101 protein-coding genes and 1 riboswitch (1 of these 102 running past the window's edge) are annotated in these 113,936 nt (G+C 70.8%); of the genes, 43 read left to right on the forward strand and 58 right to left on the reverse strand.

What is annotated here, in order from left to right:
• Positions 1–335 (reverse strand): acyl-CoA dehydrogenase family protein (locus MFF40_RS12885; protein ID WP_238260863.1); only part of this gene is annotated, 335 nt, incomplete at its 3' end.
• A 399-nt stretch (positions 336–734) separates the two neighbouring features.
• On the opposite strand from MFF40_RS12885, the gene MFF40_RS12890 reads away from it, so the two are divergent.
• Positions 735–2,786, forward strand: coding sequence for an ATP-binding protein (locus tag MFF40_RS12890; protein WP_238260865.1), 2,052 nt, complete (start codon positions 735–737; stop codon positions 2,784–2,786).
• A 196-nt stretch (positions 2,787–2,982) separates the two neighbouring features.
• Here the strand turns inward: MFF40_RS12890 and MFF40_RS12895 are convergent, their stop codons facing one another.
• On the reverse strand, positions 2,983–4,035 hold the full coding sequence (locus MFF40_RS12895; RefSeq protein WP_238260787.1) for a DUF2891 domain-containing protein: 1,053 nt from the start codon (positions 4,033–4,035) through the stop codon (positions 2,983–2,985).
• Positions 4,036–4,146: 111 nt separating this feature from the next.
• On the opposite strand from MFF40_RS12895, the gene MFF40_RS12900 reads away from it, so the two are divergent.
• Positions 4,147–4,902 carry a CDP-diacylglycerol diphosphatase gene (locus MFF40_RS12900; RefSeq protein ID WP_238260790.1) on the forward strand — a complete coding sequence of 252 codons (756 nt, stop codon included), beginning with the start codon at positions 4,147–4,149 and terminating at the stop codon, positions 4,900–4,902.
• A 9-nt stretch (positions 4,903–4,911) separates the two neighbouring features.
• Here the strand turns inward: MFF40_RS12900 and MFF40_RS12905 are convergent, their stop codons facing one another.
• Complete coding sequence (locus MFF40_RS12905) at positions 4,912–5,814, reverse strand: LysR family transcriptional regulator (protein WP_238260792.1); 903 nt, start codon at positions 5,812–5,814, stop codon at positions 4,912–4,914.
• Between the two features lie 176 nt (positions 5,815–5,990).
• On the opposite strand from MFF40_RS12905, the gene MFF40_RS12910 reads away from it, so the two are divergent.
• From MFF40_RS12910 to MFF40_RS12930, 5 genes are all read left to right on the forward strand, one after another.
• Complete coding sequence (locus tag MFF40_RS12910; protein ID WP_147897996.1) at positions 5,991–7,523, forward strand: ABC transporter substrate-binding protein; 1,533 nt, start codon at positions 5,991–5,993, stop codon at positions 7,521–7,523.
• Positions 7,524–7,764: 241 nt separating this feature from the next.
• Positions 7,765–8,682 (forward strand): ABC transporter permease, encoded by a 918-nt coding sequence (locus MFF40_RS12915; protein ID WP_147855202.1) that lies wholly within the window; start codon positions 7,765–7,767, stop codon positions 8,680–8,682.
• 13 nt (positions 8,683–8,695) lie between these two features.
• A complete protein-coding gene (locus MFF40_RS12920) occupies positions 8,696–9,637 on the forward strand; it encodes an ABC transporter permease (RefSeq protein ID WP_238260793.1) in 942 nt (313 codons plus the stop codon).
• 95 nt (positions 9,638–9,732) lie between these two features.
• The gene (locus tag MFF40_RS12925) at positions 9,733–11,154 is read left to right on the forward strand and encodes a M20 family metallopeptidase (protein WP_147856568.1); all 1,422 of its coding nucleotides are present in this window, start codon (positions 9,733–9,735) and stop codon (positions 11,152–11,154) included.
• Between the two features lie 3 nt (positions 11,155–11,157).
• Complete coding sequence (locus MFF40_RS12930) at positions 11,158–12,762, forward strand: ABC transporter ATP-binding protein (protein WP_238260795.1); 1,605 nt, start codon at positions 11,158–11,160, stop codon at positions 12,760–12,762.
• A gap of 601 nt (positions 12,763–13,363) precedes the next feature.
• Here MFF40_RS12930 and MFF40_RS12935 read toward each other — a convergent pair.
• Positions 13,364–13,813, reverse strand: coding sequence for a Ros/MucR family transcriptional regulator (locus MFF40_RS12935; protein ID WP_238260797.1), 450 nt, complete (start codon positions 13,811–13,813; stop codon positions 13,364–13,366).
• A gap of 252 nt (positions 13,814–14,065) precedes the next feature.
• Positions 14,066–15,160: a YeiH family protein gene (locus tag MFF40_RS12940; protein ID WP_378997168.1), complete on the reverse strand. Its 1,095-nt coding sequence runs from the start codon at positions 15,158–15,160 to the stop codon at positions 14,066–14,068.
• A gap of 179 nt (positions 15,161–15,339) precedes the next feature.
• Here MFF40_RS12940 and MFF40_RS12945 point away from each other — a divergent pair, with 179 nt between their 5' ends.
• Positions 15,340–15,549 (forward strand): hypothetical protein, encoded by a 210-nt coding sequence (locus MFF40_RS12945; RefSeq protein ID WP_238260799.1) that lies wholly within the window; start codon positions 15,340–15,342, stop codon positions 15,547–15,549.
• 14 nt (positions 15,550–15,563) lie between these two features.
• On the opposite strand, the gene sorB is transcribed toward MFF40_RS12945, so the two are convergent.
• The 12 genes from sorB to MFF40_RS13005 all read right to left on the reverse strand — a co-directional run bounded on the left by sorB (position 15,564) and on the right by MFF40_RS13005 (position 29,593).
• Positions 15,564–15,887 (reverse strand): SorB family sulfite dehydrogenase c-type cytochrome subunit, encoded by a 324-nt coding sequence (gene sorB / locus MFF40_RS12950; protein WP_147898918.1) that lies wholly within the window; start codon positions 15,885–15,887, stop codon positions 15,564–15,566.
• An 11-nt stretch (positions 15,888–15,898) separates the two neighbouring features.
• Positions 15,899–17,101: a SorA family sulfite dehydrogenase catalytic subunit gene (gene sorA / locus MFF40_RS12955; RefSeq protein ID WP_147898925.1), complete on the reverse strand. Its 1,203-nt coding sequence runs from the start codon at positions 17,099–17,101 to the stop codon at positions 15,899–15,901.
• Between the two features lie 166 nt (positions 17,102–17,267).
• Positions 17,268–18,260 carry an Ldh family oxidoreductase gene (locus tag MFF40_RS12960; RefSeq protein ID WP_147898919.1) on the reverse strand — a complete coding sequence of 331 codons (993 nt, stop codon included), beginning with the start codon at positions 18,258–18,260 and terminating at the stop codon, positions 17,268–17,270.
• Between the two features lie 82 nt (positions 18,261–18,342).
• A complete protein-coding gene (locus MFF40_RS12965) occupies positions 18,343–19,263 on the reverse strand; it encodes an ABC transporter permease (protein WP_147898920.1) in 921 nt (306 codons plus the stop codon).
• Positions 19,256–20,026 (reverse strand): ABC transporter ATP-binding protein, encoded by a 771-nt coding sequence (locus MFF40_RS12970; RefSeq protein ID WP_147856321.1) that lies wholly within the window; start codon positions 20,024–20,026, stop codon positions 19,256–19,258. The genes MFF40_RS12965 and MFF40_RS12970 overlap by 8 nt, the downstream gene beginning before the upstream one ends.
• A gap of 608 nt (positions 20,027–20,634) precedes the next feature.
• Complete coding sequence (locus MFF40_RS12975; RefSeq protein WP_147898921.1) at positions 20,635–21,774, reverse strand: amidohydrolase/deacetylase family metallohydrolase; 1,140 nt, start codon at positions 21,772–21,774, stop codon at positions 20,635–20,637.
• Positions 21,775–21,793: 19 nt separating this feature from the next.
• Positions 21,794–22,801: an ABC transporter ATP-binding protein gene (locus tag MFF40_RS12980; protein ID WP_147856323.1), complete on the reverse strand. Its 1,008-nt coding sequence runs from the start codon at positions 22,799–22,801 to the stop codon at positions 21,794–21,796.
• A gap of 259 nt (positions 22,802–23,060) precedes the next feature.
• The gene (locus tag MFF40_RS12985; RefSeq protein WP_147898922.1) at positions 23,061–24,074 is read right to left on the reverse strand and encodes an ABC transporter ATP-binding protein; all 1,014 of its coding nucleotides are present in this window, start codon (positions 24,072–24,074) and stop codon (positions 23,061–23,063) included.
• Positions 24,071–25,045: an ABC transporter permease gene (locus tag MFF40_RS12990; RefSeq protein ID WP_187278209.1), complete on the reverse strand. Its 975-nt coding sequence runs from the start codon at positions 25,043–25,045 to the stop codon at positions 24,071–24,073. Before MFF40_RS12990 ends, MFF40_RS12985 begins: the two co-directional genes overlap by 4 nt.
• Positions 25,042–25,983 (reverse strand): ABC transporter permease, encoded by a 942-nt coding sequence (locus MFF40_RS12995; RefSeq protein WP_147898923.1) that lies wholly within the window; start codon positions 25,981–25,983, stop codon positions 25,042–25,044. Before MFF40_RS12995 ends, MFF40_RS12990 begins: the two co-directional genes overlap by 4 nt.
• 282 nt (positions 25,984–26,265) lie before the next feature.
• Complete coding sequence (locus MFF40_RS13000) at positions 26,266–27,852, reverse strand: ABC transporter substrate-binding protein (RefSeq protein ID WP_147854735.1); 1,587 nt, start codon at positions 27,850–27,852, stop codon at positions 26,266–26,268.
• 463 nt (positions 27,853–28,315) lie between these two features.
• Positions 28,316–29,593 (reverse strand): polyhydroxyalkanoate depolymerase, encoded by a 1,278-nt coding sequence (locus MFF40_RS13005; protein WP_147898757.1) that lies wholly within the window; start codon positions 29,591–29,593, stop codon positions 28,316–28,318.
• Between the two features lie 215 nt (positions 29,594–29,808).
• On the opposite strand from MFF40_RS13005, the gene MFF40_RS13010 reads away from it, so the two are divergent.
• The 5 genes from MFF40_RS13010 to purQ all read left to right on the forward strand — a co-directional run bounded on the left by MFF40_RS13010 (position 29,809) and on the right by purQ (position 33,257).
• A complete protein-coding gene (locus MFF40_RS13010) occupies positions 29,809–31,194 on the forward strand; it encodes an ActS/PrrB/RegB family redox-sensitive histidine kinase (RefSeq protein WP_147898756.1) in 1,386 nt (461 codons plus the stop codon).
• Positions 31,195–31,252: 58 nt separating this feature from the next.
• Positions 31,253–31,852, forward strand: coding sequence for an ActR/PrrA/RegA family redox response regulator transcription factor (locus MFF40_RS13015; protein WP_147854732.1), 600 nt, complete (start codon positions 31,253–31,255; stop codon positions 31,850–31,852).
• 120 nt (positions 31,853–31,972) lie between these two features.
• Positions 31,973–32,206, forward strand: a complete 234-nt coding sequence (locus tag MFF40_RS13020; RefSeq protein WP_147854731.1) for a hypothetical protein — start codon at positions 31,973–31,975, stop codon at positions 32,204–32,206.
• Between the two features lie 131 nt (positions 32,207–32,337).
• Positions 32,338–32,577: a phosphoribosylformylglycinamidine synthase subunit PurS gene (purS, locus tag MFF40_RS13025; RefSeq protein ID WP_147854730.1), complete on the forward strand. Its 240-nt coding sequence runs from the start codon at positions 32,338–32,340 to the stop codon at positions 32,575–32,577.
• Positions 32,577–33,257, forward strand: a complete 681-nt coding sequence (purQ, locus tag MFF40_RS13030) for a phosphoribosylformylglycinamidine synthase subunit PurQ (RefSeq protein ID WP_147854729.1) — start codon at positions 32,577–32,579, stop codon at positions 33,255–33,257. The genes purS and purQ overlap by 1 nt, the downstream gene beginning before the upstream one ends.
• A 334-nt stretch (positions 33,258–33,591) precedes the next feature.
• On the opposite strand, the gene MFF40_RS13035 is transcribed toward purQ, so the two are convergent.
• From MFF40_RS13035 to MFF40_RS13065, 7 genes are all read right to left on the reverse strand, one after another.
• On the reverse strand, positions 33,592–36,009 hold the full coding sequence (locus MFF40_RS13035; RefSeq protein ID WP_238260802.1) for a penicillin-binding protein 1A: 2,418 nt from the start codon (positions 36,007–36,009) through the stop codon (positions 33,592–33,594).
• A 169-nt stretch (positions 36,010–36,178) separates the two neighbouring features.
• Positions 36,179–37,459 carry an N-acetylmuramoyl-L-alanine amidase gene (locus MFF40_RS13040; RefSeq protein WP_147898753.1) on the reverse strand — a complete coding sequence of 427 codons (1,281 nt, stop codon included), beginning with the start codon at positions 37,457–37,459 and terminating at the stop codon, positions 36,179–36,181.
• Positions 37,460–37,608: 149 nt separating this feature from the next.
• Complete coding sequence (locus tag MFF40_RS13045) at positions 37,609–38,127, reverse strand: PIN domain-containing protein (protein ID WP_283206104.1); 519 nt, start codon at positions 38,125–38,127, stop codon at positions 37,609–37,611.
• Positions 38,120–38,359, reverse strand: coding sequence for a type II toxin-antitoxin system Phd/YefM family antitoxin (locus MFF40_RS13050; RefSeq protein WP_147898751.1), 240 nt, complete (start codon positions 38,357–38,359; stop codon positions 38,120–38,122). The genes MFF40_RS13045 and MFF40_RS13050 overlap by 8 nt, the downstream gene beginning before the upstream one ends.
• A gap of 176 nt (positions 38,360–38,535) precedes the next feature.
• Entirely contained in the window at positions 38,536–39,024 is a 489-nt protein-coding gene (locus MFF40_RS13055; protein ID WP_147898750.1) for a hypothetical protein, read from the reverse strand.
• A gap of 163 nt (positions 39,025–39,187) precedes the next feature.
• Positions 39,188–39,544, reverse strand: a complete 357-nt coding sequence (locus MFF40_RS13060) for a phasin (protein WP_147856020.1) — start codon at positions 39,542–39,544, stop codon at positions 39,188–39,190.
• Between the two features lie 347 nt (positions 39,545–39,891).
• Complete coding sequence (locus tag MFF40_RS13065; protein WP_147898749.1) at positions 39,892–41,145, reverse strand: glycosyltransferase; 1,254 nt, start codon at positions 41,143–41,145, stop codon at positions 39,892–39,894.
• Positions 41,146–41,257: 112 nt separating this feature from the next.
• On the opposite strand from MFF40_RS13065, the gene MFF40_RS13070 reads away from it, so the two are divergent.
• Both MFF40_RS13070 and MFF40_RS13075 read left to right on the forward strand, forming a co-directional pair.
• The gene (locus tag MFF40_RS13070; protein ID WP_147898748.1) at positions 41,258–42,526 is read left to right on the forward strand and encodes a glycosyltransferase family 4 protein; all 1,269 of its coding nucleotides are present in this window, start codon (positions 41,258–41,260) and stop codon (positions 42,524–42,526) included.
• Between the two features lie 119 nt (positions 42,527–42,645).
• Positions 42,646–42,825, forward strand: coding sequence for a hypothetical protein (locus tag MFF40_RS13075; RefSeq protein WP_147856147.1), 180 nt, complete (start codon positions 42,646–42,648; stop codon positions 42,823–42,825).
• Positions 42,826–42,940: 115 nt separating this feature from the next.
• Here the strand turns inward: MFF40_RS13075 and MFF40_RS13080 are convergent, their stop codons facing one another.
• From MFF40_RS13080 to MFF40_RS13090, 3 genes are all read right to left on the reverse strand, one after another.
• The gene (locus MFF40_RS13080; RefSeq protein WP_147856148.1) at positions 42,941–44,623 is read right to left on the reverse strand and encodes an acyl-CoA dehydrogenase family protein; all 1,683 of its coding nucleotides are present in this window, start codon (positions 44,621–44,623) and stop codon (positions 42,941–42,943) included.
• A gap of 169 nt (positions 44,624–44,792) precedes the next feature.
• Complete coding sequence (locus MFF40_RS13085; protein ID WP_007565256.1) at positions 44,793–44,999, reverse strand: hypothetical protein; 207 nt, start codon at positions 44,997–44,999, stop codon at positions 44,793–44,795.
• A 114-nt stretch (positions 45,000–45,113) separates the two neighbouring features.
• The gene (locus MFF40_RS13090; protein WP_238260803.1) at positions 45,114–46,004 is read right to left on the reverse strand and encodes a DMT family transporter; all 891 of its coding nucleotides are present in this window, start codon (positions 46,002–46,004) and stop codon (positions 45,114–45,116) included.
• A gap of 196 nt (positions 46,005–46,200) precedes the next feature.
• Here MFF40_RS13090 and MFF40_RS13095 point away from each other — a divergent pair, with 196 nt between their 5' ends.
• On the forward strand, positions 46,201–47,103 hold the full coding sequence (locus tag MFF40_RS13095) for a YihY/virulence factor BrkB family protein (protein WP_147853815.1): 903 nt from the start codon (positions 46,201–46,203) through the stop codon (positions 47,101–47,103).
• Positions 47,082–47,954, forward strand: a complete 873-nt coding sequence (locus tag MFF40_RS13100; RefSeq protein WP_187277654.1) for an alpha/beta fold hydrolase — start codon at positions 47,082–47,084, stop codon at positions 47,952–47,954. The genes MFF40_RS13095 and MFF40_RS13100 overlap by 22 nt, the downstream gene beginning before the upstream one ends.
• 8 nt (positions 47,955–47,962) lie before the next feature.
• Here MFF40_RS13100 and MFF40_RS13105 read toward each other — a convergent pair whose 3' ends face one another.
• From MFF40_RS13105 to rho, 6 genes are all read right to left on the reverse strand, one after another.
• Positions 47,963–48,181 (reverse strand): hypothetical protein, encoded by a 219-nt coding sequence (locus MFF40_RS13105; RefSeq protein WP_147853816.1) that lies wholly within the window; start codon positions 48,179–48,181, stop codon positions 47,963–47,965.
• Positions 48,182–48,238: 57 nt separating this feature from the next.
• The gene (coaE, locus tag MFF40_RS13110; RefSeq protein WP_147853817.1) at positions 48,239–48,868 is read right to left on the reverse strand and encodes a dephospho-CoA kinase; all 630 of its coding nucleotides are present in this window, start codon (positions 48,866–48,868) and stop codon (positions 48,239–48,241) included.
• Positions 48,865–49,716 (reverse strand): shikimate dehydrogenase, encoded by an 852-nt coding sequence (locus MFF40_RS13115; protein ID WP_147898695.1) that lies wholly within the window; start codon positions 49,714–49,716, stop codon positions 48,865–48,867. The genes coaE and MFF40_RS13115 overlap by 4 nt, the downstream gene beginning before the upstream one ends.
• Positions 49,713–50,684, reverse strand: coding sequence for a cation diffusion facilitator family transporter (locus MFF40_RS13120; protein ID WP_147898694.1), 972 nt, complete (start codon positions 50,682–50,684; stop codon positions 49,713–49,715). The genes MFF40_RS13115 and MFF40_RS13120 overlap by 4 nt, the downstream gene beginning before the upstream one ends.
• 76 nt (positions 50,685–50,760) lie before the next feature.
• Positions 50,761–51,372 carry a Maf family protein gene (locus tag MFF40_RS13125; RefSeq protein WP_147855825.1) on the reverse strand — a complete coding sequence of 204 codons (612 nt, stop codon included), beginning with the start codon at positions 51,370–51,372 and terminating at the stop codon, positions 50,761–50,763.
• 226 nt (positions 51,373–51,598) lie between these two features.
• Positions 51,599–52,981 (reverse strand): transcription termination factor Rho, encoded by a 1,383-nt coding sequence (gene rho / locus MFF40_RS13130; protein WP_238260805.1) that lies wholly within the window; start codon positions 52,979–52,981, stop codon positions 51,599–51,601.
• 551 nt (positions 52,982–53,532) lie between these two features.
• Here rho and MFF40_RS13135 point away from each other — a divergent pair.
• The 5 genes from MFF40_RS13135 to hisG all read left to right on the forward strand — a co-directional run bounded on the left by MFF40_RS13135 (position 53,533) and on the right by hisG (position 58,618).
• Positions 53,533–54,036 (forward strand): DUF3429 domain-containing protein, encoded by a 504-nt coding sequence (locus tag MFF40_RS13135; protein WP_147855826.1) that lies wholly within the window; start codon positions 53,533–53,535, stop codon positions 54,034–54,036.
• Between the two features lie 334 nt (positions 54,037–54,370).
• Entirely contained in the window at positions 54,371–55,921 is a 1,551-nt protein-coding gene (gene hisS, locus MFF40_RS13140; protein WP_147855827.1) for a histidine--tRNA ligase, read from the forward strand.
• Between the two features lie 204 nt (positions 55,922–56,125).
• Positions 56,126–56,368 (forward strand): hypothetical protein, encoded by a 243-nt coding sequence (locus tag MFF40_RS13145; RefSeq protein WP_147898693.1) that lies wholly within the window; start codon positions 56,126–56,128, stop codon positions 56,366–56,368.
• 118 nt (positions 56,369–56,486) lie between these two features.
• Complete coding sequence (locus MFF40_RS13150; protein ID WP_147898692.1) at positions 56,487–57,629, forward strand: ATP phosphoribosyltransferase regulatory subunit; 1,143 nt, start codon at positions 56,487–56,489, stop codon at positions 57,627–57,629.
• Complete coding sequence (gene hisG, locus MFF40_RS13155; protein ID WP_147898691.1) at positions 57,626–58,618, forward strand: ATP phosphoribosyltransferase; 993 nt, start codon at positions 57,626–57,628, stop codon at positions 58,616–58,618. Before MFF40_RS13150 ends, hisG begins: the two co-directional genes overlap by 4 nt.
• Positions 58,619–58,846: 228 nt before the next feature.
• On the opposite strand, the gene MFF40_RS13160 is transcribed toward hisG, so the two are convergent.
• Positions 58,847–59,254, reverse strand: a complete 408-nt coding sequence (locus tag MFF40_RS13160) for a hypothetical protein (RefSeq protein ID WP_238260807.1) — start codon at positions 59,252–59,254, stop codon at positions 58,847–58,849.
• 23 nt (positions 59,255–59,277) lie between these two features.
• Here MFF40_RS13160 and MFF40_RS13165 point away from each other — a divergent pair, with 23 nt between their 5' ends.
• On the forward strand, positions 59,278–59,928 hold the full coding sequence (locus MFF40_RS13165) for a hypothetical protein (protein ID WP_238260809.1): 651 nt from the start codon (positions 59,278–59,280) through the stop codon (positions 59,926–59,928).
• 8 nt (positions 59,929–59,936) lie between these two features.
• Here the strand turns inward: MFF40_RS13165 and MFF40_RS13170 are convergent, their stop codons facing one another.
• The 3 genes from MFF40_RS13170 to MFF40_RS13180 all read right to left on the reverse strand — a co-directional run bounded on the left by MFF40_RS13170 (position 59,937) and on the right by MFF40_RS13180 (position 61,932).
• The gene (locus MFF40_RS13170; protein ID WP_147898689.1) at positions 59,937–60,281 is read right to left on the reverse strand and encodes a lysozyme inhibitor LprI family protein; all 345 of its coding nucleotides are present in this window, start codon (positions 60,279–60,281) and stop codon (positions 59,937–59,939) included.
• Positions 60,282–60,349: 68 nt separating this feature from the next.
• The gene (gene hemJ, locus MFF40_RS13175; protein ID WP_147898688.1) at positions 60,350–60,781 is read right to left on the reverse strand and encodes a protoporphyrinogen oxidase HemJ; all 432 of its coding nucleotides are present in this window, start codon (positions 60,779–60,781) and stop codon (positions 60,350–60,352) included.
• Positions 60,782–60,786: 5 nt separating this feature from the next.
• Positions 60,787–61,932 carry a uroporphyrinogen decarboxylase gene (locus MFF40_RS13180; RefSeq protein WP_238260811.1) on the reverse strand — a complete coding sequence of 382 codons (1,146 nt, stop codon included), beginning with the start codon at positions 61,930–61,932 and terminating at the stop codon, positions 60,787–60,789.
• Between the two features lie 466 nt (positions 61,933–62,398).
• On the opposite strand from MFF40_RS13180, the gene MFF40_RS13185 reads away from it, so the two are divergent.
• Positions 62,399–63,229, forward strand: a complete 831-nt coding sequence (locus MFF40_RS13185) for a pyruvate, water dikinase regulatory protein (protein WP_058190745.1) — start codon at positions 62,399–62,401, stop codon at positions 63,227–63,229.
• 121 nt (positions 63,230–63,350) lie between these two features.
• Here the strand turns inward: MFF40_RS13185 and crcB are convergent, their stop codons facing one another.
• From crcB to MFF40_RS13230, 9 genes are all read right to left on the reverse strand, one after another.
• Entirely contained in the window at positions 63,351–63,740 is a 390-nt protein-coding gene (crcB, locus tag MFF40_RS13190; RefSeq protein WP_147856154.1) for a fluoride efflux transporter CrcB, read from the reverse strand.
• Between the two features lie 89 nt (positions 63,741–63,829).
• Positions 63,830–63,903, reverse strand: a riboswitch (Fluoride riboswitch).
• A 62-nt stretch (positions 63,904–63,965) separates the two neighbouring features.
• Positions 63,966–64,475 carry a hypothetical protein gene (locus MFF40_RS13195; protein ID WP_147857879.1) on the reverse strand — a complete coding sequence of 170 codons (510 nt, stop codon included), beginning with the start codon at positions 64,473–64,475 and terminating at the stop codon, positions 63,966–63,968.
• Between the two features lie 172 nt (positions 64,476–64,647).
• Positions 64,648–65,883: a hypothetical protein gene (locus MFF40_RS13200; RefSeq protein WP_238260872.1), complete on the reverse strand. Its 1,236-nt coding sequence runs from the start codon at positions 65,881–65,883 to the stop codon at positions 64,648–64,650.
• 248 nt (positions 65,884–66,131) lie between these two features.
• Positions 66,132–67,052, reverse strand: coding sequence for a tetratricopeptide repeat protein (locus MFF40_RS13205; protein WP_147897553.1), 921 nt, complete (start codon positions 67,050–67,052; stop codon positions 66,132–66,134).
• Positions 67,052–67,981: a VWA domain-containing protein gene (locus tag MFF40_RS13210; protein ID WP_147897554.1), complete on the reverse strand. Its 930-nt coding sequence runs from the start codon at positions 67,979–67,981 to the stop codon at positions 67,052–67,054. The genes MFF40_RS13205 and MFF40_RS13210 overlap by 1 nt, the downstream gene beginning before the upstream one ends.
• Positions 67,982–68,228: 247 nt before the next feature.
• Positions 68,229–69,269 carry a VWA domain-containing protein gene (locus tag MFF40_RS13215; protein WP_147897555.1) on the reverse strand — a complete coding sequence of 347 codons (1,041 nt, stop codon included), beginning with the start codon at positions 69,267–69,269 and terminating at the stop codon, positions 68,229–68,231.
• Entirely contained in the window at positions 69,266–69,730 is a 465-nt protein-coding gene (locus tag MFF40_RS13220) for a DUF4381 family protein (protein ID WP_238260813.1), read from the reverse strand. Before MFF40_RS13220 ends, MFF40_RS13215 begins: the two co-directional genes overlap by 4 nt.
• 105 nt (positions 69,731–69,835) lie before the next feature.
• Entirely contained in the window at positions 69,836–70,693 is an 858-nt protein-coding gene (locus MFF40_RS13225; RefSeq protein WP_308447705.1) for a DUF58 domain-containing protein, read from the reverse strand.
• A gap of 284 nt (positions 70,694–70,977) precedes the next feature.
• On the reverse strand, positions 70,978–71,979 hold the full coding sequence (locus tag MFF40_RS13230) for an AAA family ATPase (protein ID WP_147897552.1): 1,002 nt from the start codon (positions 71,977–71,979) through the stop codon (positions 70,978–70,980).
• A gap of 327 nt (positions 71,980–72,306) precedes the next feature.
• Between MFF40_RS13230 and MFF40_RS13235 the strand changes: the two genes are divergently transcribed.
• Positions 72,307–73,017, forward strand: coding sequence for an MgtC/SapB family protein (locus MFF40_RS13235; RefSeq protein ID WP_147857001.1), 711 nt, complete (start codon positions 72,307–72,309; stop codon positions 73,015–73,017).
• A 58-nt stretch (positions 73,018–73,075) separates the two neighbouring features.
• Here the strand turns inward: MFF40_RS13235 and MFF40_RS13240 are convergent, their stop codons facing one another.
• Positions 73,076–73,408: a hypothetical protein gene (locus MFF40_RS13240; protein WP_238260815.1), complete on the reverse strand. Its 333-nt coding sequence runs from the start codon at positions 73,406–73,408 to the stop codon at positions 73,076–73,078.
• A 366-nt stretch (positions 73,409–73,774) separates the two neighbouring features.
• Between MFF40_RS13240 and MFF40_RS13245 the strand changes: the two genes are divergently transcribed.
• The 4 genes from MFF40_RS13245 (at position 73,775) to rnhA (ending at position 77,440) form a co-directional block, all read left to right on the forward strand.
• Positions 73,775–74,620, forward strand: coding sequence for a C40 family peptidase (locus MFF40_RS13245; protein WP_147897551.1), 846 nt, complete (start codon positions 73,775–73,777; stop codon positions 74,618–74,620).
• Positions 74,621–74,753: 133 nt separating this feature from the next.
• Positions 74,754–75,755: a 4-hydroxy-3-methylbut-2-enyl diphosphate reductase gene (gene ispH, locus MFF40_RS13250; RefSeq protein ID WP_147855115.1), complete on the forward strand. Its 1,002-nt coding sequence runs from the start codon at positions 74,754–74,756 to the stop codon at positions 75,753–75,755.
• Between the two features lie 238 nt (positions 75,756–75,993).
• Positions 75,994–76,959, forward strand: coding sequence for a homoserine kinase (thrB, locus tag MFF40_RS13255; protein WP_147897550.1), 966 nt, complete (start codon positions 75,994–75,996; stop codon positions 76,957–76,959).
• A 7-nt stretch (positions 76,960–76,966) separates the two neighbouring features.
• Entirely contained in the window at positions 76,967–77,440 is a 474-nt protein-coding gene (gene rnhA, locus MFF40_RS13260; RefSeq protein WP_147855113.1) for a ribonuclease HI, read from the forward strand.
• A 546-nt stretch (positions 77,441–77,986) separates the two neighbouring features.
• On the opposite strand, the gene zwf is transcribed toward rnhA, so the two are convergent.
• The gene (gene zwf, locus MFF40_RS13265; protein ID WP_147855112.1) at positions 77,987–79,513 is read right to left on the reverse strand and encodes a glucose-6-phosphate dehydrogenase; all 1,527 of its coding nucleotides are present in this window, start codon (positions 79,511–79,513) and stop codon (positions 77,987–77,989) included.
• Positions 79,514–79,631: 118 nt separating this feature from the next.
• On the opposite strand from zwf, the gene dmeF reads away from it, so the two are divergent.
• Positions 79,632–80,609, forward strand: a complete 978-nt coding sequence (dmeF, locus tag MFF40_RS13270) for a CDF family Co(II)/Ni(II) efflux transporter DmeF (RefSeq protein ID WP_147855111.1) — start codon at positions 79,632–79,634, stop codon at positions 80,607–80,609.
• Between the two features lie 97 nt (positions 80,610–80,706).
• On the opposite strand, the gene MFF40_RS13275 is transcribed toward dmeF, so the two are convergent.
• The 5 genes from MFF40_RS13275 to MFF40_RS13295 form a co-directional block, all read right to left on the reverse strand.
• On the reverse strand, positions 80,707–82,197 hold the full coding sequence (locus MFF40_RS13275; protein WP_147855117.1) for an efflux transporter outer membrane subunit: 1,491 nt from the start codon (positions 82,195–82,197) through the stop codon (positions 80,707–80,709).
• 281 nt (positions 82,198–82,478) lie between these two features.
• Positions 82,479–85,913 carry an efflux RND transporter permease subunit gene (locus MFF40_RS13280; RefSeq protein WP_147897548.1) on the reverse strand — a complete coding sequence of 1,145 codons (3,435 nt, stop codon included), beginning with the start codon at positions 85,911–85,913 and terminating at the stop codon, positions 82,479–82,481.
• Positions 85,910–89,035 (reverse strand): MdtB/MuxB family multidrug efflux RND transporter permease subunit, encoded by a 3,126-nt coding sequence (locus MFF40_RS13285; RefSeq protein WP_147856034.1) that lies wholly within the window; start codon positions 89,033–89,035, stop codon positions 85,910–85,912. The genes MFF40_RS13280 and MFF40_RS13285 overlap by 4 nt, the downstream gene beginning before the upstream one ends.
• 22 nt (positions 89,036–89,057) lie before the next feature.
• Entirely contained in the window at positions 89,058–90,452 is a 1,395-nt protein-coding gene (locus MFF40_RS13290; RefSeq protein ID WP_238260817.1) for an MdtA/MuxA family multidrug efflux RND transporter periplasmic adaptor subunit, read from the reverse strand.
• Positions 90,453–90,663: 211 nt separating this feature from the next.
• Positions 90,664–90,843, reverse strand: a complete 180-nt coding sequence (locus tag MFF40_RS13295) for a hypothetical protein (RefSeq protein WP_147856270.1) — start codon at positions 90,841–90,843, stop codon at positions 90,664–90,666.
• A gap of 332 nt (positions 90,844–91,175) precedes the next feature.
• On the opposite strand from MFF40_RS13295, the gene MFF40_RS13300 reads away from it, so the two are divergent.
• The 6 genes from MFF40_RS13300 to MFF40_RS13325 all read left to right on the forward strand — a co-directional run bounded on the left by MFF40_RS13300 (position 91,176) and on the right by MFF40_RS13325 (position 100,984).
• Positions 91,176–92,330, forward strand: a complete 1,155-nt coding sequence (locus MFF40_RS13300) for an aminotransferase (RefSeq protein ID WP_238260819.1) — start codon at positions 91,176–91,178, stop codon at positions 92,328–92,330.
• An 81-nt stretch (positions 92,331–92,411) separates the two neighbouring features.
• Positions 92,412–92,936 (forward strand): DUF4112 domain-containing protein, encoded by a 525-nt coding sequence (locus MFF40_RS13305; RefSeq protein WP_147856272.1) that lies wholly within the window; start codon positions 92,412–92,414, stop codon positions 92,934–92,936.
• Between the two features lie 214 nt (positions 92,937–93,150).
• Positions 93,151–94,365, forward strand: coding sequence for an ABC transporter permease (locus tag MFF40_RS13310; RefSeq protein WP_147856273.1), 1,215 nt, complete (start codon positions 93,151–93,153; stop codon positions 94,363–94,365).
• A gap of 400 nt (positions 94,366–94,765) precedes the next feature.
• The gene (locus MFF40_RS13315) at positions 94,766–95,323 is read left to right on the forward strand and encodes a Ros/MucR family transcriptional regulator (RefSeq protein ID WP_147897543.1); all 558 of its coding nucleotides are present in this window, start codon (positions 94,766–94,768) and stop codon (positions 95,321–95,323) included.
• 397 nt (positions 95,324–95,720) lie between these two features.
• Positions 95,721–97,955, forward strand: a complete 2,235-nt coding sequence (locus MFF40_RS13320) for a putative bifunctional diguanylate cyclase/phosphodiesterase (RefSeq protein WP_147897542.1) — start codon at positions 95,721–95,723, stop codon at positions 97,953–97,955.
• 233 nt (positions 97,956–98,188) lie between these two features.
• Entirely contained in the window at positions 98,189–100,984 is a 2,796-nt protein-coding gene (locus tag MFF40_RS13325) for a bifunctional diguanylate cyclase/phosphodiesterase (protein ID WP_147897541.1), read from the forward strand.
• Positions 100,985–101,062: 78 nt separating this feature from the next.
• On the opposite strand, the gene MFF40_RS13330 is transcribed toward MFF40_RS13325, so the two are convergent.
• Positions 101,063–102,508, reverse strand: a complete 1,446-nt coding sequence (locus MFF40_RS13330; RefSeq protein ID WP_147856698.1) for an FAD-linked oxidase C-terminal domain-containing protein — start codon at positions 102,506–102,508, stop codon at positions 101,063–101,065.
• A 198-nt stretch (positions 102,509–102,706) separates the two neighbouring features.
• On the opposite strand from MFF40_RS13330, the gene MFF40_RS13335 reads away from it, so the two are divergent.
• The gene (locus MFF40_RS13335; RefSeq protein ID WP_147856699.1) at positions 102,707–103,732 is read left to right on the forward strand and encodes a KpsF/GutQ family sugar-phosphate isomerase; all 1,026 of its coding nucleotides are present in this window, start codon (positions 102,707–102,709) and stop codon (positions 103,730–103,732) included.
• An 84-nt stretch (positions 103,733–103,816) separates the two neighbouring features.
• Positions 103,817–104,578: an alpha/beta hydrolase family protein gene (locus tag MFF40_RS13340; protein ID WP_147897540.1), complete on the forward strand. Its 762-nt coding sequence runs from the start codon at positions 103,817–103,819 to the stop codon at positions 104,576–104,578.
• A 12-nt stretch (positions 104,579–104,590) separates the two neighbouring features.
• Here MFF40_RS13340 and MFF40_RS13345 read toward each other — a convergent pair whose 3' ends face one another.
• The 3 genes from MFF40_RS13345 to MFF40_RS13355 form a co-directional block, all read right to left on the reverse strand.
• Entirely contained in the window at positions 104,591–105,376 is a 786-nt protein-coding gene (locus tag MFF40_RS13345) for an SHOCT domain-containing protein (protein WP_238260821.1), read from the reverse strand.
• Between the two features lie 103 nt (positions 105,377–105,479).
• The gene (locus MFF40_RS13350) at positions 105,480–106,079 is read right to left on the reverse strand and encodes a nitroreductase family protein (RefSeq protein ID WP_147856181.1); all 600 of its coding nucleotides are present in this window, start codon (positions 106,077–106,079) and stop codon (positions 105,480–105,482) included.
• A gap of 82 nt (positions 106,080–106,161) precedes the next feature.
• Complete coding sequence (locus MFF40_RS13355; protein WP_147856180.1) at positions 106,162–107,229, reverse strand: GSCFA domain-containing protein; 1,068 nt, start codon at positions 107,227–107,229, stop codon at positions 106,162–106,164.
• 73 nt (positions 107,230–107,302) lie between these two features.
• Between MFF40_RS13355 and MFF40_RS13360 the strand changes: the two genes are divergently transcribed.
• Positions 107,303–108,337, forward strand: coding sequence for a WcbI family polysaccharide biosynthesis putative acetyltransferase (locus MFF40_RS13360; protein WP_238260823.1), 1,035 nt, complete (start codon positions 107,303–107,305; stop codon positions 108,335–108,337).
• A gap of 11 nt (positions 108,338–108,348) precedes the next feature.
• Here MFF40_RS13360 and MFF40_RS13365 read toward each other — a convergent pair whose 3' ends face one another.
• Entirely contained in the window at positions 108,349–108,741 is a 393-nt protein-coding gene (locus tag MFF40_RS13365) for a response regulator (protein WP_147856179.1), read from the reverse strand.
• A gap of 425 nt (positions 108,742–109,166) precedes the next feature.
• Here MFF40_RS13365 and pal point away from each other — a divergent pair, with 425 nt between their 5' ends.
• The 4 genes from pal to ftsH form a co-directional block, all read left to right on the forward strand.
• The gene (pal, locus tag MFF40_RS13370; RefSeq protein ID WP_147856178.1) at positions 109,167–109,661 is read left to right on the forward strand and encodes a peptidoglycan-associated lipoprotein Pal; all 495 of its coding nucleotides are present in this window, start codon (positions 109,167–109,169) and stop codon (positions 109,659–109,661) included.
• Positions 109,662–109,813: 152 nt separating this feature from the next.
• A complete protein-coding gene (gene ybgF, locus MFF40_RS13375; protein ID WP_238260825.1) occupies positions 109,814–110,818 on the forward strand; it encodes a tol-pal system protein YbgF in 1,005 nt (334 codons plus the stop codon).
• Between the two features lie 106 nt (positions 110,819–110,924).
• Entirely contained in the window at positions 110,925–111,935 is a 1,011-nt protein-coding gene (tilS, locus tag MFF40_RS13380; protein ID WP_147899547.1) for a tRNA lysidine(34) synthetase TilS, read from the forward strand.
• A 147-nt stretch (positions 111,936–112,082) separates the two neighbouring features.
• Positions 112,083–113,936: the 5' portion of an ATP-dependent zinc metalloprotease FtsH gene (gene ftsH, locus MFF40_RS13385; RefSeq protein WP_147899548.1), read on the forward strand. 69 nt of this gene lie beyond the right edge of the window; the window shows 1,854 of its 1,923 coding nt (coding positions 1–1,854); it begins with the start codon at positions 112,083–112,085; its stop codon lies beyond the right edge, outside the window.

Consider the following 113,936-nt stretch of genomic DNA (forward strand, 5'->3'; position numbering starts at 1 on the left):
TGAATCACGCAAAAGGCAACACCGAAATCCATTCCTTTCAAGCGATCGCCCTGGGCGACGAGCTGAACCGCGTTGACATGGCCCTCGTACACGCGCCCCAGCGCGAGGCTGCCGGCCCCGACATGGGTGAGCACGGCCTGAAGAATTGCACCGTCCGGCTCCTCGCCGAGGCCCGCGCCGCCCTCGCGGCGGGGGACCGGCGCGGCCAGCAGGCCCATTCGGGCGAGTTCGGCGACATCCTCGGCCGGAAAGCCGCCGTCGTGGTCGTGACACCCCGCCCGACGCGCGGCGCCGGCCGCGACCGCGCGGGCCGCCGCAACCGGATCGCTCCGCATGCCCCCGGCGATATCGTCGAGTCTGAGGTCCACGCCTGCTCCGGTCATGACGAGCCCAGCCCATCGTCCAGATCCGATCTCCGGGACGAAGCGCTGGATCCCTTAAGCTTCGCGACATCGTGTTCCGAAGGGCGGGAACCATCTTTCGATGCGATGTTCTGACGGGGCAACTCGCCGCCTCCCCCTTCGATACGCCATGCGACGATAGTGCACATCGTAAAACCGTGGGGTCACGGCGCCGGCGGCGCGGCGATCTGCACCGGCCGGACCCGCCTCAAACCCGAAGCCCCGCGTTGTAGGAAGAACCGGCTCAACAAGCCGTCAGGCTGCGGTCGATCGACTCGATTTGGGAGGGTCGATCCCGTGGGATATGACGCAGCCGTGTCGCGGAACGAGACCATGTCCTGCCCGTCGGGCTTCGAACGCCATCATCCGCAGCGCCTCGCGGCTCTGCACGGCTATGCCATCCTCGACACCGCGCCCGAGCCCGCCTTCGACGAGATCGCGCAGATCGCGGCCGCGTCCTGCGGCACCGCGATGGCGCGGATCACCTTCGCGGATGCCGACCGGCACTGGACCAAGGCCGCGTTCGGCCACGCCGCGCCGGACCTCCCCCTCGAAGCCGGCCTCGGCCTCGAGACCCTGAGCCGGGAGGGTGCGCTGGTGGTCCCGGATTGCGGGGCGGTCGCGGGCGACCCGGGCCTGCGCTTCTACGCCGGCGTCCGGCTCGTGACCCCGGACGGCTGGCCGATCGGCACGCTCAGCGTCCTCGACCGCGAACCGCGCAGCCTGACCGGGCCGCAGGTCTTCGTCCTGGAAGCCCTCGCCCGGACCCTGATGAACCTGCTGGAGGCCCGGGCCGCCGCGACGGCCCGGCACCGGGACGAGGCTTTGCTGCAGTCCCGCGCCGAGCGCCTGGAGGCGCAGGTCGCCGCCCAGACCCGGGACCGCGACCGGGTCTGGACCCTGTCGCCGGTGCTGAAGATCGTCTCGGACAAGGACGGGCAGGTCCAGTCGGTCAATCCGTCCTGGAGCCGGGCGCTGGGCTGGTCCGAGGACGAGACGCTGGGCCGGACCGCCCTGGATTTCATCGCTCCCACGGACCGCGAGGCGGCGCGCCAGGCCCTCGAGCCGCTCTGCGAGGACCGCCGGGTCGAGGATGTCGAGCTGGCCTGCACGACCCGCGACGGCGACCGGCGGCGGGTGCTCTGGACCGTCGTCCCGGAGGACGGGCTGTTCTACGGCTTCGGCCGCGACATCACCGAGCAGCGCCAGGCCGAGGAAGCCCTGCGGCAATCGCAGAAGCTGGAGGCGATCGGCCAGCTCACCGGCGGCGTCGCCCACGACTTCAACAACCTGCTGACCATCATCCGCTCGTCGGTCGAGTTCCTGCGCCGGCCGGAGCTGGCCGAGGAGCGCAGGCGCCGCTACCTCGACGCGGTCTCCGACACGGTCGACCGGGCGGCCAAGCTCACCGGTCAGCTCCTGGCCTTCGCCCGGCGCCAGGCGCTCAAGCCCCAGGTGTTCGACATCTCCGCCCGGCTGCGCAGCATCTCCGACATGCTCGATTCGGTCACGGGCGCGCGCATCCGCGTGGAGACCGAGCTGCCGGGCACGCCCTGCTTCGTGCGGGCCGACGAAAGCCAGTTCGAGACGGCGCTGATCAACATGGCGGTGAACGCCCGCGACGCGATGGACGGGGAAGGCAGCCTGACCCTGCACCTGGAGAGCGGCCGCCCGATGCCGCCGATCCGCGGCCATGCCGGCGCCCGGGGGCCGTTCGTGGCCGTGATGGTGGTCGATACCGGCACCGGCATTCCGGCCCCGGATCTCGGCCGGATCTTCGAGCCGTTCTTCACCACCAAGGAGATCGGCAAGGGGACCGGGCTTGGGCTCAGCCAGGTCATCGGCTTCGCCAAGCAGTCGGGCGGCGACATCGACGTGGCGAGCCTGCCCGGGAGCGGCACGCGCTTCACCCTGTACCTGCCGCAGGTCGACGCCCCCGCGGAGGTGGCCGATCCCGGCCACGACGACCGCCGCGAGCCGGAGCCGCAGCGGAGCCTGTGCATCCTGGTCGTGGAGGACAATCTCGGGGTCGGGCGCTTCTGCACCCAGATCCTGGAGGATCTCGGCCATGCGCCGATCTGGGCGAAATCCGCCGAGGAGGCCCTCGCCGAGCTGGAGCGGACGCCGGGTCGGTTCGATGCGGTGTTCTCGGACGTGGTCATGCCCGGGATGGGCGGCGTCGCCCTCGCTCGGGCCCTGCAGGTCACCCGCCCGGAGCTGCCGGTGGTCCTGACCTCGGGCTACAGCCACGTCCTGGCCACCGACGACGCGCATGGATTCACGCTGGTGCGGAAGCCCTATTCCGCCGAGCAGCTCGCCCAGGTGCTCCACGAGGCGACCCAGCGCCGGGACGGGCAGGGAACAAGGTCCCCGCTCTCCGGTTGACGCAATGCAGCATGGCGATGGCGTCGCCGCGCTGCTGCCCCTCGTGGGCGTTTCCTCCCAAGACTTCGGGCCGCTCCTTCGGGGGCGGTCCTTTTTTGTGCGGCGCGCATGCGGCCGACAAGGAACAACGCCACCTGCGGCAAAAAGTTCTCAACAATCTCTCATCTTTAGAGCCGTTTCTGACGGACGCGCTCGCTTACGCCGAACCGGTATCGACGTCGGCGGTGCGCGGGCCGAATCCCGTCTCTGTGTCCAGCGCCAGCAGCGCGAAGGACGCGAGCCAGTGCTCGCCCATGTAGTCGCCCGTCACGTGCGGGAGGCCGGCCTCCAGATGCGCGTCCGCGGCGGCCTGGAGCGGCCGGCGGCGGGGATCGTCCGGGCCCAGGGTGGCGGCGAGCGACCGGAAGCACCAGGCGCGGCTGAGGTTCAGGCCGTCGAGATGGGCGATCTTGCCGTCGCTGCGGTCGGTCACGCGGGCGGGCCGGAACAGGGTCGCGGGCCGCCCCGCGGCGAGGTCCGGCAGGAACCGGTCGAACCAGGGCCGGAATTCTTGCGGCGGCAGGAGGCGGCGCAGGCATTCGGCCTCGATCAGGGCCGAGGACAGGAAGTCGTCGCCCCCCGGCTCGCCCCAGGCGGGGCAATTCACGTCGGCCCCGTACCACCGCTCGGCGGTGGCCCGCAGCAGGTCGGTCAGGGCCGCATCCCGCGCGCCCTCGGCGTAGTCGGCTGCCAGCCGCAGCGCGAAGGCGGTGTTGAAATGCGTGCCGACCCGCACCGGATAGGGGGCGATCGGCAGGAAGTCCCGGACGCGCTGCGCGATCAGGCCGGTGAGCGGCGCCAAAGCCTCGGCCCAGCGGCGCTCGGGCAGGCGGGACAGCGCGTCGGCGAGCTTCAGGAGCCAGGCCCAGCCGTAGGGCCGCTCGAAGCCCAGGGCGGTCGGGGTGGCGAAATAGGCGCATTCCCCGGCGACCTTCTCGGGCACCAGCTGGGCATCGAGATGCGCGCGGATCGCCCCGGCCTGCGTGCCGTCCGGGAACAGCCGCAGCACCCGCGCCAGCAGCCAGGTGCCGTGGACGCAGGAATGCCAATCGTAGCTGCCGTGGAAGACCGGATGCAGCGCGGCGGGCGTGCGCGCGTCCTCCGGGCCCGCCAGGACGTGCCCGGGCTTGTTGGGGTATTCGCGGGTGAGATGGCCGAGGGCGACGGCGGCGAAGCGGGCGCCGATCTCCGGAGTGAGCGCATTCGGCATCGCGGGCTCCCAGTGTGGCGCCGGACGCTTTGCCGGCGCAGTCCCGGATCGGTTATCGCAAGCGCGGCGAACCGGGCAGCCCCCGCCGGTGCGCCGTCACTGGGATGTTCCATGCGCCGTGCGCCGATCACCGCCCTCTTCGTCGTGCTCGCGATGCCGGCCGCGGCGGCGCCCGATCCCAGCCGGGACGTGCTGTGGGCCGCACTGAAGACCTGCGTGCTCGCCAAGCGGCTCGCCGACCGGACCTTCCCGTGCCTCTCGGTGGATCTCGGCGACAAGGACCGCCCCGGCACGGCGGTCCTGCGCGCGCCCGGCGAGCCGACCCACATCGTGGTGATGCCCACCGACACCACCGCCGGCCTGGAGGCCCCGGTCCTGCGCGGGAAGCGGGGCACCGCCTATTGGCGGGCGGCGCTGGCGGCGCGCCCGTTCGTGTCGGACGCCTTGAAGGGCAAGCTGCCGCCCGAGGCGGTGGGGCTGGCGGTCAACTCCGCCCGGGGCCGGAGCCAGGACCAGCTCCACATCCACCTCGATTGCCTGAAGCCCAGCGTGCTGGCCGCCGTGAAGGCGCATGGCCGCCAGATCCGCGGGACCTGGACCCGCTTCCCGGTGCCGCTCGCCGGGGATCGCTATCATGCGATGCGGGTGCCGGAAGCCGAGGCCGAGCGCTTCAACCCGTTCGCGGCCCTGCGCACCCTGCCGGGTCCCCGGCCGGACCTGCACCGGACGAGCTTTGCCGTGCTCGCCACGCCGCCGGGCGATCCCGAGCCGGGTTTTCTGCTCCTGGCCTACCGGGCGCCGAGCGCCAGCGCGGAGGACGTGATGGACCATAGCTGCGCCATCGCGTCGGGCCGCGGGGGCGCCTGACGGGGCGGCCTAAGCGGCACCGGCCGGCGGCAGCGCGTCCATGAGCTGACGCAAAAATCCCCGCACCGCCCGGGGCAGGCGCCGGTCGCGCATGGCCTGGATTTGGATGTTCCGGGAGAGGCTCGCCCGGGCGCGGATCGGCAGGCTGACCAGGGCGTTCAGGTCCAGGGGCGTGCGCATCGAGAGCGCCGACATCAGCGCGAGACCGCGGGATCTGCGCACGAACGGCAACTGGGTGGCCAGGTTGTTGGCGGTCAGGACCGGCTCGACCACGATGCCCTCCTGCAGGCAGGCGGCGTCGAACACTTGGCGCAGGGTCGTGTCCCGGGTCGGCAGGGCGACGGGATAGATCGGCAACTCGGACAGCTGCACGACCTTCGCCCGCGCCAGGGGATGGTCGGGGGCGGCGAGCACCAGCATGTCGACCTGTCCGTCATACAGCACCTCGACCTGGGTGGACGGCGCGAGTGCGAAGGTGATGCCGAGATCGGCCTCGCCGGCCGCCACCATGTGGGTCACCTGGGCGGGGGGCAGCACGGTCACCTCGAAGCGCAGGCCCGGATGCGCCGCGTGGAAGGACGCCACGGTGCTCGGCACGATGTCGAGCGAAAACCCTTCGGAACTCGCCACCCGGATCAGGCCGCGGGCAAGGCCTTCCAGCTCCCGGATCTCGGTGACCACCTGCTCGGATCGGATCAGCATCTGGTGCGCGTGCTGGGTCAGGAGCTCGCCCGCCGGGCTCGGCACCATGCCGCGCGGGCGCCGCTCGAACAGGACGCAGTCGAGCTCGGCCTCCAGGTTGGCGATCTGCCGGCTGATCGCCGAGGCGGCGACGTTGAGCTGCGCCGAGGCCGCCGCAATCGAGCCGGTGCGGGCCACGGCCAGGAAGTAGCGCAACCCGGACGTCTGCATTATCGCGCCCCAATATCACTTATAGCGCCTTTTCGTTGCCGGAATGGCAACGCACCGCTCGCCAAATTCTACTTGTTGCGATCCCAGATGCACAACATCATGGCAGGGTGAAAAACGCGGCAGTCGCGGAGATCCTCCCCGACATCCTGCCCGTCGTCGTCGGAGACGGAATCGACATGCCGGTACGGACGATCACCCTCACCGCATCGTTGGCGGCCTCCCTGATCGCACTGGTCGCGGCGAGCCCGGCGCTCGCCGGCAAGGCCGACGACACCCTGATCTACGCCTCCGACAGCGAGCCCGAGAACGTCAGCCCGTATCACAACAGCGCCCGCGAGGGCGTCATCCTGGCCCGCAACTGCTGGGACACGCTGCTGTGGCGCGACCCCGCGGACGGCACCTACAAGCCGATGCTCGCCACCGCCTGGACCTGGGCCGACGACACAACCCTGGACCTGACGATCCGCGAGGGCGTGACCTTCCACAACGGCGACCCGCTCGGGCCCGAGGACGTCGCCTTCACGTTCAACTTCATGCTGACGCCCGAGGCCCGCACGGTCACCCGCCAGAACGTCGACTGGATGAAGTCGGTGGAGGTCACCGGCCCGCACAGCGCGCGGATCCACCTCAAGGCGCCGTTCCCGGCGGCGCTGGAATACCTCGCCGGGCCCATGCCGATCTTCCCGGCCTCCTACTTCAAGAAGGTCGGCCTCGACGGCTTCGCCAAGGCGCCGGTGGGCAGCGGCCCGTACAGGATCACCAAGGTCGATAGCGGGCGCGGCGTCTCCATGGAGCGCTTCGCCAACTATTGGTCGGGCAGCCCGCTCGGGAAGCCGAAGATCGGCAAGCTGCAGTTCCGGGTCATCCCGGACGGCGAGAGCCGGATGGCCGAGCTGATGACCGGGGGCGTCGACTGGATCTGGCGGGTGCCGAGCGACCAGGCCGAGCAGCTGCGCGCCGCGCCCAACGTCACCGTGCTCAACTCCGAGACCATGCGGGTCGGCTTCCTGCAGTTCGACACGCTCGGCCGCGCCAAGGAGAACTCGCCGCTCAAGGACGTGCGGGTCCGGCAGGCGATCTCCTACGCCATCGACCGCAAGGCGATGGTCGACAACCTCGTGCGCGGCGCCTCGCGGGTGATGAACGCGCTGTGCTTCGTCGATCAGTTCGGCTGCAACGACCAGGGGGTGATGCGCTACCCCTACGATCCGGCCAAGGCCAAGGCCCTGCTCAAGGAAGCCGGCTACGCGAACGGGTTCGAGATCGACCTCGGCGCCTATCGCGAGCGTGACTACGCCGAGGCGGTGATCGGCTATCTCGGGGCGGTCGGCATCAAGGTCCGGCTCAACTACCTGCGCTACGCCGCGTTCCGGGATGCCCTGCGGAGCGGCAAGGTCTCGATCGGCTTCCAGACCTGGGGCTCGTTCTCGGTCTACGACGTCTCGGCCTTCGACGGGGTCTTCTTCCGCGGCGGCGAGGAGGACCTGACCAAGGATCCGCAGGTGATCGCCGACCTGCAGGAGGGTGACGGCTCCACCGACCCGGACAAGCGCAAGGTCGCCTACGCCAAGGCGCTCCAGCGGATCGCCGCCCAGGCCTACGCCCTGCCGATGTTCTCGTACGCCACCAACTACGCCTTCACGTCGGACCTGAACTTCACCGCCCAGCCGGACGAGGTGCCGCGCTTCTACGCGGCGTCCTGGAAGTGATGGTGAGGGCTGTGACGCAAAGGTCCCCCTCCCCCCTCTGCGGGGGAGGGTGGCCCCCGAAGGGGGTCGGGAGAGGGGAACCCGGCTTCAGGATCCGGTGCAGCCTTCATGAAGGCCGGCGTCTTCTTCTGGACCGTCGCTCCCCTCTCCCGACCCGGCCTGACGGCCGGCCCACCCTCCCCCGCAGAGGGGGGAGGGAGAATCCGCGCGTCCCACGTCGGTCGGAAGGAGCCTGAGCCCTATGCTGGCCTTCACGCTCCGGCGCATCCTGGTCGCCCTGGCGGTGGCCTTCACGGTCTCCGTGGCGAGCTTCATGCTCCTCCACCTCTCCGGCGACCTCGCCACGGCGATCGGCGGGCCGGAGGCGACCGGCCCCCAGATCGTGCAGATCCGCAAGGATTACGGCCTGGACCAGCCGCTGCTGACCCAGTTCCTCGCCTGGGCCTGGCGGGCGCTGCACCTCGATTTCGGCAATTCCTTCTACTTCCGCGAGCGGGTGATCGACCTGCTCGCCGCCCGCCTGCCGATCACCCTCTATCTCGGGATCATCGCGCTCGCCGTCGCGCTGTTCGTGGCGGTGCCGCTCGGGGTGATCGCCGCCGTCAAACGCGATACCTGGGTCGACCGGCTCGCCCTGTCGATCTCGGTGCTCGGCCAGGCGATGCCGAGCTTCTGGTTCGGGCTGACCCTGATCCTGATTTTTTCCGTGAATCTCCGCTGGTTGCCGGTCTCGGGCAACGCCACGTGGAAGAACTTCGTCCTGCCGGCGGTGGCGCTCGGCTACTACGCGATGCCGGCGGTGATGCGGCTCACCCGCAACGGCATGCTGGAGGTGCTGGCCTCCGACTACGTCCGGACCGCCCGGGCCAAGGGTCTGCCGCCGCGCAAGATCCTGATCCGGCATGCCCTGCGCAACGCCGTAATCCCGGTGATCGCCCTGGCGGCGGTGCAGTTCGGCTTCATGCTCGGCGGCTCGATCGTGATCGAGGCGGTGTTCTCGCTCCAGGGGCTCGGCCAGCTCGCCTGGGAATCGATCGCCCGCAACGACTTCCCGGTGGTCCAGGCGATCGTGCTGGTTCTGGCGATGATCTACATCGCCCTGACGCTCGCGGCCGACCTGCTGAACGCCTTCCTCGATCCGCGCCTGCGGCAATCGTGAGGACGCTCGCCCCATGAGCCTGCCCCCCGACACGGCGGCGCTCGCCGCCCCCGCCCTCCCCCCGAACATAGAGGTCCCGGCCGCCCTGGCGCCGGTACGCTCGCCGACCGGCATCGTGCTCCGGCGCGGCCTGCATCACGCCGGCTTCCTGATCGGGGCCGGCATCCTCGGGCTGATCGTGCTGGCCGCGCTGGCCGCCCCGCTGATCGCCCCGCACGACCCCTATGCGCAGGACGTCTCGCGCCGCCTGATCCCGCCGATCTGGCAGGCCAAGGGCAACTGGGACCACGTGCTCGGCACCGACAAGCTCGGGCGCGACTATCTCAGCCGCCTGCTCTACGGCGGCCAGATCTCCCTGCTGATCGGGATCTCGGCGGCGCTGATCTCCGGGCTGATCGGCACGGTGCTCGGCCTCTGCGCCGGCTATTTCGGCGGCTGGGTCGATTCGGTGGTGAGCTACATCGTGACCACCCGGCTGGCGATGCCCGTGGTGCTGGTGGCCCTGGCCATGGCGTCGCTGGTCGGCGGCTCGCTCAAGGTCGTGGTGCTGGTGCTGGGCTTCCTGCTCTGGGACCGCTTCGCCGTGGTGACCCGGGCCGCCACGCAGCAGATCCGGAACCAGGATTTCGTCTCGGCCGCCCGCGCCTCGGGCCTCACCGACCTGCGCATCATCGGCCAAGAAATCCTGCCCAACATCCTCAACGCGCTGATCGTCGTGGCGACCCTGGAGATGGCGCACGCGATCCTGCTCGAAGCCGCCCTGTCGTTCCTGGGCCTCGGGGTGCAGCCGCCGCTGCCGTCCTGGGGCCTGATGATCGCCGAGGGCAAGCAGTACATGTTCTTCCAGCCCTGGGTGATCACCATTCCGGGTGTGGCGCTCCTCTTCCTCGTGCTGGCGATCAACCTCCTGGGCGACGGCCTGCGCGACATCACGGCCCCCGAGGGCCGGCATTGATCAGACGTCCGGGGGCGCCCCGGACCGGCCGACCAGCCCCGGCGGCGCGGGATCCGTTCCGAAGCCGAACCGCAATGTTTCACGGGAAACACACCATGACGCGAGACGCCGCCATCGGGCGCGCAACCGACACCTTCGACGCCGGCGCGTTCCTCGCGCTCATGCGGGAGGCGGTCGCCTACCCGACCGAGAGCCAGGCGCCCGGCCAGGAGGCGGCCCTGCACGCCTATCTCGACACCTTCATCACCCCTCTCGTCACCCGCCTCGGCTTCGAGACACCCAAAAAACACGACAATCCGGACGGGGTGCACGGCCCGTTCCTGATCGCCGAGCGGCACGAGGGACCGGACCTCCCCACCGTGCTGATCTATGGCCACGGCGACACGGTGCGGGGCTATCCGGAGCAATGGCGCGCGGGGCTGGCCCCCTGGGAGATCGTGGTCGAGGGCGACCGCTGGTACGGGCGCGGCACCGCCGACAACAAGGGCCAGCACATCATCAACCTCGCGGCCTTGGAGCAGGTGATCGCGGCGCGCGACGGCCGCCTCGGCTTCAACGTGAAGCTGCTGATCGAGATGGGCGAGGAATCCGGCTCACCGGGCCTGCGCCCGTTCTGCCGTGCGCAAGCGGAGGCCCTGCGCGCCGACGTGCTGATCGCCTCGGACGGGCCGCGGCTCAGCGCCGAGCGCCCGACGCTCTTCCTGGGCTCCCGCGGCGCGTACAATTTCGAGCTGAGCCTGAACCTGCGCGAGGGCCCGCACCATTCCGGCAATTGGGGCGGCCTGCTGCGCAACCCCGGTACGGTTCTGGCCTCGGCGATCGCCTCGATGGTCGATGCCCGCGGCAGCATCCTGGTCGCGGCCCTGCGGCCGCCGCCCATCCCCGAGGGCGTGCGCGCGGCGCTCCGCGACATCCGGGTCGGCGAGGATCCGACCGCCCCGACGATCGATTCCGATTGGGGCGAGCCCGGGCTCTCCCCGGCCGAGCGGGTCTTCGCCTGGAACACCCTGGAAGTCCTGGCCTTCAAGACCGGCGATCCGGACGGGCCGCTCAACGCGGTGCCGCCCCACGCCAAGGCGACCCTGCAGCTGCGCTTCGTGGTCGGCACCGACTGGCAGAACCTGATCCAGAACGTGCGCGCCCATCTCGACGCCAACGGTTTCCCCATGATCGAGGTCCGGCCGGCCCGGGCTTCGGAGGTTTTCCAAGCGACGCGGCTGCCGGTGGAAGACCCTTGGGTGGACTGGGCGCTTCTCTCGATCGAGGCGAGCGCCGGAAAAAAACCGGCCCTGCTGCCCAATCTCGGCGGTTCGCTGCCGAACGACGCCTTCTCGGAGATCCTCGGCCTGCCGACCCTCTGGGTGCCGCATTCCTACCCGGCCTGCCGCCAGCACGGGCCGGACGAGCACATGCTCGCCTCCAGCACCCGCGAGGGCCTGGCGATCATGGCCGGGCTGTTCTGGGATCTCGGCGAGGCCGGGCCGGACATCCTGCGCCGCCGCGCCGCGAGGAGCTGAACCATGAGCGAGCCGGTCGTCCGCATCCGTGACCTGACGATCGCGCTCCCCAAGGGCGCCGACCGTCCCTACGCCGTCGAGGGCCTGAACCTCGACCTGGAGCCCGGCAGGATCCTCTGCGTGGTGGGGGAATCCGGCTCCGGCAAGTCGATGAGCGCCTACGCGCTCACCGGCCTGTTGCCCCGGTCGCTCAAGCCCGAGGGCGGTTCGATCCTGTTCGAGGGACGGGACCTGCTGAGCCTGGACGAGCCGGCCTGGCGCGCCCTGCGCGGGCGGCGGATCGCCATGGTGTTCCAGGAGCCGATGACCGCGCTCAACCCGGTGATGCGCATCGGCGACCAGATCGCCGAGATGTTCGAGGCGCATAACCTGCTCACCCGGGCCGAGCGGCGGGCCCGGGCGGTGGCTCTGGCGACCGAGGTCGGGCTGCCCAACCCCGAGGAGGCGGTGCGGGCCTATCCGCACCAGCTCTCCGGCGGCCAGCGGCAGCGGGCGATGATAGCCATGGCGTTGGCCCTGGAGCCGTCGGTCCTGGTCGCCGACGAGCCGACCACGGCGCTGGACGTGACCACCCAGGCCCAGATCCTGAAGCTGATCCGCGAGTTGCAGCGCAAGCGCGGGATGAGCGTCCTGTTCATCACCCATGATTTCGGCGTGGTCGCGGAGATCGCCGACCACGTGGCGGTGCTCCAGCGCGGCCGGCTGGTCGAATCGGGCAGCGCCGAGGCGGTGCTGCGCGATCCCCAGGCCCCCTACACGAAGGCGCTGCTCGCCGCGGTGCCGAGCCTGACCCCGCCGGTGCGGGCCAGCGTGCAGGCGTCTCCGGTGGCCCTGTCGGTGGTCGGGCTATCCAAGACCTACACCACCAAGGCGGGCCTGTTCGGCAAGCCCCGGGTGGTCGCGGCGGTCAAGGAGGTCGCCTTCGACGTGCGGCGCGGCGAGACCCTGGGGCTGGTCGGCGAATCCGGCTCCGGCAAGTCGACTACGGCACGGCTCGCGATCCGGCTGATCGAGCCCGACGGCGGCACCGTCCGGCTCGGCAGCCTCGACTACACCGCCCTCCGGAGCGCGGACCTGCGGGCGCAGCGCAGCCGCATCCAGATGATCTTCCAGGACCCGTTCGCCTCGCTGAATCCGCGCCGCACCGTGGAGCAGATCATCATGGCGGGCCCGATCGCCCACGGCGTGCCGGCCGCGGAGGCGCGGGAGCGCACCCGGAACCTCCTCGACCTCGTCGGCCTCGACCCGAAGGCGGCCGCCCGCTACCCGAACGCCTTCTCGGGCGGCCAGCGCCAGCGCATCGGCATCGCCCGGGCGCTCGCCATGGAACCGGACGTGCTGGTGGCCGACGAGGCGGTCTCCGCGCTCGACGTCTCGGTCCAGCGTCAGGTGCTGGATCTCCTCGAGGACCTGAAGCAGCGGCTGTCGCTGGCGATGCTGTTCATCACCCACGACCTGCGGGTGGCGGCCACGATCTGCGACCGGATCGCCGTGATGCATCGCGGTGCCATCGTGGAGATGCGCACCACCGCCGACCTGTTCGCGGCCCCCGAGCACGCCTACACCCGCAGCCTCCTCGCCGCGGTGCCGGGCGCCCGGGCTTCGTAGGGGCCGCCGCGCGGCTGGAAGGATGCGGGTCGCCCACGGCGCTCCAACTGTGCGCGACCCATCGCGTCGCCGCGTCGGGCCCGCATCGCGCGGCGGCGCCCGAGGCCTGTCCCGTCGCCTCCCGACGGATGCCACGGGATGCCGTGGGACACAGAGACAAGTTTTTTGGACGAAGTCGGTCTGTCGTGCTTCGGGCCATCCGGTAGAATGGCCACGTTGTCGAGGGTCGAGCGCCCCGGCGGACCTACGGCCGACCGAACCGTCCGTCTCCGCTCGCGCCTCGAACGCGGACGGGGACTATTTGACGTGTCGTTCTCAGCCAAGCCCGATAAGCCTCAGTCCCCGCGCAGGCGGTCCCTGCCGGACGGGCAACCGTCCCGGCGCCAGGGATCGGCGCAACGGGCCGCGCGCGGGCCGGGAACCGGCGAACACCGCGTCGTCCCCACGCCGGAGGCGGCCGCAGTGGCCGTCGGCGCCCGCATCATCTACCTGAGCTGGGCCCAGACCTTCGGCCGCCCGCCCAGCGCCCGTCTGCCCGGAATGACCGCACGCGTGCTGCCGTTCCGCAGGCGCTGACGCGCACCCTGGACAACGCCGGCGATCAGCCGTTCGTGCCGGTCCGGCGCTGCTCGGCGCGGGCGCCCGGAACACCGAGGCCGATCGCCTTGGCGAGGGCGGAGCGCTGCGCGGCGTAGCCCGGCGCCGTCATGGGGTAATCCGTCGGCAGGCCATAGCGCTCGCGGTACCGCTCCGGCGTCAGGCCGTGGGCGGTGAGATGCCGCTTGCGCGTCTTGTACGACCGCCCGTCGATGAAGCTGACGATGCCGTCCTGCTGGACCGACTTGCGGATCTGCGCCGCGGTCGGCGGCTCGATCACGGGTGCGACCTCGACGGGAACCTTGCGGTCGAGGTTGATCAGCGCGCCGTGCACGCTGGCGATCAACGCCGGCAGGGACGTGGGTGGGACGGGGTTGTTCGAGACGTAAGCCGCGACGACGTCGCCGACCAGCACGGCGAGTTCGGTGCTGCTCTCAGGATGCGTTTCGGGCACGGCGCAAGTTCCGATCTAAGCTTTCGTTGATGACCCAATGGTTCCAAAGCAAAAACCGTCGCAGTGTCAAGATGGTCTGTTCAGCCGATCGCCCGAAACGGCAGCATTTTAATGCCGACACTCTAGAAACCGCTGCTCGGACAGAGTGTTTCCACTCATCCGCTCGGCGGCTTTGTTGAGGGACCCAAGCTTAGATCTGGCAAGAATTCGAAATACAAGACTCAGAACACAATTTTAAGCCTGTCCACGCCCTCAACCGATCCCCAGGCCGCGGATCAGGGCGAGGCTGACCGCCACGAGGACGGCCAGCGACGCGGTCACCGCCAGGGTGACCCGGCCGCCGACCCGGGCGAGCACCCGCACGTCGACGCCGAGGCCGAGGGCCGCCATGGACAGCACCGTGAGCACGCCCGCGAGCTGCGTCAGCGGCTTGACCGCCGCATCCGGGATCAGCCCGAGGGAGCGGGACGTGGCCAGGACCAGGAAGCCGAGGATGAACCACGGCACCAGCTTGGTCAGGCCGGGCCGGCCCTTCGCGCCGGTCGCCTCCGCCTCGGCGCCCTCCCCGGCCTCCCGCGGCAGGCGCGGGGCGATCAGCGAGAACGCCACCACCACCGGCCCGAGCATCAGCACGCGCACGAGCTTGACCAGGGTGCCGACCTGGGTGGAGAGCAGGCTCACCGGTACGGTCGCGGCCAGCACCTGCGGGACCGCGTAGACGGTGAGCCCGGCCAGCACGCCGTACTGGTTGTCGCTCAGGCCCGCGAGCGGCACGAACAGCGGCAACCCGAGCACCATCAGCACGCCGAGCACCGCGGTGAACGCGATGGCGGCCGCGATGTCCTTGGGCTGCGCCCCGATCACCGGCGCCACCGCGGCGATGGCCGAGTTGCCGCAGATCGCGTTGCCGCACGCGACCAAGATCGCCATCCGGGGCGGCAGGCCGAGCGCCCGGCAGATCCCCACGCTGGCGCCGATCCCGATCACCACGGTGCCGACGATGCCGGCCAGCAGCGCCGGACCGGAGGCCAGGATCGCCCCGAGGCTGAGCGAGGCGCCGAGCAGCACGACGGCGACCTCCAGGAGTTGCTTCGCCGAGAACGCGATGCCGGTTCGGAACCGGGCATCCGGCGTCCAGGCGGTGCGGATCGCGATCCCGATCAGGATCGCCAGCACCAGGGCCTCGACATAGGGATGGCCGGCGACCCGCTCCTCGAGCGCCTGCGCGGCCATGGCCAGGGCGGTGATCGCCGCGCACAGGCCGATGCCCGGCAGCACGGAGGTGGCCGCCCCGTCCCGCGCGGTGGTCCCGGTTTCACCCGTCCGGGCCGATGATCTGGGGCTCACGCCGGTCGCTCCACGGTCGACATCCGAGCAAAGGGAAGAAAGCGTTTGTCGCGAGCGCGCAAGAGAGAAGGACACTCTACAGCGCGAGAAAACTTCGGAAGTCCCGTCCATTGCGGCGCGGGGTTCCGAGCGCGACATTCACCGTCATGCGCACCACCCCGGATACTCGGTCGACGACGATGGCGTTCGACCCCTTTGGCGAGCCCGTCGCCGCCGGCGTAGCCGAGGCTTGCCCGACCGCTTCGGGCGACCGGACCGCGCGCCGGGTCGGTGGCGCCGTGTTCTGGGCCCTCGCCCTGACGATCCTGGCCGGCCGCATCTACGCCTACGACATGCCGGCGGTGCAGAGCGTCGCGTCCTACGCCGCGCAGGCCGTGGCGCTGCGCTGAGGCGTGGCCACCGCTCAATACGTGTCCGCCAGGTAGGCCGCGATCGCGCGGCCGTCCGCCTCGTCGATCGGGGCGTGGTAGACCTTGATCATCTTGGTCACCTCCGACTCCCAGAACGCCTTGCCCCGGCCCGGCGGCTGGGTGGCGATGTAGTCGACGGAGTGGCAGGTCTGGCAATTGGCCTGCGCCGCGGCGAAGCCCTGCGCTTGGCCACCCGACTCATCCCTGGGGGCCTGCAACTCGGCCGTGGGATCCGGCACCGCGTAGCTGCGCGGGGCCGCGAGGGCGGTGCCGGCGACCAGGCCGGCGATCGTCGATCCGAGAAGAAGCGCGCGCATCCCGTTCTCCCTCACGCCGCCCGGACCCGGGTGGTCTCGACCCCGTTGCGCATGTACCCGGACGGGTTCCAGCGCGAGTCCATCGGCTGCGTGCTGCCGTCGTTGGCGGTGGCCCGGACCCGGATGCTGTGCGCACCCGCGGCCAGGTCGAGGGTGAGCGACCAGGGCCGGAACGCGTAGGGGCCGAGATCCTGGCCCAGGGCGGCCTGCGTCCAGGTCCGGCCGTCGTCGGTGGACACCGCGACCGTCCGGATCCCGGATCCGCCGTCGAACGCGATACCGCGCAGGCGCACCGGACCGGCCTTGATGTCCGCCCCGTCGGCGAGATTGGTCAGGAACGACCGCACGTTGAGCCGGCCGATCGGTACCGTGGCTGTGGCGGCCTGGCCCGGCTCCGTGCAGGCGCAAGGATTGTCCGGGATGCGGTAGGCGCTCTTCATGAAGAAGCCGTCGAACGGCGTGTCGCGCACCGTGATCGCGTTCAGGTGCTTGACCCAGTAGGTGCCGTAGAAGCCCGGCACCACGAGGCGCAGCGGAAACCCGTTGAGCCAGGGTAGGTCCTCGCCGTTCATATCCCAGGCCAGCATCACCTCGCCGTCACGGGCATGGTCGATGCCGAGCGCCTTCACGAAATCCGGGGTCTCGGGCAGGACCGGCCCGTCCATCCCGTCGAACGTGACCTGCACGGCCCCCGGCTTCACCCCGGCCCGGTCGAGCACGCTCTTCAGCGGCACGCCGGTCCAGCGCGCGCAGCCCATGGCGCCGTTGGCGAGCTGACCGCCGGCCATGCGCGGCTCGAAGAAGCCGCGCGAGTTCCCCGAGCATTGGTTGACCGCCACGATCTCGGTCCGCCCCGGCAGCGCCTTGATCTCCGCGAGCGACAGCGAGACCGGGCGCTCGACATGGCCGGCGATGCCGAGCCGGAACGTGTCCGGGTCGATCTCCAGGGGGATGTCGGCCAGGTGATAGCGGACGAAGAAGGCGTCGTTGGGGGTGATCGCGCCCTCGTCGAACACCGAGAACGGCGTCTCCAGCTGGGGCGGCCGGGCCGTGGTCTGCAGGAGCGGACGCTTGCCCGGATAGGCGACCAGCGGGCGCGTGCCGTTGCCGAAGGGAAGTGCAACCGCCTCGGCCCGGGCGCGCAAGGGCGTCGCCGCAACGGCCAGCGCGCCGAGGCCGCCCTGGAGAACGCGGCGCCTGTCGAGATGAGCCATCGTCGCGTCCTTCATCCGCCGTCCCGGCATACCGAGCGTTCCTGCACGGACGCCCCTCGCTCCGGCTGTCTCGGGCGCCTCTACCCTGGCGGTGTATCAGACTTTCCCTTGCCCGAACCGCTTCGCGCCGCAGCGTGCGTGTTTCACGGGAAACATGGCGCGGCCGTCATCCCAGCGCGGCGATCTCGGCCACGAGGGTGTCCGGAACCGTCAGCCCGTCCCGCGCGGCGCGGGCCCGCAGGTCGAGGCGCCGGCTTCCCGGCAGGCGGGCGCCGTCCTGCGCCTCGATCGAAGCCGCCAGGACGGCGAAGCGCTCCGGGGCGTCGGGGCCGAGGGCCGTGGCGTCGATCGCCAGGATCAGCTGTCCGGTGCCGGGCGGGTCCCCCGCGGCGTCGAGGAACGAGCTGGCCTCGGCGGCGAAGCGGGCACCGGTGAGCCCGGCCGCCAGGAGTTCCACCATCAAGGCGAGCGCCGTGCCCTTGGCGTCGCCGAGCGGCGCCATCGTGCCGTCGAGGGCCGCGGCGGGATCGGTGGTCGGGCGTCCCGCGGCATCGAGCGCCCAGCCCTCCGGGATCGCTTCGCCGCGCTGCTTCGCGCCGACGATGCTGGCCCGGGCGACCTTCGACAGGGCGAGGTCGATCACGATGGGCGCCCGACCGGGTAGCGGGCAGCCGAAGGCCAGCGGGTTGGTGCCGAACACTGCCCGGCTGCCACCCCAGGGCGCCATGGCGGCGGGGGTGTTGGCGAACAGGATCGCGACGCATCCGGCCTCGGCCAGCGCCTCGACGGGCAGGCCGGCCGCCCCGCAATGATGCGAGCGGCGGATCCCGGCCGCCGCGATCCCCTGTCGGCGCGCCAGATCCGGCAGTTCCGCCAGGGCCGCGTCGAGGGCCGGGTAGGCGAAGCCGTTGCCGGCATCGACCGCCAGGAGTCCCGGCCGGGGCCGGCTCACCACCACGCGGGCATCGCCCACGACCTTGCCGGTGCGCAGTTGCGCGGCGTAGCCCGGCACCCGCGACAGGCCATGGCCCTTCAGGCCGTCCGCCTCGGCGGCGACCAGCGCGCGGGCGGTGCTGTCGGCGGCGGCAGGGGCGGCGCCACAGCGGCGGAACGCGCCGGCCGCGAGCGCGTGGGCCTCCGCGAGGGACAGGGTCGGCATGGTGGTCGAGGCTCCGGGTCACCGCGAAGGATCCGCGGGGCATACCCGAAGCCGCGCCGCTTGAGGATCGGGCCTGAGAGGATCAGGCCTGCATGCCCCAGCGCTGGATCGTCCGCCGCTCGATCGTCTGGAAGATCAGGTTCTCGACCACGAGGCCGATCAGGATCACGGTGAGCAGCCCGGCGAACACGTTCGGGATATCGAGCATGTTCTTGTTCTCGAAGATGAACCAGCCGAGCCCGCCCGCCCCGGAGCTGACGCCGAATACCAGCTCGGCCGCGATCAGCGTGCGCCACGCGAAGGCCCAGCCGACCTTCAGGCCGGTGAGGATCGACGGGAACGCGGCCGGGATCAGGATCTTGCCGATCAGCCGCGGGCCCGACAGCCCGTAATTGCGCCCGACCATCGTGAGCGTCCGGCTCACCGACAGGAAGCCCGAATGGGTGTTGAGCGCGATCGCCCAGGTCACCGAGTGGACCAGGACGAAGATCAGGCTGCCGTTGCCGAGCCCGAACCAGATCAGCGCCAGCGGCAGCAGCGCGATCGCCGGCAGCGGGTTGAACATCGACGTCAGGGTCTCGAGGAAGTCGGTCCCGATCCGCGACGCGATGGCGATGCCGGTGAGCAGGGTCGCCAGCATGACGCCGGCGGCGTAGCCCATGAGCAGCACCTTCAGCGAGCTCCAGGCCCGCGCCGGCAGCGTCCCGTCGGCGACAGCGCGGAAGAACGCCTCCATGGTGGCCGAGAAGGTCGGGAACAGCAGGTCGTTGTCGAGGTAGCGCCCGTAGGCCTCCCAGATCCCGGCGAGCAGGACCAGGATCAGGATCTTGCGCAGCCAGGCCTGGTTGTAGAGGCGCTCGAACGCCGAGAGCGGCTTCTCCACCACCGGGGCGCCGTGAGCGTGGCCGGTCTCCCGCACGATCTCGGGGCGGGCCGGATCCGTGGCGGCGGGGCGCGGCGGTACGGTCAGGGGAGCGCCGGTCAGGGCGCGCGCGCTAGACATTCTCCGCCTCCTGGATCTCTTCCGAAAAGAGCATCTGCTGGATGCGGTTCTCGAGCCGCAGTGCCGCTTCCGGGGTCGCGGCGCTGTTGAGCTCGGCCTTGACCTCGCCGGGATGGGGCGAGAGCAGCAGGATGCGCGAGCCGACCTTGATCGCCTCGGGGATCGAGTGCGTCACGAACAGCACCGTGAAGCGCGTCTCCTCCCAGAGCATCAGCAGCTCGTCCTGCATGCGCCGCCGGGTGAGCGCGTCGAGCGCCGCGAACGGCTCGTCCATCAGCAGGATGTCGGGCTCCATCGCCATGCCGCGCGCGATGGCGACGCGCTGCTTCATGCCGCCCGACAGAGTGTGCGGGTAGCTGTCGGCGAACTTCGTGAGGTTGACCTTGTCGATGTAGAGGTTCGCCCGCTCCAGCGCCTCCCGCCCCTTCAGCCGGCCCGAGGCTTCGAGGGCGAAGACCACGTTCTGCCGGACCGTCTTCCACGGCAGCAGCTGGTCGAATTCCTGGAACACCATCATCCGGTCGGGGCCGGGCTCGGTCACCGGGCGGCCTTTCAGCCGGATCTCGCCCTCGGTGGGAGCCATGTAGCCGCCCACCGCCTTGAGCAGGGTCGACTTCCCGCACCCGGAGGGTCCGAGCAGGACGAACCGGTCCCCGGGCCAGATCCGGAAGCTCACCCGGTAGGTGGCCGTGACGAGGTGCTCGGGCGTCTTGTAGCGGAGCGTGACGCCGTCGACCTCCAGCAGAGGCTGACCCGTATCCATCCATCCTCCCTGGCGCCGCGGCTTGAGCCGCGTGTCGCTGATCGTCCGGCGATGGTCCGGACCTCACGGGAAAGTGTAGGGTCGATGCGGCGAGGCTGTAAAGCCTGGTATTCTTAATAAACTAGGATTGCTGTCCGGGTTGAGAGGGTTGTTTAATGGTTGACGGTGCGTTGCAGGCTATGGGTTGCAACTATGGTGCAGCGCAAAACCGTCCGGGTAGGAAACGCGCTGGCGCCGGCGCTCAGTTGATCTTCCTCGGGATCAGAGCCTTCACAGAGGTGAGGCAGGCAAAATCGAACCGACACATCGTCGCCTTGTCGATCGCCCCGACGGCGTGGGAATCCGTGGCGGCTGCGTGAAGTGATCGGAGTGCATCGCTGCGGTGTGTCTTCTTCGGGCTACGCATCATCGATCCCCCTCTTATTCCGACTCTCGACGTGATCCTGAGGTGCGAGCGAAGCGAGCCTCGAAGGAGCCCTCCCGAGAGCGCTGAGACTTCTGGAGAGCTCCTTCGAGGCTGCTGCGCAGCACCTCAGGATGAGGGAGAAGAGTGGGATATCGGTTGGTTAGAACCGTCCTTCGACCGAGATCGTGCGATCAAACAGGCCTCAAACCGGATGCCACCACCGGCCCCGCAGCACCACGCCCTCAGAAAAGATCCGCTGGGCGCCGGTCATGTGCTCGCCCCGCGTGTCCACGTAATCGAACGCCCCGTCCTGCACCGACAGCACGGTGGCGTCGCCGAGCGCCCCGACCTTCAGGGTCCCGTATTCCATGCGCTTGAGCGCCACCGCGGCGTTGACCGTGGAGGCGGCGACGACGTCGTGCAGGCTCATGCCGAGGCAGAGCATTTTTGACATGGTGGTGACCTGATCGAAGGCCGGCCCGTCGATGCAGAGCTGGTGCACGTCGGACGAGATTGTGTCCGGTAAAAAACCGCCCGCCAGCATGGCCCGGGCGGTCTTGAACGCGAACGAGCCTTTGCCGTGGCCGATATCGAAGAGCACGCCCCGGGCCCGGGCCTCCCGCAGGGCGGGCTTCACGGCGCCCTGGGCGGTGATCGGGGAATTCGGGAACGGCCGGAAGGCGTGGGTCAGCACGTCGCCCGGGCGCAGCATGGCCAGCACCGCCTCGTAGCTCGGCGGCGGCTCGTCGATATGGGCCATCAGCGGCAGGCCGGTCTCCTCGGCGACCTGCAGGGCGATGTCGAGGGGCGCGGTGCCCTGGTCGCCGGAGGCGTGACGCCCGACCCGGACCTTGATGCCGACGATCACGTCCCGGTTGGCCTCGACCACCTCCACGGCCTCGCGGGGCGCCATCAGCCGCGGATCCTCGCTCTCGCCGACCATGATGGTCTTCGAGAAGCCGAAGATGCCGGCGAAGGAGACGTGCAGGTAGGCGAGGATCCGCGCCTCCGAGCGGTCGATGACGTGCTTGCGAAATCCGGAAAAGTTGCCGGGCCCGGCGCTGCCGGTATCGACCGAGGTCGTCACCCCGGAGGTCCGGCAGAACGCGTCGGCGTCGATGCCCAGCGAGGTACCGCCCCAGTAGACGTGGGTGTGCAGGTCGATCAGCCCGGGCGTGACGATCGCGCCCGCCATCGCGCGCACCTGCGTGCCCGGGCCCGCGACCAGTTCACGGCCGAAGCCCGAGACCCGGCCCTGCGCGAAGGCTACGTCGCCGATCCCGTCGTGGTTCTGGGACGGGTCGATGATCCGCGCACCCTTGAGGATGAGGTCGTGCGGCACGGCTGTCTCCGAGATCGTGTCAGGCCGCGACCGCCGGTGCGGACGCGTCGTCGTTGAGGTGGCAGGCGGCCAGGTGGCCGGCGCCCACCGGATCGAGGCGGGGCTCCTCGACCCGGCAGCGTTCGAAGGCCTGCGGGCAGCGGGTGTGGAAGCGGCAGCCGGCGGGCGGATTGATCGGGCTCGGGACGTCGCCCTTGAGCACGATGCGGGTGCGCCCGGCCCCGGGCTCCGGGATCGGCACCGCCGAGAGCAGGGCCTGGGTGTAGGGGTGCTTCGGGGCCAGGAACAGCTCCCGCCGCGGGCCGATCTCGACGATCTTGCCGAGATACATCACCGCCACCCGGTGGGTCATGTGCTCCACGATGGCGAGGTCGTGCGAGATGAACAGCATCGCGAGGTCGAGCTCGCGCTGCAGGTCGCGCAGCAGGTTGACGATCTGGGCCTTCACCGAGACGTCGAGCGCCGAGACCGCCTCGTCGCAGATGATCAGGTCCGGCTCGGCGGCGAGCGCCCGGGCGATGCCGATGCGCTGGCGCTGGCCGCCCGAGAATTCGTGGGGCCAGCGCCCCAACGCCTCGCGCGGCAGGCCGACCCGCTCCATCAGGGCGGCGAGCTTCGCCTCGAGGTCGGCCGAGCCCTTGGCCAGCCCGAAGTTGCGGATCGGCTCGGCCAGGATCGCCCGCACCCGCATGCGCGGGTTGAGGGACGAGAACGGGTCCTGGAACACCATCTGCATCCGCCGGCGCAGGGGCCGCAGGGTGCCGGCCGAGAGGTCGTCGATGCGTCGGCCGGCCAACACCACCTGCCCGGCGGTGGGGGCGTAGAGGCGCATCAGCGCCTTGGCGACCGTGGACTTGCCGCAGCCGGATTCGCCGACCAGCGACAGGGTCTCGCCCCGGTCCACCGTGAAGGACAGGCCGTCCACCGCCTTGAGCACCCGGGTCGATCGGCCGAACAGGCCGCCGCCGAGGGAAAAGTGCTTCTTGAGGTCGTTGACCTGGAGGAGCGTGCGGGCGGTCGTGGTCACGGGCGGGTCTCCGTGACGGCGTGGGGCGGGACGCCGCCTGGTTCTCCCCTCCCCCCTCGGCGGGGGAGGGTGGCCCTCGCGTCAGCGAGGGTCGGGAGAGGGGAGCAACGGTGCAGGATGTGGCGATCATCGCGCCCTCGCCGGAAGCGGCGCTCCCCTCTCCCCCCCTGCTCCGCAGGGTACCCTCCCCCGCAGAGGGGGGAGGGGAAAGCGCGCGGCTGCCTCGGGAGGCCCGACTCGGCGGTCTCACGAAAAAAAATCATGCCGCGAGGGCGTCCTTGGGCGCGTAGTGGCAGGCGGCGAGGTGCGCGGGGGCCTTCGGCTCCAGGGCTGGGGCGTAGGCGCGGCACAGGTCGGTCACGTCCGGGCAGCGGCCGGCGAAGACGCAGCCCTCGATCCGCTGCTTCAGGCTCGGGACCATGCCGGGAATCTCGGCGAGCCGCTCGGTGGCGCCGTGCTCGACAGCGCCGAGCTTGGGCACCGCCCCCATCAGGCCGCGGGTGTAGGGATGGCGCGGGGCGCGGAACAGGTCGCGGACCGAGGCCTCCTCGACCTTCCGGCCGGCATACATCACCACCACCCGGTCGGCGACCTCGGCGACCACGCCGAGATCGTGGGTGATCAGCATGATCGCGGCGCCGACCCGACGCTTCAGGTCGCGCATCAGGTCGAGGATCTGGGCCTGGATGGTCACGTCGAGGGCCGTGGTCGGCTCGTCGGCGATCAGGAGTTTCGGCGAGCAGGCGAGCGCGATGGCGATCATCACCCGCTGGCGCATGCCGCCCGAGAGTTGGTGCGGGTATTCCCGCACCCGGCGCACCGGCTCGGGGATGCCGACCAGCGTCAGCATCTCCACGGCCCGGGCCTCGGCCTCGCGCCGGCTCAGACCCTGGTGCAGCCGCAGGGTCTCGCCGATCTGGCGGCCCACCGTCAGCACCGGGTTCAAGCTGGTCATCGGCTCCTGGAAGATGACGCTGATGTCGTTGCCGCGGATCTTGCGCATCGCCCGGTCGGGCAGGTCGAGGAGGTTCGTCCCCTCGAACCGGATGGCGCCGGCGATGCTGGCCGGCGGCTCGGGCAGGAGCCGCAGGATCGACATCGCGGTCACCGACTTGCCGCAGCCGGATTCGCCGACGATCGCCAGGGTCTCCCCCGCCTGGATGGCGAAGGACACGCCGTCCACCGCGCGGTTCGCCCCGTCGGGGGTGCGGAAATGGACCTGCAAGCTCTCGATCGACAGGAGGGGTGTGCCGCTCACGCTGCTGGTCCTCATGCGTCTTTGGCCATGCGGGGATCGAGGGCGTCGCGCAGGCCGTCGCCGACGAGGTTCACCGCGAGCACCGTCATGGACAGGAAGATCGCAGGGAACAGGATGATGTAGAACTTCACCTGCCAGAGGGCCCGGCCCTCGGCCATGATGTTGCCCCAGGACGGCGTCGACGGCGGCACGCCCGCGCCGATGAACGACAGGATCGCCTCGGTGATCATCGCGGAGGCGCAGATGTAGGTCGCCTGCACGGTCATGGGCGCCAGGGTGTTGGGCAGGATGTGGCGCCAGATGATCGCCGGCATGCGCGTGCCCGTGGTCACGGCGGCCTCGACATAGGGCTGCTCGCGCAAGGACAGCACGACGCCCCGGACCAGCCGGGCGACCCGGGGGATCTCCGCGATGGTGATCGCCACGATCACGTTCTGGACCGATCCGCGGGTGAGCGCCATCAGGGTGATCGCCAGCAGGATCGGCGGGATCGACATCATGCCGTCCACGATCCGCATCACGATGCCGTCGAGCCAGCGCACCATCCCGGAGACGAGCCCGACCGCGAGCCCCGCCACCGAGGCGAGGAGCGCCACGGAAAAGCCGACCAGCAGTGAGACCCGGGCGCCGTAGACCACCCGCGAATAGATGTCCCGGCCGAGCATGTCGGTGCCGAACCAGTACTGGGCCGACGGCACGCGGGTGCGCTTGGCCGGCGCCAGGGCGGTCGGGTCGACGGTGCCGAGATAGGGCGCGAGCACCGCCATCAGGAACACGATCAGCAGCAGGACCCCGCCGGCCACGATGGTCGGGTTGCGGCGGATGTAGGTCCAGACCCGGCCCCGGCGCCGCCGAGCCGGGATCACGTCCGGCAGCGGCGCCGCGACGGCGAGGCCCGCGGGGGGCGGCTCCTTGTGCGGCTTGCCCTTGAGCGACGGGTCCGCGGCGCGCGGCGGACCGGAGAGAGGCGCGACGGTCGCGGTCAATAGCGGATCCTCGGGTCGAGCAAGGTGTAGAACAGGTCGATGGCGAGGTTCACCAGCACGTAGACGAAGCTGAACAGCAGGACGACGCCCTGGATGACCGGGTAATCGCGCCGCAGGATCGCATCGACCGTGAGGCGCCCGAGGCCGGGGATCGCGAACACCGTCTCGGTGACCACGGCGCCGCCGATCAGCAGCGCGATGCCGATGCCGATCACGGTGACGATCGGCACCGCGGCGTTCTTGAGGGCGTGGATGAACAGCACCGGCCCCTGCGCCAGCCCCTTGGCCCGGGCGGTGCGCACGTAATCCTGGCTCAGCACGTCCAGCATGGTCGCCCGCGTCACCCGGGCGATCAGCGCGATGTAGACGAGGCCCAGCGTCACCGCGGGCAGGATCAGGTTCGCGAACCACGGCCACAGGCCCTGCTCGATCGGCGTGTAGCCCTGCACCGGCAGCCAGCCGAGCTCGAGGGCGAACACGTAGGCGAGCACGTAGCCGACCACGAAGACCGGCACCGAGAAGCCCATCACGGCGAGCCCCATGACCAGGCGGTCGATCAGGCTCCCGGCCTTCCAGGCCGCCACGACGCCGAGCGGCACCGCCACCACGATCGCCAGGATCAGGGTGACGAGCATCAGCGACACGGTCGGCTGCACCCGCTGGCCGATCATCGTGGTGACCGGCAGGTTGGTGAAGATCGAGGTGCCGAGGTCCCCGTGCAGGATCTGCCAGGACCATTCGCCGAACCGGACCAGGAACGGCCGGTCGAGGCCGAGCGAGGCTCGGATGCGCGCCACGTCGTCCGGCGTCGCCTGATCGCCCGCGATGATCGCGGCCGGATCGCCGGGGGCGAAGTAGAGGAGGCTGAAGACGAACAAGCCGACCACCGCCATCACCGGGATGGTGGCCAGGATGCGCCTGCCGATATAGCCGAGCATGGGTCCTCCGCTATCGTGCCGGGCCGAGGGCGCGGCGAGCGCCGCCGCGCGCCCTCCCCCCTCTGCGGGGGAGGGTGGCCCCTGCGTCAGCAGGGGTCGGGCCGGGACGAAGTCCCGCAAGAGGGGAGCGACGCTTCCGAGAGGGGCGCGGCAGGTGTGAAGGCCTCAGCCCGATCCTGCACCGTCGCTCCCCTCTCCCCCCCTGCTTCGCAGGGTACCCTCCCCCGCAGAGGGGGGAGGGGGTGCGCGGCACGCGTGCCGACATGACAACCACCCGCCCCATCACGCCTTCGACACGCCCCAGGTGAACGGGATCGGCCCCTTCACGATGCCCGAGACGGTCTTGCGCCAGGCTTGGTAGCCGAGGAAGAACCCGGTCGGGACGTAGACCACGCCCTCGCAGGCGGCTGCGTTGACCTTGTCGATGGCGGCCTTCTCGGCGGCCGGGTCGGCCGCGTCGAACCACTCGGCGATGGCGGCCTCCACGGGCGGGACGTTGGGCCAGCCGAACCAGGCCTTGTCGCCGCTGGCCCGGACCGCGGGATAGCCCGCCGGATTGATGCAGTCGGCGCCCGCGTGCCAGGTGTGGAACATGTTCCAGCCGCCCTGGGACGGCGGCGCCTTGGAGGCCCGGCGGGTGCCGGTGGTACCCCAGTCGGTGGCGACGAAGTCGACGTTGAAGCCCATCTGCTTCAACAGGTCGGCGGTGATGTCGCCCTGCGCCTTGGTGATCCCCTGGTCCTGCGCCACCACGCAGACCACGGGCTCGCCCTTGTAGCCGGCTTCCTTCAGCAGCTTCTGGCCGAGCTTGATGTCGCCCTTGCCGACGCTGCCCCCGCCCGCCTCGCTGTAGAGCGGCGTACCCGGCGTGAAGAAGCCCGGCAGCGTCTTCCATAAGGTGTCGTCGTCGCCGACGATCGCCCGCATGTAATCCTCCTGGCTCATGGCGGTCATGACGGCCTGGCGGATCTTCGGGTTGTCGAAGGGCGGATGGAGGTGGTTCATCCGGAACGACCCGACATTGCCCAGCGGGTCGGCGATGTCGACGTTGAGGTTGGCGTTCTTGCGCAGGAGCGGCACGAGGTCGGAGATCGGGTTCTCCCACCAGTCGACCTCGCCGTTCTGCAGGGCCGCCGAGGCGGTGGCCGCGTCCGGCATGATCACCCATTCGACCCGGTCGACCAGGATGTGCTTGCCCCCGGCCAGCCACGAATTCGGCTCCTCGCGGGGCTTGTAGCCGGCGAATTTCTGGAACACGGCCCGCGCGCCCGGCACCCATTCGTTGCGCACGAAGGTCATCGGGCCGGAGCCGACATACTCGGTGATCTGCGTGAACGGGTCGGTCTTGGCGATCCGCTCCGGCATGATCAGGGCCATCGGGGCGTTGGTCTTGCCGAGCGCGTAGAGGAGCTTCGGAAACGGCTTCTTCAGGCGCCAGCGGAACGTCCGGTCGTCGACGGCGGCGAGGTCGTCCTGGATGCCCCGGATCATCAGGCCGATCGGATCGCGGGCCATCCAGCGTCCGAGGCTCGCCACCACGTCCTTGGCCAGCACCGGCTCGCCGTCGTGGAAGGTCTGGCCGGGCCGCAGCCGGAAGGTCCAGGTGAGTTGGTCGCCCGAGACCTCCTCGGATTCCACCATCTGGCGCTGCGGCTTCAGCTGCGCATCGACGCCGTACAGCATGTCCCACACGAGGGTGCCGGCGTTGCGCACGACGTATTGCGTGCCCCAGATCGGATCGAAGTTGGCGAGGTTCGCCTGGGGCACGAAGCGCAGCACCTTGGCGCCCTGCGCCACGGCCGGCATCGCGATCTGCGGGGCGGCCAGCCCGAGTGCGGCCGAGCCCTTGAGGAACGTCCTGCGGTCCATCGTGATCTCCCTGGCCGGCGGGATCTCGATCCCGGCCACCGGCCCGCACTCCGGGTGCGTCTGTGAATCGGTCGACGGAAGGCCCCGGCCATGTATCGCGGTCGGGGGAGGCTGGATTTTCACACGATCAGCAGCATGCGCCAGTTCCCTGCTACCGCAAGACGGTTTTGGGGAATCAAATTCCAGTTATCCGCATCCTGTTCGCGCACGGCCTCATCCGGCCGGACGAAGGCCGGCAGGGGACACGGAGGGGCGGCGGGGGATCGGCGGTCATCGTGCTCACGGATACGGCCTCGCAAGGCTCGCGCCACCGTGAGTGGAAGAGAATTCAAAATGCAGCGCGCGCCGGCCAAGCGCGGCGGGATCGCGGGATCAGAAGCGGGCTTTCGACGGAGGCCCCGGGAGACGGGACTCCGCCCTGGACCCGCGAAAGGTCTCGGACCTTTCGAAACCGGAACTTTCCTCAGCCCACCTGGCGCAGATGCGATCCGCGCGTCCCGGCTTCCGCCTGCTGGGCGCGGATAAAGGCGGCGATCCGGGGGGCGATGACCGTGCGGTAGCGGGAGCCGTTGAACACCCCGTAATGCCCGACGCCGGCCTGGAGATGGTACGCCTTGCGGGATTCGGGCAGGTTCGGAGTCAGGTCGAGGGCCGCCTTGGTCTGGCCGACCCCGGAGATGTCGTCGTTCTCGCCCTCCACCGCCAGGATGGCGCAGCGGCGGATCGCCCCGAGATCGACCGGGGTGCCGCGGTGGCGCATCCGGCCCTTCGGCAGGTCATGATCGACGAAGACCGTCTGCACGGTCTGCAGGTAGTATTCCGCGGTCAGGTCCATCACCGCCAGATACTCGTCGTAGAAGTCCCGGTGCTTCTCGGCCGAGTCGCCATCGCCCTTCACCAGGTGGTCGAACATGTCGGAATGGGCGGTGACGTGGCGGTCGAGGTTCATCGCCATGAAGCCCGACAGCTGCAGGAAGCCAGGATAGACCCGGCGCCAGGCCCCCGGGAAGATCGGCGGCACAAGACTGATCGTGTTGCGCTCGAACCAGGTCTGGCCGCGCTCCTGGGCGAGGCAGTTCACCGCCGTGGGCGAGCGGCGGGTGTCGATCGGGCCGCCCATCAGGGTCATGGAAGCCGGCACCACGGGCGCGCCCTTGGCCTCCATGAGCGCCACCGCGGCCAGGACCGGCACCGCCGGCTGGCATACTGCCATGATGTGCAGGTCCGGCCCGAGGACCGCGAACATCTCCTGCAGGTAGTCGATATAGGTGTCCAGGTCGAAGCGCCCCGCCGCCAGGGGCACCATCCGGGCATCGTTCCAGTCGGTGATGTAGACCCGGTGGTTCGGCAGCATCGCCTCCACGGTGCCGCGCAGCAGCGTGGCGTAGTGCCCCGACATCGGCGCGACGATGAGCAGCTTCGGCTCCGGCTCGGCGGGCGGGGTCAGGAAGGCGCGCTCGAACGCGATCAGCCGGCAGAACGGCCGCTCCCAGACGACCCGCTCGCTGACCGGGACCGCTGCGCCGTCGACCAGCGTCTCGGCGAATCCGAAGGCCGGCTTGCCGTAGCGGCGGGTGGCACGCTCGAACATCTCGCAGCCGGCGCTGACCGCCCGGGCGTAGGGTCCGTAGGCCAGGGGATTGCCGGGCATCTGGAGGGCGTGGCGGGTCAGGTCGGCGGCGAGCCGGGCCGGCGCCATCATGGCGCGGGCACTCTCATACATCGCGTAAGCCAGAAGCATCGCCACCTCGCGTCCCGGGACTGCCGGCGGAACGCCGACAGGCGAAAAGCCTGATGCAACCCGTGGTGCCAGCCTAAGGTTCCACCCTGAACGATCGCGGAACATCCGCACCCCGGGGCGACTTGCCCGTCACGACCCCGCCGGCTCGACGGGGCCGCACGTCTGCCCAAGCTCTGCGCCCGTGAGGATTCACGCGGCGCTGCACCGATGCACGCATGCCCGACAGCAATCTCAACGGCCTCGTCCGCAACGCCCGGCACCTCCGGCTCGACACCTTCGTCCGCCTGCGCTGGCTCGCCATCACCGGCCAGAGCGCCGCCGTGGTCGGGGCGCAGTTCGGCCTGGGCCTGGCGCTGCCGTTCGGCTGGTGCTTCCTGGTGATCGCCACCTCGTCCTGGCTGAACCTGGCCCTGCGCATCCGCTTCCCTGCGAGCTACCGCCTGAGCGACGATTCCGCGGCCCTGCTGCTGGCCTTCGACATCGTGCAGCTCGCGGCACTGCTGTTCCTCACTGGCGGCCTGCAGAACCCGTTCTCGCTGCTGTTCCTCGCCCCCGTGCTGATCTCCGCCACCGCGCTGCCGCCGGAGCGGACCCTGGCGCTCGGCCTGCTCGCCGTGGGCCTGGCGACGCTGCTCGCCCTGGTGCACCGGCCCCTGCCCTGGTTCTCGGACGGGCGGATCGAGTTGCCGTTCCTATACGTCTCGGGGGTCTGGACCGCGATCCTGCTCGGGACCGCCTTCACGGGCGTCTACGCGTGGCGGGTCGCCGAGGAGACGCGGCTCCTCGCCCAGGCCCTGGCGGCCACCGAACTGGTGCTGGCCCGGGAGCAGCACCTGTCGCAGCTTGACGGTCTCGCGGCGGCGGCTGCCCACGAATTGGGCACGCCCCTCGGGACGATCATGCTGGTGACCAAGGAGCTGATCCGCCAGCTCGGGCCGACCGCCTCGCCGGCGGTGGCCGACGACCTGACCCTGCTGCGCGAGCAGGTCGACCGCTGCCGGGGCATCCTGGGCAAGCTCACGTCGCTCGACGGCGACGGCGTCGGCTTCCTGGAGACGGTGACGTTCAGCCATCTCGTCGAGGAGTTGGTGGCGCCCCAGCGCGCGCTCGGCGCGGTGCTCGACATCTCCAGCCAGGGTGAGGGCCCGGAGCCCGCCTGCCGCCGCAACCCCGGGGTGATGTTCGGGCTGGCCAACATCCTCGACAACGCGGTCGACTTCGCTGATTCGCGCGTCACCGTGGAAGGCCGCTGGACACCGGAGCGCGTCTGGATCGAGATCCGCGACGACGGTCCGGGCTTCTCCAGCGAGGTCCTGCTGCGGGCGGGAGAGCCCTACGTAACCACCCGCAGCGCCGACCGCGCGCAGACCGGCGGGACCGTCGGGGCCGGCCTCGGCCTCGGTTTGTTCATCGCCAAGACCCTGATCGAGCGCTCCGGCGCCCAGATCGCGCTGATGAACGTCTCGGCGCCGGAGGCCCATGGGGCGATCGTGCGCGTCTCCTGGGCCCGTCACATCTTCGAACGGGGGGCAGCCCCGCGTCATTCGCCGGAACTCAATATCCACGCGCCCCTGCCCCCGGGCGATGTCGTCCCTATATGAGGATCAGACCAAGAACTGACCGAATAATTCCCTTACGAAAACCCGAAAGGAGTACCGGATGCTGACGCAGCCCGGGACCACGACAGCGATCGATCCTGCCGTGATCAATGAAGCCGATCCCCTCGCCGCCTTCACCGATCGCAGCCTGCTGATCGTGGACGACGACAAGCCGTTCTCGACGCGGCTCGCCCGCGCCATGGAAAGCCGCGGCTACCACGTCCAGGTCGCCGACAGCGTGGCCGACGGGGTCTCGGCGGTCGAGGCTCGCCCACCCGCCTTCGCGGTGATCGACATGCGGCTGGGCGACGGCAACGGCCTCGACGTGATCGCCCGCCTGAAGGAGCGCCGCCCCGAGGCGCGGGGCGTGATCCTGACCGGCTACGGCAACATCGCGACCGCCGTCACGGCGGTGAAGCTCGGCGCGTTCGACTACCTCGCCAAGCCCGCCGACGCCGACGAGATCCACGGCACGCTGATGGCGCAGCCCGGCGAGCGGGCCGACCCGCCCGAGAACCCGATGTCGGCGGACCGGGTCCGCTGGGAGCACATCCAGCGGGTCTACGAACTGTGCAGCCGCAACGTCAGCGAGACCGCCCGGCGCCTGAACATGCACCGCCGGACCCTGCAGCGGATCCTGGCCAAGCGCGCGCCGCGCTGACGTCGGGAACCGGACGATCCCGGCTCCCGCGGTTGCATAGCCCCACGCCTCTGGGCTAGCTGCGCGGGTCCCGGGATCGTTTCGTTCCGGGACCTCGCAATCGACCGGGAGACGGGTCTCGTGAACGGGCGCAACGCCATCACCATCGTGAGCATGATGGTCCTCGTCGGCACCGAGGTGTTCGCCGTCGCCATCGCAGCCGGCTGGGCGCTCGCCGGCCTGTTCGACCTGGGCGACCGGGTCGGCCACGTGCTGATGGGTCTCTTCAGCCTGTTCGCCGCCTGGATCATGCTCCAGCTCTGGCGCCGGGCGACCAGCATCGAGCCGATCCGCACCCGGGCGACGCCGCGCTAGCCGCGCCGTCCGTCCGACACGGCGTTCGACAGGCCGGCGGCCTTCCTGCTAGGGAACGCGCGACGGCCGCCCGTGTAACGACGCCGCGGGTCGCGCCCACGTTTTCGGCTGCGCGTGAGACCGGAAGATCCATGAAAGCCCGTATCATCGTCACCTTGAAGACCGGTGTGCTGGACCCGCAGGGCAAGGCGATCGAGGCCGCGCTCCGGTCGCTGGGCGTCGACGGCGTCGACAGCGTCCGGCAGGGCAAGGTGTTCGACCTCGAAGTCTCCGCCGCCGACGGCGCGGCCGCCGAGGCCACCCTGCGGACGGCCTGCGAGAAGCTGCTCGCCAACACCGTCGTCGAGAACTACGCGATCGAGATCCTCTGATGCACGCTGCGGTCGTCGTCTTTCCGGGTTCGAATCGCGAGAGCGACGTCGCCCGGGCCCTGCGCCGGTCTGGCGCGCGGGTCAGCATGGTCTGGCACGCGGATCCGGATCTGCCGGCCGGGACCGACCTCGCCGTCCTGCCGGGCGGCTTCTCGTACGGCGACTACCTGCGCTGCGGCGCGATCGCGGGACGCGCAGCCGCCATGGACGCGGTGCGGGCACACGCGGCGCGCGGCGGCCTCGTGCTCGGCATCTGCAACGGCTTCCAGATCCTGTGCGAATCGGGCCTGCTGCCGGGCGTCCTGATGCGCAACGTCAACCGCCGCTTCATCTGCCACCGCCAGACGCTGCGGGTCGAGCGCACCGACACCCGCTTCACCAGCGCCTACACGCAGGGGCAGGTCATCGACGTCTGCGTCGCGCATGGCGAGGGCAACTACTTCGCCGACCCCGATACGCTGGCGCGGATCGAGGGCGAGGGCCGCGTGGCGTTCCGGTACTGCGACGCCGCCGGGGCCATCACGGTCGAGGCCAACCGCAACGGCTCCCTCAACGCCATCGCGGGGGTCTACTCGGAGGGCGGCAACGTCCTCGGGATGATGCCGCACCCGGAGAACTTCGTCGAAAGCCTGATCGGCGGCACCGACGGGCGCGGTCTCTTCGACAGTCTCGCCGCGTGAGCTTTTGGCTGAAAACTGGTTTTTAACCGGCGATTAAGGTTCACGGGGCATAAAGAGGCATCCAGAATTCTGGATATCGAGTTGGATGGTTCCGTCCGCTCTGTTTGATGCCTCCCTGATGACTCTCCCAAGCCGCCCCCAACCGGGCGGCTTTTTTCTGTCTTTGGGAGTTCAGCGCCGCCACATCGCCCGCCTCGTCATCCCGGGGCCGCGAAGCGGAACCCGGGATCCATAACCGCCGACAGATCAAGACCTCGCACCGTCGGCGGTTATGGGTTCCGGGTTCGCCTGCGGCGCCCCGGAATGACCGGGTGGTTCATCCTGCGGCCGTTCCTCAGTAGAGCCCGCCGGCCTGGGCGGCCCGGTCGGGGTCCGCCGGGACCGCCGCGGGGGCGGCGCTCTGGGCCGGGGCGACGTAGGAATCGGGCGGCGCGGTGCCCGGCTTGAACGCCTCCAGGATCGTGCCGGCGCCCTCCCCCGAGCCGGCGCGGGTGCCGGAGCCGAGGTTCACGCGGATCAGCTTGATCCCCGGGGGCACGCGGAACGGGGTCGGCGGCTTGTCCTTGAGGGCGACCTTCAGGAACTCGAGGGCGATCGGGGCCGCGAGGCCGCCGCCGGTGGCACGGTCGCCGAGCGAGCGCGGCTTGTCGAAGCCGATATAGATGCCGACCGCCAGATCCGGCGAGAAGCCCACGAACCACGCGTCCTTGGCGTCGTTGGTGGTGCCGGTCTTGCCGGCGAGCGGCTTGCCGATCTGCTTCAGCAGGGTCGCGGTGCCGCGCTGGACGACGCCCTCCATGATCGACACCATCTGGTAGGCGGTGAGCGGGTCGAGCACCTGCTCGGAATCGTCCACCAGCTTCGGCTCGTCCTGGCCCGACCATTTCTCGGCGTCGCAGCCGATGCACTTGCGGTTGTCGTGCCGGTAGATGGTCTCGCCGATGCGATCCTGGATGCGATCGATCAGGGTCGGCCGGATGCGGCGCCCGCCATTGGCGAGCATCGAGTAGGCGGTGACCATGCGCATCACCGTGGTCTCGCCGGCGCCGAGCGACATCGGCAGCACCGGCAGCAGGTCGTCGTAGACGCCGAAGCGGCGGGCGTACTCGGCGATCAGCGGCATGCCGACATCCTTGGCGAGCCGGACCGTCATCAGGTTCTTGGAATGCTCGATCCCGTACCGCAGGGTGTGCGGGCCGCCGGACTTGCCGTCGTAGTTCGAGGGCGTCCAGGACTCCTGGCCGGGGCCGGCCTCGATGGTGATCGGCGTGTCCTGCACGATCGAGGCGGGCGTATAGCCGTTGTCGAGCGCCGCCGAGTAGACGATCGGCTTGAACGAGGAGCCGGGCTGGCGCATCGCCTGGGTGGCGCGGTTGAACTCGGATTCGTCGTACGAGAAGCCGCCGACCATCGCGTGGACGCGGCCGGTATTGGGGTCCATCGCCACGATGGCGCCGGACACCTCGGGCTTCTGGCGCAGGCGGTACTGCCCGCGGCCGCCATCCATCGCCTCGACATAGACCATGTCGCCGGGCTGGAGGTTCGGGCGGCCGGCCCAGCGCATGCCGTCCGGGGTGATCACGCCGGTCTCTCGGTCCTTGCCGACCTGGCCCGAGGCCTCGCGCCGGGGCTGGAGGCCGACCTGCACGCCGCCGCCGCCATTGCCGAGCACCACGGCGAGCCGCCAGGGCGCCACGTCGCCGAGCGCCGGGACCTCGGCCGCCGCCATGCCCCAGTCGCGCCCGGTCAGGTCGACCTTGGTGACGGCGCCGCGCCAGCCATGGGCCTGGTCGTAGCGCACCAGGCCGTCGACCAGGGCCTTGCGGGCCCAAGCCTGCATCTTCGGGTCGAGGGTGGCGCGCACCGAGAGGCCGCCCTCGTAGAGCTTCTTCTCGCCGTAGCGCTCGGAGATCTCGCGCCGGACCTCCTCGGTGAAGTAGTTGGCGTTGGCGGCGTTCGGGAAGGCGACCCGCGGGTTGACCCCGAGCGGCATTTTCTTGGCCGCGTCCGCCTCTTCCTTGGTGATGTAGCTGTTCTCCGCCATCAGGCGGATGATCTCGTTGCGGCGGTCCAAAGCCGCCTGGGTCTTGCGGTAGGGGTGGTAGTTGTTCGGCCCCTTCGGGAGCGCGGCGAGGTAGGCGGCCTCGTTGATGGTCAGCTCGTGGACCGACTTGCCGAAGTAGTCGAGCGCGGCGGCCGCGACCCCATGCAGGTTCCGGCCGGGAACGATCGTCCCCAAGAAGATCTCGTTGAGGTACAGCTCCAGGATCTTGTCCTTGGAGTAGGCCGCCTCGATCCGCAGAGCCAGCAGCGCCTCCCGGATCTTGCGGTCATAGGTCTGCTCGGAGGACAGCAAAAAGTTCTTGGCGACCTGCTGGGTGATGGTCGAGGCGCCCTGGCGCTTGCCCGACTTGGCATTGGTCAGGAACGCGCGCACGATCCCCTCGGGATCGATGCCGCCGTGCTTGTAGAAGTTCTTGTCCTCGGCCGACAGGAAGGCCGCGACCACGATCTTCGGCATCGCCTGGATCGGCAGGTACAGCCGGCGCTCGCGGGCGTACTCGGCCAGCAGAGAGCCGTCCGACGCGTGGATGCGGGTCATCACCGGCGGCTCGTAATTGGCGAGCGCGGCGTGGTCGGGCAGGTCCTGGCTGTACTTCCAGTAGAAGTAGCCGCCGGCCGCGGCGCCGACCACGAACAGCACCGCGGCGGCGCTGAACAGGATCCCGAAGAAACGAAGGATCAGACGCATCCGGTGTTCCGCTCGTCGCTGGCCCGGCCGCCTGCCGGGTTCGGCTCATCCGGCACGGGCGTCCATTCTCGACGCGGTCGGCTCCCGGACGCTCCCGTGAAGCCCCCTCGGATTACCGGTTCAACGGCGGTGCGACGGGGCGTTCGGACGTCCCGTATCGACACTTACTCTATGGTAAAACTGGGGCGACGGCGGCCGACCGTCGCGTGATCAGCGCGGGCCTGAGCGTCGCGCGGTTGCCGAAGAACTGGTCGATCGCCTTGGCCATGGAGCCGGTGACGCCCGCCCGCCACTCGGGCGATTGCAGCATCTCCAGGTCGCGCTTGCTCGACAGATAGCCGAGTTCCACCAGCACGCTCGGCACGTCGGGGGAGCGCAGCACCATGAAGCGCGCCTCCCGGTGGGGCTTGGCGCTCATCTCCATGACCGGGGCGAGCTGGCCCATCAGCGTGCGGGCGAAGCCCGACGAGAAGCCCCGGGTCTCGCGCAGGGTCAGCTCCTGCAGGATGTCGGCGATGTCCGGGGGGGCCTCGGCGGCGTCGGCCCCGGCCGCCGCGTCGGCCCGGTTCTCGCGCTCGGCGAGCTTGGCGGATTCGATGTCGGTGGCCTTCTCGGCGTTGGTGTAGATCGTGGCGCCCCGCACCTGCGGGGCCGCCGAGATCGAATCCGCGTGGATCGACACGAACAGGTCGGCCTTGGCCTCGCGGGCGATGCGCACGCGTTCGGCGAGCGGCACGAACACGTCCCGGTCGCGGGTCATCCGGACCCGGTAGCGTCCCCCGGCTTCGAGTTTACCGACCAGCGCCTGCGCGAAGCCGAACACGATGTCCTTCTCGAACACCCCGCCCACCGCGATCGCCCCGGGATCGGTGCCGCCATGCCCGGCATCGACCATGATCAGCGGGCGCTGGTCGGCGGGCTCGGGCGGGGCGCTGCGTGCCTGGGCGGGGGCCGGATCGCTGGCGGCGGCGGCCTTGCGGAAGGCCTCGCGCTCGACCCGCTGGAGCGGGATCGTCAGCAGCACCGCACCGTCCCGGGCCCGGGTCACGGTCTCGATCCGCCCGATCGCGGCCGGGGCGGCCAGATCGATCACGACCCGGGAGCGGCCGGGGGCGAACAACCCGTAGCGGAACGACTGGACCACGCCCTCGCGGCGGCGCCCGGCGCCGGAATCGAGCTGGAAGTTGACCTCGGGCAGATCGATCACCGCCCGGTCGGGCCGCTCCATCACGAAGCCGCGCGCCTCCACGGCCCGCGACAGCGTCAGGGTGAGCCGCGTGGTGCCGGCCTGGCTGGCGAGATCCGCCCCGATGGCGACCGCGGGCGCCGGCCCGGCGGGCGGAGTGGTCGGCTTGTCGCCGTTCTGGGCCACGACCGGCGTCGCCGCCAGCGTCGCGGCGAGGCAGAGGCGGTACAAGGCGGAACGGATCAGGTGCGCACAGCTCGGCATCGGTCCGGATTCATCTCCCGTGCCCTCAGCCCAGGCATAGGATGATCGTGGTTAATCGATGGTTGCGGGTGCGACCTGGCGGGTTCCCGCGATGGACAACCCGAATGTGACGGTCCTGGGTTCAGCGCCGGATCACGGGGTGACATCGATCAATGGCCAGGATGAGGGTCGGTCGGCCCCGGATCGTCGTCCCACCACGTGGCCGGGTCGAACGGATCCACCAGCGGCACGGACGAGGCCTTGAAGTCCGAAAGATTGCGCGTCGCAATCCCGTAGCGATGGACGAGCGCCGAAGCCAGGATCGCCTTGTCCCCATCACGGATGGAGGGAAACCGGACCGAGACGTCGGCCCAACGTTCGGCCACGTCGGCGTCGATCGAAACGATGCGGTCGGCGAAGCGGGATCGCAAATGTCCGTACCAGTCCGCCTTGATGTCGAGGACGGCTTGGTCGCGTCGTCGGGCCCGCGGGTCTTTCAAGCGCTCGATCCGCAAGGTCTCCAACGCGAGCCCACGGCGAATCTCCGCGATGGTCACGGCGCTGATCCGGAGGAGATGGGCGTTGCGCCGGATCCAGCGCGAGGCCGGCGGATCCGGATCGTCCTTCGTCGCGGACGGTCGCGAGATCACGTTCGTGTCTACGATCCAGCCGGCCGGCGGCTCAGTCACCGGACAGGCTCAGGCCGACGTCCTTGTCGAAATCCGCCTCTTCGAGCGGCGACGCGAGCAGGAAGTTTGCGAACGCGGCGTCGGCTTGGGTCTTCAGGCGCTCGTAATGCTCCATCGACAGCACCACCCCCACGGGCTCGGCGTGCCGGAGCAGCATCTGGGGGCCGTCCTTGGCCGCATCGACCAGCCGACCGAAGTTCTGCTTGGCGTCGGCCGCCTGCCAGGATCGCATGACATCATCTCGGGAAGGGACAGATTGGACATTATGTCCACTTCTGTCCTTCGGCAAGGCGGGCGGGGCCGGAGCGGTCGCCGTCGAGGCGATGTCGGTTCGGTGTGAGCGAGCGCCGCGTATCGATGCTTCGACGCTGTCGCCGGCCTGATCGCATCAAGCCGGCACCCGTGCCGTCAGCGGAACGTGACGAGGCGGCTCGCCTGGCGGAACAAGGCGCTCCAGCAGGTCAGGGAGGCGTCGGCGGCGCGCTGGACCTCGCCCATCTGGAGGCGGATCAGCTCGGTCGGTGAGCCGGCTTGCGACAACGCGCGGATATGCGCCAGTGCGGCCTCGCCCTCGCCCTGCATGTACTGGGCGATGGTCGTGCCGATGCCGTCGCTCCCTGGACGATAGGACGTGCCCTTGGCCGGAGGGTCCGCGGCGACCGCGCCGTTCGGAGCGGGCTCGACCGTGACGGGCGGGACGAAGGCGGCCACCGGCAACGCGGCCGGCGCGCTCGGCTCGGCGGCATCCCGGCTCGGAGAGACAACGGTCTCCGTGGCCTTGGACACGGCATCCGCCGGGATGGCCGTATCGGTCGCTGGTGCGGCCGTACCCGGTTCGACGCCGAGTTGCGGATTCCAGGTGAAGCGGGGCCTCTTGGGTCGACGCGGCTTGCCCATGGCGGATCGTCTCCTCGTTCGCGTCGGGCCCCCTGACGGAGCGCCGGCCGGAGGGAAGGACCGCCTGTGTCTGATGGGCTCGGGTCTGAACGATCCGGCGGTGCCCGCCCTCTGGGGCCGGGCACCGCCGCACTCCGTCCGCCGGGGCGGACCGAGCTATGTCTTAGCGGGCGACGTTCTGCTGCGCGAGGGCGCCGAAATCCTTGGCCTGGGCCTGGAGGGCGGCGAACTGGCTGCGGACGAACTCGGACTGCAGCTCGAACGCCTCGCGCAGGTCTTTGGTGCGGGCCAGCTTCTGGGCGAAGTCGAACGTCGCGTTGGCGTTGTTCTGCGCGTGCTCGAAACCCTTCGAGACCGCCGCCGTCATGGTCGACTGGAAGGTCTGGCCCGAGACCTGGGCCTGCTCGGCCGCCTTCATGGCGTTCGACATCAGGGTGCCGACGGCGTTGCGGGCCTGGTCGACGCTCTTCTCGGCGAAGTCGCGCATCTCGGTCGGGATCTCGAAGTTCGGGGTCTGCATCGAAGGCTCCAGCACACGCTGTCTCGGGGTGGGACGCCGATCCGCGTCCGCGGTGACGCGCTTCTATATGTTGCACTGCAACAAGAAGTCAACTGCCTATCTGCGGGACCAGCCGGGACGGAAACGTCGATAAAGTGCAGACTGACGGCCCAATGGCAGTGTTCGGATCGCCGTGCCGGCAACGTCTCGGTCAACGACAAAGCTCGGCAGCTATGCCATGCGTTTTCGCACGTTTTGGCGTGACCGGCCCGCCGCGATGCCTCTCTATATCAAAGCCGTGCGCTGTCTATAGCCGCGGCACCCGAGGCGTAGACTGATCGAGGCGGCCCATCCGGTACCGCCGACGGCTAGGCTGACCGGGCGGCTCCACCGGCATGGTGCAGCGCACCCGCGCCGCTTCCCACGAGGCCGGCGTAGAGCGCGCGCAGCGCGGCGGCGTGGGTTGCGAGGGTCATCGGCTCGGCCCGGAACCGGGCCCGGGCGTTGTCCCCGAGGGTCCGGGCGCGGGTATCGTCCCGCAGGGCCGAGAACGCCGCCGTCAGGGGCTCGATCTCGGGGGCGACCACGAAGCCGGTCCGCCCGTCCCGGACCTTCTCGGCGGCCCCGGACCGGTCGGAGGCGACCACCGGGATGCCGGCCGCGAGGGCCTCGTAGACGGTGAGCGGCCCGGTCTCGTACCAGCGCGACGGGGCGGCGAGCGCCCGGGCGCGTCCGCGCAGCAGGGCCCAGACGGCGTCCGGCGCCTGCCATCCGACCACCTCGACGCCGGGCCGGGCGCGCAGTTCCGCCTCCAGGGGGCCGGCGCCGACGAACAGGGCGGTCAGCCCCGCCGCCCGGGCGGCGTCCGCGACGAGGTCGGCCCCCTTCTCCCGAGTCAGGCGGCCGACATACGCGATGGCGTCGCCCCGGGCGGGGTCGGCCGGCGGCCCGTCCGCGACTCGGACCGGGTTGTCGACGCGGTGATGGGTGAGCGCGTAGCCGCCGAGCAGGTCGCCGAGCCGCCGCCGGCTGGCGTCGCAGACGTGGACGACGTGGAGCGGACGCCCGTGCAGCGCCTGCCGGAGCGCCCCCGCGCGGGCGACGCGCACGAGCTTGTGAACCCGGCTGCGGGGGTCGCAGGGCGCGGCCAGGCACGCGGGCGAGAGCGGCGCCAGCCCGCAGGGCTCGGCCCGGTCGAACCGGTAATAGACCCCGTTCGGGCAAGCCATGGCGTAATCGTGCAGGGTGACGACCACCGGCACGCCGAGCCGGGACAGGACCGGGAAGATCGCCGGGGACAGGGTGCGGGTCCATTGGTGCAGGTGGAGGCAATCCGGCGCCGCCGGCAGCTGTCGGAGCGCCGCCTCGAGGGCGCGGGCCGCGGCTGCATGCCAGATCCCGGTGGTGGCCGCCTTGATGCCGCCCAGGGTCCAGATGTCGGGCAGGCCGAGCTCGATCCGGCGGATGTTGTCGTGATCCAGCAGGGGATCGACCGGGCCCGGGATCGCCTGGAGGTAGGTCACCTTCAGGCCGGCCTCGGCGAGCCCGCGGGCGGATTCGAGGGCGACCTTCTCCGCCCCGCCGCTGGCAGTCGCGAACTCGGCCAGGATCACGACATGCATGAGTTGTCTCGGCAGGACCTGCCGCGATGATAAGTCCAGGGCGGTTTACGGAGGATCAACCGCCGGCCGTTACAGACTTACACCCCGAAAACAGAGCGGCGGAATTCCTGACGTGCACGTCGTCCTCGTCGCCGACCATGCCGCGATCAATGGCGGCCAGGCCAAGGTCGCGATCGAATCCGCCCTGGGGCTCGCCGCCCGGGGGTTCCGCGTCAGCCTGTTCGCGGCCGTGGGTCCGGTCGACCCGCGGCTGGAGCCCGCCGGCATCCGGGTGGTCTGCCTGGATCAGGACGACGTCACCACGGCGCGCAACAAGCTGGCTTTCGCGGCCCAGGCGATCTGGAACGGACCGGCCGCCCGGGCCCTGGCGGCGGAACTCGCCGCCTGCGATCCGCGCGACACCCTGGTCCATGTCCACGCCTTCGCCAAGGCGCTGTCGCCGGCCATCGGCCCGGCCCTGCGGGCCTCCGGCCTGCCGTGCCTCTACACGATGCACGAGTTCTTCCTGGTCTGCCCGACCGGGGGGTTCTACGCCTATCCCGAGCAGAAGATCTGCCACCGCGTGCCGATGTCGGCCTCCTGCATCCTGGCGAAGTGCGACGCGCGCAGCTACCCACGCAAGGTCGCCCGGATGATCCGCCATGCCGGGCTCGCGCATGTCGCCCGGCTGCCGGAGCTGTTCTCCCACGTCGTCACGATCAGCGATTTGCAGGAGAGCGTGGTCCGGCCGCTGCTGCCCGCCGGCACCCGGTTTTACCGGGTCGACAACCCGATCGCGGTGGAACCGGCGCCGGTCCGGGCGGAGCCGCCCGGGGACTTCCTGTTCGTCGGGCGGATCTCCACTGAGAAGGGGGCGCCGATCTTCGCGGAGGCCGCCCGGCGGGCCGGGGTGCGGGCGGTGTTCGTCGGCGACGGCTCCGAGCGGGCTGACCTCGCCGCCCGCTATCCCGAGGCGGTGATGCTGGGCTGGCGCGACCCCGCCGCCGTGCAGGCGCTGATGCGGCAGGCCCGGGCGCTCGTCTTCCCGAGCGTCTGGTACGAGGGCCAGCCGCTCACCGTCTACGAGGCGCTCGCCTGCGGCACGCCGGTGGTCGTCAGCGACGCCTGCGCGGGCCGGGAGGCGGTGGTCGACGGCGAGACCGGGTTCTGGTTCCGCTCGGGCGATCCCGACGCGCTCGCCGCCCACCTGCGCCGCCTGTCCGACGACGATCTCGCCGCCCGGATGGGCCGGGCCGCGCATGGCCGCTACTGGACTGCGCCGCTGACCCCGGACGTCCACCTCGACCGGCTGACCAGCGTCTACGAAACGGTGATGCGGGAGGCCGCCGCGCCGGGCCGGATCGTGCGTCCGCAGCCCGGCCAGGCGGTCGCCACCGCCTGATCCGGGAACGCCCGGGTCGAATGCAGCCGCCGCCATGGGAAAGTTCGGAAACACCCGGGGCCCGTCGCGTTGACGCGCACAGGCAACGAGCGTGCATCCGTCACGGACGAGCGACAGACATGGCCGACGACCACAAGCCTCAGGACGCGACCAAGCCGGGCTTCCAGCAGGACAGCGCCAAGCCGGGCGACAAGGCCAATCCCGCCAACAAGCAGGAGAAGCTAGACGAGCGCCTCGACGACGCCCTCGAGGAGACGTTCCCGTCGAGCGACCCGGTCTCGGTGAAGATCACCAAGTAACGGGTTCCCAAAGGGCTCAGCCCTTTGGCGGGGCCATCGGGGCAGAGCCCCGATGCAGCCGGGCTCTGCCCGGCACCCGCATAAGGTCCCGGACCTTGTGCGGGTGCTGAAACTTTTAGGCGGCTTCGAGCAGCCGGCGGGCGATCACCTGGGCCTGGATCTCGGCCGCGCCCTCGAAGATTGACAGGATGCGGGCGTCGCACAGGATCCGGCTGACCGGGTATTCCAGCGCGAAGCCGTTGCCACCGTGGATCTGAAGCGCGTTGTCGGCGGCCGCCCAGGCGACCCGGGCGCCCAGCAGCTTGGCCATCCCGGCCTCCAGGTCGCAGCGCTTGCCGGCATCCTTCTCGCGCGCCGAGAAGTAGGTGAGCTGGCGGGCGATGTTGATCTCCACCGCCATCATGGCGAGCTTGTCGGCAACCCGCGGGAAGCTGACCAGCGCCTTGCCGAACTGGACCCGCTCCTCGGCGTAGCGCAGGGCCACGTCGAGGGCCGACTGGGCGACGCCGATGGCCCGGGCCGCGGTCTGGATGCGGGCCGACTCGAAGGTCTGCATCAGCTGGGCGAAGCCCTTGCCCTCGACCTCGCCGAGCAGGTTCGCGGCCGGGACCTCCAGTTCCTCGAAGGCCAGCTCGTATTCCTTCATGCCGCGGTAGCCGAGCACCTCGATCTCGCCGCCGGACAGGCCCTTGAGCGGGAACGGCTCCTCGTCCGTGCCGCGGGGCTTCTCGGCGATCAGCATCGAGAGGCCGCGATGGCCCTTCTCCTCGGGCTTGGTCCGCACCAGCACGGTCATGATGTCGGCCCGGACCGGGTGGGTGATCCAGGTCTTGTTGCCGGTGATTTTCCAGGTGTCGCCGTCCTTCACCGCCTTCGTGCGGAGCGAGGCGAGGTCAGACCCCGTGTTCGGCTCGGTGAACACGGCCGTCGGCAGGATGTCGCCCGAGGCGATCTTGGGCAGGAAGCGGTGCTTCTGCTCCTCGGTGCCGCCGCACAGGATCAGCTCGGCGGCGATCTCCGAGCGGGTGCCGAGCGAGCCGACGCCGATATAGGCCCGGGACAGCTCCTCCGAGACCACGCACATCGCGGTCTTGGGCAGACCCATGCCGCCGTATTCCTCCGGGATGGTCAGGCCGAACACGCCCAGCTCGGCCATCTTGGTGACGACCTCCATGGGGATGTATTCGTTCTTCAGGTGCCACTCATGCGCCTGCTCGACCACCTCGGCCTTGCCGAAGCGGCGCATCTCGGAGCGGATCGCCTCCATGTCCTCGTCGAGGCCCGAGGCACCCACCGTGGCGGAGCCGCCGCCCTCGCGCATCAGCGCCACCAGGGCGGCGCGGTGCTCCGGGGTGTTGCCCTCGGCGATCAGGGTCTCGACCGCATCGGTGCGGTACTGCCCGACTTCCTTGGCCGAGAGGCCGAGCGAGCCGATCGGGCGGACCATCTCGCCCTGGCTCATCGGGATGCCGGAGAACAGCTGGTCGAGGTACTCGCCCGCGCCGATCCGCACGAGCAGCGTCTCGGTCTCGCCGAACCGGCCCTCGGCCTGGAGGCGCTCGGCATAGCCGCCGAGTTCGGCCACCGCCTCGGCGTAGGTCGCGAGCCAGGCCAGCCCGTGGGCGGCGTGCTGCTGCGCCTCGAGCTTGCCGGCATCGATCCGCCCGTCCGTCCCGAGGATGCGCGTGCGGACCCGGCGCGTGGCCTCCGCCAGGAGGGCCTTCGCGCTCTCGCCGGCGCCCTTGACGAGGCTGACGACGTCCTGCGGCTCGGTCTGGATAGCGGGGGATGCGGACATGGTTTTTGGCTCGCGTGGCGTTTTATTGGATCGTGACTTCTAACCCGTCCGGCGCCGGGGCCGAAGCAGATTTCATTTGCCGCGTCTTGAACTGAAGTTGAAGGCCGCGGGGTTTTGACCCGCGCCTGCGTGACGAACCAGCATCCACGTCAACGGCAGGCGCACGCGTTCAGCGCTTCTGCTCGCAGCGGGTCTTCACGTAAGCGCCGTTCTCGCCGGTGAAACCGGTATTGGCCGCCAGAACCGGCCCCTGGATCAGGCATTCCTGCAGCGTGTGGGCGGGCCCGGTGATCACGTCGAGGGCGGTCTCGCGGGAGCAGTCCGGGGCCTGGACGTTGGCGGCGCAGATGAGCGCGACGACGAGGATCTGGTTCATGGGGCCTCCCGGGGATCTGGTCGATCCGGCCCGGCTCTTCGGCGGCTGGGCGGCAACGAACGAAAGACCGAGCCTCTGCAAGGGTTCCGGGGCTGCGGCGTCACGGTCCCGGGGTCAGGCCCGGCTCGCCACCGCGACGCCCACCGCCGCCACCGCCATCCCGGCGCCCTGCACCGGGGTGAGCACCTCGCCGAACAGCAGGTAGCCCAGGACGGCCGCCACCGGCGGCACCAGGAAGAACAGGGCGGCGACGCCCGCCACCGCGCCCCGCCGGATCAGCGCCAGGAGCAGCAGGATCCCGGCCACCGAGTTGACCAGGATCGCCCAGGCGAGCCCGAGCCAGAGGGGCGCCACCGGGTCGATCGTGGCATGGCCGAAGGCCAGCGCCAGCGGGATCGCGCAGGCCATCCCGCCCACGAATTGCAGGGTCGCGTTGGCCAGGAGGTCGCCGCCGCCGCCGGTGCGCTTCTGCCAGAGGGTGCCCAGCGTCAGGGCCAGCACCGCCACGAGGCTGACCGCCAGGGCCACCGGCGGGATCCCGGACGGGTCGGCGGCGCCGAGCTTCGGGGCGAGCACCAGGCCGGCGCCGGCAAAGCCCAGCAGGATGCCGAGCGCCCGCCGGCCGCCGACGCGCTCGCCGAGCAGCGGCCCCGCCAGCAGCGCGGTCAGCAGCGGCTGCAGGCTGCCGACCAGGGCGGCGATCCCGGCCGGCAGCCCCCGGCTCACCGCCCAGAACACCCCCGACAGGTAGATCCCCTGCATCAGGAAGCCGGCCACCATCGGATCGCGCCAGCCCGCCCGGGTCCCGGGCCAGCGCACCCGGGACGCCACCGCGATCAGCGCCAGCAGCAGGGCGACCCCGGTGAACCGGACCGCCGTGAAGCCCAGCGGATCGGCGTGCGGGATCACCGCCCGGGCGGAGATGAAGCCGGTCGCCCAGATCGGGACGAACAGGACCGGCAGGGCGCCGGCGGCGAGCGCCGGACGTGGAGCGGACGTAAGCATGGCTGTATCAAGGCGCATCGGGTAAGCCGGGCGCAACAGAAATCAGACCTGTCGGGTGCCGTGAACCGATCGGACCCGCACGGGAGGCACCGAGACCCGCTTTCCCAGGCCGCGAACGGGACCGGTCCGGCGGCGTTGACGGGCCGGCCCGGGCGTCCTTCATCGGCGGCCCGGCCACGAGGATCGTTGGACACCCGTGAACGCACTCCGCAACGGATTTCAGGTCGCGGGCCTCGCGGCGCAGCGCTTCGTCTCCCATGACGGATGGGCGATCGCCAGCCACATCGCGCTCTCGACCCTGACCTCCCTGTTCCCGTTCCTGATCCTGCTGGCGGCGCTGGCCGGCCTGTTCGGCACGCAGTCGCTCGCCGACGAGGCCGGCGTCCTGATCTTCGACGCGTGGCCCCGGGAGATCGCCAAGCCGATCGTCGGCGAGGTCCACCGGGTGCTCACCGAGCAGCGCAGCGGCGTGCTGACGCTGGGCGCCCTGTTCGCCCTGTACTTCTCGTCCTCGGGCGTCGAGAGCCTGCGGGTCGGCCTGAACCGGGCCTACGGGTTGCGGGAGAGCCGGCCCTGGTGGCTGACCCGGCTCGAATCGATCGGCTACGTGATCTGCGGCGCCTTCGCGATGCTGGCCTTCGCGCTGCTCGTGGTGCTGGGCCCGCTGATCTGGCGCAACGTCGTGCTGGTCGCGCCGGGGCTGGAGCCCCTGAGCCTCACGGTGGCGATCGGGCGGATCGGCGTCACCGCCCTGCTGCTGGCGGTGGTGCTGATCATCGCCCACAAGTTCGTCGCCGCCGGCCGGCGCTCGATCCTGTCGGTGCTGCCGGGAATCGGGGTGACGCTGGTCCTGTGGTTCTTCGCCGGCCTCGGCTTCGGCTATTATCTCGACCGCTTCTCGAACGCCTACGCGTCCACCTACGGGGGCCTGGCCACCGCGATGGTGTTCCTGGTGTTCCTGTACTGGCTGGCCGCCATGTTCCTGTTCGGCGGCGAGATCAACGGCACGGTGATCGCCGCCCGGCGCAGCCGGCTGCAGGCGAAGATGCTGGCGCGCCGCGCCGAGATGGAGGGACGATGGACGGCATCGAGCACCTGACCGTTCGCGTGAACGGCGCGGACCTGCACGTCGCGCGCTGCGGCACGGGCACCCCGCTGCTGCTGCTCCACGGCTGGCCGGAATTCTGGATGACCTGGGAGCCCGTGATGGCGCGGCTCAGGGCGCGCCACACCCTGATCGCCCCGGACCTGCGCGGCTTCGGCGACAGCGACAAGCCCGAGGGCGCCTTCGGACCGCCGGAGCAGGCGGCCGACATGGCGGCGCTGCTCGATGCGCTCGGCATCGACCGCGCCGGCATCGTCGGCCACGATGTCGGCGGCGCGGTGATCCAGGCGCTGGCCCGGGCTCATCCGGAGCGGTGCGCCGGCCTGTTCCTGTTCGACTTCGTCTATCCCGGGATCGGCCCCCGCCTCGGCGCCCCGGACCGGCTCAGCGAGATCTGGTACCAGTCCTTCAACCAGATGGACCTGGCGGTGACGCTGGTGGGTGCCAGCCGGGCAAGCTGCGCCGCCTATATCGGCCACTTCCTGCGGCACTGGTCGCACCGCAAGGATGCGTTCGATCCCGTTCTGGACGCCTTCGCGGACGCCTACATGAAGCCCGGCAACCTCGCGGGCGGGTTCGCACATTACCGGGCCGCCCATGCCGGCCGGATCGCGATGCTGAAGGGCGAGGCCCCGACCCTGCCGCCGATCACGGTGCCGACCTGCGTGCGCTGGGCGGAGCACGACCCGATCTTCCCCTTCGCCTGGACCGACCGCCTGGGCGAGACGTTCTCGGACCTCGACCTGGCGCCGTTCCCGGGCGTCGGCCACTTCCCCCATCGGGAGGATCCCGACCGGGCCGCGGCCGAGATCGCCGGGTTTTTCGGGCGGATCGGGTGGGTGTGACGTAACCGTCAGCGGGACTGGTTGCGGTAGACGCACTCGCGCCCGCGATCCTCGTACCCGCCCGGACAGGCGGTGACGCAGGCGCCGGCCGCGAGTTTTTTCGGGGGCGGGCAGGCGCCGGCAACTTGCGCCTGGGCCGGGACGGCGGCGAGCAGCAGTGCGATCAGGGCCTTGGCTATGAGGGTGCGGCCTGCCGTGGCCCGGCTGATCCCTTCGAGACACCGCATCGTCATCCATCCCGCCACCGGACCACCGATCGAGAGCTATGCCGTCGCGCGGCCGCGTCACCCGTGGGCCGGGTGTCCCGACGCACCGCGCTCCGTCAGCACGGCCACGATCCGCGCCACCTCGGCCTCGGCGGCGCAAAAACCCCGGCTCGTGTCGATCACAAAGTCGGCCCGGGCTCGCTTCTCGGCATCCGGCATCTGCTTGGCCAGGATCGCCGTGAAGGCCGCCTCGGTCATGCCGGGACGGGCCAGCACCCGGGCGCGTTGCACCTCGGGGGGCGCGCTGACCACCGCGACCGCGTCGCAGCGGGTCTCGCCGCCGGTCTCGTAGAGGAGCGGGATGTCGAGGACGACCAGCGGCGCGTCCGCGTGCCGGGCCAGGAACGCCGTGCTGGCCGCCCGGACCAACGGGTGGACGATGCGTTCGAGCGCCGCCATCCGGTCGGGATCGCCGAGCACCGCGTCGCGCAGGCGGGCGCGGTCGACGCCGCCCTGCGGGTCGAGCACGCCGGGAAAGGCGGCCCCGATCGCCGCGGCAGCCTCGCCGCCCGGACCGTAGAGGGCGTGGACGGCGGCGTCGGCATCGTGGACCGGCACGCCGAGCGCCGAAAACATCTTGGCGGTGGCCGACTTGCCCATGCCGATCGAGCCGGTCAGGCCGAGGATGACGGGGCGGTCCTTTGTCATCCGGAAAGATCCGCCACGATCCGGTCGCGCAGGCCCCGGGTGACGGCCGGGCGCAGGCCGAACCAGGCCTCGAAGCCCGGCACCGCCTGGTGCAGCAGCATGCCGAGCCCGTCCACCGCCGCGAGACCGCGCCGCCGCGCCGCCGCCAGCAGGTCCGTCTCCAGGGGGGCATAGACGATGTCGGCCACCGCGGCGGTCGCCGGCAGCGGGGTGAGGTCGAGGTCGAGGGGCGGCTGGCCCTTCATGCCGAGCGAGGTGGTGTTGACGACGAGTCCCGCCCCGGCGAGCGCATCGGGCAGGTCGTTCCAATCGAGCGCCGCGCCGATCCCCGGGGCCAGGGCCGCGAGGGTCTCGGCGCGGGTGCGGGTGCGGTTGGCGATCAGGATCCGGCGGACACCGTTCTCGGCCAGCCCGACCACGATCGCCCGGGCCGCGCCGCCGGCACCCAGCACCACGGCCGTGCCGCCGGCCCGCTCCGGCCATCCGGCGCCGAGGCTGTGGTCGAGGTGGGCGCAGAAGCCCGGCGCGTCGGTGTTGTCGCCGCGGATCCGGCCGTCGGGCTCGACCACCAGGGTGTTCACCGCGCCGATCGTTTTCGCCCGCGGCGTCAGGGTGTCGGCCAGCGCGAAGGCCGCCTCCTTGTGGGGGATCGTGACGTTGCCGCCCCGGAAGCCGGATTCCGGCAGCGCCCGGAGGAAGTCGGGAAACGCCGCCGGGGCGACGTCCAAGCGCTCGTAGGAGCCCGGGATGCCGTGCTGGCTCAGCCAATAGCCGTGGATCAGCGGCGAGCGCGAATGCGCGATCGGGTGTCCGACCACGAAGGCCCGGGGAATCGGGGCCGCGCTCACGCGGCGCACGCCTCGGCGAGCCGGCAGGCCGGGCCGCCGGCCGCCTCGATCTGCAGGGTCGCGTGGCCGATGCCGAAGCGGCTGCGCAGGCCCTCAGCGGTCTCGTTGAGGAAGCCGTTGCCCGGGTGGTCCTCGGCGATCACCAGGTGGACCGTGAGGGCGACGCTGGTGGTGCTCATCGGCCAGATGTGCAGGTCGTGGAGGTCGACCACCCCGGGACGCTCGCGCAGGAAGCCGGTCACCGCCTCCGGGGAGATCTCCGGCGGCACCGCATCCAGCGACATCGCCACGCTGTCGCGCAGGAGCCCCCAGGTCGCCCAGACCACGAGGCCCGCGATGGCGAGGCTGACCGCGGGGTCGAGCCAACTGAGCCCGGTGAGCTGGATCACCAGGCCGGCGATCACGACGCCTGCCGAGACCGCCGCGTCGGCCACCATGTGCAGGAACGCGCCGCGGATGTTGATGTCGCCCTTGGCGCCGCTGGCGAACAGCCAGGCGGTGACGCCGTTGATCAGGATCCCGATGGCGGCCACCACCATCACGATGGAGCCCACTACCGGCTCGGGATGGACCAGCCGGACCAGGGCCTCCCAGATCACCGCCCCCATGGCGATCAGCAGGAACACCGCGTTGAACAGGGCCGCCAGGATCGACGAGCCGCGATAGCCATAGGTGAACCGGGCGCTGGCCCGGCGGCGCACCAGGATGGCGGCGATCCAGGCGGCGGCCAGGCCCAGCACGTCCGAGAGGTTGTGGCCGGCATCGGCCACCAGGGACATCGAGTTGCTGAGATAGCCGTAGGCCGCCTCGACCACCACGAAACCGGTGTTGAGCACGATGCCGATCGCGAAGGCCGGCCCGAAATTCTTCGGCGCGTGGGCGTGGCCGCCATGGCCGCCGTGCCCCCCATGGGAATGGGATCCGTGGGAATGATCGTGCCCGGCCAAGACGGTGCTCCGTTGGATCATGGTTTCAAAAGGTCCGGGACCTTTTGCGGGTGCAGGGCGGAGCCCTGCCAATGGGCTGAGCCCTTTGAAACCCTGTCTAGAAGTCCAGGTAGCCTGCGTCACGCAAGCGCGTGAGCAACGGCAGCAGCGGCAGTCCCAGCACCGTGCTGTGATCGCCGGCGACCGATTCGAACAGGTGGATGCCCGGTCCTTCCAGCTGGTAGCCGCCGACGCTGGCGCGGACCCTGTCCTCGCCGGCACAGTCCACATAGGCGGCGATCGCCCGGGCATCGAGGGGGCGGATCGTCAGCCGGGCGGTCTCCACGAAGGCGTCGTCGAGGGCGCCGGCCAGCGCCACCGCGGAATGCAGGGCGTGGGTGTGGCCGGCCAGGCGGGCGAGTTGGGCCCGGGCCTCCGCGGCATCCCGGGGCTTGTGGAAGACCGTGCCGTCGAGTTCGAGCACCTGGTCGGCGCCGAGGACGACCCGGCCGGGATGGCGGGCGGCCACCGCGTCGGCCTTGGCGCGGGCGAGGCGCAGGGCGAGCTCGGGCGGCGACAGGTCCTGGCTCGACGCCTCGACCGCGCGCTCGTCGATGCCGGGGGACGCGGTCTCCACCGGAAGCGCCGCGCTCTCCAGCAGGAGGCGTCGGGTCGGGCTGGTGGAGGCGAGGAGGAGCGGGTCCGGACGGAGCCAGGGCGAGCGGGGCATCGCGCCAGTGTCACGGATCGCGCTTGCGAAGCAAGGCTGCGACGAGCCCCGCCGCCGGGATGAACCGGCCGGCGGGGCTGTCGCGGAGCCGATACGCAACCTGGCTCCCGGGGCCGACAATGGCAGCGGCCGGTTAGGAGAAGGTCAACGCGACCCTGAGTTTCCAAAGGGCCGGGCCCTTCGGCGGGTTTCGGAGGCGGAGCCCTCGAATCCGGCCCCGACCCGGTCAGGTGTTCATCGAGTCGAAGAAGTCGCTGTTGCTCTTGGTCTGGCGCAGCTTGTCCATGAGGAACTCGATCGCGTCGGTGACGCCCATCGGGTTGAGGATGCGGCGCAGCACGTAGGTCTTCTTGAGGGCGTCCGGCGGGACCAGCAGCTCCTCCTTGCGGGTGCCCGAGCGGGTGATGTCGATCGCCGGGAAGATGCGCTTGTCCGAGACCTTGCGGTCCAGGATGATCTCCGAGTTGCCGGTGCCCTTGAACTCCTCGAAGATCACCTCGTCCATGCGCGAGCCGGTGTCGATGAGCGCGGTGGCGATGATCGAGAGCGAGCCGCCCTCCTCGATGTTACGGGCGGCGCCGAAGAAGCGCTTGGGCCGCTGCAGGGCGTTGGCGTCGACGCCGCCGGTCAGCACCTTGCCGGAGGACGGCACCACGGTGTTGTAGGCGCGGCCGAGCCGGGTGATCGAATCGAGCAGGATGACGACGTCGCGGCCGTGCTCCACCAGGCGCTTGGCCTTCTCGATCACCATCTCGGCGACCTGCACGTGGCGGGTGGCCGGCTCGTCGAAGGTCGAGGCGATGACCTCGCCCTTCACCGAGCGGATCATGTCGGTGACCTCCTCGGGGCGCTCGTCGATGAGCAGCACGATGAGGTAGCATTCCGGGTGGTTGATGGTGATCGACTGCGCGATGTTCTGCATCAGCACGGTCTTGCCGGTGCGCGGCGGCGCCACGATCAGGGCGCGCTGGCCCTTGCCGATCGGGGCGACGATGTCGATGATCCGAGGGCTGAAATCCTTCTTGGGCGGGTTGTCCAGTTCGAGCTTGAAGCGCTGGGTCGGGAACAGCGGCGTCAGGTTGTCGAAATGGACCTTGTGCTTGATCTTCTCCGGGTTCTCGAAGTTGATCGTGTTGACCTTCAGGAGCGCGAAGTAGCGCTCGCCGTCCTTGGGGCCGCGGATCGGGCCCTCGACGGTGTCGCCGGTGCGCAGGCCGAAGCGCCGGATCTGGGTCGGCGAGATGTAGATGTCGTCCGGGCCCGGCAGGTAGTTCGAGTCGTTCGAGCGCAGGAAGCCGAAGCCGTCCTGCAGCACCTCGACGGTGCCGGCGCCGATGATCTCGACCTCCTTGGCAGCGAGCTGCTTCAGGATCGCGAACATCAACTCCTGCTTGCGCATGGTCGAGGCGTTCTCGACCTCGACCTCCTCGGCGAAAGCGGTCAGGTCGGTCGGCGTCTTGGCCTTGAGATCGAACAGCTTGACCTCGCGCACACCCTCGAGGGCGGCGACGGTCCCTTGACCGGCTCCTTGGGTGGCGGGCGCGTCGGCCGGGTCCGCGGTCTCGGGATCGACCAGGGGGTCGGCGAAGGCGTCGGGATGTGGCGTCATGGGGTGTCTTGCAACCGACGGAGAAGGTGGGAGGGCCGGTTCTGCGCCAAGCAACCCGGGGGACGGGCGCCGGAGAGCGGGCCGCGCTGGAACAGCGAGGGGCCCGAAGATCGTCTTGGCTGGACCGTGTACGGCAGGACCCTCGCGGCTCACGGGCGCGCTACGGCGCTGACCTTGTGATGAGGGCAGAGCAAAAGTAACGCGTTTTTCCACTGCACTCAAGGGGCTGATGGATCGGGGCTGGTCTGACGCACGCGCGAGCGGTGACGACGGGCCCGCATCGTCGCGGAGTGGGGCGTCATGGCCTCCCGCGCATCCCCGCCCCCGCAGAGGGGCCAGGGAGACGCGCCCTGTTCTCAAACCCACGGCGTCCCTCGGAAACCTACGCCCCCCGCCACGATCCGTTGAACACCTCTGCGCACGCCGGACCTCGCGAATCCGGCGCGGCGGCGCTAATGCGCTCTGCACGGAACCGCGTTCCCGCGGGGCCGTTCCCCGTCCCGGCGCCGCAGCGCAGCAAACCGTCAACCCGAGAGCCCGGCCCCACCGACATGCGCGACGACGCTACCGGACGCACCATCACCGCGCACGAGCCGCGCCGGATCCCGTGGCTCGACATCGTCTTCGGCTTCGGCCCGATGGTGCCGATCGCGGCCGGCGCCGCCGCGACCTGGTGGCTGAACGGCCAACCCCTCGATTACCTGGTGGCCCTGTTCACCCTGCTGTACGCCGCCTCGATCCTGCTGTTCCTGGCCGGCGTCCACCGGGGCGTCAGCTTCCGCACCGAGGGCGGTCCGCATCTCGCGCAGATCGTGACGATGCTGATCCTGTACGGGCTCGGCCTGTTCAGCCTGTTCTCGGCCGTGATGGGCAAGGCGGTGCCGGCGCTGGCCATGCTGATCCTGGGCTACGCGGCCATCGGGATCCTGGATCCGATCGCGGCGCGCGCCGGGCAGGTGCCGCTCGCCCATGCCCGCCTGCGCCCGCTGCAGATGCCGATCGCCGTCATCAGCCTAGCGGTCCTGCTCTGGATCAAGCTGACGGCGCCGTATTAATCGTTCTTCTCAAATCCACCTCCCCCTTATTCCGAGGCGACGCAGCGAAGCGGAGGCCTCGAAGGAGGGCTCCAGGGATCGCGCGGCAACTGGAGGCCTCGTTCGAGGCGGCTTCGCCGTATCTCAGGATTGGGGAGTGAGTCGGTCATCCGTAAGGCTGGCCGCTGCGTCGCGTCATTGCACCTTCAGCGACGGCGCGGCCAAGCCAGACCCCGGAAACCGAATTCCCCTTTCGCCCATCATGCTCTAGAGCCCGGCCCCAGGATCCCCGCCGCGCCGGGGACGACTCACACCGGACCCGGGCTCCGGGTCCGCGGGAAGCGAACGCGTTCACATGTCCAAGCCCGAAACCGCGAAGGCCGAGAGCCGGGCCGAAATCCTGAAACCCCGCCTGCCCCGCGGCTTCGTCGACCGCCGCGCCGACGAGATCGCCGCGCAGGGTCGGATGCTGGAAACGATCCGCAAGAGCTTCGAGCTCTACGGCTTCGAGGCCCTGGAGACCCCGTTCGTCGAGTATACCGAGGCGCTCGGCAAGTTCCTGCCCGACCTCGACCGCCCGAACGCCGGCGTGTTCTCGTTCCAGGACGACGACGAGGCCTGGCTCTCCTTGCGCTACGACCTGACCGCGCCGCTGGCCCGGTTCGTGGCCGAGAACTACGACGCGCTGCCGAAACCCTACCGCAGCTACCGGGCCGGCTTCGTGTTCCGCAACGAGAAGCCGGGGCCCGGCCGCTTCCGCCAGTTCATGCAGTTCGATGCGGACATCGTCGGCGCCGGCAGCGTCGCGGCCGATGCCGAGACCTGCATGCTGATGGCCGACACGCTGGACCGGCTCGGGCTCGGCGGCCAGTACGTGGTCAAGGTCAACAACCGCAAAGTGCTCGACGGCGTCATGGAAGCGATCGGGCTCGCCGGCCCAGACAAGGCCGGCCAGCGCCTGACCGTCCTGCGGGCGATCGACAAGCTCGACCGGCTCGGCGTCGACGGCGTGCGCGACCTCCTGGGCGCCGGCCGCAAGGACGAGAGCGGCGACTTCACCAAGGGCGCGGGCCTCGACGCCGATGCGGTGTCCCGGATCCTGGCCTACGTGTCGTTCCAGGCCGATGCCGGCGACGGCGCCGACAAGATGGCCTTCTGGGAGAAGTTTTTCGCCGGCTGGCACGAGGCGGTGGGTGGGTCCGAGACCGGCCGCGAGGGCATCGCCGAGTTGCACGCGATCATGCGGCTCTGCGCCGCCGCCGGCTACGGCCACGACGTGATCCGCGCCGATCCGAGCGTGGTGCGCGGACTCGAATACTACACCGGCCCGGTCTACGAGGCCGAGCTGACGTTCCCGGTCACAAACGAGGACGGCCAGACCGTGCGCTTCGGCTCGGTGGCCGGGGGCGGCCGCTACGACGGCCTGGTCGGGCGGTTCCGGGCCGAGCCGGTGCCGGCCACCGGTTTCTCCATCGGCGTCTCGCGGCTGTTCTCGGCGCTGCAGCTGGTGAAGAGCCCGCTGCTCGCCGGCACCGAGACCCCCGGCCCGGTGGTGGTGCTGGTCCTCGACCGCGAGAACATGGCCGATTACCAGCGGCTGGTCGCGCTGCTGCGGGCCGACGGCATCCGGGCCGAGCTCTATCTCGGCGCCGCCGGCATGAAGGCGCAGATGAAGTATGCCGACCGGCGCCGCGCCCCGGCGGCGATCATCCAGGGCTCGAACGAGCGCCTGGCCGGCGAGGTCCAGATCAAGGACCTGATCGAGGGCGCGCGGGCGGCCGAGAGCATCGGCAGCAACGCCGAGTGGAAGGCGGCGCGGCCGGCGCAGGTCTCCTGCCCCGAGGCCGACATGGTGGCACAGGTCCGCGCCGTGCTGGCCCGGCACTTCCCGGCGCCCAAGGACTGAGACTGGAGCGCTCTCCGACGAAGTGGTTCCGGTTCGTCGCAAGAGCGCGCGTCAAAACGAGAGCCTAGAGCCGTGCCCGACCCACCGTGGTCGGGTACGGCTCTAGGTCCGCGCACGGCATCGAACGCGGCGGCTCCGGCCGCGTTGGTTCCAGTCGGATCTGCGACGTCGGACCCGCGACGGGGCCGGCTGGGAGACCCCGGGATGCTGGCCAAGACCTTGATCCTGTCGGCCGCGCTGATGCTCGCTGTCCCGGCCTCGGCCTGGGCGGGCCGCTCGGTGCCAGACCGGCTGCCGAGCGCCACCGCAGTCGCCACCCCGGGGACCGGCAGCGCTCCGGTGCTCAGCGCCGGGATCGCGGGCGCCCCCGCCATGGCCGCGCTGACCCGCCGCAAGCCCGGACGACGCCCGCGGGGCGCCCGGCTCGGCAGCACCCGGCCACTCTGAGGAAACGCCCCCCGCTCCGTCCGGGCAGGCCTGCGTACACCGTCGCGCCGGAAGGGTGCGCGTGCGTGTCGCCAAGCGCGATTGCGGTTGCTACAGAGCGCCCGCGAGGATGGACACGATGACACGACCGGAGGCCGGTGAAACGGGGGCGGGCGACGCGGCGCGGACGCGCCTGCTCGCGCATCTGAGTGCGGCCGGCTACCACCCGGTGACGCCGCCGGTTCTGCAGCCGGTGGAGCCGTTCCTGGAACTGTCCGGCGAGGACATCCGCCGGCGCATCTTCGTCACCCAGGACGCGGCCGGGACCGAGCTGTGCCTGCGGCCGGAATTCACGATTCCCGTCTGCCGCCTGCACCGGGCCCAGGCTGACGGCCGGGCGGCCGATTACAGCTATTGCGGCCCGGTCTTCCGGCTCGCCGCCGACGAGCCGGACGAGTTCTTCCAGGCCGGCATCGAATCGATCGGCCGCACCGACACCCCGGCCGCCGATGCCGAGGTGCTGGGGCTGGCGCTCGAGGGCCTCGCGCTGTTCGGCCGGACCGACCCCGCGGTGCGGCTCGGCGACATGGGGCTGACCGTGGCCCTGCTCGACGGGCTGGCGGTGCCGCCGGCGGCCAAGCGCCGGACCCTGCGGGCGCTCGCCGCCGGACGCTCCCTCGACGACGTCACCAACGGCGGCGAGGGCGCCCGGCCCGAGGATCCCCATGCCGGCCTTCTCGCCGCGATCCAGGGCCAGGACCCGCGGGGCGTGCGCGCCTTCGTGGAGGACGTGCTCGCCATCGCGGGCATCTCGGCGGTGGGCGGCCGCAGCGCCGGCGAGATCGCCGAGCGCTTCCTCGGCAAGGCGGCCGCGCAGGCCAATGGCGGGGCCGGCCTCAACCCCGAGAACCGCGCCGTGCTCGACCGCTACCGGGCGATCGCCGGCCATCCGGACGCCGCCGCGCGCGACCTGCGGGCGCTGGTCGCCGACGCGGGCCTGCGCCACGACGCGCTTTCGGCCGCCCTCGACCTGTTCGAGGAGCGCACCGGCTTCATCGCGGCGCGCGGCCTGCCGATCGAGCGGTTCCGCTTCCAGGGCGGCTTCGCCCGCAACCTCGACTACTACACCGGCTTCATCTTCGAGGTGAACGAGGGGGACGGCCCGATGCTGGTCGGCGGCGGCCGCTACGACGGCCTGCTCGGGCATCTCGGCAGCCCGGCGCCCCTGCCCGCGGTGGGCTGCACCTTCTGGGTCGAGCGCGTGGCGGGAGCCGGCCGATGACCCCCTCGGACTCGGGCGCCATGCCGCTGATCCTCGCCGTCCCGTCCAAGGGACGCCTCCAGGAGAACGCCAGCGCGTTCTTCGGCCGGGCCGGCCTGCGGCTCGCCCAGGGTGCCGGCGCCCGCGACTATAGAGGCAAGCTCGTCGGCGTGCCGGGGGTCGAGGTGCGCTACCTCTCGGCCTCGGAGATCGCCGCGCAGCTCGCCTCCGGGGCCGCCCATCTCGGGGTGACCGGCGAGGACCTGATCCGCGAGACCCTGCCGGACGTGCGCGGCCAGGTCGAACTCCTGACCCCGCTCGGCTTCGGCAACGCCACCGTGGTGGTGGCGGTGCCCCAGGCCTGGATCGACGTGCGGGCGATGTCCGACCTCGACGAGGTCGCGGCGCTGATGCGCACCCGGCACGGCCGCCGCCTGCGGGTCGCGACCAAGTACGTGAACTTGACCCGCCGGTTCTTCGCCGAGAAGGGGGTGGCCGATTACCGGATCGTCGAGAGCCTGGGCGCCACCGAGGGCGCGCCGGCCGCCGGCTCCGCCGAGATCGTGGTCGACATCACCACCACGGGGGCGACGCTCAGCGCCAACGCCCTGAAGGTGCTGGACGACGGCATCATCCTGCGCTCCGAGGCCAACCTGGTCGCCTCGCTGAAGGCCCCCTGGGGCGAGGACCAGCGGACGGCTTTGCGCACTGTGCTCGGCCGCATCGCCGCCGAGGAGCGCGCCCGCACCACCCGGGAGGTCCGGGCCGCTCTGCCGGAGAGCGGCGCGATCGACCTCGCCACGATCGCGGGCCTGCACGAGGCCGAATTGCCCTACGGCGCCCCGCGCGGGGGCGACGGCGAGATCGTGATGCGCTGCCCCGAGGGCGCGGTGTTCGCGCTCGCCGGCGCCCTGGTCGAGGCCGGCGCCCGGGCCGTGACGGTTCGGCGGGTCGACTACGCCTTCGCGGCCGAGAACCCGCTGGCGGAGCGGCTGCTGGCGCGGTTGTGATGGAGGGCCCTCAGGCGAATGGCGGGCACGACCCCGTCACGCGCCCGCGTCCCGTGGTCTGACGACTGGAAAATTCACGCGCCGAGGTGTATCTTTTCCTGCGTGGGTGACACGGTGACATTCTGCCTGCCGTAGCACCGTCGTCTTTGCAGATGATGGGAGCGCCATGCGGGGTTCCGGCAGGCCCCGCCCCACAGCTTCAGGAGGCTTCGGCCTCCTTTCGCGTTTTCAGGATCCGGGTTGAAGAACCGGATAGGGCTTTCGCAGCTCTCGCCGGAGGTCCCGTTCGCGCATCATCAGGAACGAGACGAGATAGAGTTCGTGCCCGGCCTGCGTCGCCTTGATGTAAGCACGGAAATGCTCACCGAAGGTGCTCTGGTCCGTGTACAGGACCACTGCCGACCGTGGGCTATCCTGGCGATATGAACCCCGTCTGAGACAGGGCCCCGCGCAGCGATAGGCGCTGATCGGCAAGTCTGCGTGCCGCCGCAACTGTTTTCGGATTGTTTCGGCAGAAAGGAAGACACGGCACGTCCGAGCACCAAGCGCTCGGGCTATGAAAGGATCAATATCGGCGATCGTGAGCGGCTCGCGGCGCAAACCCGTGTGTAGGCCCAGCAGATGCTCGAAATCCATGCCGTAGTCGAGATCCGCCGATCTTGACCTCGCTTGCCATATCCGGAGGTCAGATGTCGAGTGAGGAGGAGGGATCGCAGCAACTGGGCGGACAGGTTATCGTCACCCCCGAGATCATTCAGGATGTCTGCGAATGGCTCGATCTCAAAATGGGCACCGGGCGTTACACGTTCGGCTTGGCGTTCGAACTTGCCTACCACATGGTGGCACGTTTCTATCACGTTCATCTCATCTACGACGAGATCGGTATATTGGAGGGGACTGATCCGCGATCCAGCCGGACGAAGGATGCAGCTCCGTTTGAGAAGCCTCCCTTACTTGGTCTTTGGCATAAACATCATTTTCAACCTTATTTTATCGGAAAAAATCTCAGAAACGAACTCAATTATTCATTCAACAAGTCGATTAAAAAATGCATCGGATCTAAAGGCGAGGATTTCGCCGGCATTTTATCGTACGATCTTTCGATTGGTGCTTATCGTGATCGTAGTGACCGAATGGAGCTTACAGGCGAATGGATCGTCTTTGAAAAAGACATTAAAGACAAAAACTATTACCTATCGTTAGGCGAACATAGAGATAGAAAGGACGACGTTCTTTTGCGGATGAAGGTCACTCGCTATAAAATAATTGATATTCTGATTCCCGTGAATATATATACTGCACGAAAGTAGGAGTATGTCTACTGCGGCCCCTGCTTGGCAAATTCCGACAGCACGCCGCGCAGCACTTTCAGCCGGGTCTCGTAGAGGCCGCGCAGGCAGGCGATTTCGGCGCCGCAGGCGTGGCGCTCCTTGAGCCAGGTCTCCTGGTCGTCGCGCAGCTTGGTCTGGCCGCCCATCGGCAGGACGTCCTTCAGGATGGCGAACCGGGTCGCCATCTCGACATCCATGTCGTTGAGCGGGAGATGGGCGCAGATCGCCCTCTCGTCGGGGGTCTCGGCCTTGTCGCAGGCGAAGCTCGCGGCGCGGGCGGGGGCGGCGGCGAGAAGAGCCAGCGGCAGAAGGAGCGCGAAAACCTTGGTCATGGGCCCCCAACGGCCCGGCCGGCGAAAGGCTCCGGCCCCGTCGGCGTGACGGATCCCGGATCCCGGGATCAGAAGCCCGGCTTGACCACCGCCAGGACGACGATGCCGATCAGCAGGAGCGTCGGCACCTCGTTGAGCACCCGGTAGAACTTGTGCCCGCGGGTGTTCCGGTCGGCGGCGAAATCCTTGACCATCCGGGCGAGCCAGCCGTGGATGCCCGACATCGCCAGCACCAGCAGGAACTTCGCCTGGAGCCAGGGGCTCGCGTAGAAGCCGCTCATCCAGGCCAGCACCAGCCCGAACGACCAGGTGGCGATGAGGGCGGGGTTCATGATCGCCTTGAGCAGGCGCCGCTCCATCACCTTGAAGGTCGCCGATTGCGCCTCCGAGCCCGGCGGCAGGCTGGCGTGGTAGACGAACAGCCGGGGCAGGTAGAGCATGCCCGCCATCCAGGCGATCAGGCTGATGACGTGCCCGGCCTTGATCCAGTCGTACAGCACGGGCCCTACCGGCGCAGCCGCGCGAGCATGCGCTCGACATGGGCCACCGGCGTCTGCGGGGTGATGCCGTGGCCGAGGTTGAAGATGTGCGGCAGGCCGGCGGTGGCCTCCAGCACAGCGTCGACCGCGGCGTCGAGGGCGTCGCCGCCGGCGATCAGCGTGTCGGGATGCAGGTTGCCCTGGGTCACCATCGTGGCCGGCACGTGCCGGCGCAGGGCCTTCAGGTCCACCGCCCAGTCGACGCCCACGGCGTCGGCGCCGGTCTCCGGCACCACCCGGCCATGGCCGTCGAGGCCCGAGCCGCGGGCGAACACGATGATCTTGGCGTGCGGCACCCGTGCACGGACGCCCGCGATCATCCGGGCAATCGGGCGGAGCGACCAGCGGGTCAGGGCGTCGAGGCCCGCGTCGTCCGGCAGGGCGCTCTCGGTCACGTCGCCCACCGGCTCGACGATATCCCCGGAGGCCGGCACGGCGCGCGGGAGGGTGCCGGCATGGGATTCGAAGATCTGAACCGCGTCGGCGCCCGCCTCGAGCTGGCGGACGAGATATTCGGTCTGCACCGTGACGAGGCGGTCGATCAGGGTGTCGACCAAGGCGGTGTCGCCCTCGGCCAGCGCCCGGGCGGGGGCGAGGTCCGGGGTGCCGCGGCCGCCGATCATGTAGCTCGCCACGGTCCAGGGCGCGCCGCAGAAGCCGAGCAGGGTGGTCTCGCCGGGCAGTTCGGCGCGCAGCCGCTTCACCGTCTCGAAGACCGGCGCCAAGTGCGAAAAAATCGCCGGATCGCCGGCCTCGCGCAGCCGCCCGAAGGCGTCGCGGCCGTCCAGGGGATCGAGGCGCGGCCCCTCGCCCTCGACGAAGCGCACGTCCTGGCCCAGCGCATGGGGGACGACCAGGATGTCCGAGAACAGGATCGCCGCGTCGAAGCCGAAGCGGCGGATCGGCTGCAGGGTCACCTCGACGGCGAAGTCCGGGCTGTAGCAGAGGTCGAGGAAGGACCCGGCCTCGGCCCGGCTCGCCCGGTATTCCGGCAGGTAGCGGCCGGCCTGGCGCATCATCCAGGCGGGGGGCGGTCCGATCGCCTCGCCCTCGAGGACGCGCAGCACCTTCCGCTCGGACTTGCCTCCGGACCCGCGCTCCGTCCCCGTCATCGTCGCTCCCTTTCCGTCCCCGTCATTCCGCATGCCCGTCGGCGGCCGTCCTGTCGAGTCGAGGCGCGCCGGATCCCCACACAGGCCCCTCTCGAAAAGAAAAGAGAGATTCTAGGACTCTGTTTTTTCTATTGGGGGGGCTCAACACGGTGGTGCAAGCGGGTCCACAGGCCGTCCCCGCCGCCGCGCCGTTAACGAGGCTTTAAAGGATTCGCTCCATGTTGCGAGAACGGCCAAGTCCAACAGCGGCTTGCGAACGCCGAGTCCGGTACGCGCCCCCGTTGCGTCCCGGATTCTCCCAGGCGCCCGGATTCCGCGCGTCCGTATGGCGGACCTGTGAACGGCGGAGTCGATAAGGCGCGGCCCCTTCGCCCTGGACCTGCCCGAAGCCGCATCCTATCCACACTCATCGACTCCCCTGGCGGCCGGCAGTGGATAACGCCTCCGGCGAGACGAAGGCGACCCGATGGGCCGGAGCTACTTCCACCTTCACCTCGTGTCCGACTCCACCGGCGAGACGCTGATCAACGTCGGCCGGGCGGCGGCCGCGCAGTACGAGGGCGTCTCGGCGATCGAGCACGTCTATCCGCTGGTGCGCTCGGCGGCGCAGCTCGACCGGGTGATCTCGGAGATCCGGGCGGCGCCGGGCCTCGTGCTCTACACCCTGGTGGGCGGCGACCTGGGCGAGCGGCTCGAGGAGGTCGCCCGCGAGACCGGCTCGCCCTGCCTGTCGGTGCTGCGCCCGGTCCACGACCTGCTGCGCGCCTATCTCGGCGCCGAGACCACGGCCCGGCCGGGTGCCCAGCACATGCTCAACGCGGAGTATTTCAAGCGCATCGACGCGATGAACTTCACGCTGGCCCACGACGACGGCAACCTGCCCGAGGACCTGGAGGATGCCGACGTGATCCTGCTCGGGGTCAGCCGGACCTCGAAGACGCCGACCTCGATCTACCTCGCCAACCGCGGGCTCAAGACCACGAACCTGCCGCTGGTGCCCGGCATGCCGCTGCCGCCGGCGATCGAGCGGGCCCGCAAGCCCCTGGTGGTCGGGCTGTTCGCCTCGCCCGAGCGGATCGTGCAGATCCGCCAGAACCGGCTGTCGAGCCTGAACGCCGACGAATCCTCGATGTATGTCGACCGCTCGGCGGTGGCCGACGAGATCACCATGTCGCGCCGGCTGTTCACCAAGAACCGCTGGCCGACCATCGACGTGACCCGCCGCTCGATCGAGGAGACCGCCGCGGCGATCGTCGACCTCTACCGCGACCACCGCCTGAAGTTCATCGCCGACTGAGGCAAGTCCGGGTTCCCAAAGGGCTCAGCCCTTTGGCGGGGATTGGGGCGGAGCCCCGAGATACCAGGGCTCTGCCCCGGACCCGCACAAGGTCGAAGACCTTTTGAAACCATGACCATTTTCAGCCGCCGCTGAGAACCGTCCGCATCAGGGCGATGCCGGCCAGCAAGCCGAGCAATCCGGCCGCCACCGAGACCGTCACGTAGAGGGCGGCCGCGGCCAGATGGCCGCGCTCGTACAGGCTGATCGCGTCCAGCGAGAAGGTCGAGAACGTGGTGAAGCCGCCCAGCACCCCGGTGGTCAGGAACAGCCGCGCCGGGTGCCCGGCCGCGCCGCGCAGGGCGAAGCTCTCGGCCAGCACGCCCATCAGGAACGAGCCGAGCACGTTGATGACGATCGTGGCGAGGGGAAACCCGAAGCCCGGCAGTAGCCGGGCGACCGCGACGTTGACCCCGTGGCGGGCGCCGCCGCCGAGTCCGGCCCCGAGGATGACGATGAGGGTGTTGATCATGCCGGCCCTTCCTGTTCGGTCGGGCGGCGCCGTCACGTCCGCGTCGCGGCGTCGGGCGCACGGCCCCACCGCGGACGTCCGGAGCCGCCCGTGCGGTAGGAGCCATCAGCCCGGCCTGGCGACGGCCGGGCGGTTATCGGGGAGCCCCATCCCCATCCCGGGCAGGCTTAGCCGAGGACGGGGCCGAGGGGAATCCGGCTCCCCGCCGCAGGATCACGGGTCGGGCTACTGCACGGCGGCGAAGTGGCTGCGCTGCTCGATCTGGGCGGCGTAGAAATCCTCGACGACCTCGCGGACCACCTCGGCCAGCTCGGTCCCGCGGTGCTCGTCCAGATGGATGTCGCTGCCGACGCTGCGGCCGAGGGCGGCCCCGGCCGCGCCCGGGACCAGGCGCTCGTTGTAGCGCTGGTTCAGGCCCGAGACCGAGATATAGTTGCTGCCGCCGAGTTCGGGGCCGTACTTGATCTTGATCTTCTGCTCGGTGTCGGTGCCGCGCAGCTTGGCGCACAGGCTGATGAAGTTGTCCTGATCGATCTTGGCCTCGAGGCCGGTGATGCTGCCGTGGACGTTGTCCTCCTCGTTCAGCACCTCGGCCATCAGGTTCAGGACGCCGACCACCGGCTCGAGGGCGCGGTTGCCCTCCTCCAGCAGCTTCCGGCGGAAGTCGTTGCTGCGGGCGTCGGCATCCTGCAGCCGGGCGCGGAACCGGTCCTTGACGTCGTTGGCGCGTGTCATGGCGTCCTCCCTGTTGTTTCGAATCAAGTCTTTTTTGTTGTGGTCGCGAAGACTACGAAGCGAAATCAGGTCCCGCAAGACGGTGCAAAACATTGATGCGTGCTCAGAACTTGAGCCGTTGCCCAGGAATAGTACTTGCTCAGAAGCTATGCAGGGGCCGCCGGAGCCCGGATCAGGCCGCCGGCCCGTCGAGCGGAGCCAGCCGCTCCGGACCGGGCGTAGCCGCCGAAAACTCGGGCCGCGACAGAGCGCGGGCCAGGGCGGGCAGGTCCGGGACGGGGGCACCCGCGGTGCCGAACACCGCCCGGTCGAGGTCGGCGAGACGGGCCGCCAGATCGGGCCGGGCCTGCCAGGTCCGGGCGAGTTCCGGCGCCTCCCGGCGGGCGGCCTCCAGGGCGGCGCGGAACCCGGCCGGATCGCCCGCGCGGGCGGCCCGGTTCAGGGCCCGGCGGGCGGTGCCGGACAGGCGCAGGCGCGGCCGACCCGCGCCGTAACCGATCAGAGCCAGCCCGAGCCCGAAGGCCGCGAGCGCCGCGGCGGCCGCGACCAGCGGCGACGGCACCGGGGGCGGCGCCCGGTCGCCCTCCCGGTCGGGCAGGCCGCCGCCGATCTGCCGGGCCGGGATCTCGGCCTCGCGCATGGTGCGGGTGTTGGTGTCGAACCACGGGATCGCGATGGCGTCGAGGGGGATCACCTCGGACACGCCGGGCCGCACGTCCCACTGGTAGGTCGCCCGGGCCACAGGCCCGGAGGGCGTCAGCAGGGTCTCGCGGGTGACCGGGCCCGCGAAGGTGAGGATGCCCCGGGTGCGCATCACCGGCCGGGGCGGCAGGCCCTCGGCGACCATGCCCTGGACCTCCAGGGTGACGATCCGCCGGGTGGTCTCGCCGAGCTTCACGGTCTCGGGGTCCGGGCTCCAGGAATCGGTGACCGCCACGTCGCGGGCGGGCAGCCACCAGGGTTCCTTGACGTCCGGGCCTCCGCCGGCGGCGGTCCAGGCCGCCACCGGGAACGGGATCGGCGTCGAGCGCACCTCGACGATCCGCCGCTCGCCGACATCGTTGACCGTCAGCTTGTGGGTGAAGGGCTCGATGACGAACTCGCCCGCGTGGTGGGGGAACACCGCCACGGTGCGGTCGAACGCGATGGCGCTCTGCCCGTCCGGAAGCTTGGTCTTGCTCCAGCGGTCGCGGCCGAGCTGCGTCCAGGAGAAGTTGGCGAGGGTGGGCTGGACCACCTCCTCCAGCAGGATCGGCTGCTTGTAGACCCCGTGGATCTTCAACAGCACCATCTCGCGGGCGAACGGCGGGCTGTTGCCGTTGAACTCCGCATTGACCGTGAGGGTCAGGTCGCCGGGTTCGATCTCGGCGTGCGCCGGGAGGGGGGCGAGGAGGAGGATGACGGCCAGAGACCAGGCACGCGCCTTCCCTCCCCCCTCTGCGGGGGAGGGTACCCTGCGCAGCAGGGGGGGGCGGGACGAAGTCCCGCAAGAGGGGCAGCGCAACGCTGCAGGCTTCGGCTCTCGGTGAGACCTTTCCGGACGCGTCGCTCCCCTCTCCCGACCCTCGCTGACGCGAGGGCCACCCTCCCCCGCAGAGGGGGGAGGGAGAACACCCGCCGTGCCTGCGGAGCCAAAGGCCCAAATCCCGAAAACCATCACCACGGGTTGCTCCCGGCCGGGATTGCGGTGCCGGCCTCGACCCGGCGGGTCTGCTCGGCGCGCAGACGCAGCTTGAGGAAGCGGCCGGGATCGTCCGGCAGGGTCTGGAGCCAGAGCCGGTCGGGGCGGATCTCGTGGGCCTCGAAGCTCTTGGTCACCCGGCGGACCTCGCGCTCGGGCGCCTCCGCGACCATGGCCGCACCGCCGCCGGTGCGGCCGCGCCCGGCCGCGTCGCCGGCCGAGCCCCGGGCCTGGCCCTTGCCGGCGTCGACCGATTGCTGCTCGGCCTTGCCGCGGCGGGCGACCTTGCTGTTGCCGGGCAGGGACGCGCTGGCGTTGGATTCCTTGTTGCCGGCCAGGCCTTCGCCGCTGGAGGCGGCGTTGATGTCGTTGTTCTGGTCCTGGTTGGCGGTGTTGTTGTAGCGGGCGCCGTATTGCGCGGTGCCGTTGGCGATGCCGCCGCCGGGGCCGCGGTCGATCACCTCGGCGACCATCCGGGCGACCAGGGAGCGGTTGGCCTGCGCGTCGGCGTCGCGCGGGTCGAAGCGCAGGGCCTCGTCGTAGGCGGCGAGCGCGCCCTCGAAGTCGCCCGCTCGCGCCAGCGCGTTGCCGAGGTTGTAGCTTGCCCGTTTTCCGCCGGTGCGGAACAGCGCGATCGCCTCGCCGTAGCGGCCGGCCTGGTACAGGGCGGTGGCGCGCCAGGCCGGATCGACGATCAGGTCGGCGGCGAGCCCCGGCAGGCCGAGCGCCATCAGCAGCCGCCCGAACCCGGTGCGGGGCTGCGAGACGGCGAGCAAGGCCACGAGCCCGAGGCCGGCCAGCGCCAGCCCGGCCATCCGGGCGAACCGGCGCCAGCCCGGGGGAAGGCCGGCGCGGATCGGGACTGCGAGACCGGTCCTGGACGAGAACCGCTCCATCACGCGCTCCTGCGGAACAGGACCAGGGCCGGCAGCGCCGCGAGCAGCAGCAGCCAGCGGCCGAGATCCGCATAGGCGAGTACGCCGTAGCCGCCGGCCGCGAGGTGCTGGGCGGTCCCGGCCCCGACCGCGTCGAGCACCGGGCCGGGCTCGGTGATGTCGGCGACGCGGCCGCCGCCGGCCCGGACCAGCGCGTCGAGGGCGGCCCGGTCGGGCTTCGGCGCGCCCGGTGGCAGCGGCTTGTCGGCGGGGACGAACAGGGCCTGGAGGCGCCAGCCGCGATCGGCGAGCGCCCGGGCTTCCCGGCCGGCCGCGTCGCCGATGCCTTCGCCGTCGGTGATCAGCACCACGTCGGCCGCGACCACGTCGGCCTCCGCCAGCGTCCGGCGGGCCAGCGCCAGCCCGCGCTCGGGATGGCTGCCGCGGTCCGGCACGGTGTCGGCGTCGAGGGCGAACAGGGTCGTGCCGAAGCTGTCCCGGTCGGTGGTCGGCGAGGCGGCGAGGTAGGCGTCGCCGGCATAGACGACGAGCGACACCGCCCGGGTGCCGGCGGCCTCGGCGATCGCTGCGGCGGCCTGGCGGACGCCCTGGAGGTTCCCGCCCTCGGTGACCGAGCGGGAGAGGTCCAAGACGATCACGGTCGCGTCGAGATTGCGGAAGGTCGCCGTATCGGCGCGCTCCACCGCGGGGCCGGTCAGCGCCAGCGCGATCGCCCCGGCGGCCAGGGCGGCGGCGCGGTTCGCCTGCCGCCGTCCGCCGAGCACGGCCCCGGCGCGGGCGAGATGGGCCATCAGGGCCGGATCGACCGCCCGCCCCCAATCGCCCAGCGGCGCCGCCCGCCAGGCGGCGCGGAGCGCCAGAAGGGCCACGACCGGGATGGCCAGGAACCACCAGGGGCGCAGGAACGCGAAGGCGTCGAGGGCGCTCATGCGGGCTGGCTCGCGACGGGCGGCGTGTCGGTCTGTCCGAAACGGGCGAGCGCCGTCCCTCCCCCCTTTGCGGGGGAGGGTGGCCCCTGCGTCAGCAGGGGTCGGGAGAGGGGAGCGCCGTATCCGGAAAGGTCGCGCAGAGAGCCGAAATCCGCGACGTCGCGCTGCCCCTCTCCCCCCCTGCTGCGCAGGGTACCCTCCCCCGCAGAGGGGGGAGGGAGGAGAGCGTTTGACCGGAACCCGAGCATCACACCCCCCTCCGGGTCGCCAGCAGGGCCGCGGCGGCGGCCAGCGCCAGGGCGGCGGGCCACGGCCAGAGCTCCCGGCGCAGCGGCAGGGGGGGCGCGAGGGCGCGGCCGCCCTCCAGCCGGTCGATCGCGTCGGCGACCCGGACGAGGTCCTCTGTGGTGCGGACCCGGAACGCCTCGCCGCCGCTGGCCTGGGCCATCTCGCGCAGGGTCTCGGTATCGACCACGTCCTGCTCGCCGTCGGCATCGGCCATGTCCCGGGGGCCGAGCGCGATCGTGTAGACCCGGATGCCCAGCTCCTTGGCCAGGGCGGCCACGTCCTTGGGGGCGGTCTGGCCGGCATTGTTGGCGCCGTCCGAGAGCAGGATCACGGCCTTCGCGGAGGGCGCCGCGGAGGGTGCCGCCGCGCCGTCGCCGTTCGTCGCGGGGTCCTTCGGATCGAGCCGGCGCAGGGCGAGGCCGAGGCCGTCGCCGATGCCGGTGGAGCGGCCGCTGATGCCGATGGTCGCCTCGTCGAGGGCGCGGGCGACCGCGGCGGTGTCGAAGCTCGGGGCGGCGGCCACGTAGGCCTGATCGGCGAAGATCACCAGGCCGATCCGGTCCCCGGCCCGGCGCCGGATGAAGTCGGTGCCGACGCGCTTGACCGCGGTGAGTCGGTTCACGGTCTCGCCGTCCAGGGTGAAATCGCGCCGCTCCATCGAGCCGGACAGGTCCATGGCGATCATGATCTCGCGGCCGGACGCCGGCAGGGCTGCGGCCGGCATCACCAGGCGGGGCCCGGAGAGCGCCACCACCAGGGCGGCCCAGAGGGTCCAGATCAGGGCGGCCCGGCGGCGGCCGCGGGCGGCGAGGTCGGCCCCGGAACGGGCGGTGCCGACCAGGGTCCCGGGCACCAGCAGGGCGCCGCTGCCGCCCTCCGTCTCGGCCGGGAGCAGGCGCGCGGCCAGCAGCGGCAGCGGCAGGGCGAGCAGGATCCAGGGCGCCGCGAGGTCGAAGGCCGAGAGCTGCGCCGTGAGCCAGGCGGGGAGGAGGCCGCTCATGTCCGCAACCGTCCGATCAGGCGTCCCAGCTCGGCGTCGAGCCCGTCGAGGTCGGTGTCCTGGCGCCGGTAGAGCCCGTCGGCCAGGACCCGGCCGGATCCGCGCGTGAAGAAGTCGGTGGCCAGGAGCGTGTCGAGGCGGGCGGCCCAGGCCGCGCCGGTCTCCCGGGCGGCGTCGTCCCCCGCGAGCGTCCGGGCGAGGCGGCGCAGCAGGCGCGCCTGCGCCACGAGACGGGACTCCGGATCGAGGTCGCGGGTGCCGGCAAGTTCGGCCAGCGCCGCCCGGCGCAGGCTCGCCCGGGCCCGGCCACGCAGGTAGCGGACGAGCCCGACCAGCAGGGCGGCGAGGAAGCCCAACGCCGCCGCCGCGACGACTTCCCCCTGCACCGCCCCGGCGGCGCCCCCCGGCAGGTGCAGGCCGCGGAGCTGGTCGAGGCTCGGGGCGATCTCGACGGGGTTCATCGGGCCGAGCCCGGATGTGGGAGACGCGGCGACACGGCCGGGCTTCGCTGGGGCACCATCCCGGCCCGACAGCCGGCAAGCACCGTTCGGGACGAGCCCCGAGCCTCACAGCACCGCATCGAGGCGCTCCATCAGCGGCGCATAGGCCTCCGGGCCGGCCTCGACGTCGAGGCGCACCCCGGCGATGCCCCGGCGGGCATAGTCGGCGAGCCGCGCCTCGGCGGTCTCACCCGGCAGCGCCGTCGGGAGCGCGGTGCCGCGCCGGCCATCGGCCAACGCGAAGGGATAGTAGCCCGGTGGGCGGGCGCGCTCGAAGGCGTCGCTCACCAGGATCAGCCGGATCGCGACCCGCTCGGCCAGCAGGGTCAGCGTCGCGTCGAAGCCCGGGCCCGGGGCGTCGAGGGCGCTGGCGATGACCAGATGTCCGCCGGCGGGCAGCAGGCTGCGGGCGAGCCCGAGGATCGGCTCCAGGGGTGCGTCGGACCCGGCGGCGCCGGCCGCCGCGAGGGCGTCGGCATGGGCCTGGGCCAGGGCGCCGGTCACCGCGATCATGGCGCGCTCGCCGCCGGCCGGGCGCAGCACCGTCGGCGCCCCCGAGGTCGCCACCGCGAGGCCGACCCGGCCGCCATCGGCCGCCACCCGCCAGCCGAGCAGCGCCAGGGCCTCGGCGGCGGCCACCGAGCGCAGGGTCCGGCGGGTGCCGAACAGCATCGAGGGCCGGAAATCGGCGAGCAGCACCACGGCGCGGTCGCGCTCGTCGTGATGGGTGCGCACGTGCAGCTGCCCGGTGCGCGCGGTGGCGTTGCGGTCGATGAACCGGCGGTCGTCGCCTTCGGACCAGAGCCGCACGTCCTCCGGCTCGGACCCGCGCCCGCGCCGCTTCGTGACGATGCCGCCGGGCAGGCCCGCCAGCGTCCGGGTCGCCGGCGCCGCGCCCCGCCGGGCGAGATGGCGCAGGCCCATCAGGGACTCACCCGAGAGATGGATGCCGTTCATTTGGGACTGGGCGGCACTCTCAAAACGCGCGCTCTTCCCTCCCCCCGCTGCGGGGGAGGGTGGGCCGGCCGTCAGGCCGGGTCGGGAGAGGGGAGCGACGCTGCCGGAAAGATCGCGACGGGCTTCAGATCCTGAACCGTCGCGCTGCCCCTCTTGCGGGACTTCGTCCCGGCCCCCCCTGCTGCGCAGGGTACCCTCCCCCGCAGAGGGGGGAGGGCGTTTCCGGCTCCTGTTCCAAAGCCCGAACACCCTCAGAGCGCCCGGACCCGCTGCACCAGCTCGCCGACCAGGCCGCGGGCGGTCTTGCCTTCGGCGGCCGCGCGCCAGGTCAGGCCGATGCGGTGGGAGAGCGCGTCCCGGGCGAGTTCGGTGACGTCCTCCGGGGTGACGTGGTCCCGGCCGCGCAGCCAGGCCCGGGCCTTGCCCGCCATCATCAGCGCGAGCGTGCCGCGCGGCGAGGCCGGGTGCTCGATCATCGCCCGCAGGTCCGGCGCCGCCGTATCGGTGCGGGTCGCCGCCACCAGGCGGACCAGGTAATCCTTGAGCGCCGGCGACACGTAGGTGGCCAGAGCCGCCTCCCGGGCGGCGCGCACGTCGGCCAGCGACAGGCGCACCGGCATGGCCTCGGCATGGTGGGTCATCTCGCCCTCCACGAGGTCGAGGATCGCCCGCTCGGTGGCCTCGTCGGGCATCTCGACCACGACGTGCAGCAGGAAGCGGTCGAGCTGCGCCTCCGGCAGCGGGAAGGTGCCGGCATGCTCGATCGGGTTCTGGGTCGCCACGACCATGAACGGGTCGGCGAGCGGATGGGTCTGCCCGGAGACCGTGATCTGCCCCTCGGCCATCGCCTCGAGCAGGGCCGACTGCACCTTGGGCGGCGCCCGGTTGACCTCGTCCACCAGCACCAGGGCGTGGAACAGGGGGCCCTGCAGGAACTCGAAGCTGCCGCTGTCCTGGCGCCAGACGGTGGTGCCGGTGAGGTCGGCCGGCATCAGGTCCGGGGTGCACTGGATGCGGGCGAACGAGCCGTCGAGCCCGTCGGCCAGCCGCTTGACCGCGCGGGTCTTGGCCAGGCCCGGCGCGCCCTCGATCAGGAGGTGGCCACCGGTGAGCAGACCGATCAGTAGACGCTCGACCAAGCCGGCGCTGCCGATCAGGCCGCGCTCCAGCCCGTCGCGCAGGGCCAGGACCCGCCCGTGCAGGGCCGCGTCCGGTTCGGCCTCGGGCCGGCGTTCGGCGAGGGCGTCGCTCATGCGGAGAACGCTCGGGCGCGGAAAAATACACCCGCCACGGGGGCCGTGTCCTGCATCCTGCACGTCTCCTCGGCCCGGGTCCCGTATTCTCAAGGGATCCTCAGGTTGAGGCCGGTGTGCCCGCTGCCCGGTAGGGCCGTCAATCCCGGCCGGTTCTGCCTCCGGTCCGTGCCGGGCGTCATCCCGGGGTCCTTTTGTCGGCTCCCGGAGAAAGGTGATGCAAAACCAAGGGCCTGGCGCGCCGCCCCGGATCCGCTATCCCGGACGGCGCGCCCAGCAGGCCATGATGTCACGGTTTCGTCACCTCTCGCCTCGCAAGAGACCGTCATGACCAGCTACGCCGCCATCCCCGAGGAATTCAAATCCGCCATCGGCCTGATCGTCGCCTTCGTGCTCGGCACGGCGATCGGGGCCGAGCGGCAGTACCGGCAGCGTACCGCCGGCCTGCGCACCGCGGTGCTGGTGGCGATCGGCGCCTCGGCCTTCGTCGATCTCGGCATGCGGCTGACCGGCCCGGACGGCGGGGTCCGCACGGTGGCCTACGTGATCTCCGGCATCGGCTTCCTGGGCGCCGGCGTGATCATGAAGGAGGGGATGAACGTGCGCGGTCTCAACACGGCCGCCACCCTGTGGTGCTCCGCCGCCGTTGGGGCGTTCTGCGGCGCCGACCTGCCGTTGGAGGCGGTGTTCGTCACCGTCACGGTGCTGACCTGCAACACGGCGCTCCGGCCCCTGGTGAACGCCATCAACCGCGCCCCGATCCGCGAATCCTCCACCGAGGCGACCTACGAGGTGCAGGTGACCACCGCGCCCGGCGAGGCCGGCCCCGCCCAGGATCTGCTGGTCGAGCGCCTGGAGGCGGCGAACTATCCGGTCAGCAACGTCGAGGTCGAGGAGCGCGGCGGAGGCGCGGTCGACGTGGTCGCGACGCTGACGGCCAGCGCCGTCAAGGCGAGCGAGCTGGATGCGGTGACAGCCGATCTCGCCAAGGCGCCGGGCATCCGCCACGCCACCTGGTCGGTCCAGACCGCCGATTGATCGTTTGGGACTTTGCGTGGCGCCGGACTGAAGCCGGCGCGCCGCCGGTAGGGACCGGTCAGCGCGGCGGGGCGAGGGGCCGGGTGCGGCGCTCGATCACCACGGTCGGGCGGGTACGGCGCTCGACCACGACGGTGCGGGGCGCCCGGCTCGGGCTGGCATGGGTCAGGATCCGCTCCGGCACCCGCTCCGGCCGGGCCTTCTTGGCCGCCAGGACGTGCGGGCGGACCTCGTCGGCCGGCAGCCCCATCAGGCCGGCGGCGATCTCGACCTGCTGCTCGACATCGTCGGCGAGGTCCTGGGCGGCGGCGACCGCCTCGTTCACCGTGGGCGGCTCGCGGCGCACGCGGATCGGCGGCAGGTCTGCGAAGCTCTTCTGCGTCTTCTTCACGGGGCGACTCGCGGTCATCATCGAACAGACATAGCGCCTTCCGCGCCGGTTGTGCAGTGCATCATAATCGGCGGTTGCCCGTCCGGGGAACATGTCGTGGGCTGGAATACCGCATACGGCACGCCATTGCCCTCGCTCCACAGGGCGAACATCATCCGCGCGTGGGTCGGCATCGCGCTGCGGCATAATAGCGCGTGCCCGCGCGGGGTGCCAGACGGGGGTCGCGATCCCCGTCCCGGACCGGGCGGCGACGGTCCGGAGCGTCGTGCCGACGGAGGAGCCGAACCTCCGGGATGCGAGGATACCCGAGACCGCGCGCATCGGCCGGGATCCGATCCCCTGGACGATGCGCTAGGCTCGCGCGCCATGGCCGAATCACTCGATCCCCGCCTCACCCCGGCCCGTCCGGACGTCGCCGACATCCGGTTGCGCGGCCGGGTCACGGCGGAGCGCTTCGTCGCCGCCGCCCCGCGCCGGGTCGTGGCGCCCGCGGCGCCGTTGCGCCGGGCGCCGTCGCCGGAGGCCGGGCTCGACACCGAGGCGCTGCTCGGCGACGCCGTGGACCTCTACGCCGAACAGGACGGGTTCGCCTTCGTGCAGCTCGTCCGAGACGGCTATGTCGGCTACCTGCCGGCCGATTGCCTCGGCCCCGCCGCGCCCGAGCCGACCCACAGGGTCACGGCGTTGCGCACCTTCCTGTATCCCGAGCCCGACCTGAAGCGGCCGGTGCGCGCCCATCTCAGCCTCGGCGCGCGCCTCGTCGTCACCGGCGAGGCCGGGGCCTATCTCGAGACCCCCGACGGCTACGTCTTCGCGCGCCACTGCGCCCCGCTGGCGCAGCACGAGCCCGACTACGCGGCCACGGCCGAGCGGCTCGCCGGGATTCCCTATCTCTGGGGCGGCCGCACCAGCCTGGGGCTCGATTGCTCGGGTCTCGTGCAGCTCTGCCTCGACGCCGCCGGCCTCCCCTGCCCGCGCGACGCCGACATGCAGGAGCGGGCCCTGGGCCGGGCGCTGCCGCTCGGCCTCGACGGATTGCGCCGGGGCGACTTCGTGTTCTGGCGCGGCCATGTCGGGCTGATGCGCGACTCCGAGACGCTGATCCACGCCAACGGCCATCACATGGCGGTGGCGGCGGAGCCGCTGGCCGGCGCGGTCGCCCGAATCCAGGAGAACAGTTTCGGGGCGGTGACCGGGATTCGGCGGCTCTAGGTCAAGGATCCGGGCACCCCGGGTCCAAAACGCGCGGCAAACGTGCTACAGGGACGCTCCGCGGTCGTCTTCCTGCCCGGTTCGCAGTCTAGGACCGTTGACAGGACAGCCCCGCCCTCGCCACATCGCCACCATGACCGCAGACCTCGCGTCCCTCGCGCCCGCTCAGGGCACCACCGGCAAGCCGCCGCTGGAGATCCTGCTTTGTGCCCCACGCGGCTTCTGCGCCGGCGTGGTGCGGGCCATCGACGTGGTGGAGCGGGCTCTCGCCCTCTACGGGCCCCCCGTCTACGTCCGCCACGAGATCGTCCACAACAAGTACGTGGTCGAGAGCCTGAAGCGGAAGGGCGCGGTGTTCGTCCGCGAACTCGACGAGGTGCCCGACAGCGGCGCCCCGGTGATTTTTTCCGCTCACGGCGTCGCGAAGACGGTACCGGCCAACGCCGATTCCCGCGGGCTCACGACCATCGACGCCACCTGCCCGCTGGTCACCAAGGTCCACCGCGAGGCCGAGATCCACCACAAGCGCGGCCGCCACGTGCTGCTGGTCGGCCATTCCGGCCATCCCGAGGTGGTGGGTACCATGGGCCAGCTGCCCAAGGGCTCGATCACCCTGGTGGAGGATCTGGACCAGATCCAGGCCCTGACGCCCGAGAATCCCAACAACCTCGCCTGGGTCACCCAGACGACCCTGTCGGTCGACGACACCCGCCACATCGTCGAGGCGCTCAAGAAGAAGTTCCCGAACATCACCGGGCCGCACAAGGACGACATCTGCTACGCCACCACCAACCGCCAGGAGGCGGTGAAGCAGGTGGCCCCGCTGGTGGACGCCCTGATCGTGGTCGGCTCTTCGAACTCCTCGAACTCCCAGCGCCTGCGCGAGGTCGCCGAGCGCGTGGGCTGCCCGATCACCCGCCTCGTGCTGCGCGCCGAGGAGATCGACTGGCCGGCCTTCGAGGGCATCCGCAAGCTCGGCCTCACGGCAGGCGCCTCGGCCCCCGAGGTGCTGGTCGAGGAGATCATCGAGGCCTTCGCCGCGCGCTACGATGTGATCGTCGACACCGTCTCGACCGTGGTCGAGGACATGGTCTTCCCGCTGCCGCGCGAATTGCGCAGCGAAGCGGCCGAGTAGGCCGCGCCAGGATCCGGGCCCCGACTCAGGAGGGGGCTTATCCCGTCCGCCCCCTTCATCCCGAGGTGACGGGGCGCAGCGGAGGGCTCGGAGGAGACCTCCGGGGATCCGTGCGGCCGGCTGGGATGCTCTGCAGCACCTCAGGATGAGGCGGCGAGTCGGAAAGCCGGGTCCGTCGGGTCGCTGTGCAGCCTGTCGACGATCCTGAAACTCTAAGAAGAAACACGAGCGCGAACACGTGGCCGTCTACACCGAGGTATCCGACGCGGCGCTCTCCGAGTTCCTGTCCGCCTATTCCATCGGCACCCTGCTCTCCTTCAAGGGCATCGCCGAGGGCGTCGAGAATTCCAATTTCTACCTGCAGACGACGCAGGGCTCCTACATCCTGACCCTCTACGAGAAGCGGGTGCGGGCGGGGGACCTGCCGTTCTTCATCGAGCTGATGGAGCACCTCTCCGCGCGCGGCCTCGCCTGTCCGCAGCCGGTGCGGGACCGGGCCGGCACGGCGCTTGGGCAGCTCTGCGGTCGGCCGGCCGCCATCGTCAGCTTCCTGGAGGGCGTCTCGGTCAAGACGCCCGGCGTTGGGCATTGCCGGGAACTCGGCCGGGCGCTCGCCGAGCTGCATGCGGCCGGCGCCGATTTCGCGATGGTGCGCGAGAACAGCCTGTCGGTGGACTCCTGGCGCCCGCTCTTCGCCCAGGCCGAGGCCCAGGCTGATTCGGTCACGCCGGGCCTGGCGGAGCGCACCCGCGCCGACCTCGCGCTGCTCGAAGCCGCCTGGCCCCAGGACCTGCCGGGCGGGGTGATCCACGCGGACCTGTTCACCGACAACGTGTTCTTCATCGGCGACAGCCTCTCCGGGCTGATCGACTTCTATTTCGCCTGCACGGACGCGTTCGCGTACGACCTCGCGGTCTGCCTCAACGCCTGGTGCTTCGAGGCCGACGGCAGCTTCCACCGGGACATGGCCGCGGCGTTGATTGCCGGCTACGAGGCGGTGCGGCCCCTGGAGCCCGACGAGGTCGCGGCCCTCCCGATCCTGTGCCGGGGCGCGGCGCTCCGCTTCATGCTGACCCGCCTGGTCGACTGGCTCAACGTGCCGCCCGGCGCCCTGGTGAAGCCCCTGGACCCGCGGGAGTTCGATCGCCGGCTCACATTCCATCGCCAAGCGCGGGACGCTCGGGATTACGGGCGGCAGGTCTGAGGGACGGATGAGCACCGAGACGACCGAGACCGCAACCGAGCCCATGCGGGTGAAGATCTACACGGACGGCGCCTGCTCGGGGAATCCCGGACCGGGCGGCTGGGGCGCGATCCTGATCTTCGGCGATACCCAGAAGGAGCTCTCGGGCGGCGAGGCGCACACCACCAACAACCGCATGGAGATCCTGGCGGCGATCGAGTCCCTGGAGGCATTGAAGCGCCCCTGCCGGGTCGACCTGTTCACGGACTCGCAGTACCTGCGCCAGGGCATCACCAGCTGGATCCACAACTGGAAGGCCCGGGGCTGGCGCACCGCCGACAAGAAGCCGGTGAAGAACGAGGACCTCTGGCGCCGGATCGATACGGCCAACGCCCGCCACGAGGTGGCCTGGCACTGGGTCAAGGGCCACGCCAGCGACCCGCTGAACAACCGGGTCGACGCCCTCGCCGTGGCCGCGATGCTGCCGTTCAAGCGGCGCTGAGATCAGGGTTCCCAGAGGGCTCAGCCCTTTCAAGATCTTTGAGCCAGCCAATCCTGCTCGAGGGGCGACGCCGGGCCTTTGCACAGGTGGTCCTGTCGCTCCCCGTCATTCCGGGGCGCCGCAGGCGAGCCCGGAATCCAGTGCCGCTGACGGTGCAAGGTCCTGCCCGATCTGCGTTTATGGATTCCGGGCTCCGCCTTGCGGCCCCGGAATGACGGGGTGGAGGGATCAACACCGTTTACGAAACCACCGGGTCATGTGCCGGCCCGGACACTGCGAAAGCGTTGGGTTTCGAACCGCGGCATCAGGCGGTCGGGACGCCTTGGGCGTCCAGACCGGCACCGTCCTTCGCAGCATCGAGACGTCGCTGCGTAGATGCGCGCTTGGCCGCAAACCGAGCGTCGACCTCTTCCGTGCCGATCAGGCGGCCGGCCTTCGCTGAAGCCAAGCCCACCTGTACTTGACAGCAGAACCATGCCTCCCGTTCGGTCTGCGGCAATTCGGGGTCTGGGGTGAAACCGTCCGGTCATTCGGTCGTCACGGTCCTCAATCCGTCTTGCCGTCGAGGCCCAGCCAGTGGCGGCCGTCCCGGGCCAGGAGGTCGTCGGCGTCCTTCGGCCCGGTGCTGCCGGCCGGATAGGGCTTCACGTCCGCCTGCGGCCAGCCCTTGAGCAGCGGATCCACCGCCGACCAGCCGGCCTCGATGTTGTCGGCCCGCTGGAACAGGGTCGCGTCGCCGATCATGCAATCGTACAGCAGGGTCTCGTAGCCGACATTCGGCTGGTCGGCGAAGAAGTCCTTGTAGCGGAACGCGGCGCTCACCCGGCCGATCTTCATCTCCGGGCCCGGGACCTTCACGTTGAACTCGGTGCCGACCCCGTGGTCCGGGTCGATCATGATCCGCATCACCGTGGGTCCGAGGTCGGCGTTCGGCGTGTCCTCGAACATCTTGAACGGGGCTGGCTTGAACAGCACCGCGATCTCGGTGCGCCGCCCGGTCATGCGCTTGCCGGTGCGGACGTAGAACGGCACGCCGGCCCAGCGCCAGTTCTCGATGTTGAGCTTGAGAGCGATGTAGGTCTCGGTGACCGAGTCCTTGGCGACGTGCGGCTCGTCGCGGTAGCCCGGCACGTCGCGCCCCTCGGAGGTGCCCGCCGTGTACTGGCCGCGCACCGCGTCCTCCGGGGGGATCGGCCGGACGGCCTGGGCGAGCTTGGCCTTCTCCGAGCGCACCGCCTCGGCGTCGAACGAGTTCGGCGGCTCCATGGCGACCATGCAGAGAAGCTGGAACATGTGGTTGGGCACCATGTCCCGGAGCGCCCCGGTCGGCTCGTAGAAGCCGCCGCGCTCCTCGACGCCCACGGTCTCGGCCGCGGTGATCTGGATGCTGTCGATGTATTCCCGCCGCCAGACCGGCTCGAGCAGGCCGTTGGCGAAGCGGAACGCCATGATCGACTGGACCGTCTCCTTACCCAGGAAGTGGTCGATGCGGTAGAACTGGCTCTCGTCGGCCTGCTTCAGGATCCGGGCGTTGAGTTCCCGGGCCGAGGCGAGATCCGAGCCGAACGGCTTCTCGATCACCACCCGGCGGAAATCGCCGTCCTCCTGCTTGAGCAGGCCGGCCTGGCCGAGCCCGTCCACGATCGTCCCGAAGAACCGGGCCGCCACCGCGCAGTAGAACACCGCGCTGCCCTTCACCTTGTCTTTGACCGCCGCGAACGTCTCGGGCTTTTCGAAATCGCCCTTCAGGTAGTGCAGCCGGTCGCGGATGAAGCCCCAGCTCTTGGCGTCGATGTGGTCGGCGTGGAACTCCGAGGTCGGGTCCTTGCTGAACGCCTCCATGGTCTGGGTGAGGTTGTCCCGCAGGGACTCGTCGGTGCCGTCCGAATGGTCGACGCCCAGGATGGAAAAACCCTCCGGCAGGAGCCCGGCCCCGGCCAGGTTGTAGAGCGAGGGCATCAGGAGGCGCTTGGTCAGGTCGCCGCCGGCCCCGAAGATCACCAGCGTGCAGGGCGGCGCCGGCTTGGTGCCGCTGGCCGCATCGTCCTTGAGGGCTATCGTCTGCTCGGCCATGCCTGGCTCCTTTCGGGCTGCACTGCAGCAAATCGGCGTGACAACCCACCGGTAGCAATGCCCGTTCCTGTCGCGTGTCTCTATGCTGCTGCGATCGGACAGCGGTGGAGAATCGCGCATGCATACCCATTCCCTCGAACCCTGGAGCCACGGCCACGTGTTCCTGGGAGACCGTCATGACCGGCACGCGCGCCGGACCTGGGCGGTGGTGGCGCTGACCGCAGCCACGATGGTGGTCGAGATCGTCGGCGGCACCTGGTACGGCTCGATGGCGCTGGTCGCCGACGGCTGGCACATGTCGACCCATGCGGCGGCGCTCGGCATCGCGGCGCTGGCTTACCGCTTCGCCCGGCGCCACGCGGCGGATCCGCGGTTCAGCTTCGGCACCGGCAAGTTCGGGGATCTGGCGGCCTTCGCCAGCGCGATCATCCTGGGCCTGATCGCCCTGCTGATCGGCGCCGAGAGCCTCGACCGGCTGCTCCACCCGGCGCCGATCGGCTTCGGGTCGGCCATCCCGATCGCCGTCCTCGGCTTCGTGGTGAACCTCGCCAGCGTCTGGCTCCTGCACGACGACCACGGGGATCACGGCCACGCCCATGGCGGCCGCAGCCATGGCGGTCATGGTGGCCACGACTATGGCGGACACGGGCATGGCGGCCACGACACCAACTTCCGCGCCGCCTACATCCACGTGATGGCCGATGCGCTGACCTCGGTCCTGGCGATCGCTGCCCTGCTGGGCGGGCGCTATCTCGGCCTCGCCTGGCTCGATCCGGCCATGGGCCTGGTCGGCACGGTGGTGATCCTGGCCTGGTCCTGGACCCTGCTGCGCACGGCGGGCCTCGTTCTGCTCGACGCCCGGCCGTCCCCGGCCGCCACGGCCGACATCCGCGCCCGCCTGGAGACGGAGGGCGACCGGGTGAGCGACCTGCACCTCTGGCAGGTCGGGCCGGGCCACCGCGCCGCGGTGATCGCGCTCGTCAGCGACAACCCGCAGCCGCCCGCGCACTACAAGGCCCGGCTCGCCGGGGTGCGGGGCCTGAGCCACGTCACGGTGGAGGTGCAGCCCTGCCCGGGCCACGCGGAACACGGCTGATCCGGGATCCCGAAGGGCTCAGCCCTTCGGCGGGGTTCGAGGGCGAAGCCCCTGATACCTGGGCAAAGCCCGACATCAGGGTTCAGGATCGTGCGCCTCACTCGTCCGGGCGGACGGCCTGGCCGCCCCGGTCGATCGGCAGGGTCGGACCCTTCAGTTCGGCATCGCTCGGCAGGGCGCGGACGTCCCAGCCGCCGCCCAGCGCCCGGATCAGCGTGACCGCCGCGGTGAAGCGGTTGAGCCGGACCTGGAGGGCGTTGATCTCGTTGCTCACGAGCAGGCCCTGCGCGGTCACCACCGTGGTGAAGTTCTGGGTGCCGGCCCGGTACTCGTTGAGGGTGATCTCCACGGCCTTGCGGGACGATTCGACCGCCGCGTCCTGGGCATTCTGCTGCAGGCCCAGGATGCGCAGGGCCGCCATCTGGTTCTCGACCTCCGCCAGGGCGGCGAGCACCACCTGCCGGTAATTGGCCACCGCCGCGTCGTAGCCGGCCTCGGCCGAGCGCACCGCCGCCGTTCGGGCGCCGCCATCGAACAGGACCTCGGTCCCGGCCGCGGTCGTTGACCAGACCTGGTTGGCGGCCGAGAACAGGCCGTTGCGGGTCAGACCGGAGACGCCGCCCTGGGCCGAGATCGTCACCGTGGGGTAGAACGCGGCGACCGCGACGCCGATCCGCTCGCTTTGGCCCTGCACCAGGCGCTCGGCCTGGGCGACATCCGGCCGCCGCTCGAGCAGGTCGGACGGGATCCCGACCGGGACCGGGGGCGGGTTGCGGCCGATGCCGGCCACCGGGATCGTCACCTCCGAAGGCGGGCGCCCGATCAGGGTCGCGATGGCGTTGACGTACTGCACCCGGGTCAGCCGGATCGCGATGGCCTGGGCCTCGATGGTCTGGACCTGGGTCTGCGCCGTGATCACGTCCGAGCGGGCCGCGACCCCGGCCGCGTACTGGTTCTCGGTGATGCCGAGCGTCTTCTTGAAGTTCGCGACGTTCTCGTCGAGCACCCTCTGGAGGGCGTCGGCGTAGCGTACGGTCAGGTAGTCGGCCGCGACCTCGGCCTGGATGGTCAGCCGGGTCGCGGCGATCGTGGCGGCGTCGGCTTGGGCCAGCGCCGCCTCGCTCTCGATGTTCCGGCGGGTGCCGCCGAACAGGTCGAGCTCCCAGCTGGCCTGTCCGAGCAGCGCGGCGCTGGTGCGCACGGTGTTGCCGCTGCCGGTCCGGGTGATGCTCGGGGCGCCGACGACGGTCGGGTACAGGGCGGCCTGGGCCGAGGCGACGAGCGCCCGGGCCTGCCGGTAATTCGCCACCGCCTGCCGCAGGGACTGGTTGTCGACGTCGACCAGGCGGATCAGGCGGTCGAGGGTCGGGTCCTTGAACACCCGCCACCAGTCGCCGCGCTCCGCTGCGTCGTTGGGCCGGGCCTCGCGCCAGCCCTTTTTTCGCGCCGCCACGACGGCCGGGCTGTCCTCGCGCTTGCCGCCTTCCTTGTAGGCGAGCGGCGTCTCCACGGAGGGGCGGCTGTAGTCGGGGCCGACCACGCAGCCCGCCAGGGCGGGAATGAGGGGGAGACAGAGAATATGGCGCAGCCCGAGGCTGCGGGCGCGTCTCCCTCCCCCCTCTCCGTAGGGAAGACGCTCTTCCGTCAGCAGCGAGCGGGCCGCAGCGGACCCCCTCTCCTGTGCGGGAGAGGGTTGGGGTGAGGGATACGCCCTTTCCGGAGACAACTGTCCCCTCACCCTGTCCCTCTCCCGCACGGGACAGGGGACCTGCGCCTCATGTGTCGCCGACGCGTGAGGGGAGCCCGCAGAGCCCGAAGACATAGGCGCGCGCGCGGGTGCCGCCGGTGTTTCACGTGAAAACGAACGCATCACTCTCCGGCCGGCAATGCCGCTGCGCCGCCGGGCCCGGCGCCGCGGCGCCGGGCGAGCACCCGGTGCCGGAGGCGGTCGAGGGTCAGGTAGACGACGGGGGTGGTGTACAGGGTCAGGATCTGGCTCACGATCAATCCGCCCACGATGGCGATGCCGAGCGGCCGGCGCAGCTCGGCCCCCTCGCCGGTGGCCAGGATCAGCGGCACGGCCCCCAGCATGGCGGCGAGCGTGGTCATCATGATCGGCCGGAAGCGCACGAGACAGGCCTCGCGGATCGCATCCACGGGATTTGCGCCCCGGGTCCGCTCGGCGTCGAGCGCCACGTCGATCATCATGATCGCGTTCTTCTTCACGATGCCGATGAGCAGGAACACCGCGATCAGCGCGATGATGGTGAATTCGGTGCCGGTCACCAGCAGGGCCAGCACCGCGCCGACGCCGGCCGACGGCAGGGTCGAGAGGATCGTCAGCGGGTGCACGAAGCTCTCGTACAGGATGCCCAGCACCGCGTAGACCGCCAGGATCGCGGCCAGGATCAGCAGCGGCTGGCGCGAGGCCGAGGCCACGTAGTTCTTGGCCGCGCCCGCATACTCGCCGTGGATCGTCGCCGGCAGGCGCAGGGACGCCATCGCCCGGTCGATCGCCGCGGTGGCGTCCGACAGGCTCTTGCCCGGCGCGAGGTTGAACGAGATCGTCGTGGCGACGAACAGGCCCTGGTGGCTCACCTGCACGGGGGCGCTGCCCGGCTCGATCCGGGCGAAGGCCGAGAGCGGCACCATGGTCTCCTTGGCGGACGAGACCGGCGCGCTCGAGGAGGCGCCGCCCTTGCTCGCCGCGATGGCGTTGGAGGAGGCGTTGCGGGCGGAGTCGGACGCGATCGCGGCGGCGTTCGAAGCGGCATCGGCCGTGTTGGTGGCCGCCGCCGCGGCGGCTCCGGTGGACGGGCCGCCGACCGCCCCCGTGGCGGTCGTGGCCCCCGTGGAGGACGCGGCGCCGCTCCCCGGGCTGCTGGTGCCGGTGGCCGCGTTGGTGTTGACGCCGCCCGCCGCCGCGACGGTGCCGGCCACCGCGTTGGTGATGGCCGCGCCCGGCGCGTTGCCCCCGGAGGTCGAGACGAAGATCTGCTTCAGCGTCTCGGGGGATTCCAGGTAGCGCGGGGCGATCTCCATCACGACGTGGTACTGGTTCAGGGGGTTGTATATGGTCGAGACCTGGCGCTGGCCGAAGGCGTCGTACAGGGTGTTGTCGATCTTGTTCGGGGTGATGCCGTACCGGAACGCGGTGGCGCGGTCGATCACCACCCGGGTCTCCAGCCCCCCCTCCTGCTGATCGGAGGTGACGTCCGCGAAGGTCGGGTCCTTCTGGAGGGCGGCGACCAGCTTCGGGGCCGCGGCGAACAGCTCCTCGGCGGTGTCGCCCTGGAGGGTGTACTGATACTGGGCGAAGCTCTGGCGGCCGCCCATCTGCAGGTCCTGGCGCGGGAAGACGTAGAGGCGCGCGCCCGCGACCTGGGCTAGCTTCGGTCGGAGCCGCGCCATCACGGCCGAGATCGGCGCCCGCTCGCCGATGGGCTTGAGCCCGATGAACACGTTGGCCGAGTTGGTGCCGCGCCCGCCCGTGAAGCCGACGACGCTCTCCACCGCCGGATCCGCGCCCACGATGGTGGTGGCCTGCCGGAGCTTGGTCTCCATGGACTGGAACGAGATGCGCTGGTCGGCCTGGACGCCGCCCATCATCTGGCCGGTATCCTGCTCGGGGAAGAACCCCTTCGGCACGATGATGTAGAGGTAGACGTTGAGCCCCACGGTGGCGAGCAGGCTCAGCAGCACCAGCCGCGGATGGGCGAGCGCCACCGACAGAGTCCGGGCATAGGCGTCGAGCAGCCAGGAGAAGCCGCCCTCCAAGACGCGGATCAGGACGTTCGGCCGGCGTCCCGCCGCGCGTCCGTGCCCCTCCGGCCGCAGCAGCCGCGCGCACATCATCGGCGTCGTGGTCAGCGACAACACCAAGGAAATCAGGATCGACAGCGACAGGGTGACGGAGAATTCCTGGAAGATCCGCCCGATCAGGCCACCCATCAGCAGGATCGGCAGGAACACCGCGATGAGCGACAGGCTCATCGAGATCACCGTGAAGCCGACCTCCCGGGCGCCGATCAGCGCCGCCTCCATCCGAGGCTTGCCGTCCTCGATGTGGCGCTGGACGTTCTCCAGCACCACGATGGCGTCGTCGACCACGAAGCCGGTGCCAATGATCAGGGCCGTGAGCGACAGGATATTGAGCGAGTAGCCGAGCAGGTACATCGCCGAGAAGGTGCCGATGATCGAGATCGGCACCGCCACCGCGGGGATCAGGGTCGCCCGGCCGGAGCGCAGGAAGGCGAACACCACCAGGATCACGAGGCCGACCGCCACCAGCAGCGTCTCCTCGGTGGCCGCGAGCGACGCCCGGATCGTGGCGCTGCGGTCGCCGGTGAGCTTGATGTCGATGCCGCCCGGCAGCGCCGCGGTGAGCTGCGGCAGCGCCTTCTTCACCGCGTCGATGGTCTCGACCACGTTGGCGCCGGGCTGCTTGTAGACGAACAGCAGCACCCCGGCCTTGCCGTTGACGATGCCCAGGTTGCGCTTGTCCTCGACGCCGTCGAGCACCTGGCCCACATCCGTGAGCTTCACCGCCGCGCCGTTGCGGTAAGCCACGATGATGTCACGGTAATCCTCGGCCTTGCGGCCCTGGTCGTTGGCGTAGAGCTGGTAGCGCCGGCCCCCGGCGTCGATCTCGCCCTTGGGCGAGTTGGCGTTGGCCGAGGCGAGCGCCGCCCGGATGCCCTCCAGGCCGATGCCGTAGTTGAACAGGGCGGTGGGATCGAGCTCCACCCGCACCGCCGGCAGGGACGAGCCGCCGATATCGACGTTGCCGACGCCGGGCAGCTGCGACAGCTTCTGCTGCACCACGGTGGCGGCCGAATCATAGACCTGGCCGCGGGTCAGCGTGTCCGAGGTCATGCCGAGGATGATGATCGGCGTGTCGGCGGGGTTGAACTTGCGGTAGGTCGGGTTCTGCCGGAGCGAGGCCGGCAGGTCGGCGCGCGCCGCGTTGATCGCCGCCTGGACGTCGCGCGCCGCGCCGTCGATGTCCCGGTTCAGGCCGAACAGCAGCACGATCCGGGTGGAGCCGAGCGAGTTCGTGGACGTCATCTCGTTGACGTCCGCGATGGCGCCGAGCCGCCGTTCGAGCGGCGCCGCCACGGTGGTCGCCATGGTTTCAGGGCTTCCGCCCGGCATCTGGGCCTGGACCAGGATCACGGGGAAGTCGATCTGCGGCAGCGGCGCCACCGGCAGCTTCAGGAACGCGAACAGGCCGGCGAGCAGCACGCCGATCGTGAGCAGCGTGGTCGCGACCGGCCGGCGGATGAACGGCTCGGAGATGTTCACGGGAGCGCCTCGCCGGCCGCGACATCCGGCCCCCGCCGTCCGGCGATCCGGCGCTCCAGCCGGTCGAAGGCCAGATAAATCACCGGGGTCGTGAACAGGGTCAGCACCTGGCTGACGATCAGGCCGCCGGCGATGCAGATGCCGAGCGGCTGGCGCAGCTCCGAGCCGACGCCGGTGCCGAGGATCAGCGGCACAGCCGCGAACAGGGCGGCCAGCGTCGTCATCAGGATCGGGCGGAAACGCAGCAGGCAGGCCTGGAAGATCGCCTCCCGGGGATCGAGCCCGTCCTCGCGCTCGGCCTGGAGCGCGAAGTCGATCATCATGATCGCGTTCTTCTTCACGATGCCGATCAGGAGCACGATGCCGATCACCGCGATGATGTCGAGGGACAGCCCGAACAGCATCAGGCCCAGCAGCGCCCCGATGCCGGCCGAGGGCAGCGTCGACAGGATCGTGATCGGGTGGATGAAGCTCTCGTAGAGCACGCCCAGCACGATGTAGACGGTGATGATCGCCGCGAGCACCAGGAACAGCTCGTTGCTGAGCGCCGACTGGAAGGCGAAGACCGAGCCCTGCGGCACCACCCGGAACGAGGGCGGCAGGTCGATCGCGGCCTTGGCCTGCTCGATCGCCTCGACCGCCTGCCCGAGGGCCGCCCCGGGGGCCAGGTTGAACGACACCGTGGTGGCGGGGAACTGGCCGAGATGCGAGATCAGCAGGGGCGCCCGCCGCTCGCTGATCCGCGCCACCGCGGAGAGCGGCACCTGGCCGTTGGTCGCCGTCGAGGATGGCAGGTAGATCGTCTCGAGGCTGCGCAGGGTGGTGTGCAGGTTCGGGTTGGCCTCCAGGATCACCCGGTACTGGTTGGACTGGGTGAAGATGGTCGAGATGATCCGCTGGCCGAAGGCGTCGTAGAGGGCGTTGTCGATGGTCGCCGGGGTGATGCCGTAGCGGCCGGCGGTGGGCCGGTCGATGGTGACGTAGGCGGCGAGCCCCTGCGCCTGGTGGTCGCTCGCCACGTCGGCGACCACGGGGGATTTCGCCAGGGCCTCGGTGAAGCGCGGCACCCAGGTCTCGAAATCGTTGAGGTTCGGGGTCTCGAGGATGAGCTGGTACTGGGTCGCCGAGACCGCGGTGTCGATGGTCAGGTCCTGGACCGGCTGCATGTACAGGCGCATGCCGGGCTCGGCCCGGGCCGCCTCCGTGATCCGCCGGATGATCGCGCCGGCCGAGTCCGTCCGCTGGTCGCGCGGCTTGAGGTTGATCAGCATCCGGCCGGAATTGAGCGTGACGTTCTGGCCGTCGACCCCGATGAACGAGGATAGGCTGGCGACGTCCGGGTCCTTGAGGATCAGCGCAGCCATACGCTGCTGGCGCTCGGCCATGGCCGCGTAGGAGACGGACTGGTCCGCCTGCGTGATGCCCTGGATCACCCCGGTATCCTGGACCGGGAAGAACCCCTTGGGGATGACCACGAACAGGTAGACGGTCAGCACCAGGGTGCCGAGCGCCACCAGCAGGGTCAGGCCCTGATGGTTCAGCACCACCCGGAGCGCGCGGCCGTAGGCGGCGATCGTACCGTCGATGGCGCGCCGGCCGGCGCGCGCGAACACGCCCTCGCGGCGGCGGACCTTGGCCTCGGGCGCGTGCTTGAGCAGGCGCGCGCACAGCATCGGCACCAGGGTCAGCGACACGACCGCGGAGATCACGATGGTGGCGGCCAGCGTGATGGCGAATTCGTGGAACAGGCGCCCGACCACGTCGCCCATGAACAGCAGCGGGATCAGCACCGCGATCAGCGAGACGGTGAGCGAGATGATGGTGAAGCCGATCTCGCGCGACCCCTTCAGGGACGCTTCCAGGGGCGAATCGCCGGCCTCCACGTGGCGGGCGATGTTCTCGATCACCACGATGGCGTCGTCGACCACGAAGCCGGTGGCGATGGTGAGGGCCATCAGCGACAGGTTGTCGAGGGAGAAGCCGTACAGGTCCATCACCGACAGGGCGCCGATCAGCGACAGGGGCACCGACAGGCTCGGGATCAGCGTCGCCGACAGGCTGCGCAGGAACAGGAAGATCACCAGCACGACCAGCGCGATCGCCAGCCCCAGCTCAAACTGCACGTCCTCCACGGAGGCCCGGATCGTGGTGGTACGGTCGGTGAGCGGCGCCACCGCGACGGAGGTCGGCAGGCTCGCCTGCATCTGCGGCAGCAGCGCCTTGATCTTGTCGACCGTGGCGATGACGTTGGCGCCCGGCTGGCGCTGGATGTTGAGGATCACCGCGGGCGTGGTGTCGGCCCAGGCCCCGAGCTTGGTGTTCTCCGGCCCCTCGACCACGTCGGCGACCTCCGAGAGCATCACCGGGGCGCCGTTGCGATACGCGATGATCGCGGCGTTGTAGGCCTTCGGGTCGCGGATCTGGTCGTTGGCGTTGATCGCGTAGGATTGCTTCGGCCCGTCGATCGAGCCCTTGGGGGTGTTGACGTTGAGGTTGGTGATGGTGGTGCGCAGGTCGTCGATGTTCAGCCCGTAGGCGGCGAGCGCCCGGGCGTTGAACCGCACCCGGATCGCCGGCCGCTGGCCTCCCGAGATGCTGACCAGGCCGACGCCGGCCACCTGACTGATCTTCTGGGCGAGCCGCGATTCCGCGAGGTCGCGCACCTGGGTCAGTGGCAGGGTCTTCGACGTGAGGGCCAGGGTCAGGACCGGGGCGTCGGCCGGGTTGACCTTGGCGTAGATCGGTGGCGCCGGCAGGTCCGAGGGCAGAAGGTTGCCGGCGGCGTTGATCGCCGCCTGGACCTGCTGCTCGGCGATGTCGAGGGGCAGGTCGAGGTTGAACTGCAGCGTGATGACCGAGGCGCCCGCCGAGGATTGCGAGGTCATCTGGTTGAGGTTGGCGAGCTGGCCGAACTGCCGCTCCAGCGGCGCCGTGACCGAGGAGGTCATCACCTCGGGGCTCGCGCCCGGATAGAAGGTCTGGACCTGGATCGTCGGGTAATCGACGGCGGGCAGCGCCGAGACCGGCAGGTTCAGGTACGAGACGCCGCCGACGATCAGGATCGCCAGCATCAGCAGCGTCGTGGCGACCGGACGGAGGATGAAGAGGCGGGACGGGTTCATGGCAGGCGCACCATGGCCGGGCTCACTGCGCCGACCGGCGCCCGTGCCGGCGGCCGCCCTCCGGCGCTGCCGGAGGCGCGGTCTCGGCCGCCCCGTCCGGTCCGGCGGCCGGCTTTCCGCCGGGCTTGTCCCCCGCGCCGGTGACAGCGCCGGTCGCGCCCGCCGCCTGCGCGCCGTCCGTGATCCGGACCTCGGCGCCGTCCTTGAGCCGGTCGGTGCCGTCGGTGACGATCCGGTCGCCCGGCTTCAGGCCGGAGACCACGACGGTGTTGGTCCCGTCGGTCTCACCGGTCTTGATCGGCCGGACCGTGACCTTGCTGTCCCCGTCCATCAGGTAGACGTAGGTGCCGGGCGTGCCCTGCAGCAGGCCGGAATTCGGCACCAGCGTCGCGGCCCGCACCGTGTCGACGGTGAGCTTGGCGTTGACGAACTGGTTCGGGAACAGCTCCTCGTCGGCGTTGTCGAACTGCGCCCGCAGCTTCACCGTGCCGGTGGTCGTGTCGATCTGGTTGTCGACGGTGTCGAGGGAGCCGAGCGCGATCTGGTGGGCGTCGCCGCGGTCGTAGGCGCGCACCGCGAGCTTGGCCCCGGCCCGCACCTGGCGCATCACCCGGGCCACGTCGTCCTCCGGCAGGGTGAAGATCACCGAGATCGGGTGGAGCTGGGTCACCACCACGATCGCCGTGGAGGCGGCCGAGATGTAGTTGCCCTGATCGACCTGCCGCAGGCCGACCCGGCCGTCCACCGGCGCGGTGATGTGGGTGTAGGCGATATTGAGCTTCTGCTGGTCGACCAGCGCCTGGTCGGCCGCCACCGTGCCCTCGTTCTGCTTGACCAGGGCGGCTTGCGTGTCGACGTTCTGCTTCGAGATCGAATCCTGCCGGTTCAGGGTCTGGTAACGCTGGAGGTCGAGCTTCGAGTTCTGCAGCAGCGCCTGGTCGCGGGCGAGCTGGCCCTGATACTGGGCGAGCAGCGCCTCGTAGGGCCGGGAATCGACCAGGGCGAGCTCGTCGCCGGCCTTGACGGTCTGGCCCTCGCGGAACTTCACCGCCATCAGGTAGCCGCTGATCTGCGACTTCACCGTCACGGTGGCGAGCGGCGTCACGGTGCCGAGGCCCTGGAGCACCACCGGCATGTCGCCGGTCGTCACCGGGGCGACGCCCACCGCCTGCGCCATGTCGCCGCCGCCGTGCCGCCCGCCGCGGCCGCCGCCCTTGTGGGCCGTGGCCGGCTCGGCGGCCTTCTCGGTGCGCGCTTCGTACCAGCGGTGGCCGATCGCCCCGGCGCCCGCCAGCAGGGCCAGGATCACGAGCCAGCGGATCGGCCGGAAGCGCCGCGTGCGGACGTCGCGCGCCGGCGCCTCGCCGGGCTGGTAGGCGCGCGCCGTATCGGTGCGGATCGGTGAACTCTCGTTCATGCCTGACTAGAGCACATGCCGGACGCCTGCGCGACCGACGGCACCCTATCCCTCGCTGTGCACGCCCCCATGGCGCATGTTCCGGCCGCCTACGCTTCGGCGGCCCGGACGGTGGCATCGGCCTACGCGGCTATACGGGCCGGACGGTGTCCGGCGGCTGCGGCATATTCCATCGCCGGGGCGTATCGGATGCCCGGCCAATGTGCCGTCACTAGGGCGTGGAGGTTTCAGCCGTGTTGCTGGGCTCCGCGGCGGACGGATCCGGTGCCGCATAGGCCTTCAGCACCGCGCGGAACGGCGCGTCCACGGGCGCCACCGGCAGGCCGAGCCGGAGGGCGAGGCCCAGGCCGGCGATCAGCAGGGCAAGGCATAAGGCGTGCGTCGTCCGCATGGTCGCATCCGGTGGGCCGGACACGCTACCAGAGCGCGCGACCCATCACATGCCGAAAGGGCCACCGATCCGGAGATCGATGGCCCTCTGAGAGGACCGGAGCGGCGTCTCGCTGACGGAGCGAGGGGGCAAAGCCCCGCCGACGAGAGCGCCGCTCCGGCCGTGAGACGAACCTACGTTACGACTGATGAATGTCAACATTCGTCAGCCCCGCCGTTCGCCCGGATGGATGGGTCTGTGCGGGCGCGCACATTCCGCACGCCGCCGACCCCATGCTACATCCCGACGATGTCCAGCCTGTCTCCCGCGCCCCAAGCGGCGTCCCGCCTCGCATGAATCCGGTCTTCGCCGCCCTGCCGACCACGGTGTTCGAGACCATGTCGCGGCTCGCCCGCGCCCACGACGCGGTCAATCTCGGGCAGGGCTTTCCCGACGATCCCGGCCCCGCGGACGTGCGCGAGCGCGGCGCCCGGGCGCTCATGGACGGCTGGAACCAGTATCCGCCGATGATGGGGCTGCCGGCCCTGCGCGAGGCCGTGGCCACGCATTACGCCCGGCACCAGGACCTCGCCCTCGATCCCGAGACCGAGGTGATGGTGACCTCCGGGGCGACCGAGGCGCTCGCCGGGGCCCTGCTGGCGCTGATCGAGCCCGGCGACGAGGTCGTGCTGTTCGCGCCGATGTACGACGCCTACCTGCCGCTGGTGCAGCGGGCGGGCGGCGTGCCGCGGATCGTGGCCCTGCAGCCGCCGTCCTTCCGGCTCGACAAGGTTGCGCTGGCCGCCGCGTTCGGCCCGCGCACGAAGGTCGTGGTGCTCAATAATCCGCTCAATCCGAGCGCGACCCTGTTCAACCCGGACGACCTGGCGCTGCTCGCCCAGTACTGCACGCGGTTCGATGTCACCGCGATCTGCGACGAGGTCTGGGAGCACGTGGTCTTCGACGGCGCCCGCCACCGGCCGCTGATGGCGCTACCCGGGATGCGCGAGCGGACGGTCAAGATCGGCTCGGCGGGAAAGATCTTCTCGCTCACCGGCTGGAAGGTCGGCTTCGTGATGGCCGATGCCCGGCTGATGCCGGTCCTGGCCAAGGCGCACCAGTTCCTCACCTTCACCACGCCCCCCAACCTACAGGAGGCGGTGGCGTACGGCCTCGGCAAGCCCGAGCCGTGGTTCGAGGCCATGCGGGCGGGCTACGCGGCCTCCCGCGACCGGCTGGCCTCCGGCCTGCGCGACCTCGGCTTCCGGGTCCTGCCGGCGCAGGCCACGTGGTTCCTCAACATCGACATCACGGGGCTCGGCTACGCCGACGACGTCGCCTTCTGCGAGGCACTGGTCACCCGTCACGGCGTCGCCGCGATCCCGGTGAGCGCGTTCTACCCGGACGGCTCCGTGCGCAGCCTCGTGCGCCTGTGCTTCGCCAAGGCCGACGCCACCCTGGACACCGCCCTCGCGCGGATGCGGGGCGTGGCCGGGGGTGCGGCATGATGGTCGCAGGCGCTTTGCTTGCGGGGATCTCCCGGGGGGGCCACCTCGTTGAGGGTGATGGCTCTCCGACGGATCCCCGCGATGGACTTCTCCCAGGCTTCCCGGACCGGCCCCTCCGCCGGTGCCAAGACCTTTCCTGGCGCCAAGACCTTTCCTGGCTCCAAGACCTTTCCCGGCAGTGCGTCGGCGCGCCTGCCGCCATTCCTGTCGGCCGATCTCGACCGCGAGGCCAGCCTCGCCCGGCTGGAGACGCTGGCGCACTTCATGGACACGGCCTTCGTGATCCCGGGGATCAACCGGCGGGTCGGGTTCGACGCGCTGATCGGCCTCGTGCCGGTGATCGGCGACGTGGCCGGCATGGTGATCTCCTCGTTCATCGTCTACGAGGCCAAGCGCCTGGGCGCGCCCCGCTGGCTGGTGGCCCGGATGGGGCTCAACGTCGCCTTCGACGGTCTGCTCGGGGTGGTGCCCCTGGCGGGCGACCTGTTCGACGCCGCCTTCAAGGCCAACCGCCGCAACGTCCGCCTGCTGCGCCACTGGATGGAGCGCACCGGCGGAATCCGCCCGAACGAAATCGAGGGCACCGCGACCCGTCTCGACACCTGAGTCTTTTCTGGGGTTCGCGATGGGCGAAGGGCGGTAGCCGCCGACTCGCGCCTGCTCCCCTTTGTGACCTGCGATATCTTCACATCGGCGCGTGCCAGCCGCGAGCCCCCTCTCCCGCACGGGAGAGGGGGCTCGTCGCGGCTCCTCCGGTATCGTCTGGATCCGGTAGCCTGCGCTGCCACAGCGAGAATCGTCCAGTTCTGCAGGGGCAGCCATGAACGAGATCGCGCGCCCCGGCGAGAGCGAGGTCGTCCCGGCGCCGTTGCCGGGCGCCCAGCCGATCGTCCTGCGGCCCGATGAGGCCGTTCCCGCGCCGGCCCCGGTTTCGGGCGGGCGCGGCTGGCTGTCGCCGCTCAACCGGCGCCGGCTCGACAACTTCCGCCGCAACCGCCTCGGTTCCTGGTCGTTCCTGATCTTCGCGGCCCTGTTCGTCCTCAGCCTGTTCGCCGAGTTCATCGCCAACGACCGCCCGATCGTCCTGTCCTACAAGGGCGAGTGGCTGGTCCCGGTGCTGGTGGACTACCCGGAGGAGAAGTTCGGCGGCTTCCTGGCGGTCACGGATTTCCGGTCGCCCGAGATCCGCAAGGAGATCGCCGAGCACGGCTGGGCGCTCTGGCCGCCGATCCGGTTCTCCTACGACACGATCAACGAGGACCTGCCGACGCCCTCGCCGTCGCCGCCGACCTGGATGCTCTCGGACGCGCAGTGCAGGCCGGTGGCGGAAAAACTCGGCGGGGCGACCTGCGCCGACATCCCGTGGCACTGGCTCGGCACCGACAACACCACCCGGGACGTGCTGGCGCGGGTGATCTACGGGTTCCGCATCTCGGTGCTGTTCGGGCTGATCCTGGCCGCGGTCTCCTCGGCGATCGGGGTCGTGGCCGGGGCCGTGCAGGGCTATTTCGGCGGCTGGGTCGATCTCGCGTTCCAGCGGTTCATCGAGGTCTGGGGCGGGATCCCGACCCTCTACCTGATCATCATCATCTCGGCCTTCATCGCCCCCGGCTTCTTCGTCCTGCTCGGGATCATGCTGCTGTTCTCGTGGGTGGCGCTGGTCAGCGTCGTGCGCGCCGAGTTCCTGCGGGCGCGGAACTTCGAATACGTCCGGGCCGCGCGGGCGCTCGGCCTGTCGAACCTGCGCATCATGACGGTCCACCTGCTGCCCAACGCCATGGTGGCGACGCTGACCTTCCTGCCGTTCATCCTGAACGGCTCGATCACCACGCTGACTTCCCTGGACTTTCTAGGCTTCGGCCTGCCGCCGGGCTCGCCCTCCCTCGGGGAACTGCTGGCACAGGGCAAGGACAACCTGACGGCCCCATGGCTCGGGCTCACCGGATTCCTGGTCATCGCCGTGATGCTGAGCCTCCTGGTCTTTGCCGGCGAAGCAGTGCGCGACGCGTTCGACCCCCGCAAGTCCTTCGCCTGAGCCCGGATCCGGCCCTCAACGGTGCCGGAACCCACAGGCGATCGGCGATCCTGCAAAAATATTTTGCGGCGCGGCGGCAAGACCGGTCAACGGTCGGGAAAGTCGCGCCAAGACCCCCCGCGGGAACTGCTGATCTTGGCCGTAACGGTCTCTCCCACCAACGAAAACCTCGTTCCGAGCCAGTGCCAGCATTCGTCGCGCGGGCCAGGATATAGCGCCGCGCAAGTGCCTGGATAATGGCGCCAATGCAACTTCAACCTGTAACCTTGGCCGGCCGATGTAGACCTGAACTTTCAATCGATCACACGGAATTGTATGGATCACCTTGCTTTTTCCTGCGGCTGTCTTAACTCGCAGTAAGTCACCATCTCCGCACCCATCCAGCTTAAGGAAAGCAAGAATGTCCGAAGAAGCGTCCGCATCCCAGGCGCACTATATCGAACGGACCGTGGACGTCGTTGCGGCCTATGTCGCCAACAATTCCCTGCCCCCGACCGAATTGCCGTCGCTGATCGCGAGCATCCATGAGGCGCTGAATTCCATCGGCTCCGGGCCTTCCGCCGCGGCGGAAGACACTGTCGAGCGGCCGACCCCGGCGCAGGTCCGCAAGTCGATCCGCCCGGATGGCCTCGTCAGCTTCATCGACGGCAAGTCGTACAAGACGCTGAAGCGCCACCTGACCAAGCACGGCCTCGATCCGCAGGGCTACCGCGAGCGGTACGGCCTGCCGGCGGATTATCCGACCACCTCGGCGAATTACTCGGCGCAGCGCTCGGCGCTGGCCAAGAGCCTGGGTCTCGGCCAGCCCGGCCGCACCCAGCAATCCGAGAAGGAGCCGGACGTCGAGGCTGGCTCGGCGCCCGCGCCGGCCCGCGGCGGCCGCCGCAAGGCCGAGAAGGCCGAGTCCGCCCCCGCCAAGGGCCGCGGCACCAGCCGCAAGTCCGTCGAGGCCGCCTGACCGCCGGGTCCCGATCTCCCTCCGCGCCGTTCCGCGCAGAGGGAGGATTTCGCGCAGCCGGTCCGCAGCAATCGGACCGGATCGCCGCGCCTTGGGCCGGCCGGATACTGGCTCTCGACCGGAGACGGTCGGGAGCCATGTCGTGGATACCGGCCTGCGCGCCGGCTTCTGCGGCCGGGCGAGAGCGCCCGCCGCCGAAGTGGATACCGGTTCGGCGCAAGCGAGCGCGTCGAATCAAGGACTTAGAGCCGTTCTCGATTACAAGTCGATCGGGAACGGCTCTATTGATCACCGTGGATCGACAACCGCTGATTTAAACCTACGATAAGATTCGCTGTTTACGGTCGTGTCCTGCAGCGCCCGTGAGGGTCGGGCTGAAGGGCCGGGAGCGGAATCGGTGTCGGCAGCGACCACGTCGGAATGCGTCCTGGCCGAGCAGGAGACCCTGCGCCTTCACGCCTTGGGCACGTTCCAGATCGCCGGGACCGCCCCCGAGGAGCGGTTCGACGCCATCGCCCAGCTGGCGGCGCGGCTGTTCCGCGCGCCGATCGCCTACGTCTCGCTGATCGATCAGCACCATCAATGGATCAAGGCGCAAGTGGGCCTCGATCAAGTCGGTCTCGATCCAGCGCCGACAGCCCGCGGCGCCTCGTTCTGCACCCACACGATCCGGTCCGACGATCTTCTGGTCATCCCAGATACGCGGCGCGATCCGCGCTTCTCCGACAATCCCCTCGCTTTGGGACCGCCCTTCGTCCGCTTCTACGCCGGCGCCCCGCTGATCACCGCGGACGGCTTCCGGCTGGGGGCGCTGTGCGTGGCCGACACGGTGCCGCGCCGGCGCTTCCCGGCCCGGGACCGCCGGGCGCTCGCCGACCTCGCCGCCCTGGTGGTCCAGCAGATGACCCTGCGGCGCAGCGAGCTGGCGCGGGTGTCCATGATGGGCTTTGCAAACGCCACCGAGCTGGCGCTGCTGGCGATCAGCCGGGAGGGCCGGATCCGGTTCGCCAACCAGGCCGCCGCAGCGCTGTTCGGCTACACCCACGACGAGATGCTGGGGGAGCCCTTCGATCTGATCGTGCCCGAGCGCATGCGTGCGGCCCACACGGCCGGATTGAAGCGGATCTTCGCAGGCGACGCGGCCAAGGTCGCCGGCCGCACCATCGAGGTGATGGTCCGGCGCAAGGACGGCGCGGAATGCCCGGCCGAGATCGCCCTGTCCGTCTGGCACGACGATGGCGGGCCGAATCTCGGCGCCATCATCCGGGACATCTCGGAGCGGCGCAGGCGGGAGGCCGGCCTGCTCCGCCTCGCCCACCAGGATGCCCTGACCGGCCTGACCAACCGCCGCCGGTTCGAGACCCTGCTGAACGACCTCTACCGGCGCGGCCAGCCGCTCGCGGTGCTGCTGGTCGATCTCGACGGGTTCAAGGCGATCAACGACAGCCTCGGGCACGCGGTCGGCGATGCGCTCCTGCAGGCGCTCGCGGTCCGGATCCCGGCGGTGCTGCCGCGCCGGGCCGTGATGGCGCGCCTGGGCGGCGACGAGTTCGTGGTGCTGCTGCCCGGCACCGGCGACCCCCTGGCGGCGCGCGCCTGCGCCACCGCGATCCTGGCCGCGCTGGCGGACCCGGTGGTGGTCGGGACGCACGTGCTGCGGGCCGGCGCGAGCATCGGCTTCGCCCTCGCCCCCGAGCACGGCCGCGACGGAGAGGAGCTGCTCGCCAGCGCCGATTTCGCGCTGTACCGGGCCAAGCAGGAGGGCGGCGGCGCCGCCCGGATGTTCGCCTCCGAGATGCGCCATGCCGCGGCGGCCTTGCGCAACACCCAGGACGCGCTGCTGCGCGCCCTGCACGGCGACGAGCTGGTGCTGCACTACCAGCCGCAGATCTGCCTCACGAGCGGCCGGCTCGTCGGCGCCGAGGCCCTGCTCCGCTGGCAGCACCCGGAGCGCGGCCTGCTCCTGCCCGGCACGTTCCTCCCGGCCATCAAGATGAGCCCGCTGGCGCTCCCGGTCGGCGCCTGGGTGCTGGACGCCGCCTGCCGGCAGATCGCGGCCTGGCGGGACCAGGGACTGCCGCCGTTCCGGGTCGGGGCGAACCTGTTCTCCGCCCAGTTCAAGACGGGAAACCTCGTCCGCGAGGTCTCCGACGCGCTGGCCCGCCACCGGGTCCCGCCGGAGGCGCTGGAGCTGGAGATCACCGAGCGGGTCGTGCTGCAGAACGACGACCGCACCCTCGGGACGATCCGGGACCTGCGCGCAATGGGCGTTCGGATCGCGTTCGACGATTTCGGCACCGGCTACGCCTCGCTGAGCAGCCTCAAGCGCTTCCCGCTGACGACCCTGAAGATCGATCGCACCTTCGTGAGCGACCTGCTCACCGAGGCCAACGACGCCGCGATCACCCGCGCGATCATCCGGATGGGCAACGACCTCGGCCTCGACACGGTCGCCGAGGGCATCGAGACCGAGGGCCAGGAGGTCGTCCTGCGGGCGCTGGGCTGCAAGGTCGGCCAGGGCTTCCACTACGGGCGGGCGATGCCGGCCGCCGCCCTGACGCGCCTCCTGGCGGAGCGCCCGGAGACCGGCGCGTGGCTGACACCGGTCCCGGCCCTGCGCGCGGCTGGGTAGGCGCCCGCCTCGTCCGTTCGGGACGGGGCAGGGAGCGGACGCGCCCCGCCGAAAGGCGAACCCGGGCGCCGCGCCCGCTTCCCGCGTTCGCGCCCTCCTGTTCGCGAACGCGGGCGGCCATCCATCGAGAAGGATGTATGGCAGGATTGTCCGCCGGTTTACGCATTCGGCACAACAACTCATTAACGGGGACAATATAGCCCTATTATAGAGCGTAGTCTGAGCGTGACCTGGTGGGTTCGAAGTCAATCTTCCTGTTCGTCGCTCGGGCGGCCCGGCATCTGCGCCGGCTGCGGTGGCGGCACACCTGCGATCTGCGCGCCTGGACGGCCATCGGTCTCGCGCTGGTGATTACGGCCGCGGCCGCCCTGTTCATCGCCCACCTGGAGACGCGCGCGGTCGACGACAACGAGCGCAGCCTCGGCGGCCTCGCCACGGTCCTGGCCGACCAGGCGGACCGGGCGCTGCAGGCGATCGAACTCGTCCAGGACGCCGTGCTGGCCGAGTTCCGCCAGGCGGGGATCGCCGACGGCGAGCATTATGCCGAGGCGGCGTCCCGTCCGTCCATGCACACGGCGCTGAAGACCTGGATCGCGGCACTGCCGCAGGCGAACGCCATCACCCTGGTGGACCGGACCGGACGGCTGCTCAACTTCAGCCGCTACTGGCCGATCCCGGCCGTCAACATCGCCGACCGGGATTACTTCAAGGCGCTGTCCGCCGACCCGACCCTGCAGCGCTACGTCGGCCGCCCGGTCCCGAACCGGGGGGACGGCGCCTGGACGATCTACATCGCCCGGAAGGTCGCGGCCCCGGACGGCACGTTCCTGGGCCTGATCCTGGGCGCGGTCGAGCTGAGCTATTTCGAGGGCCTGTACGATCAGATCGCGCCGGCGGACGACGCCGTGGTGTCCCTGTTCCGCAACGACGGCATGCTGCTGGTCCGGCATCCGCACCGCGAAGGGACGATCGGCCGGATCTTCCCCCGCGCGGGCGCATCCCTGATCACCGCCCGGACCGCGCAGGGCGGCGTCCTGCGCACCGTCAGCCCGATCGACGGCCAGGATCGGCTCATCGCCGCCCACGCCCTGAAGAACTACCCGCTGGTCCTCAGCATCAGCCGCACCGCGGAGGCCTGCCTGGCGGCCGCGCACCAGCAGGCGACCATCGTGGGGGTGGCGGCGTTCCTGCTCGATCTCGGCCTCCTCGCGCTGGTTCTGCTCGGCCGCCGGCAGGCCCGCGCGCAGGATCAGCTCGCCCAGGCCGAGGCGGCCCGGGCCGCGGCCGAGGCGCGCGAGCGGGGCGAGCGGGCGCTGCGGCTCCAGGACGCCCGGTTCGGCATCGCCCTCGACAACATGGTCCAGGGCCTGTGCCTGTTCGACCGGGACGGCGCCCTCATCGTCATGAACGCCCGCTACGCGCGGATGTACGCGGTCCCGGAGGAGATGCGCCGGCCCGGGACCGCCCTCCCGGCCCTCCTCGGCCACCTCAGCGACCCGCGCAACGGACTCGGATCCGCGGCCGCGGGGGCGCTGGTGGCGGCCTGCGAGCGCACCGCCGCGCAGGGCCAGCCGGTCTCGCTGACCTGCGACTTCGCCGACGGCCGGGCGGTCGACGTGGTCCACGCCCCGATCCCCGGCGGCGGCTGGCTCTGCACCCACGAGGACGTCACCGAGCGCCGCCGGAGCGAGGCCCGGGTCGCCCACATGGCCCGGCACGACGCGCTCACGGGCCTTCCCAACCGCCTGGTCCTGAAGGAGCGCATGGACGCGGCCCTGGCAAGCTGCGATGCCCGCGCGCCGGCGACCGTGCTGTGCCTCGACCTCGACGGCTTCAAGGTCGTGAACGACACCTACGGGCATCCGGTCGGCGACGCGCTGCTCTGCGCGGTGGCGGCCCGGTTCGCCGCCACGGTGGCGGTCGGCGACCTCGTGGCCCGGCTCGGTGGCGACGAGTTCGCCATCGTGCTCGGCACGGCTCCCCTGCCTGCCGACGCCGCGCGCCTGGCACGGCGCCTCGTGGCGGCGCTCGAGACGCCGGTCACGGTGAACGGCCACACCCTGGTGATCGGCACCAGCATCGGCATCGCCATCGCCGACGACCCGTCCGGCACCGCCGCCACGCTGCTGCGGCAGGCCGACATCGCCCTGTACCAGGCCAAGGCCGCCGGCCGGGGCACGTGGCGCTTCTTCGACCCGGCCATGGATGTCGAGATCCAGCGCCGCCGGCAGCTCGCGGGCGATTTGCGCGGGGCGCTGGCCGGGGGCCAGTTCGTGCTGCACTACCAGCCGATCGTCGGGGCGCACGGCCAGGCCCTGCACGGCTTCGAGGCCCTGCCGCGCTGGCACCATCCCGAGCACGGCGAGGTCGGACCGGCGGAGTTCATCCCGCTGGCCGAGGAGGTCGGGCTGCTCGGGCCGCTGGGCGCCTGGATCCTCGCCACGGCCTGCCGGGCCGCCGCGTCCTGGCCGGACCCGGTCAAGGTCGCGGTCAACCTGTCGCCCCTGCAATGCGCCGGCCTCGGCCTCGAGGCGGATGTCCGGGCGGCGCTCGCCGACAGCGGGCTCAGGCCGGACCGCCTGGAACTCGAGATCACCGAAGCGGTGCTGCTGCAGGACAACGCCGCGAACCTGTCGCTCCTGCGGGCGTTCCGCGCCGCGGGCGTGCGGATCGCCATGGACGAGTTCGGGACCGGCTATTCGAGCCTCGGCACCCTGCACCGGTTCCCGTTCGACAAGCTCAAGATCGACCCGGGCTTCGTGCGCAGCCTCGCGCGCGACGGCGGCAGCGTCGAGATCCTGCGGGCCATGATCTGGCTCGGGCGCGCCCTGAAGATCGACGTCCTGGCCGAGGGCGTCGAGACCCCCGAGCAGGCGCGGATCCTGCGGGAGGAAGGCTGCCAGGAGCTGCAGGGCAATTTGTTCGGCCGGCCCGCCCCGGCGGCCGACCTCGCCGCGATCCTGGCCCGGACCGCCGACAGCCTGCGCCGGCCCGAGGCCGGGCCGAACCGCGGCGGCGTGGCGGCCTGAGGACGACGCGCCGCGACGAATCAGGGGCTCCGCCCCCGAACCCCACCAAAGGGCTGAGCCCTTTGGGAACCCGGGACTTCAGGCCGCCTTGGTCGCCTCCAGCCGTCCGTCCAGGGGGAACACCTTGGCGGGGTTGAGCATCCAGTCGGGGTCGAACACCGCCTTCACCCGCATCTGCTGCTCCAGATCGACCTGCGCGTACTGGAACCGCATCAGGTCGCGCTTCTCGATCCCGACGCCGTGCTCCCCGGTGAGGCAGCCGCCGACCTCGACGCAGAGCTTCAGGATCGCGTCGCCCGCGGCCTCGGCCTTCTGCAATTCGCCCGGCGTGTTGATGTCGAACAGGATCAGCGGGTGCAGGTTGCCGTCGCCCGCGTGGAACACGTTGGCCACCCGCAGGCCGTGGCCGGCGCAGATCGCCCCGATCCGCTCCAGCACCGGGCCGAGCTGTCCGGTCGGGATGGTGCCGTCCATGCAGATGTAGTCGGAGATGCGCCCCGTCGCCCCGAAGGCCGACTTGCGGCCCTTCCAGATCGCGGCGGATTCGGCCTCCGAGCGGGACACCCGCACGCTGGTCGGCCTGAAGTCCTTGGCGATCGCCTCGATGCGCCCGAGCATCGCGTCGCACTCGGCATCCGATCCCTCGACCTCGATGATCAGCATCGCCTCGGCGTCGCGCGGGTAGCCGGCCTGGGCGAAGTCCTCGGTGATCAGGATCGCCTCGCGGTCCATGTACTCGATCGCCACCGGGATGATGCCGGCCGCGATGATCGCGGCGACGCAATCGCCCGCATCCTCGACCTTCGAGAAGCCGACCAGCACCGGCCGCGCGCCCTCGGCGGCGCGCAGGATCCGCACGGTCGCCTCGGTGACGATGCCGAGCTGCCCCTCCGACCCGCAGACGAGGCCCAGAAGATCGTAACCGGGGCTGTCGAGGTGCTGGCCGCCGACCTCCACCACGGTGCCGTCGTTGAGCACCAGGGTGACGCCCAGCAGGTTGTTGGTGGTCACCCCGTATTTCAGGCAGTGCGCCCCCCCGGAATTCATCGCGATGTTGCCCGCGATCGTGCAGGCGAGCTGGCTCGACGGGTCGGGGGCGTAGAAGAAGCCCTCGTGGGCGACCGCGCCCGAGATCGCCAGGTTGGTCAGCCCGCTCTGCACCCGGGCGGTGCGGTTCTCGAAATCGAGGTCGAGCACCTGGGTCATCTTGCCGACGCCCAGGATGATCGCGTCGCCTTGCGCGATCGCCCCGCCGGCGAGCGATGTGCCGGCGCCCCGCGGCACCACCCGCACGCCCTCGGCGTGGCAATAGGCCATCACGGCCGCCACCTCCCGGGTGGTCGAGGGCAGCACCACGGCCAGCGGCATCTGCCGGTAGGCAGTGAGCCCGTCGGTCTCGAAGGCCCGGCGCTCGTCCTCGCTCACCACCAGCGCCTCCGGGGCGACCAGGGGCGCGAGGCCCGCCAGGATCTCCCCCCGCCGGGCGAGGATGTTCGGGTCGGGATCGGGGAAGCGGATGGTCATGGGGCTTGGGCCCTTTTGGCTGGCGTATGCGGAGCATGGACTCGCCGGAGCGGGCCTTCAACCGCCGGGCGGACGGAGAGGGGCGGCATGTCGTCCCGGCGTCACATTTCAACCATGACGGCTCCCTAGCGTCGAAAACCTCGCTTCGCTTCGCCTTCGCGGCGCCGGACCCTGCTCGACGGGTCCAGAACGGAACCGATGACCGCTCCCGCTTCCAGCGCCCTGCGCGACGACCCCTACGACGCGCCCTCGCCGCATCTCGCGGGCACCCGCGATATCGGGATCCGCAGCCTGCAACTGGGCATCGCCGCCCTGCAGGAGACCAGCGCGGCGTTCCAGGGCAGCCTCGGCGTCGCGTTCGAGGAGGCGGTGCAGACCATCCTGCAGAGCAAGGGCCGGGTCATCGTCAGCGGCATCGGCAAGAGCGGGCATATCGGCCGCAAGATCGCCGCGACGCTGGCCTCCACGGGCACCCACGCGTTCTTCGTCCACCCCACCGAGGCGAGCCACGGCGACCTCGGCATGATCGCCCGCGACGACGTGATCGTCGCCCTGTCCTGGTCCGGGGAGACCGCGGAACTCTCCGACCTCGTCGGCTTCAGCCGCCGTTTCTCGATCCCGCTGGTGGCCATCACCCGCAACGGCGCCAGCACGCTGGGCAAGGCCGCCGACGTGCTGCTGGAGTTGCCGCGGGTGCGCGAGGCCTGCCCGCACGACCTCGCCCCGACCTCCTCCAGCCTGATCCAGCTGGCGCTCGGCGACGCCCTGGCGGTGGCGCTGCTGGAGCGGCGCGGCTTCACCTCGGCCCGCTTCCACACCCTCCATCCCGGCGGGACGCTCGCGGCCCGGCTCAAGACCGTGCAGCAGGTGATGCACGGCCCGCAGGACATGCCGCTGGTCCACGAGACCGCGCTGATGTCCGAGGTGCTGATCGAGATCGCAGCGCGCCGCTACGGCTGCGTCGGCGTCACGGACGGCGCCGGGCGCCTGGTCGGCATCATCACGGACGGCGACCTACGCCGCCACATGGGCCCCGAGATCCTCGATACCCCGGTCTCGGCGATCATGACCCGCGAGCCGATCACCGTGGAGCCGCACAAGCTCGCCCAGGCCGCCCTCGAACTGATGAACCGCCGGCTGATCACCGCGGTCTTCGCGGTCACCGACGGCCGGCCCGTTGGCATCGTGCACGTCCACGACCTGCTGCGCGCCGGCATCGCCTGAGTTTTTCGACGTCCCGCCGGGCGAGGCCCGGAGTTCATCCGGACCCGATAGGCCGGACGCATCGCCGCGTGCCATGATCCGGGCATGGCGCTCCAAATCATCAACCGTCCTCTGCCCGGCTGGGGCATGACCTATGGGCCGTCCGGCGACGGTCCATTTCCAGCCGTGATGGTCCTGCACGGCTCCGAAGGGGCCTGGTCGGGCTACAGCTACCTCACGGCGGCCATCCTCGCCGCCCACGGCTTCCTGGCCTTCCCGTTCGGCTACTCGCGTGGCGGCAACGTCTGGAATGCCGGCGACATCGTCGATGTTCCGCTCGACCGGACGGTCGAGGCCCTTGGCGTCCTGCGCGCCCTGCCGATGGCCGGGCGGGTCGGCCTCTACGGTGTCTCCCGGGGGGCGGAACACGCCCTGCTGGTGGCGTCGTTGATGGCACGGGATGATGTCGCCGGCTTGCCCGATGCCGTCGCGGCCCATGCCGCGCCGGACGTCGTCTGCGGTGCTTTCGTGGGCGCCGCGTGGCGTGATTCCGGTGATCCGGGATTTCAGCCTTGGGATCCCGCCCAGCGGGCCTGGACATGGCGCGGCACGTCGGACGACCTGCTTCCGACTACCCCGATCGAGATCGAGCGGTATCGCGGTCCCCTGTACTTGAGTCACGGCCTGCGGGACGCGACGTGGGCGGCCGCGATGACGGAGCGTCTTCGGGACCGGCTGCACCGCCACGGTCTGGACCCCGAGGTCCATCTGCTCGCGGATCAGGATCACATGCCCGACGGCGAGGACGAGAACGAGCACCACCGCCGGTTGATCGCGTTCCTGCGGCGGACCTTGACCGACCTTTGATCAACCGCGCGCCTACAGCCGCGCCAGCAGTTCCGCCTTCTTGTCCAAAAACTCCCGCTCGCTGAGCACGCCCCGGGCGTGCAGCTCCGCCAGCCGCTCGATCGTGGCCAGCACATCGCCCGACGAGGCCGGCTCCGGCGCGGGCGCGGTCGGTCGAAGCGGGGGCGGCGGTTCGGCCGGATCGACCTGCCGGGGGGCGGCCGTCTCCGCCTCGATGCGGCGCAGGCGGTCGAGGGCGACGACGCCCCGCGGGCCCGTGAAGTCGAGGCTGCCGTTCGCCTGCGAGACCCCGGAGATGTGGTGCTCGCCGGTATCGTAGAGCGCGACGCCGCTGCCCGATTCGATCGCGAGCCGCCGCGTGTCGGGAAAGTAGGCGTAGCGTAGGCCGTCCTGCGCGCCGGTGCTCGCCGGAGCCCCGAGGCCGGCGGGCCACCACTCGCCGCCGCCGCGCTGCGACGCAGGCCCGACCTCCGTGAAGCCGCCCGCCGGCAGCGCCGCGGCGAGTTCGGTGCAGAGCGCGTCGACCCAGGCCTTGAGGCCGTCGTCGAACATCCGGCCGACCATCACCATGCCGCCGGAAAACCACTGGCCCATGCCGCCGAGGTCGGGATGGTTGAACTGCGCCATCGTGCCGTGCCCGCGCTCCAGCGCCTGGACCAGGTGGCGCACCGCATCGAGGCTCACCCCGTGGCGGTCGGCCACGCTCTGAAGGCCCGAGGCATGGTCGAACCCGCCCGCGTCGAGGAAGGGGGCGGGCGCGGCGGTGCCGCCGGGCGGGACCGAGGGTTTCTGGTCCATGGGCAGGCTCCGATCGTAGGGGGGCGGGAGCAGGATGGGCGAGGGCCGGCGCCATCGCGCTGCCGACACAATCCCTGGTCGTATACTCCGGTTCCGGACCGCCTCAGGTGCCGGAGGGCGGGAACGCGCCGGCGATGACGAAGTCGGTGATCGGCCGGCGGCCGTTCGGGGCCTCGCGCGGACGCTGCTCCTCGGTGAGGTCGGCCTCCGCGACCTTGCGGCCCACCGCGAAGGCGGCCTCGATCCGGTGGTTCTCGGGCAGGCGCAGCACCTCGGGCGCGCGGACATGGTCGAACCCGACCATGCCGTGGGCGTGCCAGCCCTGATGGATCGCCTGGAGCTGGAAGGCCAGCGATGCGGTGCCGGCGTCGAAGGAGTGGCTGTAGGACGGCTTCAGTTCGTCCCCGACCTTCATGAGCCCGTTCGAGACCAGGAACAGGATCGCGCCGGTGCCCGAGACCCATTTCTGGTTGCCGGGCACGAGCAGGCCGAAGAACGTCTCCCAGTTCGCGTCCCCACGCAGCGCGTAGAGGAAGCGCCACGGCTGCGAATTGTACGCCGACGGCGACCAACGCGCCGCCTCGATCATCCGCATCAGCTCGGCTTCGGGCAGCGCCTCGCCCGTGAAGGCACGGGGCGAGTGCCGCGCCACGAAGATCGGATCGATGTCGTGGTCGGGCTGGCGGGGCGGGGGCAGGCTCACGGGGATCGTCTCCGGACGGGCGCGAGCGCCCAGACTGCTGAGCTTGCCCGAAACACCTGCCCGGAGGCAAATCCCCCGCCGCTCACGCCACGCTGCGCTCGATCTCCTCCTCGTCGCAGATCACGCCGGCATTGCCCTCGAACTCGGCCGCGAGGTCCACGGGGGCGTGGGTCGGGGCCGCGGCGGCGCGGTCGCGCGCGAAGGTCGACAGGAACAGCCGCATGACGTGGCGCACCCCCGCGTCGTTGATGGTGCGCTGGTCCTCGTTGTAGTAGCGCCCGGCATTCACGTTGCTGGTGACGATGTCGTAGGCCGGGAAGTACACCGCCCGCGGATCGCCCCGGCCGACCACCTCGCCGGCCGCCACCCGCAGGACCGACTTGGAGTAGCTGTTCGACTCCATCACGTGCCGGTCCATGTAGGTCGCGATCATCGGCACCGGCGAGACCGTGAAGATCACCCGGGCCTTGGGGTTCACGCTCCAGAGCCGGTCCAGGAAGCCGTTGAGGTCGCCCAGCACCTCCCCCGCGCCGGCGTTGACGCATTCGTAGAGCTCCGGGTCGAAGGTGCCGCCCGCGACCCCCGGGGCGAGCGGCAGCGCCGCGCCGTCGCCCCGCCAGCGCCAGCCCTCGGTGAGGCCCAGCGTGAGCACGAAGACGTCCAAGGTCTCGAACAGGCGGCGCACCTCGGCCAGATGCGCGTCCCGGGCGGCGACCACCTCGGCCTCGCTGGCGAAACCCGCCGGCTCGACGGTGGGGCGGAACGGGTCGACGTAGCGGCCGTCGTCGCGCAGCCACGCCTTCAGCTCCGGCTCGAACTGGCCATAGGCCCGGTCGAACAGCTGCACGAACTGGCGCGTGTAATAGAGGTTGCCGTACCGGGCCGAGAAGGTGCCGAACTGGCGGGCATTGGCCTCGTCGGCGCTCATGCCGGGGGGCGGCGGCTCGGTCAGGTAGTAGTTGAAGCCGGCGCCGCGCACCGCCTCGGCCACCCGCTGCGCGAAACAGGAGCCGCCGGTGGCGACCTTGTCGGTCGGCCCGATCGCGAACGTGTCCTTCGGGTGCGGATTGACCGCGAAGGGCGGCACGTTGGTCACGACCTTGCGCCAGAATCGCTCGGCCGGTAGACCCGTATACGGATTCAACGCCATCTTCGAACCCTCTTCTTCACGACGGCAACTGCCCTCGGGGCTGCTGATCCGTCCGCTGACCCCGGCACGCGACGTGGCCCTGAACGATCTGCCCCGGCGCGCCCGCAGCGCGTTGTCCCTGTCGACCCCCAGTTGGGCGCCTACCTGGGCGACACCATGGCGGAACCGCGCGCGCGCCGCCACGACCCGCGACGGGCCGGCCATCGCGGTGCTGGGCAATTGCCAGGCCCGGGGCATCGCCCAGGCGATGCGCCTGCTCGCCCCGAAGAGCCCCGTGCGCTACCTGCCCATGGGCTCTCTCAAGCGCGACCACGGCCATATCGACGGCCTGGTCCGGACGCTCCGCTCCCACGATCACGTCTTCTCGCAGACCTTCCCGGCCGGGCTGATCCCGGGCGGCGACGTCGCCAGTCTGCGGGCGGCCGACCCGCGGCTCAAGCTGTTCCCGGCGATCGTGTTCTCGGCCTTCCACCCGGACATGGTCTATGCCGGCCAGGCCTCGGATCTCGCCGCCCTGAAGCTCGCGCCCTCGCCGACGGGGCAGTACCACTCGGCGATCGTGCTCTGCGCCCACCGGCTCGGCCTCGATGCCGGCCGCACCGCCGGCCTGTTCCGCGAGGACGTGTTCGTCCGCCTGGGCTACCTCGACCATTGGGATCCGGCCGTGCGCGAGCTGGTCGGGGCCGCCGCGGCCCTGGGCTTCGGCCTGGACCGGGAGGTGACCCGCTGGGCGCGGCGCGGCGCCTTCATGCACCTGATGAACCACCCCAAGGCCTTCGTCATCGGCGACATCGCCCGGCGGCTGCTTCAGGAGAGCGGGTTCACGCCGGAGCCCGTGGAGATCGAGGATTACCTCGGCGACGAGCTGGTCCAGGACGTGGTCTGGCCGCTCTACCCGCCGATCGCCGAGCATTTCGGCCTCACCGGCTCGTACCTGTTCAAGACGAAGCCCCGGGGCGACGACTTCCCCAGGCTCTACGACCTGCCGGGCTTCATCGCGGCGAGCTTTTCCCTCTACGACGCCCTGCCGGCCGGCGATCTCGCGTGCCAGCGGGTGGAGACCTGGCTCGCCAGCCCCGAGATCGTCGCGCTGTTCCGGGCCGGGTAACCGGGACGCGTTCAGCCCGCCGCGCAGAGCGGGGCGTCGCTCAAGCCGTCGCCCATCATCCGGACCAGACGGTTGACCGCCTCCACCTGGAACGGCTTGCGCAGGAACAGGCTGCCCGGCACGCCCCGGCCGCCGCTCGAATCGGTCGAGGTGTAGACCACCGGCCGGTCGGCATGGAGCGCCCGGAACGCGTGGGCCACGGTCCAGCCGTCGATCAGGCCGGGCAGGTGGATGTCGGTGAACAGCCAGTCGATCTCGTGGCCCCGCGCCCGCAGGAGCGTCAGCGCCGCCTCCCCGGTGGAGGCCTCGATCACCCGGATGCCCTGCGTCTCGCACAGGCTCGCGATGATCTCGAGGAGCAGGTAGCTGTCCTCAACGATGAGGACGCACTGGGCGGGGCGCATTGAGGGGTCCGGGAATCGCGCGGCGTCTCTAGATCTGGAAGCGCTCGCGTGTGCCGAACCGGAATCCGCGTCGACGGCGAGCGCTTCGGGCGAATCAAGGCCCGACAGGGTTGAGAATGTCTTAAAACGCGCCCGGATGCGGTATCCGGCCCTGTTGCATCCGGGCAACCCGCGGGGCGGAAACGCCTCCGCTTGCCCGGTGGCCCCGCCCGATCGCCCTGGCGGTGCCGCAATCCGGGCGCGTCAGCATGGCCCTGCGTGCGGCAGCGCACGCCGCCGACCGAAGCGGGCCCGCAGGACGTTGCGCGGGGCGCGCCGGAACCGTCGCTTAACCATCCGCGCCTATCACCGGCGCTCAGGACGACGCGGACCCGCCTCGAAGACCCGCAGCCGGCCTTCGGCACCGCTCGAGGAGTTGAACGATCATGCCCCAGCGTTTCCGCGCACTCGCCCTCGGCCTCGCTCTCTGCGCCGGCCTCGGGCTCGGCGCCTGCAGCAACGACAAGGACCTCGCCGACGCCTCCGCGTTCGGGGCGGGGGCCGCGACCCCGGGCAGCGCGCAGGACTTCGTCGTCAATATCGGCGACCGGGTCTTCTTCGAATCGGATTCCACCGACCTGACCCCCACCGCCACCGCCACCCTCGACAAGCAGGCCGCCTGGCTGCAGCGCTACCCGCGCTACACCTTCATCATCGAGGGCCATGCCGACGAGCGCGGCACCCGCGAGTACAACTTCTCCCTGGGCGCCCGCCGGGCCCAGTCGGTCAACGACTACATGGCCACCCGGGGCATCGGCGCGAACCGGATGCGCACGGTCTCCTACGGCAAGGAGCGGCCGGTGGCGGTGTGCAACGACATCTCGTGCTGGTCGCAGAACCGCCGCGCGGTGATCGTGCTGGACCGCGGCGCCGGGGCGTAATTCTTCGCGGATCCGACACGCGATCCACGTCCGCCTGCCGGTTCCTTCGAAGAACCGGCAGGCGGTCCCGCGAAGAATTGGCCGCGCCGCAGTTTTGCCGCGGAACGGCGCATCTGATAGGGCCTCGCGCTTCCATCGGACCGCAGCCCATCATGCCCGCCCGCCTTCGCACCCGCCTCGCGCTCACCACGATCCTCGGGGGCCTGCTCCTCGGCCCTCCGGCCGCCGCGCAGGACGCCTCGGAACTGGTGGTGCGCCTGGGGCGCATCGAGAACCAGTCCCGGATCATGTCCGGGCAGATCGAGACCCTCCAGTACGAGAACCGGCAGCTGAAAGAGCAGCTGCGCAAGTTCCAGGAGGATGTCGAGTTCCGCCTGAACGAGGGCAAGGGCGGCAAGGCCGCCCCCTCCTCCCCGTCATCGGGATCGGCCCCGGCGGGCACGGTCAACGGCGGCAATCCGGGGTCCGGCCGTCCGGGCAAGCGCGGCGACGCCTTCGACCCGTCCCAGGCCCCCGGCGCGCCCGGTGCGCCGATGCCGCTCGGCAGCACGCCGGCCTCCCCGCCCCTGCCGGCCCGGGAGGCCGCCGAGGCGGCCCCGGTCCGGCCGCAGGCGCTGCCCCGGGCCGCGATCGAGGACGAGGATCCCGACGCCGAGGGCGCCGCCCCCGGCTACGACGAGCCCGTGGACCTGCGCCCGCCCGCCCGCACCGGCGCGATCCCGGTCCCGGCGCCCCGCCCCGCCGAGAGCGTGGCCGCCACCCGGACCGGCGACCCGGCCGCCGATTACGAGACCGCGGTCGAGCTCTACCGCTCCAAGCAGTACGAGCAGGCCGAGATGGGCCTGCGCCAGTTCATCCAGTCGCATCCCCGCGACAACCGGGTCGCCGGCGCGACCTACTGGCTGGGCGAGAGCTACTTGGCCCGCGGCCGCAACCGCGAGGCGGCCGAGCAGTTCCTGAAGGTCTCCACCGACTATGCCCGCTCGTCGCAGGCTCCGGACGCGATGCTGAAGCTCGGCGTTACGCTCAACGCCCTGGGCGCCCGCGAGCAGGCCTGCGCGACGCTGGCCGAGCTGGACCGGAAATTCCCCAATGCCGGCTCCGGCGTCCGCCAGGGCGTCGCCCGGGAGCAGAAGCGCGCCCGCTGCGCGGCCTGACCGGGGATCCCAAAGGGCTAGTCCTTTGGCGGGGTTCGGGGGTGGAGCCCCCGAGAGACCAGGGCTCTGCCCTGGACCCGCAAAAGGTCGGGGACCTTTTGAATCCATGACCGGACAGTCGGACGATCCGGTCCTCCGCGCCCTCGCGCCCTGGCTTGGTCGGCCCGAGCGCGGCGTGCTGCTCGCCGTCTCGGGGGGGCCCGATTCGAGCGCGCTGATGCACGCCGCCGCGGCGCTCGGCGCGGCCGTGCGGGTCGCCACCGTCGATCACGGCCTGCGCCCGGATTCCGGCCCGGAGGCCGAGGGCGTCGGGCGGGCGGCCCGGGCGCTCGGCCTGCCGCACGCGGTGCTGGCCTGGGCTGGCTCGAAGCCCGGCACCGGCTTGCAGGACGCGGCCCGGGCCGCCCGCTATCGGCTGCTGGCCGCCCATGCCGAGGCGATCGGCGCCGGCCTCGTGCTCACGGGCCACACGCAGGACGATCAGGCCGAGACCGTGCTGATGCGGCTCGCCGCCGGCAGCGGACCGGCCGGGCTTGCCGGCATGCGGGCCGAACGAGCGCTCGCCCCCGGCCTCACCCTCGGGCGGCCGTTCCTGGCCCTGCCGAAGGCGATACTGGTGGCGTGGTGTGCGGCCCGGGACATCCCGCATGTCCGCGACCCGGCCAACGCCGATCCGCGCTTCGCCCGGGGCCGCCTGCGCGCGAGCTGGGCCGCTCTGGAGCGGGAGGGCCTGAGCCCGGCGCGGCTCGCGCGCCTCGCCGAACGGGCCGCCCGGGACGACGACGCCCTCCGGGCCGCGGCCGCGCAGGCCTTCGCGGCGGTTTTGCTGCCGGCAAAGAATACCGACGCCGCGGCGCTGCGCCTCGACGGCGCCGTGCTGGCGGCCCTGCCGGAGGCCATCGCCCTGCGCTGCCTCGACGCGGCCCTGACCCGGGTGGGCGCCGCGCCGCGCCGGCTGGAGCGCCTGGAATCCCTTGTCTTCGAGGCCGTGCTGCCGGCCCTGCGCCGCCGGGAGCCGATCCGCCGCACCCTGGCGGGGATTTTGGTCGCAACCGATTCCGCCGGCACGGTGAGTCTGGCGCCGGCCCCGCTGCGCCGGCACAAGACCGCCGTTTGACGGATAGATGCTGCCCTCGCCGCAGGGGGGACCGGCTTACTTGGCAAGGAAGGCCCCCCCGCCTACATTGGCGAGGTGTGCACGGATGGACCGGCAAAGCCGCGCGAGGTGTCCGTCTAGGGGGCCGCACGCACCAAGGATTGATCGATGAACCCGAATTTTCGCAACTTTGCCTTGTGGGTCGTCATCTTCCTGCTGGTGCTGGCCCTCGTCACGCTGTTCCAGAACCCGGGTCACCGGGGCGGCGGCAGCGAGATTGCCTACAGCCAGCTCCTCAACGATGCCGATGCCGGCAAGATCCAGTCGGTGGTGATCTCCGGGCAGGACGTGTCCGGCACCTATGTCGGGGGCGGCAACTTCACCAGCTACGCGCCCAACGACCCGAGCCTGGTCTCCAAGCTCCAGGGCAAGGGCGTGACGATCACCGCCCGTCCGCCGTCGGACAACACCCCCTGGTTCATCCAGCTGCTCGTGAGCTGGCTGCCGATCCTCGTCTTCATCGGCGCCTGGATCTTCCTCAGCCGCCAGATGCAGTCCGGCGCCGGCCGCGCCATGGGCTTCGGCAAGTCGAAGGCCAAGCTCCTGAACGAGGCCCACGGGCGCGTCTCCTTCGATGACGTCGCCGGCGTCGAGGAGGCCAAGGAAGACCTCCAGGAGATCGTGGAATTCCTCCGCGACCCCCAGAAATTCCAGCGGCTCGGCGGCCGGATCCCCCGCGGCGTGCTGCTCGTCGGCCCGCCCGGCACCGGTAAGACCCTGATCGCCCGGGCGGTCGCGGGCGAGGCCAACGTGCCGTTCTTTACCATCTCGGGCTCCGACTTCGTCGAGATGTTCGTGGGCGTTGGCGCCAGCCGCGTGCGCGACATGTTCGAGCAGGCCAAGAAGAACGCGCCCTGCATCATCTTCATCGACGAGATCGACGCGGTCGGCCGTCATCGCGGTGCTGGCCTCGGCGGCGGCAACGACGAGCGCGAGCAGACCCTGAACCAGCTCCTCGTGGAGATGGACGGGTTCGAGGCCAACGAGGGTGTCATCATCATCGCGGCGACCAACCGCCCCGACGTGCTCGACCCGGCGCTGCTGCGCCCGGGCCGGTTCGACCGCCAGATCATGGTGCCGAACCCGGACGTCACCGGCCGCGAGCGCATCCTGCGGGTCCACGTCCGCAAGGTGCCGCTGGCTCCCGATGTCGATCTCAAGGTGATCGCCCGCGGCACCCCCGGCTTCTCGGGCGCCGACCTGATGAACCTCGTCAACGAGTCGGCCCTGCTGGCGGCCCGTCGCGGCAAGCGCATCGTCACGATGCATGAGTTCGAGGACGCCAAGGACAAGGTCATGATGGGCGCCGAGCGGCGCACCCTGGTGATGACCGAGGACGAGAAGCGGCTCACCGCCTATCACGAGGGCGGCCACGCCATCGTGGCGTTCAACGTTCCGGCCACCGACCCGGTGCACAAGGCGACCATCATCCCGCGCGGCCGGGCGCTGGGCATGGTCATGCAGCTGCCCGAGCGCGACAAGCTCTCCATGAGCTTCGAGCAGATGACCTCGCGGCTGGCGATTATGATGGGCGGCCGCATCGCCGAGGAGATGACCTTCGGCCGGGACAAGGTGACCTCGGGCGCCCAGTCGGACATCGAGCAGGCGACCCGGCTCGCCAAGATGATGGTGACCCGCTGGGGCTTCTCGCCCGAGCTCGGCACCGTGGCGTACGGCGAGAACAACGACGAGGTCTTCCTCGGCATGTCGATGGGCCGGCAGCAATCGGTCTCGGAATCGACCGCCCAGAAGATCGACGCAGAGGTCCGCCGCCTGGTCGAGACCGGCCTCGAGGAGGCCCGGCGCATCCTGGCCGAGCACAAGGACGACCTGGAGGCGCTCGCTCAGGGGCTGCTGGAATACGAGACGCTCTCGGGCGACGAGATCCGCAACCTGCTGAAGGGCCAGCCCCCGATCCGCGACGGCGGCGACGTGCCCCCGACCCCGGCCCGGGGCTCCTCG

This window comes from Methylobacterium mesophilicum (genome assembly GCF_022179445.1).
Classification (GTDB): domain Bacteria; phylum Pseudomonadota; class Alphaproteobacteria; order Rhizobiales; family Beijerinckiaceae; genus Methylobacterium; species Methylobacterium mesophilicum.

Excerpts from the sequence above, each read along its gene's own strand:
- MFF40_RS12890 (WP_238260865.1), top strand. The coding sequence starts at position 735 with ATGTCCTGCCCGTCGGGCTTCGAACGCCATCATCCGCAGCGCCTCGCG.
- MFF40_RS12895 (WP_238260787.1), bottom strand. The coding sequence starts at position 4,035 with ATGCCGAATGCGCTCACTCCGGAGATCGGCGCCCGCTTCGCCGCCGTC.
- MFF40_RS12900 (WP_238260790.1), top strand. The coding sequence starts at position 4,147 with ATGCGCCGTGCGCCGATCACCGCCCTCTTCGTCGTGCTCGCGATGCCG.
- MFF40_RS12905 (WP_238260792.1), bottom strand. The coding sequence starts at position 5,814 with ATGCAGACGTCCGGGTTGCGCTACTTCCTGGCCGTGGCCCGCACCGGC.
- MFF40_RS12910 (WP_147897996.1), top strand. The coding sequence starts at position 5,991 with ATGCCGGTACGGACGATCACCCTCACCGCATCGTTGGCGGCCTCCCTG.
- MFF40_RS12915 (WP_147855202.1), top strand. The coding sequence starts at position 7,765 with ATGCTGGCCTTCACGCTCCGGCGCATCCTGGTCGCCCTGGCGGTGGCC.
- MFF40_RS12920 (WP_238260793.1), top strand. The coding sequence starts at position 8,696 with ATGAGCCTGCCCCCCGACACGGCGGCGCTCGCCGCCCCCGCCCTCCCC.
- MFF40_RS12925 (WP_147856568.1), top strand. The coding sequence starts at position 9,733 with ATGACGCGAGACGCCGCCATCGGGCGCGCAACCGACACCTTCGACGCC.
- MFF40_RS12930 (WP_238260795.1), top strand. The coding sequence starts at position 11,158 with ATGAGCGAGCCGGTCGTCCGCATCCGTGACCTGACGATCGCGCTCCCC.
- MFF40_RS12945 (WP_238260799.1), top strand. The coding sequence starts at position 15,340 with ATGGCGTTCGACCCCTTTGGCGAGCCCGTCGCCGCCGGCGTAGCCGAG.
- sorB (WP_147898918.1), bottom strand. The coding sequence starts at position 15,887 with ATGCGCGCGCTTCTTCTCGGATCGACGATCGCCGGCCTGGTCGCCGGC.
- sorA (WP_147898925.1), bottom strand. The coding sequence starts at position 17,101 with ATGGCTCATCTCGACAGGCGCCGCGTTCTCCAGGGCGGCCTCGGCGCG.
- MFF40_RS12960 (WP_147898919.1), bottom strand. The coding sequence starts at position 18,260 with ATGCCGACCCTGTCCCTCGCGGAGGCCCACGCGCTCGCGGCCGGCGCG.
- MFF40_RS12965 (WP_147898920.1), bottom strand. The coding sequence starts at position 19,263 with ATGTCTAGCGCGCGCGCCCTGACCGGCGCTCCCCTGACCGTACCGCCG.
- MFF40_RS12970 (WP_147856321.1), bottom strand. The coding sequence starts at position 20,026 with ATGGATACGGGTCAGCCTCTGCTGGAGGTCGACGGCGTCACGCTCCGC.
- MFF40_RS12985 (WP_147898922.1), bottom strand. The coding sequence starts at position 24,074 with ATGAGGACCAGCAGCGTGAGCGGCACACCCCTCCTGTCGATCGAGAGC.
- MFF40_RS12995 (WP_147898923.1), bottom strand. The coding sequence starts at position 25,983 with ATGCTCGGCTATATCGGCAGGCGCATCCTGGCCACCATCCCGGTGATG.
- MFF40_RS13000 (WP_147854735.1), bottom strand. The coding sequence starts at position 27,852 with ATGGACCGCAGGACGTTCCTCAAGGGCTCGGCCGCACTCGGGCTGGCC.
- MFF40_RS13005 (WP_147898757.1), bottom strand. The coding sequence starts at position 29,593 with ATGCTTCTGGCTTACGCGATGTATGAGAGTGCCCGCGCCATGATGGCG.
- MFF40_RS13010 (WP_147898756.1), top strand. The coding sequence starts at position 29,809 with ATGCCCGACAGCAATCTCAACGGCCTCGTCCGCAACGCCCGGCACCTC.
- MFF40_RS13015 (WP_147854732.1), top strand. The coding sequence starts at position 31,253 with ATGCTGACGCAGCCCGGGACCACGACAGCGATCGATCCTGCCGTGATC.
- purS (WP_147854730.1), top strand. The coding sequence starts at position 32,338 with ATGAAAGCCCGTATCATCGTCACCTTGAAGACCGGTGTGCTGGACCCG.
- purQ (WP_147854729.1), top strand. The coding sequence starts at position 32,577 with ATGCACGCTGCGGTCGTCGTCTTTCCGGGTTCGAATCGCGAGAGCGAC.
- MFF40_RS13035 (WP_238260802.1), bottom strand. The coding sequence starts at position 36,009 with ATGCGTCTGATCCTTCGTTTCTTCGGGATCCTGTTCAGCGCCGCCGCG.
- MFF40_RS13040 (WP_147898753.1), bottom strand. The coding sequence starts at position 37,459 with ATGCCGAGCTGTGCGCACCTGATCCGTTCCGCCTTGTACCGCCTCTGC.
- MFF40_RS13050 (WP_147898751.1), bottom strand. The coding sequence starts at position 38,359 with ATGCGATCCTGGCAGGCGGCCGACGCCAAGCAGAACTTCGGTCGGCTG.
- MFF40_RS13055 (WP_147898750.1), bottom strand. The coding sequence starts at position 39,024 with ATGGGCAAGCCGCGTCGACCCAAGAGGCCCCGCTTCACCTGGAATCCG.
- MFF40_RS13060 (WP_147856020.1), bottom strand. The coding sequence starts at position 39,544 with ATGCAGACCCCGAACTTCGAGATCCCGACCGAGATGCGCGACTTCGCC.
- MFF40_RS13065 (WP_147898749.1), bottom strand. The coding sequence starts at position 41,145 with ATGCATGTCGTGATCCTGGCCGAGTTCGCGACTGCCAGCGGCGGGGCG.
- MFF40_RS13075 (WP_147856147.1), top strand. The coding sequence starts at position 42,646 with ATGGCCGACGACCACAAGCCTCAGGACGCGACCAAGCCGGGCTTCCAG.
- MFF40_RS13080 (WP_147856148.1), bottom strand. The coding sequence starts at position 44,623 with ATGTCCGCATCCCCCGCTATCCAGACCGAGCCGCAGGACGTCGTCAGC.
- MFF40_RS13085 (WP_007565256.1), bottom strand. The coding sequence starts at position 44,999 with ATGAACCAGATCCTCGTCGTCGCGCTCATCTGCGCCGCCAACGTCCAG.
- MFF40_RS13090 (WP_238260803.1), bottom strand. The coding sequence starts at position 46,004 with ATGCTTACGTCCGCTCCACGTCCGGCGCTCGCCGCCGGCGCCCTGCCG.
- MFF40_RS13100 (WP_187277654.1), top strand. The coding sequence starts at position 47,082 with ATGGACGGCATCGAGCACCTGACCGTTCGCGTGAACGGCGCGGACCTG.
- MFF40_RS13105 (WP_147853816.1), bottom strand. The coding sequence starts at position 48,181 with ATGCGGTGTCTCGAAGGGATCAGCCGGGCCACGGCAGGCCGCACCCTC.
- coaE (WP_147853817.1), bottom strand. The coding sequence starts at position 48,868 with ATGACAAAGGACCGCCCCGTCATCCTCGGCCTGACCGGCTCGATCGGC.
- MFF40_RS13120 (WP_147898694.1), bottom strand. The coding sequence starts at position 50,684 with ATGATCCAACGGAGCACCGTCTTGGCCGGGCACGATCATTCCCACGGA.
- MFF40_RS13125 (WP_147855825.1), bottom strand. The coding sequence starts at position 51,372 with ATGCCCCGCTCGCCCTGGCTCCGTCCGGACCCGCTCCTCCTCGCCTCC.
- rho (WP_238260805.1), bottom strand. The coding sequence starts at position 52,981 with ATGACGCCACATCCCGACGCCTTCGCCGACCCCCTGGTCGATCCCGAG.
- MFF40_RS13135 (WP_147855826.1), top strand. The coding sequence starts at position 53,533 with ATGCGCGACGACGCTACCGGACGCACCATCACCGCGCACGAGCCGCGC.
- hisS (WP_147855827.1), top strand. The coding sequence starts at position 54,371 with ATGTCCAAGCCCGAAACCGCGAAGGCCGAGAGCCGGGCCGAAATCCTG.
- MFF40_RS13145 (WP_147898693.1), top strand. The coding sequence starts at position 56,126 with ATGCTGGCCAAGACCTTGATCCTGTCGGCCGCGCTGATGCTCGCTGTC.
- MFF40_RS13150 (WP_147898692.1), top strand. The coding sequence starts at position 56,487 with ATGACACGACCGGAGGCCGGTGAAACGGGGGCGGGCGACGCGGCGCGG.
- hisG (WP_147898691.1), top strand. The coding sequence starts at position 57,626 with ATGACCCCCTCGGACTCGGGCGCCATGCCGCTGATCCTCGCCGTCCCG.
- MFF40_RS13160 (WP_238260807.1), bottom strand. The coding sequence starts at position 59,254 with ATGGATTTCGAGCATCTGCTGGGCCTACACACGGGTTTGCGCCGCGAG.
- MFF40_RS13170 (WP_147898689.1), bottom strand. The coding sequence starts at position 60,281 with ATGACCAAGGTTTTCGCGCTCCTTCTGCCGCTGGCTCTTCTCGCCGCC.
- MFF40_RS13180 (WP_238260811.1), bottom strand. The coding sequence starts at position 61,932 with ATGACGGGGACGGAGCGCGGGTCCGGAGGCAAGTCCGAGCGGAAGGTG.
- MFF40_RS13185 (WP_058190745.1), top strand. The coding sequence starts at position 62,399 with ATGGGCCGGAGCTACTTCCACCTTCACCTCGTGTCCGACTCCACCGGC.
- crcB (WP_147856154.1), bottom strand. The coding sequence starts at position 63,740 with ATGATCAACACCCTCATCGTCATCCTCGGGGCCGGACTCGGCGGCGGC.
- MFF40_RS13195 (WP_147857879.1), bottom strand. The coding sequence starts at position 64,475 with ATGACACGCGCCAACGACGTCAAGGACCGGTTCCGCGCCCGGCTGCAG.
- MFF40_RS13205 (WP_147897553.1), bottom strand. The coding sequence starts at position 67,052 with ATGGAGCGGTTCTCGTCCAGGACCGGTCTCGCAGTCCCGATCCGCGCC.
- MFF40_RS13210 (WP_147897554.1), bottom strand. The coding sequence starts at position 67,981 with ATGAGCGCCCTCGACGCCTTCGCGTTCCTGCGCCCCTGGTGGTTCCTG.
- MFF40_RS13215 (WP_147897555.1), bottom strand. The coding sequence starts at position 69,269 with ATGAGCGGCCTCCTCCCCGCCTGGCTCACGGCGCAGCTCTCGGCCTTC.
- MFF40_RS13220 (WP_238260813.1), bottom strand. The coding sequence starts at position 69,730 with ATGAACCCCGTCGAGATCGCCCCGAGCCTCGACCAGCTCCGCGGCCTG.
- MFF40_RS13225 (WP_308447705.1), bottom strand. The coding sequence starts at position 70,693 with ATGGGCCTGCGCCATCTCGCCCGGCGGGGCGCGGCGCCGGCGACCCGG.
- MFF40_RS13230 (WP_147897552.1), bottom strand. The coding sequence starts at position 71,979 with ATGAGCGACGCCCTCGCCGAACGCCGGCCCGAGGCCGAACCGGACGCG.
- MFF40_RS13235 (WP_147857001.1), top strand. The coding sequence starts at position 72,307 with ATGACCAGCTACGCCGCCATCCCCGAGGAATTCAAATCCGCCATCGGC.
- MFF40_RS13245 (WP_147897551.1), top strand. The coding sequence starts at position 73,775 with ATGGCCGAATCACTCGATCCCCGCCTCACCCCGGCCCGTCCGGACGTC.
- ispH (WP_147855115.1), top strand. The coding sequence starts at position 74,754 with ATGACCGCAGACCTCGCGTCCCTCGCGCCCGCTCAGGGCACCACCGGC.
- rnhA (WP_147855113.1), top strand. The coding sequence starts at position 76,967 with ATGAGCACCGAGACGACCGAGACCGCAACCGAGCCCATGCGGGTGAAG.
- zwf (WP_147855112.1), bottom strand. The coding sequence starts at position 79,513 with ATGGCCGAGCAGACGATAGCCCTCAAGGACGATGCGGCCAGCGGCACC.
- dmeF (WP_147855111.1), top strand. The coding sequence starts at position 79,632 with ATGCATACCCATTCCCTCGAACCCTGGAGCCACGGCCACGTGTTCCTG.
- MFF40_RS13285 (WP_147856034.1), bottom strand. The coding sequence starts at position 89,035 with ATGAACCCGTCCCGCCTCTTCATCCTCCGTCCGGTCGCCACGACGCTG.
- MFF40_RS13290 (WP_238260817.1), bottom strand. The coding sequence starts at position 90,452 with ATGAACGAGAGTTCACCGATCCGCACCGATACGGCGCGCGCCTACCAG.
- MFF40_RS13295 (WP_147856270.1), bottom strand. The coding sequence starts at position 90,843 with ATGCGGACGACGCACGCCTTATGCCTTGCCCTGCTGATCGCCGGCCTG.
- MFF40_RS13300 (WP_238260819.1), top strand. The coding sequence starts at position 91,176 with ATGAATCCGGTCTTCGCCGCCCTGCCGACCACGGTGTTCGAGACCATG.
- MFF40_RS13305 (WP_147856272.1), top strand. The coding sequence starts at position 92,412 with ATGGACTTCTCCCAGGCTTCCCGGACCGGCCCCTCCGCCGGTGCCAAG.
- MFF40_RS13310 (WP_147856273.1), top strand. The coding sequence starts at position 93,151 with ATGAACGAGATCGCGCGCCCCGGCGAGAGCGAGGTCGTCCCGGCGCCG.
- MFF40_RS13315 (WP_147897543.1), top strand. The coding sequence starts at position 94,766 with ATGTCCGAAGAAGCGTCCGCATCCCAGGCGCACTATATCGAACGGACC.
- MFF40_RS13330 (WP_147856698.1), bottom strand. The coding sequence starts at position 102,508 with ATGACCATCCGCTTCCCCGATCCCGACCCGAACATCCTCGCCCGGCGG.
- MFF40_RS13335 (WP_147856699.1), top strand. The coding sequence starts at position 102,707 with ATGACCGCTCCCGCTTCCAGCGCCCTGCGCGACGACCCCTACGACGCG.
- MFF40_RS13340 (WP_147897540.1), top strand. The coding sequence starts at position 103,817 with ATGGCGCTCCAAATCATCAACCGTCCTCTGCCCGGCTGGGGCATGACC.
- MFF40_RS13345 (WP_238260821.1), bottom strand. The coding sequence starts at position 105,376 with ATGGACCAGAAACCCTCGGTCCCGCCCGGCGGCACCGCCGCGCCCGCC.
- MFF40_RS13355 (WP_147856180.1), bottom strand. The coding sequence starts at position 107,229 with ATGGCGTTGAATCCGTATACGGGTCTACCGGCCGAGCGATTCTGGCGC.
- MFF40_RS13365 (WP_147856179.1), bottom strand. The coding sequence starts at position 108,741 with ATGCGCCCCGCCCAGTGCGTCCTCATCGTTGAGGACAGCTACCTGCTC.
- pal (WP_147856178.1), top strand. The coding sequence starts at position 109,167 with ATGCCCCAGCGTTTCCGCGCACTCGCCCTCGGCCTCGCTCTCTGCGCC.
- ybgF (WP_238260825.1), top strand. The coding sequence starts at position 109,814 with ATGCCCGCCCGCCTTCGCACCCGCCTCGCGCTCACCACGATCCTCGGG.
- tilS (WP_147899547.1), top strand. The coding sequence starts at position 110,925 with ATGACCGGACAGTCGGACGATCCGGTCCTCCGCGCCCTCGCGCCCTGG.